Here is a 115343-nt window from a genome sequence, read left to right as displayed (position 1 = left end):
AGTTTTAAGCGCTAAGATAATTGCATTTTGTAGATTTAATGTGTGAGAAGACTGTATCGTCATAACTAAATTCGGTAAATGAAATTATACTCAAAGTCTATATCATTTTTCAACGTTAATTTTTGCAAGTAAGTTTTTCAACGATGTAAAAAGTTGCTGATGCATATCGGTACGTGAGAGAGCGAATGCAACATTAGCTTCAACAAAGCCAATTTTAGACCCACAATCAAAAGTGCGCCCATCTAATTGAAAACCAAAAAAAGTTTGTTCATTTGAAAGTCGCACCATAGCATCTGTTAATTGAATCTCATTTCCCATTCCTCGTTTTTGATTAGATAAAATATCAAAAATCTCTGGCTGCAAAATATAACGCCCATTAATATATAGATTAGATGGAGCCCTTTCTATAGCTGGTTTTTCTACCATTTGTGTGATTTCAAAACCATTTGCGACCTGCTTTCCTTTTCCTACGATACCATATTTATACACTTCTTCATGATTGCACTCTTGAACAGCAATAATATTACCTCCTCCTGTTTTCTCATAAAGATGCATCATCTCAGAAAGACAGCCTTTTTTAGTTTGCATGAGCATATCCGGCAATAATAAAGCAAAAGGCTCTTTTCCAACAAGCTCACGCGCACACCAAACAGCATGCCCTAATCCTAAAGGCTCCTGTTGCCGAGTGAAAGAAGTCATTCCTGGCTGTAATTGCAAATTTTTTAAATACTCTAGCTCCTCTATTCTTTGACATTCTGCAAGGACTGTATATAATTCAACCTGAGCGTCAAAATAGTCTTCAATAACTGCCTTATTGCGCCCAGTAACAAAAATGAAATGCTCAATACCTGCTTCACGTGCCTCATCTACCACGTATTGAATAACAGGCTTATCAACAATCGTTAGCATTTCTTTAGGGACTGCTTTTGTCGCTGGAAGAAAACGAGTACCAAGACCCGCTACAGGAAATACTGCCTTACGGATTTTACACACATTCATCTTCCTACTTACCAATACAATATTTGTTAGATAATCCTCTAATACAATTTATCATTATATTTTAACTACAAATAAATAAAAATGTTCTATTTTCCGGATTTTCATATAATAAACATAGAAAGGACGCAATAATTAATTAAATTGCTCCATTTTAAGACAACTTTTACTTGACCTGATATAAATTTTATTAAATACAAAGTAAAGTAGCTGCATATCCGGTCCTTTTTACATAGATGAAAATGAAAAAATGAAAACAACAAAATTTAGTCCATTATTTTTTTTAAAAAAAACTATAAATCAAAGGTTACTTTTCATTTGCTTACTCTCTATCTTTGCGACTCTTCCAATAGTTTTTTCCTCGCTTACATATGCAGATAATTCTTTTCAACACTGGATCAATGAATTTAAAAAAACGGCTTTAGCCAACAATATTTCATCATCCACATTTGATATAGCTTTTAAAACAATTCATACAATTGACCAAGAAGTCTTAAAAAAAGCAGCATATCAACCAGAGTTTGTTGATATGTCATGGGAATACTTTGATAATCGCGTTCATGACGATGCAATTGTAGAAGGAAAACAGCAAGCTAAAAAATGGCAACAGTGGTTACAAAAAATTGAAAAGCGTTTTGGTGTTAACCATAATCTCCTCCTCGCTATTTGGTCTATGGAAAGCAACTATGGAAAAGTTTTAACAAACAAAGGCGTAATGCGTGATGCTATCCGTTCACTGGCAACTTTAGCTTATGCTGACCCAAAACGTCAAAAATATGCACGCACGCAACTTATTGCAGCAATGAAAATTCTACAAAGCGGTGAAATTGACCGTTCTCAACTCGTGGGATCTTGGGCAGGAGCATTAGGACATACGCAATTTATTCCAAGCAGTTATCTCATCTATGCTATTGATATGGATGGAAGTGGACACTCTGATATTTGGAATTCGATTCCCGATTCACTTGCTACGGCTGCTAACCTTCTCCATATGAATGGTTGGCAATCTAATCTTATCTGGGGAATTGAAGTTAAATTACCAAATAACAAAACATTACCTGAAAATTGGTTATCCTTTAAACAATGGAAAGAATTAGGTGTTCAACACGCACATGGAAAACCTTTTCCTTCTTTATCTGAACAAGCAATATTGAAATTTCCTGACGGTCCAAAAGGGCCTGCGTTTCTGGTAACAAAAAATTTCTTTGTGCTTAAACGTTATAATAATGCAGATCGTTACGCTTTTGCTGTTGGCCTTCTTGCCGATCGTATTGCTGGACACCCTCAATTATTTCAAGATTGGAATCGACCATTTAAACCTATTACTTTCAAAGAGCGTATAGAATTGCAATCTCGTTTAGCAAAACTTGGAGATTATGACGGAGAAATTGATGGTAAAATTGGTACAGCTACTAAGAAAGCGATTAAAGCTTTTCAATTACGTCATGGTTTAGAAGAAAATGGATATCCAAACTACGAAACTCTTTCTCATATAAGAAAACAATAGCCTCACAGTCAAACACTGGTCTTGTGTTTAGCTGATTTATTGAGTTTTTTATTTTTCTTAATGATTATCTAACATCTTAAAATGGGAAAAAATTCTTAGTTTCAAGATGATTTTCTTGTTGATAAAAAGATTCCTAAAATAAATTGAAGTGAAACCTTCATTTTATGAAATGTATTATGCAATTAGTAAAGAAACTCTATAATTGCTAACTATGTTTTTCAAAAATAAAGACCTCGTTGCATTGTTCAAGTACAAGCATATCTCTAAAAAATTTTAATAAAATTATTCAAAACTATAGACTTACCATTTAGTGATCGTAAGAAATATGAGTTTTCGTTAAAGCTAACACTAAAATAGATAACATACAAAATTTTAGTTCTAGACTTCAAAAATCATAGTATTTCATCAATGTCTTAATTTATCTGCAAATAAAATCGTATATCGACACCCTACTTTATCTTTACAATCCACGTTTCTTTATCATTGATTCTGCTGAAGGTAATCGCCCTCGAAAAGATCTATAAAGTTTCTCAGGATCATAACTTCCTCCAGCAGAATAGATAAAACGCTGTAATCGACCAGCAAGTTCTGGATTGAAAACATCACCTGTTTCTTCAAAAGCTTGAAAAGCATCAGCATCAAGGACTTCTGACCACATATAAGAATAATAACCAGCTGCATAACCATCACCTGAAAATATGTGCGCAAAATGCGGAGGGCGATGACGCATAACAATTGTATCAGGCATTCCTAATTTTTCTAGTTCCTTACGTTCAAAAAATATTGGATCCATCACTTTTTCTTCTTGATGGAAAGCCATATCTACTAAAGCAGATGAAAGAAATTCGACAGCATTAAAACCGGCATTAAATGTATGTGCTGACAGAATTTTATCCAACAAAGCTTGCGGCAAAGGAATACCTGTTTCCACATGCGTAGCATATGATTGTAACACTTCTGGTACAATTAACCAATGCTCATAAAGTTGAGAAGGAAGCTCAACAAAATCACGCACAACTGATGTTCCTGCAACAGATGGCCATGTAACATCAGACAGCAAACCATGCAACGCATGCCCAAATTCATGGAAAAGTGTGCGTGCATCATCAAGTGATAAAAGAGCAAGCTTCCCTTTAGAAGGCTTCGCAAAATTACATATATTGTAAACGATAGGCTTTTGCCCTCCATTCAATTTATGCTGTGATTGTAATCTGCTCATCCATGCTCCAGATCGTTTCGAAGAACGTGCAAAATAATCACCAATGAAATGCCCAAGTAAACTTCCATCAGAACTTTTGACCTCCCATAAACGTGCATCAGAATGCCAAAGTGCAACATCAGTTTTTTCTTCAAATGAAATCCCAAAAAGTTTTTTTGCAACGAAAAAAGCTGCTTCAATCATACGATCAAGCTGCAAATAATATTTTACTTCTGTTTCATCAAATAAAAACTTCTCAGTGCGCAACTTTTCAGCATAATAACGCCAATCCCAAGCTTTTAAAGGCTCATTATCTCCTTGATTTTTTGCAAAATTTTGTAATTCAGCTTGTTCAGTAGCAGCCTTAATTTTTGCCCGCTCCCATACAGGGATAAGCAAATTCATAACTGCATCAACATTTTTAGCCATAGTATTGTCAAGCTTCAAATCGGCAAAAGATTTATACCCCAACAATTTTGCCTTTTCGCTCCGAAGTGCAATCATCTCCACAATAATTGCTTTATTATCATGAGTATTTTCACCCCGTTGAGACCAAGCTTGAAAAGCTGTTTTACGCAAATCACGACGATGAGAGAATTTTAAAAAAGGTTCAACAATCGAGCGCGTTAAGATTAATGCATACAGTCCCTCACGGCCTCTCTCACAAGCAATTTCTTTCATAGAAGCAATAAGATCATCTGGTAAACCAGATAAATCTGTTTGTTCCAAAAACAAAATCCATTCAGCCTCATCTTTTAAGATATGCTGACCAAAAGTAGCGCCTAAAAGGGCAAGCCTTTCATCAATTTCAACAAGACGTTTTTTACCCTTTTCATCAAGTTTTGCACCATTATGAACAAATCTCTTCCACCCTAATTCAAGCACATGTTCAGTTTCATGGTCATACAAACCTTGCTGTGCTTTTTTATAGAGCATATCCATTTTCGCAAATATCCGCGTATCCATCATAATTTTTGAAGAATAACGTGAAAGTTTAACAACAAATTCTTGTTCTAATTTTTGAATCAATTCATTACTGTGTGCACTCGCACGCAGAAAAAATATAGAGCATACACGATCAAGATTCTTACCAGCGAGCTCAAAAGGCTGCAAAAAATTCTCAAGTGTTGGTAATTCTTCCAAAGCAGCAATAACTTCTATTTCCTCTTCAGCCTCTTTCAGTGCCTGTTCAAAAGCAGGTTTAAAATCATCATCATTTATTGAAGAAAAATCAGGAAAACCTGACGATTCCATCCAGTCGAATATTGCTGCTTGTGTCATAATATTATACTTGCCTATATTAATAAATTTAAAATCAAATAGTCACCTATGTGATATGGCCTGTTAATAATAACTTTATACTCTAAAATATCCTTGTAAATTTAAATTTTTATATAAAAATATTATTTTATTATTCTGGAATATGCACAAAAAATTCTTTTTCTGGCCTCATGAAATTGTTTACAGTTTTTACAAATTGCAATCTATCCTTGACTTTATTTTGAATATTAACAATTGAAAAACTTGTATTCTAAGTTGTCTATAATTTTGATTCATTCTATCTATATATCTCTAATCTTTTAGAAGGCACTTCGCTATGACTGAAATCAAAACATCTACTAGCAACCTCAAAGATTTACCTTCTGAAGCCCTTGCTGAAGAATTAAAAAATCTTCATTTTGCCGACTCGATTGATATCATTAATGATCTTGATATTATGGAACGGGTAATTATCCTCAGTCTTTTGCCTATTGATTATGCCATTGAACTTTTTGACAAACCAGAACTTGAAAGCCCAGCTGCTATTCTTGAACTTTTGCCCGTGAATCTTGCTGTCGAAATTCTTGACGGTATGTCTGCAGATGCTGCTGCGGACGTCTTCCAAGAAATGAATCAAGAAACGCGTAAACGGCTTTATGCTTTACTAAAACCTTTAACTCGGACTGAACTCAAAAAACTTACCAGTTATCCAGATCATACAGCTGGTGCATTAATGACAACAGAGTTTATAGCAGTACCAGCGAATTGGACTGTAAAAAAAACTTTAGATCATATTCGGGATGTTGAAAGAACACGTGAGACAGTATACACAAGTTATGTCATCGATCCGAAAACAAGTACCCTTCTCAAAGCCGTTTCTCTCCGTAACCTTATTCTTGCCTCACCTGATGATAAAATTTTAAACGTCTCCACACACGATACACCTATAACAATATCACCCTTTACACACCACGAAGATATTGCTCGTCTCTTTCAACGTCATGATCTTCTTTCTGTACCAGTTATTGATGACAGTAATCATGTGATTGGTATTGTAACAGTTGACGATGTGCTTGACTCTATGGTCGATGAAATGAGTGAAGATGCCTATAAATTTGGAGGACTGGAAGCTTTAGATAAACCATATATGCAGATAAATTTTTTTGGGATGATGAAAAAACGCGGTGGCTGGCTGGCTTTACTCTTTACGGGTGAAATGTTGACAGCAAGCGCCATGCAATATTTCGAAACAGAACTTGAAAAAGTAATTGCTCTTACATTATTCATTCCTCTTATTATGAGCTCAGGAGGAAACTCTGGTTCACAAGCAACATCTCTTATTATTCGTGCATTAGCCTTACGGGAACTCACACTCAAAGACTGGTGGAAAGTCATTATTCGTGAAATTCCAACAGGCATTTCCCTTGGTATTTTACTCGGAATCATCGGTATTATACGGATTGCTGTCTGGCAACAACTCGGAATTTATAACTATGGTGATTATTGGTTTTTTATTGCTATAACTGTAGGAATAGCTTTAGTTGGAATTGTTACATTCGGTTCTTTAGTCGGATCTATGCTTCCCTTTATTCTTAAACGCTTTAAATTTGACCCAGCAAGTGCTTCGGCTCCCTTTGTTGCAACCTTAGTAGATGTCATGGGTATTATAATCTACTTTTCCGTTGCTTCTTTTATTTTAACTGGGATCTTACTTTAATTTAATATGGCACGTATTAAAATCTCTCCTGTCATTTTTATAAAAAATGTTCTTCCTCTTCCCAAAGTCTAAAAAAAACTGTAAAAGATCTGAAACTGTAAAGAGAAAAGCTTTACTTCAAAGAAAATTTCATTAAACGAAAATCATTAAACGAAAAGAAGAAAATTTATGCAATTGCGTAATATTGCTATCATCGCCCACGTTGACCACGGTAAAACAACACTTGTAGACGAACTCCTCAAACAATCAGGAAATTTTCGTGATAACCAGCGCACAAGCGAGCGCATGATGGATTCAAATGATATCGAAAAAGAACGCGGTATTACAATTCTAGCAAAAGTAACATCTGTTGTTTGGAAAGATACCCGAATTAATATTGTTGATACCCCTGGTCACGCCGATTTCGGTGGTGAAGTAGAACGTATCCTTAATATGGTAGACGGAGCTATTGTCCTTGTTGATGCTGCTGAAGGTCCTATGCCACAAACCAAATTTGTTGTTGGAAAAGCGTTAAAAGTGGGATTACGTCCTATTGTTGCAATCAATAAAATTGATCGACCTGATGCCCGAGCTGATGAAGTTGTCAATGAAGTTTTTGACCTTTTTGCAGCTCTTGACGCAACCGATGAACAATTGGATTTCCCTATTCTTTATGGATCAGGTCGTGATGGATGGATGGCTGTATCTCCTGAAGGACCCAAAGATAAAGGATTAAGTGCCTTGTTTGATCTTGTAGTACGTCATGTACCTACACCAACCATTGCTGAAGGACCATTCCGCATGATCGGTACGATCCTTGAAGCCGATCCTTTTTTGGGACGAATCATTACAGGGCGCGTTCATTCGGGCTCAATTAAACCCAATCAAAATATTAAAGTTCTGGGACAAGATGGAAAACTTTTAGAAACTGGGCGTATTTCAAAAATTTTAGCATTCCGTGGATTAGAACGACAGCCTATTGAAGAAAGTGCTGCTGGGGATATTATAGCAATTGCAGGACTCCAAAAAGGAACTGTTGCTGATACATTCTGTGATCTTTCCGTCAATGAATCTCTTATTGCTCAACCAATTGATCCCCCTACTGTTACTATGAGCTTTCTTGTGAATGATAGCCCCCTTGCTGGTACAGAAGGAGATAAGGTAACAAGTCGAGTTATCCGTGACCGTTTGTTAAAAGAAGCAGAAGGAAATGTAGCTCTTAAAATTGAGGAATCAGCTGATAAAGACTCTTTTTATGTTTCAGGACGAGGAGAATTACAGCTTGCAGTTCTTATTGAAAATATGCGTCGTGAAGGATTTGAACTAAGTGTTTCACGACCACGTGTAGTCATGCAAAAAGATGAAAATGGAATAACTTTAGAACCAATTGAAGAAGTTGTAATCGATGTTGATGAAGAATATTCTGGAACTATTGTTCAAAAAATGTCAGAACGCAAAGGAGAAATGATTGAACTCCGTCCATCAGGTGGAAATCGTGTACGCCTTGTGTTTTATGCACCAACCCGCGGACTTATTGGCTATCAATCTGAACTTTTAACAGATACACGTGGTACAGCAATTATGAATCGTCTTTTCCATGCCTATGAGCCTTATAAGGGAGAAATTAGTGGCCGTACCAATGGTGTAATGATTTCAAATGATAATGGTGAAGCTGTTGCCTATGCGCTTTTTAATCTTGAAGATCGTGGCCCTATGATGATCGATGCTGGCGTAAAAGTTTATCAAGGTATGATTGTTGGCATACACTCACGCGATAATGACTTAGAAGTAAATGTTTTAAAAGGGAAGAAGCTAACAAACATGCGTGCTTCTGGTAAAGATGAAGCTGTAAAATTAAGCCCTCCAATCAAAATGACCTTAGAACGTGCACTGTCATGGATACAAGATGACGAGCTAGTAGAAGTGACGCCTAAAAATATTCGTTTGCGTAAACTCTACCTAGATCCAAATGAACGTAAACGTTTCGAAAAAACACGTTCATCACTTGCCTGATGATGAATCTCTTTACCTTAATGTACTATTCTGTTTGATTTTATTTAATTCTAGAAAGGGTAATTACATGAACATTAATGAAATACCTATCGGCAAAAATCCACCAGAAGATGTTAATGTTATCATTGAAGTTGCTATTGATAGTCAACCAATAAAATATGAAATGGATAAAAAATCTGGATTATTATTTGTTGACCGTTTCCTCCATACACCAATGACCTATCCTGGAAATTATGGCTTCATCCCGCATACACTTTCGGAAGATGGTGATCCCGTTGATGTTCTCATTAGTAGCACCCGTCCTCTTATTCCAGGTTGTGTCATTAATGTATACCCAATCGGTGTTCTTATGATGGAAGATGATGGCGGCAAAGACGAAAAAATTATTGCTATTCCTGCTCAAAAATTAACAAAACGCTACATTAATGTTCATAATTACACAGATCTTCCAGAAATCACATTAAAACAAATTGAGCATTTTTTTGGACATTACAAAGATCTTGAACCTGGAAAATGGGTTAAAATTGAAGGTTGGCGTAATAAAGACTATGCGCATGAATTGATTAAAAAAGCGATTGAACGTAACAAACAACATAACTGTTCACTTTAAATAAAAACACAGCCTGTATTTTCACAGGCTGTCATCTTCTTAATTTTATAGGATTATACTCTAAAAGATTGTAATATTTGCTCTACTTCTTTTAAATATTTTGAAAAATAAAGTTGTTTATAGTGTGATGTTGTGCCACTTCCAAGAGAGATGCAAGACGATGGTATCTTCCATTGCTTCGCCAAAAATTTAATCAATGCTTTATTTGCTTTGCCATTTTCAGGAATAGCGCGCAGACGTATAATCAAATACTGTTTCCCATCATCTCTATTCTCAACCTTTATTATACTATCAACTGAGGCTTTTGGAATCAAACGGACAAATAAAATCAAACGATGAGCATCAACTCGATAAAACATCTTATTTTGCCTAAGGAAGTATCTTCACTTTTATAAAAACATTCCTGCATAAGCACGCCACATGAAAATACGAATAAAGTAAATAATCATAAAAACCACAATAGGTGAAATATCAATTGTCCCAAGATTAGGTAAAAAACGTTGAATATAACATAAAATTGGTTCTGTTGTACGATATAGAAAATTACCTATCATAGTGACGAAAACATTCCGAGTATTGACAATATTAAATGTATAAAGCCAAGAAAAAATAGCATGAGCTACTAAGATAGCAATGTAAATACTAAATATTAGATCCAGCACACTAAGAAAAGCATAGATCATCCGTATTTCCTTTACCAATCAATAGAATGGAGGTTCATATAGAAAACTTTATGCAATATTAAAGTCTTTATTAAAATAGTCTCACCAATTATTCTTCTTTTTCATTTCTAAAAAAAATAAAAATTAACATTTTTAGCATATATCATTATACCGCAATGTCATAAAATATTAAAATGAAGCAATAATACACCAAAATAGAAAAAGAATTTACAAAAGTTCTCATCCTTCATTTAATTAGCCAGCTGGCTAATTAATTTTTGTTTTCCTCATAAACTATTCTAAATAGTATCGGCCTTTAAAGGCCGATTTTCTTTTTATGATCAAATTACATTTGCAAAGCAATAAAACGATTCAGTGCATCGCTAAAACCACTTAATTGCACAAACAAATCATTCAGAGCTGGCTCTCCTGGAGTAGAAACTGTCATCGCTAAATTCAACTTTTTTCCTGCACGTAAAGCAGCCACATAACTTTTGTCAAAAGCTACTGGAACAATGCACCCCGCTGGTATACAAGTCCGAATGTTTGTTTCAATAACATTCTTCCCACCATCCACTTGTAAACGAATAGGTTTAGAAACTAAAATACCAAAAGGAACTGTCAAAGTTCCGGTCAAAGTACCATCAGAATTAGAAGAAATATTCATAGCTAATATGACACGATTTTGATCATTAACTTCTTGGCGATACATAAAACAAACTTTTTTTCCGTCCTGTAGATTACAGTTAACATTCCACAAACCATAAGTCTCGGTTAAAGAAGAAGCACCGTTCGGCAATGAAGCTTCAGAAAGCTTTGTTGTAGTCGGCTTTGTACTCTGTGCAAATGCAACAGAAACACTTAAGAGTGTAAAAGTTATAAAGAAATTAAATATTTTTTTCATCTCACATCCTAATTTTTAAATATACAATAGAATCACTGCTATTATTTCTGATAACAAGACATAATACAAAGCTTCTTAAGAAAAAATAGCTTTTACAATTATAAGATTTATAAACATCTAACACTATTTCGAAATTCTTTCACAACTTTTGTATAAACATGCTTTTTAAAAGAAACAACTATTGAAGGAATCTCTTCCAGATCAATCCATTTCCACTGATCAAACTCTGCCTTATTACCATCAGGTGGTGGATTAATGGTAATTTCAGAAGTCTCTCCCGTAAACTGAAAAGAAAACCATTTTTGTATTTGACCACGATATTTATTATTTAAAACATGTCCCATAAGTTCTTGTGGGAAATCATACTTAAACCAATCCTGAGCTTCCTTAATCAACTTAATGGATTGGATACCTGTTTCTTCATAAAGTTCACGTCGTGCTGCATCTATCGGCTTTTCTCTCGGATTAATTCCCCCCTGTGGTAACTGCCAAAGTTTAGACATATCAACTTGTGCGTCAGCAACTGCCATCAAACGGCGTCCAACCCAAACTTTACCTTCATGATTAAACACAAGAATTCCCACACATTTCCGATAAGGGAGAGCTTTAAAACCAACAATTGTATCCACCTCATTATTCCTTATAAAAATACAGCTCATATAAAACTATAAGCTGTACGGCTTTCTTCTTATTTTAAAATACCTTGATGAGGATCTGGTGGAAATGCCTTATGCGTTATCTCACCCCGTAAAAGCTTATAAGCTTCATTCAATTGCACATCATCCTTAGGATTTTTAGGAACAAAAGCAGCTGAACCAGAGCCTTTCTCACTTTCTTGTTTTCCTTTGATATGTCCTTTTAACTCAGATTCACCAAGCGTTACATCATAACCCTTATATTTTTCAGGCAATGGCTGCTCAACAATAATATCAGGGGTAATCCCAGTTCCTTGAATTGATGTACCCATCGGAGTGTAATAAAGCGCTGTCGTTAAACGCAAAGCTCCATTTTCACCTAAAGGAATAATGGTTTGAACAGATCCCTTACCAAAAGATTGTGTGCCTAAAATTGTAGCGCGACGATGATCTTGTAAAGCCCCTGCAACAATTTCAGAAGCACTTGCTGAACCACCATTAATAAGAACAATGAGAGGCTTCCCGTTAATCAGATCTCCTGGTCTAGCATCAAATCTCGTCACATCTTTCTTTCTACGACCACGAATCGATACAATTTCACCTTTATTAAGAAAAGCACCTGAAATACTAACCGCCTGTTCTAAAAGGCCTCCAGGATTAAGGCGTAAATCAAGCACATACCCTTTCAAACGATCTTGAGAAATTTTGGACTGAATATCTTTAACTGCAGCTTGAAGATCACTAAAAGTCTGCTCAGAAAATTGAATGAGTTTTAAATAACCAATATCATTTTCAACACGATACTTAACCGCCTTCACTTTGATAATATCACGAATAACTTTAATCTCAAGAGGTTTATCAACACCAGAACGAATAATTGTTAGCGTAACCGGTATACCAACAGCACCTCTCATTTGACTCACAGCTTCATTCAAAGACTGACCTTTTACCTGTTTACCATCAATCTTTAAAATAACATCTCCTGCTAAAATACCAGCTTTTGAAGCTGGTGTATCCTCCATCGGGGAAACAATCTTAAGGAGACTCTTTTCCATGGTTACTTCAATACCAAGACCACCAAACTCTCCCTTAGTAGAAGCTCTCATATCTTTAGCTGCTTCAGCATCCATATAAGAGGAATGTGGATCAAGCGAAGAAAGCATTCCATTAATAGCATTCTCAACAAGCTTTTTATCATTTGGAACTGTAACATAGTGCATCCGCACTCGTTCAAAGATATCACCAAATATAGCCAACTGTTTATAAATATTAATGTCATTATTCGCAGCAACAGATTGCGCTATAATCGTTGAACTGACGCTGAGCAATATCACAGCGACCGAAAGTATAACTTTACGAATCATTTTTGTTCCTTTTTAATTGTTCAGTCTGCCACCAAGGGTTTGGATCCACAGGTTTTCCATGCTTTCTAAACTCAATGTAAAGCATTGGAGTCTTTTTGCCTATATCCAATGCAATAGTATTCGCAATAAATTCTGTTCCCATCATACCAATAGGTTCACCTGAAAGAACAAACTGTCCCTGAGTTACATTAATTTTAGCCATTCCGATAAGAGTAATATAGTAACCATGCCCAACATTAAGAATAATTAATTGCCCATAAGAACGGAATGATCCAGAAAAAGCGACAAGAGCATCAGCAGGAGCTACAACTACAGCTTCTGGTTCTGTTGCAATAACTTCACCAAAACGCGCAACATGCGAATTATTATTAAAATGTTGAATTTTTTTCCCTGAAACAGGTAAAAGAAAATGGCCCTTTTTACTTTGAAAATCTATTTGCTCTAATAATTGTAAACTTTTCCGTACACTCTCTGATGAAGTGAAATCAGACTGTGATTGATAGTCTAACTCTAAAATTAATTCTTCTAAAGACTGCGCTTTCTTAATAAGAGTAATATTTTTCTCTCGCAGCATCATAAGCTCTTTTTGTGATCTTTTCTGTGATTTTTCTTTTTCATCTAACAAAAACTCTAAATATTTAAGCTGCTCGGCTTGATTTTGCATTTTAGCTTTTAAATCTACGCATTCCATAGCAATAACATGACCTAAATTAGTCAATTTTTTTAGATTTTCTGTTAAATTCTGTGTTTTTTCTTGCATATCAGGAATGATAGCTCCCAATAAAATAGAGCTGCGTATGGAAGCAAAAACATCTTTAGGTTGCGCTATAAGAGCAGGAGGTGGTTTTAATCCTGTCCGTGCTAAAATAGCTAATATCTCTGAAAATTCAGCTTGGCGATTTTTTAAATTTTGATACACCTGCGTCTTCTGTTCTAAAAGTTGCTTAAGCTTTTCCTCCCTTTCAATAATATCATTTGCCAAATTGCGCTCTACTTTAGCAACTTTTATGAGTTCATCAGTCAAAGTACGTTGATCTTTTTTCAAACGATCAACTTGTTGTATCAATGAAGCAATATGTTTACGCGATACCGAAATATTATTGCGAATGTCCATTAATGTTTTTTGTACGACTTCGCGACTATCCATATCTTCAGCATACAAAATAGGTATCTGAATATTCATGCTTAATATCAGCAACAGAAATATTACACATTTCTTGCATAAATACTGTATCTTTATCTTTTCATGAAGAAACCTCTTCATTTGTCCAACCATCAAACTCAATTATATAAACTAACAATGCTTTAAATGCTGTCACCTAAAACAATGTTAATAAGTGCATGAATAGGTATAAAAAATATATAAAATTTAAAAACGATGATAAGGGTGATGACCAATGATTGTTATAACTCTATACAGCTGTTCTGTGAGTAATATACGTGCAATCTGATGCGGCCATGTCATAAAACCAAAAGATAAAAGAAAATCAGCGTGATTTCTAACTTGTTCGCTATGCCCATCAGGTCCTCCTAAAGCAAATATTAAATCACGAACACCCTCATCACGATAACATGCTAATTTCTCAGCAAAAATAGATGATGATATCGACTTTCCACGCTCATCCAACACAATTAATCGGCATTTTTCAGGCAAATATTCAAAAAGTTTTTTTTCTTCTTCTTTCATACGTTGACAGGGTGTATGAGCACGACTTTCTGATATTTCTTGCATTTTTCCAAACTGAAAACCTACAGCCTTAGCACTTTTAGAAAAACGATCTAAATAACGGTGAACTAATATCTGTTCAGCACCTTGTTTCATACGACCAACAGCAAAAATAGAAACTTGCATATCAGTTGTCTCCAACAAGAATTGATTCAATATTCTCCAAACCTGAATCAAGCCATATTTTTTCTAAATTATAAAAAGTGCGAATTTCCGGACGAAAAAGGTGAATAATGATATCGCTTGCATCAATTAGTACCCAATCCCCTCCAGCCATTCCCTCTACTCTCGCGTTACCATATCCACTTTCTTTCCAAACAGATAAAAGACGATCAGTGATAGCCAAAACATGACGCTGAGAACACCCAGAAGCAATAACCATATAATCAGCTAAAGAAGACCTTCCCCGTAGATCAATAGAAATAATATCTTCTGCTTTTATATCTTCTAAACTACTCAGAATAATTTTAAGACCATTCGTAACTGACAAGCATTTTTCTTCTGCTGAAGAAGCAATAATATTACAACGTTTTTGTACAAATTTTTCCAGACTAATATCCTTTCTTATTATTATTTAAAACATAAGAGTTAAGAGTAAAAGAAGAATACTCTAAAATAGTTGCAGAATCCTATAAAATCTTCAAGAAGAATCATTTCCTTCTAAACGCAGCTTTGTTGAAGATTGAAAAGATAAAGGCCCATGTAAATAAATCCAAGCAGGTGGTGCCATAAAAGGCAATAGCGTACTTGCTCTCTCATCCACACGAGAATAACAATAAGTTCTAGCCATAGGAGAAGAAAGTGCTGACATCCGTGCTAAAGGGCGATCAATGATTGCAACAGGAATCATAGACATAATATCCCGCCACCTATGCCAATAATGAAACGTTGCTAAATTATCTGCTCCCATAACCCACACAAAATGCACTCTCCTATAACGTTTAAGGATATAAGAAATCGTATCAACTGATATTTTACTTCCTATAGTCTTTTCAAAACCTGTTACGCGAATTTTGGGATGATTAAGAAATTCCGAACTTAACTGCATTCTCTTATGCAAAGATGGCAATTGTATACAATCTTTTAAAGGATTTCCTGGAGTTATCATCCACCATAATTGATTAAGACGCAAACGCAAAATTGCAGTTTTTGCAACAAGAAGATGACCCGCATGTGGTGGATTAAATGATCCACCAAAAAGGCCAACAACATTGGACTTTTCAACATGTGGTATACGATTTTCCCATGGAAAAAAAAGTTGTTTCAAGGCCTAACCTGCCCATTTCCACTAATGTGATATTGAAATGATGTCAACTGTTCAACCCCTATCGGTCCACGTGCATGCATTTTCCCTGTTGCAATACCAATTTCTGCTCCAAAACCAAATTCCCCTCCATCAGCAAATTGTGTTGATGCATTATGAAGCAAAATGGCTGAATCTAAACGATCAAAAAACATTTTAACCACTCCCATATCCTCACTAATAATTGATTCAGTATGTCCTGACGAATAACGCTGAATGTGTGCAATGGCTCCCTCAATACCATCAACCGTTTTAGCAGATAAAATTGCATCAAGATATTCACAAGACCAATCTTCTTCACAGGCTAATCTAGCTCCTTGCATAAGCGAGATGATATCTTCTGTCACACGAACTTCACATCCCTTCTCCTGTAAAGCAATGAGAACAGGAAGAAACTTTTTAATGCCTGACGGTCAATCAAAACTGTCTCAACAGCTCCACATATACCTGTACGCCGTAATTTTGCATTTAACACAATTTCACGTGCCATATCTAAATCCGCTGACTTATCAATATAAATATGACAAAGGCCTTCTAAATGTGCAAAAACAGGAACACGCGCATCAGATTGAATACGTGCTACCAGATTTTTCCCACCACGGGGTATAATAACATCAATTGCGCCATCTAAACCCTTAAGTATTTCTCCAACAGCATCACGATCTTTTGTTTTCACTATTTGAATAGCGCTCTTAGGCAAGCCTACTTGTTCCAGCCCTTTTACTAATGCTGAATGAAGCGCAAGTGCAGAATGAAAACTATCTGAACCACCACGCAAAATTGCAGCATTTCCAGATTTCAAACACAAAGCACTTGCATCAATCGTAACATTTGGCCGACTTTCATAAATAATACCGATGACACCAAGTGGTGTTCGCACACGACGGATATGAAGCCCATTTGGACGCGTCCATTCACTGATCACTTCTCCAAGAGGATCCGGCAAGCAAGCGATCTGACGAACACTATCAACCATTGCATGTAAACGCGATTCATCCAACTTCAGCCGATCCATCATCACAGATGTTAAACTATTCCGAGCAGCATTTTCTAAATCTTGATGATTAGCACATAAAATTTCAACCGACTGAGTTTCTAAATTCAGAGCAATCATTTCCAAAGCACTTTTTCTTTGGTCAGCAGAAGCACTTGCAAGTACTGCAGCAACATCACGTGCTTTCTGCCCTATAACTCTCATCTGTTCTGCTAAAGTCATATTATCACTCATTCACAAAAAAAGAAGAACTTTTATATTCAATCCGATAAGCAACGTAAAACCATATCATTGCGATGCACTACAACGGAACGCACTCCATTCCCAAGAATATAATCTATTTCTTCACTCTTACGGCCTATAATAACCTTCGCTTCATCTGCCCCATAATTTACAAGACCACGAGCAATCTCAATTCCATTTTTATCAACAATTGCAACCATATCGCCACGATCAAACACTCCCTCAACCGCAGCAACTCCGGCAGCAAGTAATGATTTTCCAGATTCAAGCGCTTTAATGGCCCCCTGATCAATAGTCAAAATGCCCGATGGATCTAAATGACCAGAAATCCATTTTTTCCAAGCATTTACCGGCTTCTCACTTGCAGCAAAAAAACTACTGCGTTCTCCTTTGTCAATTGCTAAAAGGGGATTCATACGCTTTCCTAAAGTAATAACCATTGCTGTTCCAGCAGCAGTAGCTATTTTCCCTGCCTCAAGTTTAGTCTTCATTCCACCCCGTGAAAACTCTGAAGCAGCAACATCTGCCATGTTCTCAATATCACGTGTAATTGATGAAACAAAAGAAATAAATTCAGCATCTGGATTTAAATGAGGAGAACACGTATAAAGACCATCAACATCAGATAAAAGGATTAAAAGATCCGACCCTATCATCGTTGCAACACGTGCTGCTAAACGATCATTATCGCCATAACGAATTTCACTTGTCGCTACGGTATCATTTTCATTGATAACAGGAATGACTCCAAAACGTAAAAGTGTATCAATAGTAGCACGTGCATTAAGATAACGGCGACGTTCTTCGGTATCGGATAATGTCAGCAAAATCTGACCTGTTCTCAATCCATGTTGGGCCAATACATCGCTATAAGCTTTAGCAAGTTCAATCTGACCTAAGGCAGCACACGCCTGACTCTCTTCTAATTTTAAAACACCCTTAGAGAGATGAAGTGAGGTACGCCCTAAAGCAATAGCACCAGAAGAAACAAATAAAACCTCAACACCTTTTTGGCGTAATTGAACAGCATCATTAATTAAACTTTTAAGCCACTCAACGCGTAAACCTTTTTGAGGATCCACTAAAAGCGCAGAACCAACTTTAATCACAATACGCTTATATTGTGAAAGTTTTCGCATTCCAATGGTCACCGTCATGAATCCTATTTACGCTTCACGAACATTATTTGTTCGTTCTTTTTCAATGATATGTGCAATAGCACGCAATACATGATCTAAGCCTTCATGACTTACCGCAGAAACCATCATAACCGATTTACCAGATGCCTTTTGCAACATTTCCTGTTTGACAACACGCTCTTCAATAGGCAGAGTATCGATTTGGCTTAAAGCCACGATTTCAGTTTTATCATTCAAATGATGTCCATATAGCGTGAGCTCATGGCGAATAGTGTGATAAGCTTTTGCCACATCTTTTTCTTGAGCAGAAACCAAATGAAGTAAAACACGGCAACGTTCCACATGCCCTAAAAAGCGGTCACCGATTCCCACACCTTCATGAGCTCCCTCGATCAAACCAGGAATATCAGCCAAAACAAATTCACGAGCATCAACAGATGCAACACCAAGATGAGGATGCAAAGTAGTAAAAGGATAACTGGCAATTTTCGGCTTTGCGGCCGTTACTGCCGCCAAAAAAGTTGATTTTCCAGCATTTGGCAAACCAATAAGTCCCCCATCAGCAATCAATTTCAAACGTAGCCAAAGTGTACGTTCTTCTCCACTCAAGCCTGGATTTGCATGCCGAGGTGCTCGATTCGTAGAAGTTGTAAAATGAAGATTACCAAAACCGCCATTGCCTCCTTTAGCAAGACGATAACGTTGTCCAACTTCTACCAAATCACAAATCAATGTTTTATTATCTTCTTCAAAAATCTGTGTTCCAACTGGCACTTTAAGAATGACATCATCACCCTTTACGCCTGTCATATTGCGCCCCTTACCATGCCCTCCTGTTTTTGCTCTGAAATGCTGTTGATAACGATAATCAATCAGTGTATTGAGCCCATCGACAACAAGAGCCCATACATCGCCACCACGTCCGCCATTCCCTCCATCTGGGCCTCCAAACTCTATAAACTTTTCACGACGGAATGATACTGCTCCTGCTCCACCATTACCAGAACGAATATAAACTTTAGCCTGATCAAGAAATTTCATAAAATGCCTATTAAGGAATTCGCTTTTGCTATTTATACAAAAATACGTGTTTATTTTATGGGTTTTTATTCTGTACAAAAAACGAACAATAATTACTATAAATTGATTAAAAAAGTTTTTGTGTAATCAATCAAGTCAAATAACTTTTAGCTTTTTATATATAAAGCTATTTTTGTGTTTCAGTTATACCCTTAAATTCAAGCGCTAAAAGATAAAGTTCAACTGATTCTGCTCGGCTTGCAGGAGGTTTTACATGATGAACCGTTTTAAAATTCTGTTTTAATGTAGTGAGAAGAGTATTCTCTGCTCCTCCCTGAAAAGCCTTTGCTAAAAAATGACCTCCAGACTTAAGAACAGAAAGAGCAAAATCAGCAGCCATTTCACATAAATATACTGTTCTTAAATGATCTGTTTTACGGTGCCCCGTTGTTGGTGCTGCCATATCAGAAAGCACTATATCTGGCTGTTCTCCTAAAGCATTCATCAACTTCCGCGGTGCATTTTCATGTAAAAAATCCATCTCCAATACTACAACTCCCGGTAGTGGATCCATCGGTAAATAATCAATACCAACAACGCTAGGCTTTTGATTACTTGATTCCACTTTACGGGCTGCAACCTGACACCATCCTCCAGGAGCAGCTCCTAGATCAATGATTTTCTGGCCTTTTTTGAAGATCTTATAACGCTCATCAATTTCAATAAGTTTATAGGCAGAACGTGAACGATAACCGTCCACTTTTGATTGATGAACATAAGGATCATTCAAATGCCTCTCTAACCATCGCCGTGACGATGCTTTAATCGTTCCTGCCTTCTTTTTCACACGCTGATATAGCGCATGTGATCCCGAACCACCTCTACCACCTTTTGATGTTGTTTTTTTCATAAACTTACTATTTCTACATTCTGATAATTTTTAATACTTAAAACACTTGTTTTTATGATGATACCCCAAACACTATCATTCAACATTCAGTTGTAGTAAAATTTCTTACTTTGCTTCATAAGCTGCAACTCTTGAATCACTCACTGAATAAAATTTAAATACCATCTAAAATAGCACAACTCGCTCAAACTACATTTTTCCTTTTGTCTTCAATTGCAAAAAGTAGTTACCCATTTTTCTATATCCTACGACAATAAATTTTTTATCATAAGGATCGTAGCTACTTAAGCTCTTGATTAAAAAATCCTCAATTTGGCTCTGATCATACTCTTTATAATTGAGACGGATCCCTACTCAATAAAATCATTATTATTCCAGAAGTTCCCAAAAGATAAAATTTTAAGCCTTGCAATAAAATGTCTCATCTATAAGGATCTGAAAAATTCTCACATAATTTTTCAAGGATCTGAAACCATCTGAACACATATCTTTTTTCTAAAAATTAAAAAATTGAATGAGCATAACAACTCAAATAAATAAAAAATACCCAATCTGTTTCTTCTCAACAATCTTTAATTCAAAACCAGTTTCATCTAAAATACGCTCAATAAAACAGCATGTATCCACTGCAACTAAACGATAACATTTAATGAGTCTTTTCTTCAATTTTAAACGACAAACTTTTAACCCTTCAGTCACATAATTTATTGTTTTTATAATAAAAAATCATCTTTTTTCTAACCTTAAAATCAATGAACAAGTCGCGCGATAAGAAAACAACAATTATTGATTTACAAACTAATTTCCACATAAAAGGTAAAGATTTTAAATGAGAAAAATTTCTAGTTTTACAACCGCAACTCTCTGATCACACACTCTATCCGGTTGAATAAAAGTATTGACCTTCAGCATTTCTTGCGTGGTTGCTGTTGAATTATAATAAAGTAAAGTATAACTTTATCTATAACACACAAAACGATTATTTAATCATTCCTATGAAAATACACACTTTCTTCTTAAGAACGTTTATAATAGTAAAGTTTATATATAAAAATATACTCTTTTTCTAAAATCTATTAAACTTATCTATAAAGATAAAATACAAGTATTCTTGATATTATATATACTTAAAAGTAAATATAGCTGATCAGTTTTTTTACTTTATTATTTCAATTCAAAAAAATAATGACTCCTTAGCTAAAATAAAAATCTCTTTTTTCTTCAGCTTATTACATCTCTTATCGTTGTAAAGAAAATAGCGCTTCACTCAACCCGCTAAATGGTAAGGTAAAAGAAAGTGTTTTTCCTTCTTTAAGGTTATAGGAAATACGTACATTCTTCTTTTTCTCTATTTGATCACTTAAGACAGGGCTCAAACCTGACTGTGCTAAACAGACCGTTTCATCACACTGCGTATAACGAACCAAACTAGGCTCTTTAACACCTTCCATAGATATTTTTATAGGAATAGTTGTATCAGCATTTGGCAATGTACGGAAGAGTATAGCTGGTTGACCACTTTTTGTAGAAACAAGAGACCAACTAAAAACTGTATTATCTTCTTCATCATGGACTGTTTGCGTTACATTACATATACCTTGGTTAAGGATTGTATTTTCATCACAAATTAAAGTCCAATTATAAAACTGCATAATGAGTCGTCGTATTTCTCCAGGTTTTCCTGACGGAACAGACAATTGAGGTGGCTGCACCGTATACGTAATATTTTTTTCATGAGCAAAACTTTCCCCTTTGGCTAATAAGACAAAGGTAAAAAAAATACCTACAAAAATACTCGGATGTTTTATCATTATTATTTATCTCATTATTACTTCAGTCTTACACTGATACCTGCACCTATACCCCAGTGACCACCCGCAGTTGTTACAGAGAAATTAGAGCGAATATCTCCACTTTCAGATGTATAGCCAGCACCAAAAGCAATTGCAGATTGGCTATGCCATGAACCGCTACTAAATGCAACGCTTAATGCACCAGGGGCATCTTCATAACGCAAATTAGATACTGCTAAACCAATAGCTGCTGCTTGTCTTGCTTCCTTTTTTACACCCTCAATATTATAATTTAGGCTCTCAAATTTCATGTCAGTGTAATCTTTTGCTTCCTGTATCTTTTCATCGGTATACTTTTTTGAATCATCAAGGACAACTGCCATTTGCTCATACAATTGGCCTCCATTAATAGCTTCTTTCGAACCTTTCTCAACTTTACCATCACCAACATTATCAATCACAACAGGTGCACTTGCATCCCCTCCTGTTAACGTAACTTTATTCGTTTTCTTGCCATCTTTATCTTTATCATACTGAACAGCTCCCTCTGCCATCTGATTAGCTGTCTCCTCAAACTTATCAAACTTATTTTCAAGCTTACCGACTCTTTGATTCGTATCCCAAAGTTGTCCACCATTTACCGCGTCTTTCGAGTTCTTGTCTATTTCACCATCTGCCACATTGGTAATTTTTGCGGCGTCCATTTCTCCCTTTTCATTTTTATGGCTTGCATCATATGCCTTTTTCTCGTCATTCCATTTTATAACATCGTTCTCTGTCTGATTTTCGACACCACCTAAACGGTTATTCAAGTTTTCCAAACTTTTATTAACACCACCAAAAGCATCAGCTACATTAGTATACTTTTCGTATTTCGGTCCATCAGCTTTCCCACCAAAATTGAATTGAATAATCTCAAATGCTGGAGCAGTCCATACTCCATTGTTATATCCAGCTCCACCACCTAAATATTTAGCAAGTTCCGTATTTGTTTCATAAAGCTGTTTTCCAGTAACCGCTTCAGTCGAGCTCGCTGAAAGCGTTCCATCTTTCAAGCCAGAAAGGGTCCGATTTTCTCCGTCTTTGTTCGTAAGATTAACTTCCGTTCCACCCGTATTTGCACCTATCGTAATCCGGCCACTCTCATCTTCACTTTTTTCTTGTTGTATAAGATTAGTTTCTACAACCGTCGTGAGGGAGCTGCTAACATCCTTTAAAGCATCCGCTACATTCTTATATTCTTTCTTTCCCGTAGAACCATCTTCTTGAAGAACGTTAATCGTGAAGGTAGGATCTTCCCATTTCCCATCTGCATAGCTCGCTCCTCCACCTAAATATTCAGCAAGTTTTGTGTTTGTTTTATAAAGCTGATTCCCTGTAACTGCCTGATTAGACCCTTCTGAAACTGCTCCATCACTTAAACCAGAGAGAACACGTGCAACCGACTGATTATTCAATAAACTAATTTCCGTTCCGCCCGTCTTCGCACCTATTGTAATACGACCATTCTCTCCTTCTTCTTGTTGAACAAGACTCTTACTTCCAGATCCTGATAGTTCCTTATAAATATCTGAAAGGCTATCATCAACGCCAGAAAAGGCTGATCCTACATCCTTGTAATTATGACCGCGAATTGTATAAGTCGGTTCTTGTCCAGTAAGAATATCGGCTCCACCCCCTAAATAGGCAGCAAGTTTCTTGTTTATTTCATAAAGCTGACCTCCTGTGATCGCTTCAGTCGAACCTTCTGAGATATCTCCACCAAGAAGAAACTTAAGTTTACTATTCGTCTTTTCTTGTCCTTTTTCACCATGATGCGCAACAAAAGCCTGCTCACTATCACTCCACAATAAGCTATTTTGTGCAGCACTTTCCGTACTCGCATTCATCTCTTGTTGAATCTCTGTCAATGTTGTATCAACTCCAGCAAAAGCGGCACCTACATTTTTGTAATCATTACCCTGAACTGTATAAGTCGGTTCTTGTCCAGTAAGAATATCGGCTCCACCCCCTAAATAGGCAGAGGTATTCTTCGCAACCGTGGAAACATCTCCTTGAACTTTTGTAACTTTATCCGTCGTTTCTGTAAGCTTTGTATCAACCGCATACAGCTGTTTTCCAGTAACCGCTTCAGTCGAGCTCGCTGAAAGCGTTCCATCTTTCAAGCCAGAAAGGGTCCGATTTTCTCCGTCTTTGTTCGAAAGATTGACTTCTTTGCCCCTTGTCTTAGCGCCTATCGTGATGCGACCACTCTCATCTTCACTTTTTTCTTGTTGTATAAGATTAGTTTCTAAAACCGCTGTGAAGGAGCTGCCAATATCCTTTAAAGCATCCGCTACATTCTTATATTCTTTCTCTCCCGTAGAGCCATCTTCTTGAAGAATGTTAATCGTGAAAGTTGGATCTATCCATTGCCCATCTTCATAGCCCGCTGCGCCACCTAAATATTCAGCAAGTTTTGTGTTTGTTTTATAAAGCTGACCTCCTGTGATCGCTTCAGTCGAACCTTCTGAGATATCTCCACCAAGAAGAAACTTAAGTTTACTATTCGTTTTTTCTTGTCCTTTTTCACCATGATGCGCAACAAAAGCCTGCTCACTATCACTCCACAATAAGCTATTTTGTGCAGCACTTTCCGTATTTGTATTCATCTCTTGTCGAATCTTTGTCAATGTTGTATCAACTCCAGCAAAAGCGGCACCTACATCATGATGCTTTGTCCCTTGGACCTTATAAGTTGGTTTTTGTCCATTAAGAATATCGGCTCCACCCCCTAAATAGGCAGAGGTATTCTGCGCAATCGTGGAGACATTCCCTTGGATTGTTGTAACATCAGCTTGAATTTTCGTAACATTTTGCGTGGTTTCTGTAAGCTTGGTATCAACTTCATAAAGCTGTTTGCCAGTAACTGCTTCTGTCGAACTCTTTGAGAGTTCTCCATCCTTTAAGCCTGAAAGCGTCCGACCTTCGCCGTCTTTATTCGAAAGATTGATTTCCGTTCCACCAACTGTCGCTCCTATCGTGATACGGCCATTGCCATCTTCACTTTTTTCTTGTTGAACAAGGCTCTTACCTCCAGATCCTGAGAGTTCCTTATATATATCTGAAAGGCTATCATCAACACCAGAAAAGGCTGATCCTACATTACTGTAATCATTCCCTTGAACTTTATATGTTGGAGCTATACCTCCAAGAACATCCGATCCACCCCCTAAATAAGCAGAAGTATTCTTCGCAACCGTTGAGATATCGCCTTGGGCTTTATCCATACTTGTAGATAAATCTGTGACATTTTGCGTGGTTTCTGTAAGCTTGGTATCAACTTCATAAAGCTGTTTGCCAGTAACTGCTTCAGTCGAACTCGCTGAAAGCGTTCCATCCTTTAAGCCTGAAAGCGTCCGACCTTCACCATCTTTGTTCGTAAGATCAACTGCTGTTCCACCAACTTTCGAGCCTATTATAATACGACCATTGCCATTCTCTTCTTGTTCTTGCTCAACAAGACTACCCCCTGCTACACTCGCAATCTTTGAATAAATATCTGTAATCGAACCATCAACACCAACAAATGCTGAACCTACATCATTATATGATTGACTCTGGACTTTATAAGTCGGAGCTGCACCACTAAGAATATTCGCTCCTCCTCCTAAATAGGCAGAAGCATTCTTCGCAATCGTGGAGACATCCCCTTGCACTTTCGTCACATCGCCTTGGATTGTTGTTACATCACCTTGAATTTTCGTAACACTCGTGCTCAAACCAGCAACTGTTTCTTTCGTCTCTGTAAGCTTATTATCGACCTCATAAAGCTGTTTGCCAGTAACTGCTTCTGTCGAACTGTCAGAAAGCTTGCCATCTGCCAAACCAGAAAGCGTCCGACCTTCTCCATCTTTGTTCGTAAGGTTAACTTCCGTTCCACCAACTTTCGAGCCTATTATAATACGACCATTGCCATTCTCTTCTTGTTCTTGCTCAACAAGACTACCCCCTGCTACACTCGCAATCTTTGAATAAATATCTGTAATCGAACCATCAACGCCAACAAACGCTGACCCTACATCATGATGTTCTGTATTCTGGACTTTATACGTTGGAGCTTCACCACTAAGAATATTCGCTCCACCTCCTAAATAGGTAGAAGCATTCTGCGCAATCGTGGAGACATCCCCTTGCACTTTCGTCACATCGCCTTGGATTGTTGTAACATCACCTTGAATTTTCGTAACACTCGTGCTCAAATCAGAAACTTTGTTATTCGTCTCTGTAAGCTTATTATCGACCTCATAAAGCTGTTTGCCAGTAACTGCTTCTGTCGAACTGTCAGAAAGCTTGCCATCTGCCAAACCAGAAAGCGTCCGACCTTCTCCATCTTTGTTCGTAAGGTTAACTTCCGTTCCACCAACTTTCGAGCCTATTATAATACGACCATTGCCGTTCTCTTCTTGTTCTTGCTCAACAAGACTACCCCCTGCTACACTCGCAATCTTTGAATAAAGATCTGTAATCGAACCATCAACGCCAACAAACGCTGACCCTACATCATGATGTTCTGTATTCTGGACTTTATACGTTGGAGCTTCACCACTAAGAATATTCGCTCCACCTCCTAAATAGGTAGAAGCATTCTGCGCAATCGTGGAGACATCCCCTTGCACTTTCGTCACATCGCCTTGGATTGTTGTAACATCACCTTGAATTTTCGTAACACTCGTGCTCAAATCAGAAACTTTGTTATTCGTCTCTGTAAGCTTATTATCGACCTCATAAAGCTGCTTCCCAGTAACTGCTTCAGTCGAACTCTCTGAGAGTTCTCCATCCTTTAAGCCTGAAAGCATCCGACCTTCACCATCTTTGTTCGTAAGATTGACTTCCGTTCCACCAACTTTCGAGCCTATTATAATACGACCATTGCCATTCTCTTCTTGTTCTTGCTCAACAAGACTACTCCCTGCTACACTCGCAATCTTTGAATAAATATCTGTAATCGAACCATCAACACCAACAAATGCTGAACCTACATCATTATATGATTGACTCTGGACTTTATAAGTCGGAGCTGCACCACTAAGAATATTCGCTCCTCCTCCTAAATAGGCAGAAGCATTCTTCGCAATCGTGGAGACATCCCCTTGCACTTTCGTCACATCGCCTTGGATTGTTGTTACATCACCTTGAATTTTCGTAACACTCGTGCTCAAACCAGCAACTGTTTCTTTCGTCTCTGTAAGCTTATTATCGACCTCATAAAGCTGTTTGCCAGTAACTGCTTCAGTCGAACTCGCTGAAAGCGTTCCATCCTTTAAGCCTGAAAGCGTCCGACCTTCACCATCTTTGTTCGTAAGATCAACTGCTGTTCCACCAACTTTCGAGCCTATTATAATACGACCATTGCCATTCTCTTCTTGTTCTTGCTCAACAAGACTACCCCCTGCTACACTCGCAATCTTTGAATAAATATCTGTAATCGAACCATCAACACCAACAAATGCTGAACCTACATCATTATATGATTGACTCTGGACTTTATAAGTCGGAGCTGCACCACTAAGAATATTCGCTCCTCCTCCTAAATAGGCAGAAGCATTCTTCGCAATCGTGGAGACATCCCCTTGCACTTTCGTCACATCGCCTTGGATTGTTGTTACATCACCTTGAATTTTCGTAACGCTCGTGCTCAAATCAGAAACTTTGTTATTCGTCTCTGTGATCTTACCTTCAACCTCGTAAAGCTGTTTTCCAGTAACTGCTTCAGTTGAACTGTCTGAAACTGTTCCGTCCTTCAAGCCGGAAAGCACTCGCTCTTCATTCTCTTTATTAGCGAGATTAATTTCCGTGCCATCTGCCTTAGCTCCTATCGTAATCTTTTTCGTTTCAGGATCTTGCTGTATCCAATTGTTCTTTTCTAATTCATCTTTTACTGCGTTCAATTGCGCAAAATTAACTGCATCATTATCTGCTGTACCAGCTAATACCCCTGTGATCTTTTTGCTGGCTGCATTGATCCCAGAAACCGTTATGTTTGGACCGTCTTTAATCTGTAGGCCGTTTTCATTTAAAATATTCTTGCCTGCTGTTATATCATCAACAGTAATATTTTTCGCAAGATCAAATGTTATACCACCCTGCTCACTAACATCAGCTAAGAGATTTTTACTTCCCGTAAAAAACCCAAGTTCAGTACCTGCTCCAACCTGTATAAATTTATCACCCTCAACAATCAGCTTCCAACCATTTTTGGTTAATTTTTCAATATCATTCAGCTGTTTTACATTAACAGCATCATTATCCATCATACCATCAGAGACACCTGTAATCTTCTTGTTTGCCGCATTGATCCCCAGAACTGTCATGCTTGGACCATTTTTAAAAACTAAGCCACTTTTATTTAAGGTATGCCCTGCTATTGTAATATTATCAACGGTAATACTCTTCGCAAGATCAAATGTTACTTTATTATTTTCATTCTTTGAAATTTGAAGATTGCCACCAGATGAAAAATCAACAGTGCTTCCTGAAGCAACATCTGTAGAATCTTTTCCATTAACACTTAAACTCCAACTTCCTCCATTTTTAGCTATCTCATCTCCTGTCCATTTTCTTAAAGCCTTCAACTGAGCAACATTCACAGCATCAGTATCCTCAGTACCAGCGGCTAAATTTACAATCTGCCGTCTCGTTGAGTTGCTGCCAATACTCACCGCACCCGCATTACTAACCCATGGCACACCTTCATTTGTTGTTTGTTTCCCTGTGATAGGATCATAACCAGCAATACCTTCTGGAACCAGAGCGCTAGAATACGAACCTAAAGCTACACCTAGTGCAACATGCGTGCTTGTGAGGTAACCAATAGTTATTCCACGATCCGCATCCTTCTTAACATCTGCAGCTACACCTATAGCTATTGATTGGCGGGCTAATGCCTCGGTCTTGTGATATGTAACTGTTCCTTCCGAAGGACTCGTGGATTGAAAATAACCACCTATTGCAATACTAGATTCTTGCGCATTAGACTTATGACCTATAGCAATAGAGCGTCCGCCTTTGGCTTGCGCTTCAACACCCCATTTCAAGGCATTTTCTTCCTCTCTGCCTCTTTCAAGATCTTTTTTAAACGCGTATGACGGCATAACATTTGATATATCTCGCACTGTATTTCTACCATCAACACTCCAAATTTCAGGTCTCTCAAGCCGACAAGCAGCAAATTTTCTGTCGGCTATACGTTCTTCATAATTCCCATCAGTGATAATTCTTCCTGTATCTATTTTCTTTGAATCAAAAGTGCTAAAAATGACAATATCATCTACACCACAAAATTGATCACTCGAAAAATGAACACTTCCATTACGACCTTCTGAATCTCCATGAAAAACATTTGAAGAAAGTACATCTGAACCATCAGTGCTTTTAGAGTTCTTAAGATCTTTTTGACTCTGAAGCGTTGTTTGTTGCTTTGCTGAAGAAAAAGTGTTTGCAGCAACGGGTGAAATGCTCGATAAAAGTGCTGTCATAACAGTACCTAATGAAGCAGCTTTTAATAAAAGTGAATAATGAGAAAGAGAATAACCCCTTAAATCACCGCTTTTTAAGGTAAGATATGATCTTTTCATAAGAAATCCTCCAATTCCAATAAAAATAAATTTTAGACATCAAAAAGACACATTTAGAGGTTATTAGGATGATTGAGGTAGAGTAGTAGTCATTTTGATAGTTCTTTAATTGATAAGGTTGTAGTTTTTGCTCTGTAGTGTTTTTGTCGTTTTGGGGTTTATTGTGTTTTATAAAAGTTTTTTATTTAGGGTGCCTGACATTAAAAAGACATAATTTTGTTTTATTGGCTTTCATTGTGTTTTTATAAGTTTGATTTTTTAAGAGGTGAGTTGTTTTTTTGGTTTAAGTTAATTAAGAGTGGTTTTTAAATATATATTATAGAAATTAACAATAGGTTTTTATTGTTCCTATTGTTGTTAGCATTATGTGTTAATAGAACATAAAAAAGGAAATCTCAAGTATTTTTTTGTGTTTTATTCTTTTTTTTATGTTTTTTGACATTTTTTTGCCAAAATTTATAAAAAAACCTTCACTTCTGATTCCAAAGTGAAGGTTTTTTTATGAAGTTATTCAAGAATTAGCTTTTATTGTAGCTGTTAGTTAAGTGTGAATTGTATACCTCCACCTATACCCCAATTGTTGCCTGAGTTTGTTACAGAAATATTAGAGCGTATATTACCATTTTCAGACGTATAGCCAGCACCAAAAGCAAAGGCAGATTGATTACGCCATAGGCCACTACCAATTGCGATACTTAGTTTTCCAGGCATTTCGTTATAACGGAGGTTTGCTGCCGCTAAACCAATAGCTGCTGCTTGTCTTGCCTCTTTTTTTACGCCCTCAATATTATAATTTAGGCTCTCAAACTTCATGTCAGTGTAATCTTTTGCTTCCTGTATCTTTTCATCGGTATACTTTTTTGAATCATCAAGAACAACTGCCATTTTTTCATACAATTGTCCCCCATTAATAGCTTCTTTCGAACCTTTCTCAACTTTACCATCTCCAACATTATCAATCACAACAGGTGCACTTGTATCCCCTCCTGATAACGTGACTTTATTCGTTTTCTTGCCATCTTTATCTTTATCATATTGAACAGCTCCTTCTGTCATTTGAGCAGTTGTTTTGTCAAACTTATTTTCAAGATCCTCAACTCTTTGATTCGTCTCCCAAAGCTGATTCCCTGTAACTGCTTCACTAGAGCCCTTTTCTACTTTACCATCTGCCACACCAGTAATTTTTGCTTCTTTACCGTTATGGTTTGCATCATATGCCTTTTTCTCGTCATTCCATTTTATAACATCATTCTCTGTCTGATTTTCAACATTACCTAAACGGTTATTCAAGTCTCCCAGACTTTTATTAACACCACCAAAAGCATCAGCTACACTATTATACGATTGATATCCTAGGCCATCAGCTTTATCACCAAAATTGAATTGAATAATATTAAATGTTGGAGTAGTCCACACACCATCTTTATATCCAGCCCCACCGCCTAAATAGTCAGCAAGTTTTGTATTTGTTTCATAAAGCTGAGCTCCTGTGATAGCCTCAGTCGAACCCTCTGCTATCTCCCCATCAAGAAGAAACTTAAGTTTACTATTCGTTTTTTCTTGTCCTTTTTCACCATGACGTGCAACAAAAGCCTGCTCACTATCACTCCACAATAAGCTATTTTGTGCAGCGCTTTCCGTATTTTCAGTCATCTCTTGTTGAATCTTTGTCAATGTCGTATCAACACCAGAAAACGCTTCACCTACATTATTATAATCATTCCCTTGAACTGTATAAGTCGGCGCTATACCTCCAAGAACATTCGAGCCGCCCCCTAAATAGGCAGAAGCATTCTGCGCAATTGTGGAAATATCCCCTTCAACTTTATCCATGCTCATGGACAAACCTTCAACAGTTTGTGTGGTCTCCGTAAGCTGATTATCAACCGCATAAAGCTGTTTGCCTGTAACGGCTTCTGTCGAGCTCTCTGAAAGTGCCCCATCCTTCAAGCCAGAGAGGATCCGACCTTCTCTGTCTTTATTCGAAAGATTGATTTCCGTTCCACCAACTTTCGAGCCTATTGTAATACGACCGTTCCCACTCTCTTCTTTCTCTTGCTGGACAAGATTATCGCCGCCTCCTTCTACATTCGCAATCTGCGAGTAAAGATCACTGATCGAACCATCAACTCCTGCAAATGCTGACCCTACATCATGATGTTCTGTTCCCTGTACTTTATAGGTAGGGGCTTCTCCTCCAAGAACATTCGAGCCACCCCCTAAATAGGCAGAAGCATTCTGTGCAATTGTGGAAATATCCCCTTCAACTTTATCCATGCTCATGGACAAACCTTCAACAGTTTGTGTGGTCTCCGTAAGCTGATTATCAACCGCATAGAGCTGTTTGCCTGTAACGGCTTCTGTCGAGCTCTCTGAAAGCGCCCCATCCTTCAAGCCAGAGAGGATCCGACCTTCTCTGTCTTTATTCGAAAGATTGATTTCCGTTCCACCAACTTTCGAGCCTATTGTAATACGACCGTTCCCACTCTCTTCTTTCTCTTGCTGGACAAGACTATCGCCGCCTCCTTCTACATTCGCAATCTGCGAGTAAAGATCACTGATCGAACCATCAACTCCTGCAAATGCTGACCCTACATCATGATGTTCTGTTCCCTGTACTTTATAGGTAGGAGCTTCTCCTCCAAGAACATTCGAGCCACCCCCTAAATAGGCAGAAGCATTCTGCGCAATTGTGGAAATATCCCCTTCAACTTTATCCATGCTCATGGACAAACCTTCAACAGTTTGTGTGGTCTCCGTAAGCTGGCTATCAACTGCATAGAGTTGTTTGCCTGTAACGGCTTCTGTCGAGCTCTCTGAAAGCGTCCCATCCTTCAAGCCAGAGAGGATCCGACCTTCTCTGTCTTTATTCGAAAGATTGATTTCCGTTCCACCAACTTTCGAGCCTATTGTAATACGACCGTTCCCACTCTCTTCTTTCTCTTGCTGGACAAGACTATCGCCGCCTCCTTCTACATTCGCAATCTGCGAGTAAAGATCACTGATCGAACCATCAACTCCTGCAAATGCTGACCCTACATCATGATGTTCTGTTCCCTGTACTTTATAGGTAGGGGCTTCTCCTCCAAGAACATTCGAGCCACCCCCTAAATAGGCAGAAGCATTCTGTGCAATTGTGGAAATATCCCCTTCAACTTTATCCATGCTCATGGACAAACCTTCAACAGTTTGTGTGGTCTCCGTAAGCTGGTTATCAACCGCATAGAGCTGTTTGCCTGTAACGGCTTCTGTCGAGCTCTCTGAAAGCGCCCCATCCTTCAAGCCAGAGAGGATCCGACCTTCTCTGTCTTTATTCGAAAGATTGATTTCCGTTCCACCAACTTTCGAGCCTATTGTAATACGACCGTTCCCACTCTCTTCTTTCTCTTGCTGGACAAGACTATCGCCGCCTCCTTCTACATTCGCAATCTGCGAGTAAAGATCACTGATCGAACCATCAACATCTACAAATGCTGACCCTACATCATGATGTTCTGTTCCCTGTACTTTATAGGTAGGAGCTATACCTACAAGAACATTCGAGCCACCCCCTAAATAGGCAGAAGCATTCTGCGCAATTGTGGAAATATCCCCTTCAACTTTATCCATGCTCATGGACAAACCTTCAACAGTTTGTGTGGTCTCCGTAAGCTGGCTATCAACTGCATAGAGTTGTTTGCCTGTAACGGCTTCTGTCGAGCTCTCTGAAAGCGTCCCATCCTTCAAGCCAGAGAGGATCCGACCTTCTCTGTCTTTATTCGAAAGATTGATTTCCGTTCCACCAACTTTCGAGCCTATTGTAATACGACCGTTCCCACTCTCTTCTTTCTCTTGCTGGACAAGACTATCGCCGCCTCCTTCTACATTCGCAATCTGCGAGTAAAGATCACTGATCGAACCATCAACTCCTGCAAATGCTGACCCTACATCATGATGTTCTGTTCCCTGTACTTTATAGGTAGGGGCTTCTCCTCCAAGAACATCCGAGCCACCCCCTAAATAGGCAGTAGCATTCTTCGCAATCGTAGAAACATCTCCTTGGACTTTCGTAACTTTTTCCGTCGTTTCTGTAAGCTGATTATCAACTGCATAGAGCTGTTTGCCTGTAACGGCTTCTGTCGAGCTCTCTGAAAGCGTCCCATCCTTCAAGCCAGAGAGGATCCGACCTTCTCTGTCTTTATTCGAAAGATTGATTTCCGTTCCACCAACTTTCGAGCCTATTGTAATACGACCGTTCCCACTCTCTTCTTTCTCTTGCTGGACAAGACTATCGCCGCCTCCTTCTACATTCGCAATCTGCGAGTAAAGATCACTGATCGAACCATCAACATCTACAAATGCTGACCCTACATCATGATGTTCTGTTCCCTGTACTTTATAGGTAGGAGCTATACCTACAAGAACATCCGAGCCACCCCCTAAATAGGCAGTAGCATTCTTCGCAATCGTCGAGATATCTCCTTGGACTTTCGTAACTTTTTCCGTCGTTTCTGTAAGCTGATTATCAACTGCATAGAGCTGTTTGCCTGTAACGGCTTCTGTCGAGCTCTCTGAAAGCGTCCCATCCTTCAAGCCAGAGAGGATCCGACCTTCTCTGTCTTTATTCGAAAGATTGATTTCCGTTCCACCAACTTTCGAGCCTATTGTAATACGACCGTTCCCACTCTCTTCTTTCTCTTGCTGGACAAGACTATCGCCGCCTCCTTCTACATTCGCAATCTGCGAGTAAAGATCACTGATCGAACCATCAACATCTACAAATGCTGACCCTACATCATGATGTTCTGTTCCCTGTACTTTATAGGTAGGAGCTATACCTACAAGAACATCCGAGCCACCCCCTAAATAGGCAGTAGCATTCTTCGCAATCGTCGAGATATCTCCTTGGACTTTCGTAACTTTTTCCGTCGTTTCTGTAAGCTGATTATCAACTGCATAGAGCTGTTTGCCTGTAACGGCTTCTGTCGAGCTCTCTGAAAGCGTCCCATCCTTCAAGCCAGAGAGGATCCGACCTTCTCTGTCTTTATTCGAAAGATTGATTTCCGTTCCACCAACTTTCGAGCCTATTGTAATACGACCGTTCCCACTCTCTTCTTTCTCTTGCTGAACAAGACTATCGCCGCCTCCTTCTACATTCGCAATCTGCGAGTAAAGATCACTGATCGAACCATCAACTCCTGCAAATGCTGACCCTACATCATGATGTTCTGTTCCCTGTACTTTATAGGTAGGAGCTATACCTACAAGAACATCCGAGCCGCCCCCTAAATAGGCAGTAGCATTCTGCGCAATCGTCGAGATATCTCCTTGGACTTTCGTAACTTTTTCCGTCGTTTCTGTAAGCTGGTTATCAACCGCATAGAGCTGTTTGCCTGTAACGGCTTCTGTCGAGCTCTCTGAAAGCGCCCCATCCTTCAAGCCAGAGAGGATCCGACCTTCTCTGTCTTTATTCGAAAGATTGATTTCCGTTCCACCAACTTTCGAGCCTATTGTAATACGACCGTTCCCACTCTCTTCTTTCTCTTGCTGGACAAGACTATCGCCGCCTCCTTCTACATTCGCAATCTGCGAGTAAAGATCACTGATCGAACCATCAACTCCTGCAAATGCTGACCCTACATCATGATGTTCTGTTCCCTGTACTTTATAGGTAGGGGCTTCTCCTCCAAGAACATTCGAGCCACCCCCTAAATAGGCAGAAGCATTCTGCGCAATCGTCGAGATATCTCCTTGGACTTTCGTAACTTTTTCCGTCGTTTCTGTAAGCTGATTATCAACTGCATAGAGCTGTTTGCCTGTAACGGCTTCTGTCGAGCTCTCTGAAAGCGTCCCATCCTTCAAGCCAGAGAGGATCCGACCTTCTCTGTCTTTATTCGAAAGATTGATTTCCGTTCCACCAACTTTCGAGCCTATTGTAATACGACCGTTCCCACTCTCTTCTTTCTCTTGCTGGACAAGACTATCGCCGCCTCCTTCTACATTCGCAATCTGCGAGTAAAGATCACTGATCGAACCATCAACTCCTGCAAATGCTGACCCTACATCATGATGTTCTGTTCCCTGTACTTTATAGGTAGGGGCTTCTCCTCCAAGAACATCCGAGCCGCCCCCTAAATAGGCAGAAGCATTCTGCGCAATCGTCGAGATATCTCCTTGGACTTTCGTAACTTTTTCCGTCGTTTCTGTAAGCTGGTTATCAACCGCATAGAGCTGTTTGCCTGTAACGGCTTCTGTCGAGCTCTCTGAAAGTGCCCCATCCTTCAAGCCAGAGAGGATCCGACCTTCTCTGTCTTTATTCGAAAGATTGATTTCCGTTCCACCAACTTTCGAGCCTATTGTAATACGACCGTTCCCACTCTCTTCTTTCTCTTGCTGGACAAGATTATCGCCGCCTCCTTCTACATTCGCAATCTGCGAGTAAAGATCACTGATCGAACCATCAACTCCTGCAAATGCTGACCCTACATCATGATGTTCTGTTCCCTGTACTTTATAGGTAGGAGCTTCTCCTCCAAGAACATTCGAGCCACCCCCTAAATAGGCAGAAGCATTCTGTGCAATTGTGGAAATATCCCCTTCAACTTTATCCATGCTCATGGACAAACCTTCAACAGTTTGTGTGGTCTCCGTAAGCTGATTATCAACCGCATAGAGTTGTTTGCCTGTAACGGCTTCTGTCGAGCTCTCTGAAAGCGTCCCATCCTTCAAGCCAGAGAGGATCCGACCTTCTCTGTCTTTATTCGAAAGATTGATTTCCGTTCCACCAACTTTCGAGCCTATTGTAATACGACCGTTCCCACTCTCTTCTTTCTCTTGCTGGACAAGACTATCGCCGCCTCCTTCTACATTCGCAATCTGCGAGTAAAGATCACTGATCGAACCATCAACTCCTGCAAATGCTGACCCTACATCATGATGTTCTGTTCCCTGTACTTTATAGGTAGGAGCTTCTCCTCCAAGAACATTCGAGCCACCCCCTAAATAGGCAGAAGCATTCTGTGCAATTGTGGAAATATCCCCTTCAACTTTATCCATGCTCATGGACAAACCTTCAACAGTTTGTGTGGTCTCCGTAAGCTGATTATCAACCGCATAGAGCTGTTTGCCTGTAACGGCTTCTGTCGAGCTCTCTGAAAGCGCCCCATCCTTCAAGCCAGAGAGGATCCGACCTTCTCTGTCTTTATTCGAAAGATTGATTTCCGTTCCACCAACTTTCGAGCCTATTGTAATACGACCGTTCCCACTCTCTTCTTTCTCTTGCTGGACAAGACTATCGCCGCCTCCTTCTACATTCGCAATCTGCGAGTAAAGATCACTGATCGAACCATCAACATCTACAAATGCTGACCCTACATCATGATGTTCTGTTCCCTGTACTTTATAGGTAGGAGCTTCTCCTCCAAGAACATTCGAGCCACCCCCTAAATAGGCAGAAGCATTCTGTGCAATTGTGGAAATATCCCCTTCAACTTTATCCATGCTCATGGACAAACCTTCAACAGTTTGTGTGGTCTCCGTAAGCTGATTATCAACCGCATAGAGCTGTTTGCCTGTAACGGCTTCTGTCGAGCTCTCTGAAAGCGCCCCATCCTTCAAGCCAGAGAGGATCCGACCTTCTCTGTCTTTATTCGAAAGATTGATTTCCGTTCCACCAACTTTCGAGCCTATTGTAATACGACCGTTCCCACTCTCTTCTTTCTCTTGCTGGACAAGACTATCGCCGCCTCCTTCTACATTCGCAATCTGCGAGTAAAGATCACTGATCGAACCATCAACATCTACAAATGCTGACCCTACATCATGATGTTCTGTTCCCTGTACTTTATAGGTAGGAGCTATACCTACAAGAACATCCGAGCCACCCCCTAAATAGGCAGTAGCATTCTTCGCAATCGTCGAGATATCTCCTTGGACTTTCGCAACTTTTTCCGTCGTTTCTGTAAGCTGGTTATCAACCGCATAGAGCTGTTTGCCTGTAACGGCTTCTGTCGAGCTCTCTGAAAGCGTCCCATCCTTCAAGCCAGAGAGGATCCGACCTTCTCTGTCTTTATTCGAAAGATTGATTTCCGTTCCACCAACTTTCGAGCCTATTGTAATACGACCGTTCCCACTCTCTTCTTTCTCTTGCTGGACAAGACTATCGCCGCCTCCTTCTACATTCGCAATCTGCGAGTAAAGATCACTGATCGAACCATCAACTCCTGCAAATGCTGACCCTACATCATGATGTTCTGTTCCCTGTACTTTATAGGTAGGGGCTTCTCCTCCAAGAACATCCGAGCCGCCCCCTAAATAGGCAGTAGCATTCTGCGCAATCGTCGAGATATCTCCTTGGACTTTCGTAACTTTTTCCGTCGTTTCTGTAAGCTGGTTATCAACCGCATAGAGCTGTTTGCCTGTAACGGCTTCTGTCGAGCTCTCTGAAAGTGCCCCATCCTTCAAGCCAGAGAGGATCCGACCTTCTCTGTCTTTATTCGAAAGATTGATTTCCGTTCCACCAACTTTCGAGCCTATTGTAATACGACCGTTCCCACTCTCTTCTTTCTCTTGCTGGACAAGATTATCGCCGCCTCCTTCTACATTCGCAATCTGCGAGTAAAGATCACTGATCGAACCATCAACTCCTGCAAATGCTGACCCTACATCATGATGTTCTGTTCCCTGTACTTTATAGGTAGGAGCTTCTCCTCCAAGAACATTCGAGCCACCCCCTAAATAGGCAGAAGCATTCTGTGCAATTGTGGAAATATCCCCTTCAACTTTATCCATGCTCATGGACAAACCTTCAACAGTTTGTGTGGTCTCCGTAAGCTGATTATCAACCGCATAGAGCTGTTTGCCTGTAACGGCTTCTGTCGAGCTCTCTGAAAGTGCCCCATCCTTCAAGCCAGAGAGGATCCGACCTTCTCTGTCTTTATTCGAAAGATTGATTTCCGTTCCACCAACTTTCGAGCCTATTGTAATACGACCGTTCCCACTCTCTTCTTTCTCTTGCTGGACAAGACTATCGCCGCCTCCTTCTACATTCGCAATCTGCGAGTAAAGATCACTGATCGAACCATCAACTCCTGCAAATGCTGACCCTACATCATGATGTTCTGTTCCCTGTACTTTATAGGTAGGAGCTTCTCCTCCAAGAACATCCGAGCCGCCCCCTAAATAGGCAGAAGCATTCTGCGCAATTGTGGAAATATCCCCTTCAACTTTATCCATGCTCATGGACAAACCTTCAACAGTTTGTGTGGTCTCCGTAAGCTGATTATCAACCGCATAGAGCTGTTTGCCTGTAACGGCTTCTGTCGAGCTCTCTGAAAGCGCCCCATCCTTCAAGCCAGAGAGGATCCGACCTTCTCTGTCTTTATTCGAAAGATTGATTTCCGTTCCACCAACTTTCGAGCCTATTGTAATACGACCGTTCCCACTCTCTTCTTTCTCTTGCTGGACAAGACTATCGCCGCCTCCTTCTACATTCGCAATCTGCGAGTAAAGATCACTGATCGAACCATCAACTCCTGCAAATGCTGACCCTACATCATGATGTTCTGTTCCCTGTACTTTATAGGTAGGGGCTTCTCCTCCAAGAACATTCGAGCCACCCCCTAAATAGGCAGAAGCATTCTGCGCAATCGTCGAGATATCTCCTTGGACTTTCGTAACTTTTTCCGTCGTTTCTGTAAGCTGATTATCAACTGCATAGAGCTGTTTGCCTGTAACGGCTTCTGTCGAGCTCTCTGAAAGCGTCCCATCCTTCAAGCCAGAGAGGATCCGACCTTCTCTGTCTTTATTCGAAAGATTGATTTCCGTTCCACCAACTTTCGAGCCTATTGTAATACGACCGTTCCCACTCTCTTCTTTCTCTTGCTGGACAAGACTATCGCCGCCTCCTTCTACATTCGCAATCTGCGAGTAAAGATCACTGATCGAACCATCAACTCCTGCAAATGCTGACCCTACATCATGATGTTCTGTTCCCTGTACTTTATAGGTAGGGGCTTCTCCTCCAAGAACATCCGAGCCGCCCCCTAAATAGGCAGTAGCATTCTGCGCAATCGTCGAGATATCTCCTTGGACTTTCGTAACTTTTTCCGTCGTTTCTGTAAGCTGGTTATCAACCGCATAGAGCTGTTTGCCTGTAACGGCTTCTGTCGAGCTCTCTGAAAGTGCCCCATCCTTCAAGCCAGAGAGGATCCGACCTTCTCTGTCTTTATTCGAAAGATTGATTTCCGTTCCACCAACTTTCGAGCCTATTGTAATACGACCGTTCCCACTCTCTTCTTTCTCTTGCTGGACAAGATTATCGCCGCCTCCTTCTACATTCGCAATCTGCGAGTAAAGATCACTGATCGAACCATCAACTCCTGCAAATGCTGACCCTACATCATGATGTTCTGTTCCCTGTACTTTATAGGTAGGAGCTTCTCCTCCAAGAACATTCGAGCCACCCCCTAAATAGGCAGAAGCATTCTGTGCAATTGTGGAAATATCCCCTTCAACTTTATCCATGCTCATGGACAAACCTTCAACAGTTTGTGTGGTCTCCGTAAGCTGATTATCAACCGCATAGAGCTGTTTGCCTGTAACGGCTTCTGTCGAGCTCTCTGAAAGCGCCCCATCCTTCAAGCCAGAGAGGATCCGACCTTCTCTGTCTTTATTCGAAAGATTGATTTCCGTTCCACCAACTTTCGAGCCTATTGTAATACGACCGTTCCCACTCTCTTCTTTCTCTTGCTGGACAAGACTATCGCCGCCTCCTTCTACATTCGCAATCTGCGAGTAAAGATCACTGATCGAACCATCAACTCCTGCAAATGCTGACCCTACATCATGATGTTCTGTTCCCTGTACTTTATAGGTAGGGGCTTCTCCTCCAAGAACATTCGAGCCACCCCCTAAATAGGCAGAAGCATTCTGCGCAATCGTCGAGATATCTCCTTGGACTTTCGTAACTTTTTCCGTCGTTTCTGTAAGCTGATTATCAACTGCATAGAGCTGTTTGCCTGTAACGGCTTCTGTCGAGCTCTCTGAAAGCGTCCCATCCTTCAAGCCAGAGAGGATCCGACCTTCTCTGTCTTTATTCGAAAGATTGATTTCCGTTCCACCAACTTTCGAGCCTATTGTAATACGACCGTTCCCACTCTCTTCTTTCTCTTGCTGGACAAGACTATCGCCGCCTCCTTCTACATTCGCAATCTGCGAGTAAAGATCACTGATCGAACCATCAACTCCTGCAAATGCTGACCCTACATCATGATGTTCTGTTCCCTGTACTTTATAGGTAGGAGCTATACCTACAAGAACATCCGAGCCACCCCCTAAATAGGCAGTAGCATTCTGTGCAATTGTGGAAATATCCCCTTCAACTTTATCCATGCTCATGGACAAACCTTCAACAGTTTGTGTGGTCTCCGTAAGCTGGCTATCAACTGCATAGAGCTGTTTGCCTGTAACGGCTTCTGTCGAGCTCTCTGAAAGCGTCCCATCCTTCAAGCCAGAGAGGATCCGACCTTCTCTGTCTTTATTCGAAAGATTGATTTCCGTTCCACCAACTTTCGAGCCTATTGTAATACGACCGTTCCCACTCTCTTCTTTCTCTTGCTGGACAAGACTATCGCCGCCTCCTTCTACATTCGCAATCTGCGAGTAAAGATCACTGATCGAACCATCAACATCTACAAATGCTGACCCTACATCATGATGTTCTGTTCCCTGTACTTTATAGGTAGGAGCTATACCTACAAGAACATCCGAGCCACCCCCTAAATAGGCAGTAGCATTCTGCGCAATCGTCGAGATATCTCCTTGGACTTTCGTAACTTTTTCCGTCGTTTCTGTAAGCTGATTATCAACTGCATAGAGCTGTTTGCCTGTAACGGCTTCTGTCGAGCTCTCTGAAAGCGTCCCATCCTTCAAGCCAGAGAGGATCCGACCTTCTCTGTCTTTATTCGAAAGATTGATTTCCGTTCCACCAACTTTCGAGCCTATTGTAATACGACCGTTCCCACTCTCTTCTTTCTCTTGCTGGACAAGACTATCGCCGCCTCCTTCTACATTCGCAATCTGCGAGTAAAGATCACTGATCGAACCATCAACTCCTGCAAATGCTGACCCTACATCATGATGTTCTGTTCCCTGTACTTTATAGGTAGGAGCTATACCTACAAGAACATCCGAGCCGCCCCCTAAATAGGCAGTAGCATTCTTCGCAATCGTCGAGATATCTCCTTGGACTTTCGTAACTTTTTCCGTCGTTTCTGTAAGCTGGTTATCAACCGCATAGAGCTGTTTGCCTGTAACGGCTTCTGTCGAGCTCTCTGAAAGCGCCCCATCCTTCAAGCCAGAGAGGATCCGACCTTCTCTGTCTTTATTCGAAAGATTGATTTCCGTTCCACCAACTTTCGAGCCTATTGTAATACGACCGTTCCCACTCTCTTCTTTCTCTTGCTGGACAAGACTATCGCCGCCTCCTTCTACATTCGCAATCTGCGAGTAAAGATCACTGATCGAACCATCAACATCTACAAATGCTGACCCTACATCATGATGTTCTGTTCCCTGTACTTTATAGGTAGGAGCTATACCTACAAGAACATCCGAGCCACCCCCTAAATAGGCAGTAGCATTCTTCGCGATCGTCGAGATATCTCCTTGGACTTTCGTAACTTTTTCCGTCGTTTCTGTAAGCTGATTATCAACTGCATAGAGCTGTTTGCCTGTAACGGCTTCTGTCGAGCTCTCTGAAAGCGTCCCATCCTTCAAGCCAGAGAGGATCCGACCTTCTCTGTCTTTATTCGAAAGATTGATTTCCGTTCCACCAACTTTCGAGCCTATTGTAATACGACCGTTCCCACTCTCTTCTTTCTCTTGCTGAACAAGACTATCGCCGCCTCCTTCTACATTCGCAATCTGCGAGTAAAGATCACTGATCGAACCATCAACTCCTGCAAATGCTGACCCTACATCATGATGTTCTGTTCCCTGTACTTTATAGGTAGGAGCTATACCTACAAGAACATCCGAGCCACCCCCTAAATAGGCAGTAGCATTCTTCGCAATCGTCGAGATATCTCCTTGGACTTTCGTAACTTTTTCCGTCGTTTCTGTAAGCTGATTATCAACTGCATAGAGCTGTTTGCCTGTAACGGCTTCTGTCGAGCTCTCTGAAAGCGTCCCATCCTTCAAGCCAGAGAGGATCCGACCTTCTCTGTCTTTATTCGAAAGATTGATTTCCGTTCCACCAACTTTCGAGCCTATTGTAATACGACCGTTCCCACTCTCTTCTTTCTCTTGCTGGACAAGACTATCGCCGCCTCCTTCTACATTCGCAATCTGCGAGTAAAGATCACTGATCGAACCATCAACATCTACAAATGCTGACCCTACATCATGATGTTCTGTTCCCTGTACTTTATAGGTAGGAGCTATACCTACAAGAACATCCGAGCCACCCCCTAAATAGGCAGTAGCATTCTGCGCAATCGTCGAGATATCTCCTTGGACTTTCGTAACTTTTTCCGTCGTTTCTGTAAGCTGATTATCAACTGCATAGAGCTGTTTGCCTGTAACGGCTTCTGTCGAGCTCTCTGAAAGCGTCCCATCCTTCAAGCCAGAGAGGATCCGACCTTCTCTGTCTTTATTCGAAAGATTGATTTCCGTTCCACCAACTTTCGAGCCTATTGTAATACGACCGTTCCCACTCTCTTCTTTCTCTTGCTGGACAAGACTATCGCCGCCTCCTTCTACATTCGCAATCTGCGAGTAAAGATCACTGATCGAACCATCAACTCCTGCAAATGCTGACCCTACATCATGATGTTCTGTTCCCTGTACTTTATAGGTAGGAGCTATACCTACAAGAACATCCGAGCCGCCCCCTAAATAGGCAGTAGCATTCTTCGCAATCGTCGAGATATCTCCTTGGACTTTCGTAACTTTTTCCGTCGTTTCTGTAAGCTGGTTATCAACCGCATAGAGCTGTTTGCCTGTAACGGCTTCTGTCGAGCTCTCTGAAAGCGCCCCATCCTTCAAGCCAGAGAGGATCCGACCTTCTCTGTCTTTATTCGAAAGATTGATTTCCGTTCCACCAACTTTCGAGCCTATTGTAATACGACCGTTCCCACTCTCTTCTTTCTCTTGCTGGACAAGACTATCGCCGCCTCCTTCTACATTCGCAATCTGCGAGTAAAGATCACTGATCGAACCATCAACATCTACAAATGCTGACCCTACATCATGATGTTCTGTTCCCTGTACTTTATAGGTAGGAGCTATACCTACAAGAACATCCGAGCCACCCCCTAAATAGGCAGTAGCATTCTGCGCAATCGTCGAGATATCTCCTTGGACTTTCGTAACTTTTTCCGTCGTTTCTGTAAGCTGATTATCAACTGCATAGAGCTGTTTGCCTGTAACGGCTTCTGTCGAGCTCTCTGAAAGCGTCCCATCCTTCAAGCCAGAGAGGATCCGACCTTCTCTGTCTTTATTCGAAAGATTGATTTCCGTTCCACCAACTTTCGAGCCTATTGTAATACGACCGTTCCCACTCTCTTCTTTCTCTTGCTGGACAAGACTATCGCCGCCTCCTTCTACATTCGCAATCTGCGAGTAAAGATCACTGATCGAACCATCAACTCCTGCAAATGCTGACCCTACATCATGATGTTCTGTTCCCTGTACTTTATAGGTAGGAGCTATACCTACAAGAACATCCGAGCCGCCCCCTAAATAGGCAGTAGCATTCTTCGCAATCGTCGAGATATCTCCTTGGACTTTCGTAACTTTTTCCGTCGTTTCTGTAAGCTGGTTATCAACCGCATAGAGCTGTTTGCCTGTAACGGCTTCTGTCGAGCTCTCTGAAAGCGCCCCATCCTTCAAGCCAGAGAGGATCCGACCTTCTCTGTCTTTATTCGAAAGATTGATTTCCGTTCCACCAACTTTCGAGCCTATTGTAATACGACCGTTCCCACTCTCTTCTTTCTCTTGCTGGACAAGACTATCGCCGCCTCCTTCTACATTCGCAATCTGCGAGTAAAGATCACTGATCGAACCATCAACATCTACAAATGCTGACCCTACATCATGATGTTCTGTTCCCTGTACTTTATAGGTAGGAGCTATACCTACAAGAACATCCGAGCCACCCCCTAAATAGGCAGTAGCATTCTTCGCGATCGTCGAGATATCTCCTTGGACTTTCGTAACTTTTTCCGTCGTTTCTGTAAGCTGATTATCAACTGCATAGAGCTGTTTGCCTGTAACGGCTTCTGTCGAGCTCTCTGAAAGCGTCCCATCCTTCAAGCCAGAGAGGATCCGACCTTCTCTGTCTTTATTCGAAAGATTGATTTCCGTTCCACCAACTTTCGAGCCTATTGTAATACGACCGTTCCCACTCTCTTCTTTCTCTTGCTGAACAAGACTATCGCCGCCTCCTTCTACATTCGCAATCTGCGAGTAAAGATCACTGATCGAACCATCAACTCCTGCAAATGCTGACCCTACATCATGATGTTCTGTTCCCTGTACTTTATAGGTAGGAGCTATACCTACAAGAACATCCGAGCCACCCCCTAAATAGGCAGTAGCATTCTTCGCAATCGTCGAGATATCTCCTTGGACTTTCGTAACTTTTTCCGTCGTTTCTGTAAGCTGATTATCAACTGCATAGAGCTGTTTGCCTGTAACGGCTTCTGTCGAGCTCTCTGAAAGCGTCCCATCCTTCAAGCCAGAGAGGATCCGACCTTCTCTGTCTTTATTCGAAAGATTGATTTCCGTTCCACCAACTTTCGAGCCTATTGTAATACGACCGTTCCCACTCTCTTCTTTCTCTTGCTGGACAAGACTATCGCCGCCTCCTTCTACATTCGCAATCTGCGAGTAAAGATCACTGATCGAACCATCAACTCCTGCAAATGCTGACCCTACATCATGATGTTCTGTTCCCTGTACTTTATAGGTAGGAGCTTCTCCTCCAAGAACATCCGAGCCGCCCCCTAAATAGGCAGAAGCATTCTGCGCAATCGTCGAGATATCTCCTTGGACTTTCGTAACGCTCGTGCTTACATCGGTCACTTTTTGTGTGGTCTCCGTAAGCTGGCTATCAACTGCATAAAGCTGTTTGCCTGTAACGGCTTCTGTCGAGCTCTCTGAAAGCGTCCCATCCTTCAAGCCAGAGAGAGTCCGACCTTCTCTGTCTTTGTTTGAAAGATCAACAGCTGTCCCACCAACTTTCGAACCTATCGTAATACGACCGTTGCCTTGCTCGTCTGCTTCTTGATGAATAAGGTCGTTACCTTCTGCTACACCCGCAATCTTGGAATAAATATCTGTAATCGAACCATCAACGCCAACAAATGCTGACCCTACATCATGATGTTCTGTTCCCTGTACTTTATAGGTAGGGGCTTCTCCTCCAAGAACATCCGAGCCGCCCCCTAAATAGGCAGAAGCATTCTTCGCAATCGTCGAGATATCTCCTTGGACTTTCGTAACGCTCGTGCTTACATCGGTCACTTTTTGTGTGGTCTCCGTAAGCTGGCTATCAACTGCATAAAGCTGTTTGCCTGTAACGGCTTCTGTCGAGCTCTCTGAAAGCGTCCCATCTTTCAAGCCAGAGAGGATCCGACCTTCTCTGTCTTTATTCGAAAGATTGATTTCCGTTCCACCAACTTTCGAGCCTATTGTAATACGACCGTTCCCACTCTCTTCTTTCTCTTGCTGGACAAGACTATCGCCGCCTCCTTCTACATTCGCAATCTGCGAGTAAAGATCACTGATCGAACCATCAACTCCTGCAAATGCTGACCCTACATCATGATGTTCTGTTCCCTGTACTTTATAGGTAGGGGCTTCTCCTCCAAGAACATCCGAGCCGCCCCCTAAATAGGCAGAAGCATTCTGCGCAATCGTCGAGATATCTCCTTGGACTTTCGTAACTTTTTCCGTCGTTTCTGTAAGCTGATTATCAACTGCATAGAGCTGTTTGCCTGTAACGGCTTCTGTCGAGCTCTCTGAAAGCGTCCCATCCTTCAAGCCAGAGAGGATCCGACCTTCTCTGTCTTTATTCGAAAGATTGATTTCCGTTCCACCAACTTTCGAGCCTATTGTAATACGACCGTTCCCACTCTCTTCTTTCTCTTGCTGGACAAGACTATCGCCGCCTCCTTCTACATTCGCAATCTGCGAGTAAAGATCACTGATCGAACCATCAACTCCTGCAAATGCTGACCCTACATCATGATGTTCTGTTCCCTGTACTTTATAGGTAGGAGCTTCTCCTCCAAGAACATCCGAGCCGCCCCCTAAATAGGCAGAAGCATTCTGCGCAATCGTCGAGATATCTCCTTGGACTTTCGCAACTTTTTCCGTCGTTTCTGTAAGCTGGTTATCAACCGCATAGAGCTGTTTGCCTGTAACGGCTTCTGTCGAGCTCTCTGAAAGTGCCCCATCCTTCAAGCCAGAGAGGATCCGACCTTCTCTGTCTTTATTCGAAAGATTGATTTCCGTTCCACCAACTTTCGAGCCTATTGTAATACGACCGTTCCCACTCTCTTCTTTCTCTTGCTGGACAAGACTATCGCCGCCTCCTTCTACATTCGCAATCTGCGAGTAAAGATCACTGATCGAACCATCAACTCCTGCAAATGCTGACCCTACATCATGATGTTCTGTTCCCTGTACTTTATAGGTAGGGGCTTCTCCTCCAAGAACATCCGAGCCGCCCCCTAAATAGGCAGAAGCATTCTGCGCAATCGTCGAGATATCTCCTTGGACTTTCGTAACTTTTTCCGTCGTTTCTGTAAGCTGATTATCAACTGCATAGAGCTGTTTGCCTGTAACGGCTTCTGTCGAGCTCTCTGAAAGCGTCCCATCCTTCAAGCCAGAGAGGATCCGACCTTCTCTGTCTTTATTCGAAAGATTGATTTCCGTTCCACCAACTTTCGAGCCTATTGTAATACGACCGTTCCCACTCTCTTCTTTCTCTTGCTGGACAAGACTATCGCCGCCTCCTTCTACATTCGCAATCTGCGAGTAAAGATCACTGATCGAACCATCAACTCCTGCAAATGCTGACCCTACATCATGATGTTCTGTTCCCTGTACTTTATAGGTAGGAGCTTCTCCTCCAAGAACATCCGAGCCGCCCCCTAAATAGGCAGAAGCATTCTGCGCAATCGTCGAGATATCTCCTTGGACTTTCGCAACTTTTTCCGTCGTTTCTGTAAGCTGGTTATCAACCGCATAGAGCTGTTTGCCTGTAACGGCTTCTGTCGAGCTCTCTGAAAGTGCCCCATCCTTCAAGCCAGAGAGGATCCGACCTTCTCTGTCTTTGTTTGAAAGATCAACAGCTGTCCCACCAACTTTCGAACCTATCGTAATACGACCGTTGCCTTGCTCGTCTGCTTCTTGATGAATAAGGTCGTTACCTTCTGCTACACCCGCAATCTTGGAATAAATATCTGTAATCGAACCATCAACGCCAACAAATGCTGACCCTACATCATGATGTTCTGTTCCCTGTACTTTATAGGTAGGGGCTTCTCCTCCAAGAACATCCGAGCCGCCCCCTAAATAGGCAGTAGCATTCTGCGCAATCGTCGAGATATCTCCTTGGACTTTCGTAACGCTCGTGCTTACATCGGTCACTTTTTGTGTGGTCTCCGTAAGCTGGCTATCAACTGCATAAAGCTGTTTGCCTGTAACGGCTTCTGTCGAGCTCTCTGAAAGCGTCCCATCCTTCAAGCCAGAGAGAGTCCGACCTTCTCTGTCTTTGTTTGAAAGATCAACAGCTGTCCCACCAACTTTCGAACCTATCGTAATACGACCGTTGCCTTGCTCGTCTGCTTCTTGATGAATAAGGTCGTTACCTTCTGCTACACCCGCAATCTTGGAATAAATATCTGTAATCGAACCATCAACTCCTGCAAATGCTGACCCTACATCATGATGTTCTGTTCCCTGTACTTTATAGGTAGGGGCTTCTCCTCCAAGAACATCCGAGCCGCCCCCTAAATAGGCAGAAGCATTCTTCGCAATCGTCGAGATATCTCCTTGGACTTTCGTAACGCTCGTGCTTACATCGGTCACTTTTTGTGTGGTCTCCGTAAGCTGGCTATCAACTGCATAAAGCTGTTTGCCTGTAACGGCTTCTGTCGAGCTCTCTGAAAGCGTCCCATCTTTCAAGCCAGAGAGGATCCGACCTTCTCTGTCTTTGTTTGAAAGATCAACAGCTGTCCCACCAACTTTCGAACCTATCGTAATACGACCGTTGCCTTGCTCGTCTGCTTCTTGATGAATAAGGTCGTTACCTTCTGCTACACCCGCAATCTTGGAATAAATATCTGTAATCGAACCATCAACGCCAACAAATGCTGACCCTACATCATGATGTTCTGTTCCCTGTACTTTATAGGTAGGGGCTTCTCCTCCAAGAACATCCGAGCCGCCCCCTAAATAGGCAGAAGCATTCTGCGCAATCGTCGAGATATCTCCTTGGACTTTCGTAACGCTCGTGCTTACATCGGTCACTTTTTGTGTGGTCTCCGTAAGCTGGCTATCAACTGCATAAAGCTGTTTGCCTGTAACGGCTTCTGTCGAGCTCTCTGAAAGCGTCCCATCCTTCAAGCCAGAGAGAGTCCGACCTTCTCTGTCTTTGTTTGAAAGATCAACAGCTGTCCCACCAACTTTCGAGCCTATTGTAATACGACCGTTCCCACTCTCTTCTTTCTCTTGCTGGACAAGACTATCGCCGCCTCCTTCTACATTCGCAATCTGCGAGTAAAGATCACTGATCGAACCATCAACTCCTGCAAATGCTGACCCTACATCATGATGTTCTGTTCCCTGTACTTTATAGGTAGGGGCTTCTCCTCCAAGAACATCCGAGCCGCCCCCTAAATAGGCAGAAGCATTCTGCGCAATCGTCGAGATATCTCCTTGGACTTTCGTAACGCTCGTGCTTACATCGGTCACTTTTTGTGTGGTCTCCGTAAGCTGGCTATCAACTGCATAAAGCTGTTTGCCTGTAACGGCTTCTGTCGAGCTCTCTGAAAGCGTCCCATCCTTCAAGCCAGAGAGGATCCGACCTTCTCTGTCTTTGTTTGAAAGATCAACAGCTGTCCCACCAACTTTCGAACCTATCGTAATACGACCGTTGCCTTGCTCGTCTGCTTCTTGATGAATAAGGTCGTTACCTTCTGCTACACCCGCAATCTTGGAATAAATATCTGTAATCGAACCATCAACGCCAACAAATGCTGACCCTACATCATGATGTTCTGTTCCCTGTACTTTATAGGTAGGGGCTTCTCCTCCAAGAACATCCGAGCCGCCCCCTAAATAGGCAGAAGCATTCTGCGCAATCGTCGAGATATCTCCTTGGACTTTCGTAACGCTCGTGCTTACATCGGTCACTTTTTGTGTGGTCTCCGTAAGCTGGCTATCAACTGCATAAAGCTGTTTGCCTGTAACGGCTTCTGTCGAGCTCTCTGAAAGCGTCCCATCCTTCAAGCCAGAGAGAGTCCGACCTTCTCTGTCTTTGTTTGAAAGATCAACAGCTGTCCCACCAACTTTCGAACCTATCGTAATACGACCGTTGCCTTGCTCGTCTGCTTCTTGATGAATAAGGTCGTTACCTTCTGCTACACCCGCAATCTTGGAATAAATATCTGTAATCGAACCATCAACGCCAACAAATGCTGACCCTACATCATGATGTTCTGTTCCCTGTACTTTATAGGTAGGGGCTTCTCCTCCAAGAACATCCGAGCCGCCCCCTAAATAGGCAGAAGCATTCTGCGCAATCGTCGAGATATCTCCTTGGACTTTCGTAACGCTCGTGCTTACATCGGTCACTTTTTGTGTGGTCTCCGTAAGCTGGCTATCAACTGCATAAAGCTGTTTGCCTGTAACGGCTTCTGTCGAGCTCTCTGAAAGCGTCCCATCCTTCAAGCCAGAGAGAGTCCGACCTTCTCTGTCTTTGTTTGAAAGATCAACAGCTGTCCCACCAACTTTCGAACCTATCGTAATACGACCGTTGCCTTGCTCGTCTGCTTCTTGATGAATAAGGTCGTTACCTTCTGCTACACCCGCAATCTTGGAATAAATATCTGTAATCGAACCATCAACGCCAACAAATGCTGACCCTACATCATGATGTTCTGTTCCCTGTACTTTATAGGTAGGGGCTTCTCCTCCAAGAACATCCGAGCCGCCCCCTAAATAGGCAGAAGCATTCTGCGCAATCGTCGAGATATCTCCTTGGACTTTCGTAACGCTCGTGCTTACATCGGTCACTTTTTGTGTGGTCTCCGTAAGCTGGCTATCAACTGCATAAAGCTGTTTGCCTGTAACGGCTTCTGTCGAGCTCTCTGAAAGCGTCCCATCCTTCAAGCCAGAGAGGATCCGACCTTCTCTGTCTTTGTTTGAAAGATCAACAGCTGTCCCACCAACTTTCGAACCTATCGTAATACGACCGTTGCCTTGCTCGTCTGCTTCTTGATGAATAAGGTCGTTACCTTCTGCTACACCCGCAATCTTGGAATAAATATCTGTAATCGAACCATCAACGCCAACAAATGCTGACCCTACATCATGATGTTCTGTTCCCTGTACTTTATAGGTAGGGGCTTCTCCTCCAAGAACATCCGAGCCGCCCCCTAAATAGGCAGAAGCATTCTGCGCAATCGTCGAGATATCTCCTTGGACTTTCGTAACGCTCGTGCTTACATCGGTCACTTTTTGTGTGGTCTCCGTAAGCTGGCTATCAACTGCATAAAGCTGTTTGCCTGTAACGGCTTCTGTCGAGCTCTCTGAAAGCGTCCCATCCTTCAAGCCAGAGAGGATCCGACCTTCTCTGTCTTTGTTTGAAAGATCAACAGCTGTCCCACCAACTTTCGAACCTATCGTAATACGACCGTTGCCTTGCTCGTCTGCTTCTTGATGAATAAGGTCGTTACCTTCTGCTACACCCGCAATCTTGGAATAAATATCTGTAATCGAACCATCAACGCCAACAAATGCCGATCCTATATCATGATGATCCTTACCCTGAACCTTATAAGTTGGAGCTTTGCCACCAAGAATGTCTGCTCCACCCCCTAAATAGGCAGTAGCATTCTTCGCAATCGTAGAAACATCTCCTTGGACTTTCGTAACGCTCGTGCTTACATCGGTCACTTTTTGTGTGGTCTCCGTAAGCTGGCTATCAACTGCATAGAGCTGTTTGCCTGTAACGGCTTCTGTCGAGCTCCCTGAAAGCGTCCCATCTTTCAAGCCAGAGAGAGTCCGACCTTCTCTGTCTTTGTTTGAAAGATCAACAGCTGTCCCACCAACTTTCGAACCTATCGTAATCCGGCCGCTCTCATCTTCACTTGCTTCTTGATGTACAAGACTATCGCCGCCTCCTTCTACCCATTCCCTTAGAGCCTTCAATTGAGCAACATTCACAGCATCAGAATCCTCTATCCCAGCTGCTACTCCGGTAAGTAGTCGTGATCTTTTTCCAGAAGGATCAGCAATAGAGACTATCCCGTAATTAAATTTCCATATATAACTATCATCAGTTGAATTCTTATTTGTCCGAGGATCATAACCGCCTATAACTGTTCTTTCCTTAACCTTAGAGTAATAGCCCAGAGCAACCGAATTTTCTACATGGACTCCAGAATAAGCACCTATAGCAGCGGAATTATCCACCCCAAGAACGGTCGCATTATCACCTAGAACGACCGAAAGCTTTCCCTCAACTTTTGAACTTTTACCAATAGCGACAGAATACTCCTCTTTTGCCTTTGCATCGTGACCAATAACCACTGAATCTCGCCCAGATGTCTCTGCTTCATAACCTAAAGTGATACTGTAGTCATCCTTTGCGGAAGTATCCTTACCTATAGCAATTGCACCGTACCCAGAACTTGCGCCGACACCTAAAGCGATACCCAGACCGCCCTTTGTGAAAGCATCCTTACCTATAGCAATTGAACCCATATGATCTGCTGAGGGGTTCTCCATTGTTCTTGCGCCGACACCTAAAGCGATACTATAGCGATCCTCTGCTAAAGCATCCTGACCTATAGCAATTGCAACTACATGCTCTGTTACGCCCCCCTTTGCTTTTGCGCCAGCACCTAAAGCAATACTATAGTCGGAACCTGTTTCAGCCTCCTGACCTATAGCAATTGAGCCTGCCCCAAATGCCTTTCCCCTGAACCCCAAAGCAATACTATAGTCGAAGCCTATTTTAGGATTAAAGTCGGAACCTGTTTTAGCCTCCTTACCTATAGCAATTGAGCTTTCCCCAAATGCCATTCCCTTGAGACCTAAAGCAATACTATAGTCGGAACCTGTTTCAGCATCCCAACCTATAGCAATTGAGCTATCCCCAAATGCCTTTCCCCTGAACCCTAAAGCGATACTCTGTTCGCTCCGTGCTTTAGCCATTTCACCTATAGCAATTGCAAATTCCTCAGATCCCCCTGCTGAAGAACCTAAAGCGACAACCCCTTTTTTCTCTGCTAATGCGTTTGCACCCACCGCAACACTGAAGGGACCAGAGCGTGCAGAGTAACCCACGGCAACTGACAACGATTCTATATTTGCTGCAAAAGAACCCAAAGCAACTGACTTACTTGTAGCACCTGCGTTATTACCTATGGCAATACCGTTTAGTTCCGCCCGTGCTAGGTACCCGATTTTAATAGGGGTCTCCTCAAAACCCGGTCCCGCACTACCATCATCACGTAATGTCTCCAATACATCAAATACTGTATTTCTACCATCAACAGTCCAAGTGGCTTGACGAACTCCAAAATCACGAGAGCACCAATTATCAAATTGGTAATGCGTGACAAGATTTACATAATTTTCCTCACTGATTATCTTTCTTGAATCAGAGGAATTAGAAAGAACGACATTATCAATACCACAATAACGACCACCCGCAAAAGAAGAACCACGAGAATCTTTTGAAGCTTTATCAGGAGCTTTTAGGGAGATCATACCTTTGCCCTTAGGGCTTTGTAAACTTTGTATCGTTGTTTGTTGCTCTGTTAAAGTAGAGGCAACAACAGGCGCAACGCTCGATAAGAGTGCTGCCATAGCTGTCCCTAATGAAGCGGCTTTCAACAAAGGTGAACGACGAGAAAAATGATAATCATTTAAAACACTTTCCTTTGAGATAACACGCGATCTTTTCATAAGAAATCCCCCAATAAAAATAAAAAATAAATTTTAGACATCAAAAAGACACATTTAGATGCTATCTGTTTTCCTAGAGTGGAGTTTGTAATCTTTGTGGAAGGTAAAGGTTTTTGAATTTGATACAGACTTTTCTAAGAGAAGTATGTAGAGTTTTTTTGTTTGTTTTCGTCAAAGTATTTCTCATAGTCTGTTCCAAGTTTCCGATAAATGATATTAAGAAGACATATTTACGTTATGTTAAGGTTTGTAGGTTAAGTTTAGGAAGATAGTTTTTTATTTTCTGGTGTAGAAAGTGGCATAGTAGTTTTTTTATTTTTGGGTTAGGGTTGTTGTGTAAGTTTTATAGTTTTTTAAGAGTGATTTTGTTTTCTGGGATTAGTTTATCTTGATTCCTGTTTTATGTTTTTTATGTTGAACTCAATTTGGATATAATTGAGTTTTTTTGTTGTCTATACTTGTATTTTATTTTAGTGCATAGAACACAAGGAATAAAATTTCAAGAATTATTTGTTCTTATTCAGTATATTTATTTGAATTGGAGAGTGAATTTTTATGTCTTTTTTACGCTCTAATCAGCTCTGATAGGAGTTACAGTAGAGCGTAAAGGAAGGCCTTTTTGAACACTGAAGATAAATGGGGATTAACATCACCGTATTTTTGTTGTGCTTAGTTTTAAAGTTGATCTATTATATAGCTTCTTTTAAACCTTTTATAATTTTATCATTGCCAACATTATCAATCACAGCAAGAAAATTTGCATCTCCTCCTACTCAAGTGATTTTATTGGTTTTCTTGCTATCTTCATCTTTATTATATTGAATAGTGCCATTCGACCAATTGAATTCTCAAAATCATCAAACGTATTTTCAAGATCATCCACCTTTTGATTTTTTTCAACGCGGATTTTCTGTAACCGCATCATTAGATGCCTTTTTCTATATTATCGTCTATCATACTGATAATTTGTCCTACTTCTCTCTTATGACATTACATCATAGGACCCTGCATTTTAAACTATCATGCTTTGTTTGCTTTTCGATATTATCAAAATGATTATTTAGGTTTTCCATCCTTTTATTACCATCATTATTTGCCGTCTTCATCAGTCATAACATCTTCAATTCTTATAATATCTCAATCGAATCGACCAATAGAAACATCTGAGCTTATCATAATTCCGCAAAAATCGTATTTTTAGAAATGAGTTGCTTTAAGAGATATCTGAAACACCAGCAGCATCCAAAATAAGACTTTCTTTATAATAAGAAAAGACATCCTAACAAAATCAGATCATATATTTATTATGAATAAGATTACAAAATAACTTCTATAAAACAGAAGAAAAGACTACTTTGTTAAACTATATCATAGAGCTTTCTCTTTATAAAACACTTACGCCCTTCCCTCATTTTTGAAGGAAAGGCGTAAAAGAGATTTAAGAAAATTATCTGTCTTAATCTTAATGCATTTCTATTAATATCGCTGCACAATAATCATGCCGTGCGTTCCTATAGACTATTAACGCACCGGCAAGGTAAAGCTAACTCCTGCACCAACACCCCAATGACCTCCCGCACCTGTCACAGAAACATTAGAACGGATATTTCCATTTATAGATGTATAACCAGCACCAAAAGCAAGAGCAGATTGACTACGCCATAAACCGGTTCCAAATGCAACACTTAATGCACCAGGAATATTGTTATACCGCAAGTTAGCGACTGCTAAACCAATTGCTGCAGCTTGTCTTGCTTCTTTTCGTACTTCCTGAATGTTATAATTTAAAGCATCAAACTTCATATCTGTGTAGTCTTTTGCCTTCTCTACCGCATCATCAATAGCATCTACAACAATATTTTTGACCTTTTCATCTGTATATCTTTTTGCATCATCAAGAATAATCTCCATTTGTTGCTTGGTATAGTCATGTAACTGACCACCATTAATTGCTTCTTTCGATCCTGTTTCAATCTTACCATCTGCAACATTGTCAATGACAACAGGCTTCCCAGCATCACCCCCTACTAAAGTGATTTTATTGGTTTTTTTGCCATTTTCATCTTTATCATATTGAACAGTATTCTCAGCTATACCGTTAATCGTGTTGGACATATGGTCTACTTTATTTTCAACATTCGTAACGCGCTCGTTGGTCTCCCAAAGTTGCCCACCGTTAACTGCCTCTTTCGAGTCTTTTTCAACTTTACCATTTGCAATACCAGTAATCTTACTGTCCTTTCCTTCTCGGTTTGCATCATAAGCGCCTTTTTCTTCATTCCATTTTAAAGAATCTGAATCAGGGCCACCTTGTCCACCTTGGTTTTCAAGCTTTTTAATTCGGTCATTTAAAACAGACATACCTCCATTCACACCAGCAAAAGCACTGGCAACATCCTTATAGGCCGTTTCAGAAATAGAACCATTGGCACCAAACTTATAAATCGTAAAAGTAGGATCTGTCCATTTTCCATCTCTATATTGAGCACCGCCACCAAAATAAGAAGCAAGCTTGTTACTCATCTGAAAAAGCTGTTTCCCTGTAATGGCATCTGTCGAATTAATATCAATTTCCCCATCTAAAAGAAATGTCAGTTTACTATTTCGTTTTGCTTGGCCTTTAGATCCATGAAGTGCAACAAAAGCTCCTTCTTGTGCACTCCATAACAAAGCATCACTAGAAATATTGGCAATCTTGTCATTAAAGTCGTCAATCACATACTGTATACGCGTATTCACATTTTTAATATTCGCATCAAGCCCTGCAAAAGCTGAACCAACATCATTATAGATCTTTCTTGTTACAATTCCTTCTGTTGTTACATGTGATAAATCATAGACTGGCCGCGTAAAAACACCATTTCTGAATTCTGTACTACCACCAAAAATGTTCGCAATATCTTCAGAGAGTTTATTAATCTGTTTTCCGTTAACAGCATCACTCGACTCACTAGAAATTACACCATCTTTAAGATTATGAATAGCAACCGGTCCCTTATTATTCTGTCCACCCAAAGTAATGTTTTTATAATCAATGCTGCCATTTTGCCTCTTATCATAAAGAACTGCAGCAGCACTCATAGACTCAAAATCTTTATTGATCTCTCTTAAACTTTTATCAAGTTGGTCTTTGTTAACAGCTTCGTTGCCTTTTACCGCAGCTTTTACACCAGAAAGAGTTCTATCTTTTCCTGGCCGATCTGAAATATCAATCTTAGTGCCACCTCTTCTCGCACCAATAGTAATAAGTTTCGTATCTATATCTTGCTGAACAAGACTATTTTCCGTGATATTGGTTATTTGATTACGAATATCCTTCATAGAGCCATCAACACCCTTAAATGCTGAGCCAACATCATTATATTTAGAACCATTAATGGTATAGGTTGGTGCCTTACCACTCAGAACATCCGCACCACCTCCAAAATATTTCGATGTATACACTGCAACCTTTGATAAATCACCTTGAAGATTCGTTATATCTGTCTCTGTTTTTTCTACACTATGATTGAGTTTCTCAACATCTTGATTTGTTTTCCAAAGCTGTCCGCCATTCACGGCATCGGTTGATTGTTCAAAAATAAGCCCATCCGCAACACCAGTAATCTTCCGTTGCTTCTTTTTATTGTTTAGGATGCTAATTTCAGTACCATTCACATTCTTACCAATTGTAATAAGACCACCTTGGGCTGAATCCTGCTGAACAAGGCTATTTTCCGTGATATTGGATATTTTATTATTAATTTCCGTAAAACTATCATCAACACCTTCAAATGCTGAGCCAACATTATTATACTTAGAGCCATTAATGATATAGGTTGGTGCTTTACCATTCAGAATATCCGCACCACCTCCAAAATACTTTGATGTATTGCTTGCAACCTCCCAAAGCTGAGCACCATTTATTGCATCTGTTGAGTTTTCAGAAATACCTCCATCATCAACACCAGTAATTTGCCGGTTTTCACCTTTACTATTGGTAATATCAATTAAAGTACCTGCTGTTTTCTCTCCAATGGTAATAACATTATCCTGATTAGAATGTTGCTGAACAAGGCTATTTTCCGTTATATTGAGTATTTTATTATTAATTTCCGTAAAACTATTATCAACACCTTCAAACGCTGAGCCAACATCATTATAATCAGAGCCATTAACGCTATACGTTGGTGCTTTATCATTCACAACATCCGCACCACCTCCAAAATACTTTGATATATTGCTTGCAACCTGCCAAAGCTGAGCACCATTTACTGCATCTTCTGAGTCTTCAGAAATATCTCCATCATAAACACCAGTAATTTGCCGATTTTCACCTTCACTGTTGGTAATATCAATTAGAGTACCACCTGTTTTCGCTCCAATCGTAATAAGATTATTCTGAGTCGCATTTTGCTGAACAAGGCTATTTTCCGTGATATTGGATATTTTATTATTAATTTCCGTAAAACTATTATCAACACCTTCAAACGCCGAACCAACATCATTATAAGTGATACCACTAATTTCATAGCTCGGTTTTTCGGCATTCAGAACATCTGCACCACCACCAAAATAATTTGATGTATTGTTTGCAACCTTCCAAAGCTGATAACCATTTACTGCATCCACTGAGTCTTCAGAAATATCTCCATCCTCAACACCAGTAATTTTCCGGTAGTCATTTTCATTGTTGGTAATATCAATTAGAATACCACCTGTTTTCGCTCCAATGGTAATAAGATTATTCCGATCCGCATCTTGCTGAACAAGGCTATTTGCCGTCATATTGGATATTTTATTATTAATTTCCGTAAAACTATTATCAACACCTTCAAACGCCGAACCAACATCATTATAATCAGAGCCATTAACGCTATACGTTGGTGCTTTATCATTCAAAACATCCGCACCACCACCTAAATACTTTGATATATTGCTTGCAACCTGCCAAATCTGAGCACCATTTACTGCATCTTCTGAGTCTTCAGAAATATCTCCATCATAAACACCAGTAATTTGCCGACTTTCATCTTCATTGTTGGTAATATCAATTAGAGTACCACCTGTTTTCGCTCCAATCGTAATAAGATTATTCTGAGTCGCATTTTGCTGAACAAGGCTATTTTCCGTGATATTGGATATTTTATTATTAATTTCCGTAAAACTATTATCAACACCTTCAAACGCCGAACCAACATCATTATAAGTGATACCACTAATTTCATAGCTCGGTTTTTCGGCATTCAGAACATCTGCACCACCACCAAAATAATTTGATGTATTGTTTGCAACCTTCCAAAGCTGATAACCATTTACTGCATCCACTGAGTCTTCAGAAATATCTCCATCCTCAACACCAGTAATTTTCCGGTAGTCATTTTCATTGTTGGTAATATCAATTAGAATACCACCTGTTTTCGCTCCAATGGTAATAAGATTATTCCGATCCGCATCTTGCTGAACAAGGCTATTTGCCGTCATATTGGATATTTTATTATTAATTTCCGTAAAACTATTATCAACACCTTCAAACGCCGAACCAACATCATTATAATCAGAGCCATTAACGCTATACGTTGGTGCTTTATCATTCAAAACATCCGCACCACCACCTAAATACTTTGATATATTGCTTGCAACCTGCCAAATCTGAGCACCATTTACTGCATCTTCTGAGTCTTCAGAAATATCTCCATCATAAACACCAGTAATTTGCCGACTTTCATCTTCATTGTTGGTAATATCAATTAGAGTACCACCTGTTTTCGCTCCAATCGTAATAAGATTATTCTGAGTCGCATTTTGCTGAACAAGGCTATTTTCCGTGATATTGGATATTTTATTATTAATTTCCGTAAAACTATTATCAACACCTTCAAACGCCGAACCAACATCATTATAATCAGAGCCATTAACGCTATACGTTGGTGCTTTATCATTCAAAACATCCGCACCACCACCTAAATACTTTGATGTATTGCTTGCAACCTGCCAAAGCTGATAACCATTGATTGCATCCACTGAGTCTTCAGCAATACGTCCATCTTCAACACCAGTAATTTGCCGACTTTCATCTTCATTGTTGGTAATATCAATTAGAGTACCACCTGTTTTGGCTCCAATGGTAATAAGATTATCTTGATCCACATCTTGCTGAACAAGGCTATTTCCCATCATATTGGATATTTTATTATTAATTTCCGTAAAACTATCATCAACACCTTCAAATGCTGAGCCAACATTATTATACTTAGAGCCATTAATGATATAGGTTGGTGCTTTACCATTCAGAATATCCGCACCACCTCCAAAATACTTTGATGTATTGCTTGCAACCTCCCAAAGCTGAGCACCATTTATTGCATCTGTTGAGTTTTCAGAAATACCTCCATCATCAACACCAGTAATTTGCCGGTTTTCACCTTTACTATTGGTAATATCAATTAAAGTACCTGCTGTTTTCTCTCCAATGGTAATAACATTATCCTGATTAGAATGTTGCTGAACAAGGCTATTTTCCGTTATATTGAGTATTTTATTATTAATTTCCGTAAAACTATTATCAACACCTTCAAACGCTGAGCCAACATCATTATAATCAGAGCCATTAACGCTATACGTTGGTGCTTTATCATTCACAACATCCGCACCACCTCCAAAATACTTTGATATATTGCTTGCAACCTGCCAAAGCTGAGCACCATTTACTGCATCTTCTGAGTCTTCAGAAATATCTCCATCATAAACACCAGTAATTTGCCGATTTTCACCTTCACTGTTGGTAATATCAATTAGAGTACCACCTGTTTTCGCTCCAATCGTAATAAGATTATTCTGAGTCGCATTTTGCTGAACAAGGCTATTTTCCGTGATATTGGATATTTTATTATTAATTTCCGTAAAACTATTATCAACACCTTCAAACGCCGAACCAACATCATTATAAGTGATACCACTAATTTCATAGCTCGGTTTTTCGGCATTCAGAACATCTGCACCACCACCAAAATAATTTGATGTATTGTTTGCAACCTTCCAAAGCTGATAACCATTTACTGCATCCACTGAGTCTTCAGAAATATCTCCATCCTCAACACCAGTAATTTTCCGGTAGTCATTTTCATTGTTGGTAATATCAATTAGAGTACCACCTGTTTTCGCTCCAATCGTAATAAGATTATCCTGAGCAGCATCTTGCTGAACAAGGTCATTTCCTGTCATATTAGATATTTTATTATTAATTTCCGTAATAGCAGTGTCAACACCTGCAAATGCTGAGCCAACATCATTATAATCAGAGCCATTAACGGTATACGTTGGTGCTTTACCATTCAGAACATCCGCACCACCTCCAAAATACTCTGATGTATTGCCTATTTCATCACGAATCTCTGTAAAAACAACATCAATACCCTCAAATGCTGATCCAACATCATTATAAGTGATACCATTAATTTCATAGTCCGGTTTTATACCATGCAGAACATCCGCACCACCACCTAAATACTCTGATATCTTGCTTGTAATATCCCAAAGCTGAGATCCATTTACTGCACCAGTCGAATATTCAGAAATATCTCCACCATAAACACCAGTAATTTGCCGGTTTTTACCTTCACTATTGGTAATATCAATTAAAATACCTCCTGTTTTCGCTCCAATGGTAATAAGATTATTCCGATCCACATCTTGCTGAACAAGGCTATTTCCTGTCATATTAGATATTTTATTATTAATTTCTGTAAAACTATTATCAACACCTTCAAACGCTGAACCAACATCATTATACTTAGAGCCATTGATGGTATACGTTGGTGCTTTACCAGTTAAAACATCCGCACCACCTCCAAAATACTTTGATGTATTTTGTGCAACTGTTGTTATATTAGCTTCAATCTTAGTTATATTCGTCTCTATATTATCAATCTCAGTATCTAATTCTGAAATTTTTTCATTAGCCTCCCAAAGCTGAGATCCATTTACTGCATCAGTAGAATGTTCAGAAATATCTCCACCCCCAAGACCAGAAATCTTTCGCGATTTCTTTTCATTGTTTGCAATATTGATTGTATCTCCACTAACACTCTGACCAATAGTAATCAAACCTGTCTGGCTATCTTGTTGAATAAGGCTATCACCACCACCCCCTGTAAGTATCATCTCTCTTAATGCTTGTAGCTGTGCAACATTTACTGCATCAGTCAAATCAGTACCAGCCGCTACTCCCACAATCTGTCTAGTTACTCCATGCTGAGGATTACCAACACTGACTACGCCTTTAGTACTTTTCCATACAAAATCATTTATCGCAGCTTCACCGTGAGCTCTAGGATCATAACCACGAATACCAGGAGCAGTAACTGCAACAGAATTTCCTCCTAACGCAACACCACTTTCAGTAGTTACCTGCGCACCACTACCAATAGCAACCGAAGATGTTGTTCCAGCTACAGAATCATGTCCTATAGCAACTGCTCCTTCAACATATGCATGCGCTTTGTGCCCCAAAGCAACACTGTTAATGCTTTCTGCATGTGCTTTTGTACCTAAAGCAACACTATTTAAACCTTCTGCCTTTGCAAGAGAACCAAATGCAGCTGCAGATTTACCCGTCGCTTCAGTCCCAACTCCCATAGCAACACTTGCTTCCCCAGTTGCAAGAGAAGAAACCCCAAAAGCCTGTGCTCCACCAGCCTTCGCAGTCGCACCTGCACCAAATGCTGTAGAATAATTCCCAGACGCATAAGAACCACAACCCGTTGCAAAAGAATAAACACCAAAAGCTTCAGGCATAGCATTAGCAACCCCACCTGTCGCTGTTCCCATATAACCAACATTACCTTCAGTTACGCCTTCACTAAGCCAATTAACTTTTTTTGTTGAAGAGCCATAAGGATTGCGACCAGAAAATGTTTCGTTATTGATAAACCTATTATATTGCTCTTCTGCAGTTATGGCCGTACCAGGTTTCTGAGCGCCACCACGACCCGCAACATTATCAACACCACAAAAATCATCATCACCGTTAAAAACAATACTACCATGACTCCCATTTGGATAATGAGAAGCGGTACCATTTGAACTTTGATTAGTCGCTCCTGTTATTGCAAGATTAGCTGAAAAAACAGGAGAGGCACTAGACAAAAGGGCAGATACTGCTGCTCCTAATGACACCGTTTTAATGATATTTTGTGTTGATTTTTTTTTCATAACAAACCCCTCAATAAAAAACACATTCAATGCTAAAAACAAAGCCCAGCCTCACAAAAAAGAGCAAAAGCAACCCCTCCGCAAAACCACTTTTGCGTACTAAAAAATTCATAAAAATCTGAAAGCTACCCCGCCAATGCCGAAATCTATTGTGGTATCATTTTAAAACTCTGGATTTCACAAAAGGCCTAAAACCTTTCCATCCTAAAGTCTTAAAATAAATCAATAAAAATTTGAAATTACTCTGTCCTCTCTATCAGAGAGCAATGCGATCCTTCCTTCGATAAAAATCATTTTCAATAAAGAACAATTTGTCCTTTAGATGGAGCACATAAACCAAATGGCAAGTGTATAAATGAATAATTTTTTCTTTACCCTAAAAAATGCATTTTATATCAACCATAAAAAATACTTTACATCTGCAAATTTTCAGTAATAAATTTTTGAACTTCAGCAAGGTCTTCCTTACTAGAAACGGCTACAAAAGAGAGAGCAATCTCTCCTAATCCTAATTCAAAAAGACAACGACCAAGAACAGACTTATAATAATATTGCCTTTTCTTTTTGGCTGTTTTCATAATTTAAATTTCTTTATCGTTCAGACCAATCATTCTGTAGAGATCTATCGCTCTCGGAGTGCCATCAGTACCTTTCGTCTCTGCTGCCTCATTAGGAAGGAGGATTTTTGTAGGGCATTGTTCAAGAAAAACATCAAGAATACCAAAACGTGCTGCATCTGATAAACTTTGCGTGGCCATAAGAACAAGACAATTCTTTTTACGAAATTCTTTCAACCATTCACGGATTTTTTCACGAAAAACAGGATGGCCAAGCATAATCCATGCTTCATCTAGCGAGAGAATAGATGGCTGCCCTTTTAAACTTTTTTCAAAACACTTAAAAAGATAAAGCAAAACTGGTAAAGCATTTTTATCTCCTAACTTCATCAATTCATCAATTTCGTAAACAACGAAATTGTGCTCTTCTTCAAGCGGTTTCTTACCATCCAATAAATGCCCCATAGCACCAGAAAGTGTGTGATGAATCTCTTTATCTTGAACTGTCGTGACAAAATTGCCTAATGAACGCATATGCTTAAGCGTCTTCTTCATTTGCTGCATTGCACGATGAATTTCCATTTTTTGTTTTGGTGTTGGAGCAAGTCCTGTCTAAAGTTCATAACAAATGGAAACCCATTCTTGAGCCCAGAGATTATCGGCCTCCGTATCAACATCTGCTAAAGGCATAAGCGCATTCAAACTGCTATCACTTTCGCCAATATCATAGTGACGACCACTTACAGCATGACACAAAGTAAATAAGGAACGCCCTTTATCAAAAGCTGTTATATGCGCAGGAAGGTGCTTACCATTTTTATCTACTGCTTTTGACCAATAACGACATGATTGCGCAAGTAAAAAAGCGAGAAGCGTTGATTTTCCTGCACCAGTTGGTCCAAAAACAAGAGTGTGGCCAACATAATCAACATGCAAATTAAGACGAAAAGGAGTTGCCCCTGTTGTAACCACTTGAGATAAAGCAGGAGAATTATCAGGATAAAGAGGGCAAGGATTATTTTGCAATCCTAGCCATACACTCGAAAGAGCTAACATATCAGCAAGATTTTGCGTATTAATTAATGGCCGTCGAATATTCAGATAAGTTTGTCCAGCAATGGATCCTAACCACGCCTCCATTGTATTGACTGTTTCAATGCGCGCAGAAAAACCTTTATGTTCAACTTCCCGTTTTACCAGTCTGGCATTTTCGGTCAAAACTTCACGATCTTCATGCATTAAAACAATAGTCGGAGAATAATAACCATAAGCAACAAGACCTGATCGTGCTTCATTCATGGCAGCTTCCGCTTGTTGTGTCATCAACAAAGCGTCCATATTAATAGTTCCCTTATTGGTTTTAAAAACTTGAGAAAAAAATCCTCTGACTTTTTGCTGCCATTTCAATCGGTATTTATTTAAGGCTGTAATAGCTTCATGCTGATCCATAAAGATAAAACGGCTTGACCATCTATAATGCAAAGGTAAACCATCAAGAATATCTAAGATACCCAGATAACTGGCTGCTGGAAAACCATCGATCGAAATACAGGCAATAAATTTATCTCCAAGCCGTGGTGTATATCCTGGCCATAAATCAGTATAACCAAGCCATGAATTCAAATACATAGGACAATCAGGTATTCGAAGAGTAACGGCTTCCCCATTAATGGCATAATGTAAATAATTAACAAGCTGATCACTTTGATAAGTTTCTGAACCATTGTTCAGAGTGACAGTTTTCATGCGATGCATTTTAAGAAGATCACCAAGACCAATAAAGAGATCCTCTATTTTCTTTTTAAATTCTTCTAGCAAATGCTCAGCAGGAGTTGTCGTTTCAACCATATCGTCATCATAGACGATTTCCCCTAACTTAGATGATTTGCGTGTCGGAGGAAGATACTGGATCAACAGAGCATATTCTGTCTCATAATGCATCTCACTGCGCTTGAAATAAGAACGTCTTTCTGCATCAATCAATGCCGTAATAGGATCTGGAAAATGCGATAATGTTGCATCCGGATAACTCGGAGACTCTACACGGATAGCATCCACCCATATGGCCCATCCTGAATGAAAACGAGAAAGATATGTATTCACCAATCCCGTTATATAATTTCTTTCTGTATCTGTCGCTGACATGGGATCATTCCCACGAAGAAAAAAACCAGCTAACAAAGAACCATCTTTGCCTAAAACAATACCATCATCAATCAATGCAGCAAAATTCAAAAGATCAGGAAGACCTGCTAAGGATGAACGAAAATGTTTTAATTTAAGCATTAATAAGGTCTTACTGACTGTGCAACACGAAAGGGCATTGAAAAAGGCGCATAATAGCGACGATATTTCAATTAACGGATATAAATTCGAGACAAAATAGGATCAAATTTTGCCATTCTTCGCAGCACATAAAGACAAATAAACCAAATACAAAGACCAACACTAGCCGCAACAATATTCATGGCCGAAACAATAAGAATACCAGTCAAAAGCATCGAAAGAAGCATTAATTCCCGCTTTCCCCCATAATTTGTTGAGGACGATGAAGAGAACGAAATAATTGCGTTTGTCTTTTACCCCCCATTATAATCCTCCAACCACCACATTTGCAGGCACAACAGCACCAGAAAAGAGAGCGCTGGTAAGAAGAGTGTTTACAAAAACAATAACACTAATAAAAAGAACAAGATAAATAATTCGCTTTACAAATTCACTAATTTCACCCCCAAAATCAAAGCAATTCCACCCGCCACAAGTCCCATTAAGGAAACAGCAAAAGCAACAGGTCCTGAAACTGATTTCCTTAGTTTTTCAAGAGGTGTTTCCCAAGGTAAAGCTGCACCTCCTCCAGCTGTCGCATCAGAGGCATAAGCCATATCTCCCAAAAGAAAAAATAAGAGAACAATAACTCCTACAGCGTATAAAACTATCATTTGATTATAAGAATTATTCTTTGTATAAATTGAAGATAAGTGCATCATTTTTTCCTTTAATAAATGAGATTGGTTACATATTTATTGGCTGTGTGATCGTATCCACACACTTCAATAATTTCTTTAACCTTTCGGCCAGAAGAAATTTTCTCAATACTTAAAACGACATCAATTGTTTCAGCAATCAGGTGTTGCATAGGAGCAATCGTTGCTTCTGCTATTAATTGTTGAATTCTTGTTAAACCAGTTGAAGCATCATTAGCATGAACCGTTGCTATGCCCCCTGGATGACCCGTATTCCAGCTTTTTAAAAGAGCTAAAGCCGCACCATCTCTGACTTCACCAACAATAATGCGATCAGGAGCCATACGCATCGTTACTTTAAGTAATCGCGTCATATCTATATATTCAACAGCACGAAATGTTACTGTATTGGGCGCAGCACATTGAAGCTCAGCAGTATCTTCAATAATCACAAAACGCTCTTCCGGAAAGGTATCTGTCATTTCTTTGAGGATTGCATTTGTTAAAGTTGTCTTCCCCGTTCCCGTTCCACCAACAACAAGGATATTTTTATGATTTTTCACTGCACACTTTAAAAGCAATCTTTGCTGTGGAGTAAGAATATTCTTTTCAACATAATCATCTAACGTAAAAATCTGTGTTGCTTTTTTCCGAATTGTAAATGCTGGTGCTGCAACAATGGGTGGGATTACCGCCTCAAAACGGCTTCCATCTATCGGAAGTTCGCATTCAAGAATAGGACATTCTTTAGTGATTTGAGTACCGAGAGAAGTGGCTACTGTTCCCATTACAGCTTCAGCCCAATGGGCTTCCATCATCCCTACTGCTTTTTTTGCTTCACCTAAATGTTCAACCCATAAAGTTCCATCAGGGTTCAGCATAATCTCTATAACTGTTGGATCTCGCAGATAACTGCATACCTGCTGCCCAAATTCAAAATACATTTTCTCAATAAGCCGTCTCCTTTGTTCAGAATCCGTCTTATTTTCAATGCAGTTATGGACAAATTACCCCCCAATGTAACGCTTAAATCCCCATATATAGCGAAATTTGAACGTTAATCTACAAGATGAATCTGGTCAATAAAAAAATACCTATCTAATAGAGTTTATCCCCACTTTGGTTTTCTCAAAGAGAAAAATCTTCATCTTTTGTAGGATCAACACCGATAGCTTTAGCTTGCATTTTTTCGTAGAGTTACCGCATGGCCTTCATATTGTCTCTTCGTACATTAATAATCGATTTTTCAATGTCTGTTAAACGAGATTTATCGAGATTTCCTAATCGTGTATAATGCGATGCCATTGCTTGTCACGCTTCGTCATAAGGCAAAACACCTTACGATTTTTGGATAAACTATAGGCTTCATTTATCACCTTATATTGTACAGAGTCACTAACAAGCCCCACGTGTTTCTTAACAACATCTATTTCAGTTAATGCTGTTTAGACTATTGGACATTGCTTTACTATTGGAATACCTAAGCAAATCACTTCTCACTATGCTAAGCTCTATATCAAGAAGTGATAATAAATTTCCCGTTTTCCCAATGTTATGAATATAATTACGCAAATCACTTCGTATATCATGTAATTTCTTTGTTATTAATGTATCATCAAGATCTTTCACATAACCTTCTTCGCGGGACAAAATTCGTTCTAACTTTTTCAATTCTTTAGAAATAGTGTCCTCCTACCATAATATCCTTATCTAGCCAATCCGCGCCATATTCTTTATCTGCGCTCTTGGTAGAAAATTCCATATCACGTATAAATTGCGCACCATTTTGAGATTTAAGAAATAAGAGTGTGTGTGCTGGTAAATCAGCCATTGATAACCATTCCCATGCTGTTTCATCGTCACCAGCATGATCTGCTGCATCTGATTCAGCAAGATAAATACTATTTTGAGAAAGCCCACCTACTCACAATTCCTCACGTTCAGCTTCAGTCATATAGCTCTTAGGCATTTTCTTTTTCATCGAAATCTCCTTATCATGATAGAGAAAAACATTTTAATATAATGATTGAATCTGAGCAACAAAAAATACCTATAGCTTCTTTGTAGAAATCTACCGTTGATGTATAACGAACATCCATCCTAACCTAAAAAATGAACTTTTATGGCACAAAGGATAACAATTTAATATTTAAATACTTTTTAAATATTTACTATATATTTTGTACATAAATAATAAATATTTATTATTTAATTAATGATAATGAGGACTTTTTGGAAGCCTAACCTTCCTTGCTCCATCTATATTTATATAGTAGCCTCTTCTTTCGCAGAACTTAAATAAGCTATAGTTTCAATTACTAAAGGAGCTTTGCAGATTTTCCATTTTGTATTAATAAGTCAACTGCTAATTTATCAAATGAAACAAAGGTTTCACCACCAAGCCTATTACCCTCATAGGATATGATCCCATCAGCAAAATCCCCACCAGCTTCAAGAATAGCAATCCCCGCTTCAACAACCGGTCGATTCATTACTATATTACTCGTTGCTAGCAGATCGCGTAACATCCCAGCGACATCTTCTTTTGATAATTTTGCACCTCGACGAAGTATCCAAACAAGTTCGCATAAACAAGGTAAGGAAATAGCTATTAAAGAAGCTTCTCTTAAGATCTTGCTTGCCACCTTACCCTGTTTTTTATCATCTTGTAAAACTGCACGAGCTAAAACATTTGTATCTACAGCAATCTTCATTTTTTTCCTGCCCAACTAGAAGCAGTAATTTCGTTCATCTCTTCAATAGTCAGTGTCTTTTTTACCTTTCCAGCAAACCGTCCAATAAAGCTATCAATCGTAATTGTGGGTTGTGCTGCCTTTATACGAAGTTCACCACCTGGTAATTTGTCAAAATTGATCCGCTCACCTGGTTTAATACCAAGGTGCTGTAGTAGCTCTCGCTTTAGCGTAATTTGCCCTTTTGCCGTAACCGTTAGTGACGTCATAGAAAAATCCTCTTACCATAAATATACTTATTAGATATGCACAAAGAATGTAAAATTCAATTACTTTTTAAAATAGGCGAACAATATTTTATAGATGTTCCTTCTCATTTATTATTTTCAATCATTGAAAATGCATCTGAAGCTACAAAACATATTTTTAAAAGACTTTGTCATCTTCACTTCCTTCTCACGACAAAAAACGGAAATTCTTGTAAACCTCTATATAATAATTATTTTTTAAATGTTTAATATGTATTTTATACATAAATAATAAATATTTATTCTTTATTTTAGAGGAAGAATTGCCATTGGGTGGCCTTGCCATGCAGGTAAAATAATATCCTTTGTGACCATAACATTAAAATTATAACTAGGACGGATAGTGATTGTTGGCTGAATATTGAGGTTTTTTCTCGTCATTTCCATACCAACCTCACCCCATTGTCTTCCAAGCTCAGCAGCTAACATTTCCTTGACCGTTTCAGTATTACTATTAACATGACTTGTCTTACTTGAATTTTGTGATAATTGCGAAGCACCAGAAATAATAGAAAGTAAGAGAGCATTTCCAAAAACTTTTAGATAATGGTTATTTACTTTTGTATAACATACACTGTATGTATGTAAGACATATGTAATATATACATAAAACTTAAATAATCTGCAAAAAATACCTGCTTTCTTTAATGGTTTTAAAGGAAAATCCTTGTCTAAGCTATTTCTCTAAAATACGTGCACGTGGGATATTAAAATATATTTTAATGTTCCTAGCTTTACATAATAATGAGGGGTTTAATTTTTGTAGACTTAATATTTTTTCATTCAATAAATGCAAAGTATTCACACGAACCTCTAATATCTTATCAAGATAGCTCTGTGATAAACCAATATTAATAAATGTAAAAAATATTATTGTAATCCGGTATAATCCGGTATATATTCCGGTATGCAAATAAATACACTCAAAATCACACAAGAATTGTTAGCCCTTATTACTGAAATTGATGAGTTCAAAGGTGCATGGCGCGCTTTCAAAACTCTTGCTCCAGAACGTTTGAATGCTCTGCGTCATATTGCAGCTGTTGAAAGTATTGGATCTTCTACTCGTATTGAAGGAAACAAATTAACAGACCGTGAGATTGAAAAGCTTTTATTAAATTCAGAAATTAAAAGTTTTAAGAACCGTGATGAACAAGAAGTTATTGGTTATGCAAAAGTTATGGAAATAATCTTTCAATCTTGGAAAGATATTCCTATTACAGAAAATCATATTAAACAGCTGCATCGTGATCTTTTATATGAGAGCGATAAAGATGAACGTCATAGAGGGGAATATAAGACATTACGTAATGATGTAACAGCATTCAATTCTGAAGGGAAAATGGTTGGTATTGTTTTTGAAACAGCAACACCATTTGACACACCATACCGAATGCAAGAACTTATCGATTGGTTTAATAAAACCAATGAATTAAATAATCTTCATCCTTTACTTATGATTGCTATTTTTAATGTCATTTTCTTAGCTATTCATCCTTTCCAAGATGGAAATGGACGTTTAAGTCGTATCTTAACGACCTTACTTTTGTTACAAAAAGGTTATGTTTACGTACCATATTCATCACTTGAAAGCATTATTGAGAATAATAAAGAAAGCTACTACTTAGCTTTGAATCAAACGCAAAAAACAATTTATACTAAGACACCCAATTGGGAACCTTGGATACTCTTTTTTTTACGTGCTCTACAAAAACAAAAACGCCAATTAGAAATGAAAATAGAACGTGAAAAAAATACTCTTTTGGCTCTATCTGAATTAGCTCTTAATATTCTTGATTATGTTAATAATCATGGGCGTGTTACAACTCGCGATATGGTTCGTGAAATTGGAGCAAGCCCCAATACACTTAAAGCAACTTTTACATCATTAGTTGAAAAAGGATTTTTGACGCGTCATGGAGGAGGACGATCAACTTGGTATAGCTTACCTTAAGCTCTTGGCATAGTAATGATTGGTTTAGTTTTTGTTGGCTTTATCTTCCTACGTTCAATGAACGAACGCAAAGTATTCACACTGACTTCTAATTGTTTAGCAATACGTTTTTGTGACAAACCAACATTTATAAATGCTTGAATTTCATCAATGTGATTGTCCAACTTTAATTGTGTAGAAATACTCCCTCTTGGACGCCCTAGTTTTATTCCTCGCTGACGAGCAACATTTAAAGCTTCTTTTGTGCGCTCTTGAATTAAATGCCTTTCAATTTGTGCTACCATACCTAAAATGGTTGCTATGATATCGCTCTGTAAGCTCCCATCCATGATGAGATTTTGTTTTATCACATGTACAATTAAACCGCGTTCACTAGCAGCTTTGAGAATTTCTAAAACAGCAAGAGAAGAACCAGCTATACGAGAAAATTCTGGTGTTAACAACACATCTCCCCGTTTTGCTTTTTCAATTAAAGCACCAAGTTTACGTTTGCGCCAATCTTGGCCTCTACTTGCAACTTCCTCTTCAATATGAAGTGGAGCAAAGCCATGTTTGTTAGCATATTCTAACAAACCAAATTTTTGATTTTCTGTATCTTGTCCATCACGAGAAATGCGCAAATAAGCGTAAAATTTTGCCATATTCAATAAAAACATCAATTTAGATTTAAATTGATATATTTTTATTCAAAAAAAATGTCAAAGAAATATAGAGTTTTATATCAGAAAAAATGATCGTTTTCTTTGATCGCATTCTAAGGGTAATTAAAAAATCTATTTTTTCTTTTTATCACCTTTTCTAGAGTTATTGTAGAAATGAATTAAAAACTCTAGAACATCACCGAGAGTTAAAAGATTTTGTCCAGGCGGTGTCAATTCTTCAGCAAGAGCACGAAATTCTTCATCAACTTCTGGCCGTACTGCAAGAGTTATACGATTTGTTCTCAAACTGCGACGTTTAGAACGCCCATCAATGGAACCAGATTTAGTTAAAACAAACTCCTTTGTATTTTCAAAAGATCCATGACGGGTCGTAAAACCACTTTGTTGAGCAATTTTATCGATGTCTTGTTTATTGCGTTTGATAGCCTTTGTTGTAGGTTCTAAAGCAGATAAATTGTTCAAAATTGAGAATGTTGGTTTACGTTCTTTTGTCATGACATTATTCCTTCGAGTTTTAATGCTTCTACGATATCAGCAGCAACTTGCTCAGCGTTCTCTATAGCAGACGCAGTATTTGATACATCCTCTTTATTGAGCTGATAAAGAGTACATCCAAAACTAAAGATAGAAGAAAAAGCAGCTTTATTCATCATGCCGTGTTCTAAAACAGGAAGTTTTGCTTCAGCCAATTCTTTACGAATTTCTTTTTCTTCTCGAGTTTGTATAACAGAGCTTTTTGAGAACAAAATGCGATAAGGAATATTACTTCTTCTAGCTCTTCCCTCACGAGCTATAAAAGAAACAACTTTTGCTGCTTCACGACTATCAAGTTTTGTTCCAGACATAGGAATAATAACCATATCAGAACGGCTAATAGCATAGGATGCTGTTATATTTGCTGATCCTTCAAGATCAACAATAACAAAACTATGTGTGTTAGCTGCTTCATCTATAACGTCCAAAATAGTGTTTTCATTAATTCCTCCTTGGACATCTATATTTAACGGATAATGAGTCCTAGCATTTTGCCACCACTCATCAGCGATAGGCTGATTAGGATCAGTATCGATTATTTTAACTTTTGATCCATGTTGAGCCAAAACTTGCGCAAGAATAAGCGCTGATGTTGATTTTCCAACACCACCTTTTGTTGAGCAGAATACAATTGTTGGCATATACAAAAAACCTTACTTATGTCTTACATATGCTATATATAACAACATACATTTAACATATGCTTAACATACGGGCTGTTTAAGTTTTATGTATATATTACATATGTCTTACATATATATGGTGTATGTTATACATATGTCATATGTTTTCTTCTTTATACTGAAAGATGGCGTTTTTTTGCATGAAGAAGCTCTTCCTTTCATTCATGATTTCGGAGCCGCGTAAGAAGGACAGAATAAGCCGTTGAGTTCTGGGTCAAGGATGCCGTTAGGCACCCTGAAAGGGTTTCCTTGACCTTAAGAACTAAGGCTTGTTAGTCCCTTCATTAAACGCGGATCTGATCTCATGATTTTGGTGAGCGGTCCGGAGAGTCTGAGAGGCGGAAAGCCTCTCATTTAACAAGCGAAGTGACGTATAGGGAAGGGAACGCGCGCCCATGTAGCGCCGTAGTGACCGACCTATACGGAAAAAAGCTTGTCAATTTTAAAAGATGAATGAATATAAAAAGTTTTATTATGCGTGCTTTATTGGATTACAGTTCTATACCAATAGCTTTGGCTTGCATCTTTTCGTAGAGTTTTTGCATTACTTTTATGTTTTCTCTTCGCACTTTAAGAATTGATTTTTCAATGTCTGTTAAACGCGCTTTGTCCCAATTTCCTAGTCTTGCATAATGAGATGCCATTGCTTGGCATGCTTCATCATAAGGTAAACCACCTTTACGATTTTTGGGTAAACTATACCCTCTATTAATCACGTCATATGTCTCAGAATTAGAAACGAGTTTTATGTGATCTTTAACAACATTTATTTCAGATATTGCTGTTTTAAGACTACTTATCATCCCTTGGCTATTAGCATATCTTAGCAAATCATTTTCTACAAGACTACGTTCCGTGTTAAGAAGTAATGATAAATCGTCACTCTTTCCAACGTTATGAATATAATTACATAAATCACCCCTTGCACTATGTAAATCCTTGGTAATCAGTGCTTTTTCAAGACTTTGCACATAGCTATTTTCTTGTAATAATATCCAATGTAACTTTTCATATTCTTTAGAAATGATAGCCTCCTATGACAACACCTTTGTCTAACCAGTCGGGACCATATTCTTCATCAGCATTTTTGGTAATAAACCCCATATCACGAATGAATTGTGCTCCACGCTGACTTTTAAGAAACAAAAGTGAATAAGCAGGTAATTCAACCATTGCTAACCATTCCCATACTGCTTGCCTGTCATCTGCTTTAGCAGCCGCTCTTGATTCAGCAGTATAGATAGAGTTCTGATCAAATCCACCTACTCGCAATTCTTCGCGTTCGGCATCGGTCATATAACTTTTAGGTAATTTCTTTTGCATAGAAAATTCCTTTCTGTGATATCCTTAGTTCAGTTGTTTTTTAAAAAGCAAACGGGTTATATCCTATACCTCTTTTGGTTCAGGTATTTTAAAAGTTTTCAGGACTTTGTTCAACTCTGATTTGAACGCGGAAAATTCTTCCTTTTTTGGTGTTTTTTTATTCTTTTTTTCTATACATTTCTCGTTGAGTTTTTCCGTATCATTTTCCTTTAACAAAGCATAGAAAGAGCGTTCTAGATGTAATTCATCACGTTTTTCTTTAGCCATAATTCCGCGGAGATATCCTCTAGGTGAAATTACGAGCTGTCTATGTTGTTTTTCGAGAATAATTCCCATAGCGAAAGCGGTTTTTTCTAATCCCATAGTGTTTTTAGCTTCTTCAACGGCACTAGAGGAAATTCCCATTATTTTAGCTAAGAATCCCATGGAACCAATTAAATCTCTTACAGAAGTAAGTCGATTGTCGAGATACATGGCGGTATGAGGGAGAGCTCTGATCCACATATATGGCTTAATTTGAGGCAATGTATTGTTATTTGAAGGAAGTACAGTTTCGTTTTTGCCTTTCTCTTTTTTTTCATAAGCTATTTTATCGTGACCGAAGGTCACGTCAGTTATTTGAGTGTGTTCAGATTTTTCTGAACACTCCTTTTTGTTATTACTATTACAAATATAGTTAAGGGTTTTAGATTCTATGTGTATCTTGCTAGCAAGATGCCTGTATCTTGTTTTTTGTGTTTTTCGCTTAAAAAAACTTTTCAAAATCCACTCAAAAAGACGAATTGCTTTCTGTAATTTATGAAAGGAAGCTTTAGCTGGTCGACCAATAATTTGAACTATTTTTTGCATTCGAGAAAAGAGCAATGATGCAAATGGTGTAGCTTCAATTGAAGTGTAAGAGGATTTAATTTGTCGCACCAATCCGCGAAAACAATGCAAAGCTTCTTCATGTTTTTTTTGAGTTTCTAGTGCTTGGTCTACTTTTTCCTTAAGTTCATCATATCGAGCAACAAGAATACGTAAATCAATACCACAAGCTGTTATGAAGTCAGTCTTATGATTACGTAAAGAATACCGTTTAAAGTTACTAGAGTCCCGCATAACTATAAAACCAAAATCATAGAGACGTGAAAGCAAAAAACTCACACGCGATTCACTACGGCCAATTTCATAACTAAGTCGTTTATTGCTTTTGAAAACGACATGGCTCCACATAGAATAACGTTAAAGCAAGCAAGATATTAAAGTATACCCAAAAGACTTCGCTTAATTTCACTCTTCAGCCCCCAGAAGAAGCCAATATAAACATCTTTTAGCCCCAAAAAACCGTTACCTTTTATATTGATTATTAAAAATGGAGATTAATTATGCCTAAATCAAAAGATTTAACAGACCAAGCCAGCAGTCAAGACCAAGCCAGCGGTCAAGACCAAGCCAGCGGTCAAGACCAAGCCAGCGGTCTAAACCAAGCCTTCTTTGCAAGCGGTCCAATTCAAACCAGTAGCCCATTAAATAGTGGTTTAACACTAGACGAGCTTATAATGCGTTTAGAGACTTTAGAAGCTACAAACCAAACCAGCAGTCAAGATCAAGCTAACGATCTAAACCAAGCCCTCTTTGCAAGCGGTCCAATTCAAACTAGTAGTCCTTTAAGCAGTAGTACAACATTAGAAGATCTTATAACGCGTTTAGAGATTTTGGAGACTACAATCCAAGCTAACGATCAAGATCAAGCTAACGATCTAAACCAAGAACTCTTTGCAAGCGGTCCAATTCAAACCAGTAGTCCATTAAATAGTGGTACAACATTAGAAAGTCTTATAACCCGTTTAGAAGCTTTGGAGGCTACAAACCAAGCCAGCGGTCAAGACCAAGCCAGCGGTCTAAACCAAGAACTCTTTGCAAGCGGTCCAATTCAAACCAGTAGTCCATTAAATAGTAGTACGACACTGGAAGAGCTTATAACGCGTTTAGAAACTTTGGAGGCTAATGAAGTAACAGAAAAAGCAAATATCTTATTCAATAAGAAAGCATTAAAAAGTGTTATTTCAGATTTAGAAAATGACATTACTAATAGTAGTTTCGTCGATGCCAACTATGCACATATAGACTTTACAATGATGCCTAGATTGGTCAAGCAAGAAAATGACAAATGTCCAGAAATAAATCTTCAATTCATTACAGATCCTGAGCAACTTGTGACATCAATACAAAAAGTAGTCAATCGGGGGATTCCCTCTTCTAGATTTCTAATGAGTCTAGAAGGTAATGACCCTCATTTTGCGATAATTGATCAGCAAACTATTGCTAATAAAACATCCTTAATATTGTTTGAAACTACAAAATTCACACATATGAATGCAGAAATACTAGGAGTAACAGTGAAATCAGCCATTGAAGCAGCCCAATTACCTTATTGTTATTTTTCCATGGCGGAAATGAATCTTCAAGCAGACTCCTCTGAAAGCGGAATTATAAGTTTGCTTTTTGCCAAAAAACTTCATCTCGAAGCTGATAAATTAAAAGTAATGCACCAAGATAATATTAGCGGTATTTTATGTAAACGAGGAGTTCCTTTACCTTATCATAAAGTAGATGAATATCTTCCAGGGACTTTTTATAAACATGCACAAACGGGAAAACGTATCGCTAAATATGTAGACACAAATCGGGAGTATTTTATTAAAAAAATTAACAATAAAGATGAAATTCTGCACCATAGATTGGATAGACATTCAGTTTTATTAGAAGATAAAGTTGTATCTTGTTCATCACAGAAAAAAAGAATTGAGAAATATAAAGCTCTGGTAAGATAAATATAAATCTCTGATTAAAGTATTTGCTATGCCGTAAATATCATCCTGTGTGGTTATGATAGGGGGTGTGTTTAATTTCTATTAATCAGAGGCTTTTTGATGCTCGATAAATCGATTAATAATATTAAGTACAGTACCTTAACTGACGCTAATAAATTAAGTAAAGTAGTAACAATTTGTTGCTGTATAATCTTTCCGAAAAATGAGATTTTTTTGAATATTCTATTAGAATATAGTCTTCAGTTTTTTACAATAAGTACTACTACTTTCTATAAGTCATAAAAAACATGCTTGTAATTTGTAAAATGAATATTCCCACTTTAATATTCATTCTGCTTCAACAGCACAACATTCTTTTAATTATAATCATACTGTTAAAAAATATTAATGTGTAGAATATGATTACAATAATCATACGGATAATGTTAATGTATTAAATAACTATCCTCTAAACTAATAATTTTTTAAACAATAAATTTAGTATCCAATTATTTTTACAAAGCCATTCGATTATAATTATTTCGAAATAGAGTAACGAAGAATGTTAACGGTATTTAAGTACTTGTCTATAAGCTCTCTTACCGCTACTACTATCTATGCGAATATTTCACTTTGGATAAAATACAAAAAACAAACAATTAAGATAAATAACATATGGTCAGAAAAAGCTCTTTTCCATTTGTTAAAGCTGTCTATCCCAGTCTAGATTCCGAACTTAACAATAATCCAAGTATCAAGTTTCCTATAAAACATAAGTTAATACCAGCAACAGAGAACACATTTGATTTGTTTAGTAATAAAAAGTAAGGATAAATTTACGCTTTGGTTAATTATTCAAGTTATGCAACCAGAAATAATAAATCCTATAAATATTATTTTAGAACATACTTCTTTTAACAATCCACATAAAATACTTAAAGCTTCCTATGACATTTGCATTGGCTTTTTCATTTTTCAGAGCTACAGAGACCGAATTTTTGGCTTCAGATGTCCATACTAGAACCTGCTATGATAACTCCATTGGCAATGATAAAAACGAAATCAAAGAACTATATACTAAAATCTAACTATAGTAATCTGTCTTATTACATAAGAAAAGGATTACTGAATACAAAAATCTGATGAGATTGTGACACTATTTTTAAAAATTGCTAATCATGTTAACTAATTAACATGGAGAAGTAAATTTCTTCAAAACTTATCATAAAAGTTTTTTAGATTTAAAATATTAATTTTACCTTCTTTTTTCAAAAAGAGAGAAAATTAATCTATGACATAATGTAATCATAATAATGTTATATTATCTGAGTCTGTTAAAATTTTTTATAAAGTCAAATGATTTAATGCGGAAATTATTGAGTGCAATAAGGAGTGCTGTTGGTTTATCTAATACCGAAGACGGTGTTGGTTTAAGTAATGAAGCGCTAGCAAACGTTATTACAGATTTAGAACGTGACATTGCTGATATTTATTGGCCTGATATTAATTATATAGAAAGAGATGTTAAAATGATGGATGCCTTGATAAGGCAGGCGAATAATAAATATCCAGAAATGAATCTTACATTGATTAAAGAACCTAGAGATTTGGTTGCATCAATCAAAAAAACAATTAAGAATAGAATCAAATCTTCTAGATATATAATTAACGTAGGAGGAAATGATAATCGCATTCATTTTGCAGTACTTGATCACCAAACTATTGATAACAAAGTATCTTTGATATTATTTGAACCTGCGAGATTCGATTTTCCAATACCAGCAATTCTAGGAGCAAAAATGCAATCAATCATGGAATGTCGATTACCTGACTGTTATTTTTCCATGGCAGAAATGGATATTCAACGAAGTATATCTGAATGTGGAATTTTTAGTTTAGCTCTCGCTAAAAAATTTTATCTTCGGTCCGATAAATTAGAAAGATTACATAGAGATAATATTAAAGGTGATCGGTGGGATAGAGAAGTTCATTTATCTTCCGGTTTTTTGGATATGTATCTTCCAATCGACTTTTATAAACACGTGCAGGGTTTAAGACGTCTTAAAGAATATGTGAAAAAAAATCCAGGATCTGAAAACGAAATCGTTAACAAAAAAAATGAAACTATTTTTGAAAGATTTGAAAAAAATACAGTTGTAACAAGGGGTAGAGCTATGTCTGTATCAGCACACAAAAAAAGGATTACTGAATATAAATCTCTGATGAGATAGTGATATCATTTTTAATGTTTGATTATTTATATAAATAGTGAGTATTAATTTTTATATGTTTTTTCTGCATTTGAGAGTTTTAGATTAGTATTATAAGTGCTACCTCATAGGGGTTGTGTAATATTTATAGTTTTAAGTGATACTTCCATACACTCGATAATTAACCTATTAAAGACTTTTCTATTACACATCTACATACTTAAGTTTCAACGTTTTATTTAATACGGCTGTTTTGGATATACGCTAATAATCCTAATGTTGAACTATCATGATCGCTATTCTCATCTTCTCCACCAATCATTGGCAATAATTCACTTGCTAACTTTTTGCCAAACTCAACACCCCATTGATCAAATGAATTAATATTCATTAAAATGCCTTCAACAAAAATACGGTGCTCATAAAGCGCAATCAAACGACCAAGAGTAAAAGGTGTCAGTAAATCTTGAAGCAAGATAATACTAGGCCGATTTCCTTTACAACTTTTATGAAGAGCTAAATTATCCATATCAGTATTATCTACTCTATGAATAGTATTTTGTCTATCTTCAACATCACAACCCTTCATCAAAGCTTCTGACTGTGCCAAACAATTAGCCACTAGCATATCATGCATATGACGTAAATTTGGCTCATGCCCTTTTGCAAATAAAATAAATTCTACAGGAACGATATCTGTTCCTTGATGTAAGAACTGAAAAAAAGCATGTTGTCCATTTGTTCCTGAAGCCCCCCAAACAATCGGCCCACTTGGAAAATTCATTGGTTTACCATCCAAAAAAACTTGCTTGCCATTTGATTCCATATCAAGCTGTTGTAAATAAGCTGGCAAACGCTCCAAACGCTGCGCATAAGGAACAACAACACGTGATGTATAACCACAAATAACGCGATGCCAAAATCCTAAAAGGGCGAACCGAATGGGAATATTTTGATGTAAAGACGCGCTCTTAAAATGTTGATCCATCTGCTGGGCACCTTTGAGAAATTGACGAAAATTCTGGCTACCTATTGCTAACATAATAACAAGGCCAATTGCTGACCAAACTGAATAACGTCCCCCTATCCAATCCCAAAACCTAAAAATTTTTGATGGAGCTATACCAAATTCTATCGCTTTATCAACTGCACTTGATACAGCAACGAAATGGGTTTTTATTGCTTCCTTACCTAAATGCGCACTAATCCATTGACGTGCAACACGAGCATTAAGTATCGTTTCAACTGTAGTAAAAGTTTTAGAGGCAATAACAAATAACGTTGTTTCTGGATTTAAATTAGCAAGAGTGTCAGAAATATGTGCACTATCAACGTTAGAAACAAAATGACAACGTGGACCATTATGATATGGCTTCAAAGCGCCCGTAACCATTGCTGGCCCGAGATCAGAACCCCCAATACCGATATTCACAATATCAAGTATTTTCTCACCGCTGCTTCCCTTATAGCTTCCATTGCGGACCATTTCAGAAAATGTTTCCATGCGGGAAAAAACAGCTTGAATATCTTGAACAATATTGCATCCATCTAACATAAAAATTTCATCGACAGAAAAACGCAATGCAACATGAAGAGCTGAACGTTGTTCTGTTTTATTAATAATTTCACCGGAAAACATTGCTTTACAACAACCTAATACATCTGTTGCAACAGCAAGATTATCCAAAAGCCGCAAAGTATTAAATGTTACACCGCACTTTGAAAAATCAAAAAGAAAATCACCAAGTTTTAAAGAAAAATGAGTAAAACGTTGCGCATCTTCTATAAAATGTTGACGGATATCACAAACCCTATCTTGTATAAGATGCTGTTTTAGTTCCTTCAAAGTCTCATTAAAAGCTTTTTCATTACGAATTATCAATTATATCTCCCTAATCATTGATAATAGAATTTTAAACATTAATGGTAACAAGATAGAAAACTATTCAACTTATTTTCATTGCATACTTATAAAATAAAGCTATGCAAAAATAAAAAAGATAAAGTACTAAAATGATATCTTTCAAATAAAAAATTTAAAAATCTATTCACCTTTTATTCTTAAAAAATCAGTCAATGTGGCTAAGATCGTCTTTTAAACGCAGAGCTTGTTCTGCTTTTGGTTGTATAAAACGTCCAAGTAAGAGATAAACAACTGGCGTCATAAAAAGAGTAAAAATCGTTGCTAGACCTAAACCACCAACAATAACCCATCCTAAAGCTATACGTGCTTCTGCCCCAGCGCCTTTTGCTAAAACTAAAGGAATTCCTCCTAAGATAGCGCAAATCATTGTCATACATACTGGGCGAAGACGGATATTTGCCGCATCTTCTACAGCTTCACGCACACTTTTACCTTGCTCACGTAACTGATCTGCAAATTCAACAATTAAAATACCATTTTTTGCCATAACTCCGACCAATAAAATCAAACCGATTTGACTATAAATATTCAAACTAACACCGCTAAAAAGCATAGCAATTACAGCACAACCAAGTCCTAATGGTACAGTAGCCATTATAATAAAACCTGAAATAAAACTCTCAAACTGCGCAGCTAAAACCAAAAGAATAATCACAAAGGCGATACCAAAAACAATCATGAAACTAGAAGATGTCTCACTAAGTGTTGCAGCTTCACCCAAAGGAATAATATAATTTCCTTCCACTAACAAAGGAGAAGCAATATTTTCTATAGCTTGATACGCATTTCCCAAAGAAACACCTAGAGCAAGATTTGCACTTAACACAACTGCACTCATACGTTTTTCTCGTTTTAACTGTGGTGCAATAGCTTTTTCATGCAAATTTGCAATAACCGATAAAGGAACATATTTATTGTCTGTAGTTTTAAAAAAAACATTCTCCAGATCAGATGGATCAGTAATGGGGTTCTTACGCGATGTCAGTTTAACATCGTAAGAATGATCATCTACATAAATGGAACCAATCTTTCTTCCATCTAACATTGCTTGTAGCGTATTACTCAAATTAGTGATATCAATACCTAAATCAGAAGCTTTTTCTCGATCAATTTCAATAAAAAATTGTGGTTGTGTTGCATCTACGGTAAGCCGTGGACGAATAAAGCGCGTATCAGATTGCAAAAGCTTAATCAGTTCGCCAGCAATAGATTGTAATTTTGTATAATTATCTCCGAGAATTGCGAATTGTAATCCTTGACCAGTTCCTCGAACTCCTAATGAATTTCCTTGAGCTGCAAATACGAATACTGCCGGAAATTCTTTAACCTTCACATTAATATCTTCTACAATCTCTTGCTGGCTCCGAGAACGCTGATCCCAAGGTGAAAGCAACAAAACAAGAAAAGCACTATTAGGTGAACCACCAACTCCAGCAACAGAGTAACTATTAATAATCTCACCAGCATCACGCAAAGGCTCTAAGCTCTCTTCAATCTGCTTCACCTGCTCATTCAAATATTGCACTGAAATCCCTTGTGGCCCATTAATAACTAAAAAAACAACGGCTCTATCCTCTGTTGGTGTTAATTCCTGTTGTAATTTCATGTAGCCTCCAAGACAAAGGCTTGTAAAAACAAACGAAACCAGTACAGCAGTCCAAGGACGTTCTAAACATTTATGTAAACTATAAGCATAGTTCCTGCTAAAAAAAGTACCTAATTTATCTAAAAGAGCAAAATAATGCGCTTTTTCTCCACTGTCTTTAACATATTGTTTAAGAAAGCGTGAAGCAAGCATAGGACAAAGTGTCAAAGCAACAACTGAAGAAAGCAAAATGGAAATAGCTAAAACAAAACCGAATTCTCTAAAAAGTCCCCCAACCTGTCCAGGAAGAAAAGAAATAGGTACAAAAACAGCAACTAAAGTTAATGTCGTTGCTAAAACAGCAAAAAATACTTCTTGTGTTCCTATTACTGCTGCTGACTGAGATCCTAATCCCATATTACGCCTTCGAACAATATTCTCAAGAACAACAATTGCATCATCCACAACAAGCCCCGTCGCCAAAACAAGTCCTAAAAATGTCAAAATATTCAATGAAAACCCTGCAAGATAAATTGCTGCAATTGTCCCTATAAGAGCAACTGGAATAGACAAAATAGGAATAAGTGTTGCACGAATATCTCTAAGAAAAAGAAAAATAACTAAAATAACGCTTAATATAGCGATGGCTAAAGCAACTTCAACTTCATGAAGAGCACTTTGAATAAAAATAGCATCATCACTAAGAATACTCATATGCACAGAAGGAGGCAAAACAGCTTTAAGTTGTTCAAGAACCGCCCGAACACCTTTAGAAATATTGAGAGTATTAGATTGCGCCTTACGCACAATCCCTATCCCAATCCCTGTTTTCCCATTAACGCGAAGAATAACTGTTTCTACATCAGGGGATAAAGTAACACGTGCAACGTCTCCAAGTCGGACATGAGATTTTAAGATAACTTGTTCAAACGCTTCAGGTGTTGTCAAGCGAGCAGTCGCACGTATAATTAAGGTTTGTATAGAATTGCGTAATGATCCTACAGGAGCATCAGTTGTCATATCAGCAAGAACACGCGAAATATCTCCCATGGTCAATCCATAACTAGCAAGCTTCACTTGATCAACATCAATCTGAAAGATTTTCGTGCGAGCACTATCAACTTGCACATCACCAACACCATCAACAGCAGAAAGCGTATCAATAATTTGATCATTTACAATCGTTGTTAAATCATCAATATTCATTGTTGGTGAAGTCACGACTAAATACATCATCGAAGCAGCATTTGAATCTGCTTTAATAATTAAAGGTGAATCTGCATCTTTTGGTAGAGAATAAGTAATGCGAGAAATAGCATCACGAATGTCAGATGCTGCAACATTTAAATCAACACCAACATTAAAATTAATTTGTACACGAGAACGACCAAAAGAAGAAGTTGAAGAAATTGTTTTAACCCCTGAAACACGAGCAACAGCATCTTCTATAACTTTCGTAATCTCACGATCAATTGTTTCTGCTGATGCACCAGAAAAAATTGTCATAATCGTCGTTACTGGAGTATCAACATCGGGCAATTCGCGTACATCAACATTCATCCATGCAGAAAATCCTGCAATTATGATCATAGCATTCACAACAAAAGTGAAAACTGGCCTCCGAATAAATAATGCGATCATACTGCTTTGTCCTAGCTCCGTTACAAATTGTTTTGTTTTAAGCTCTTGACTCATTATACATCCCGCTTATTCATTACCCATAATTACTTAATTACTGTTGGAGCCTGTTGAGTCTTCAATAATGACACTCCTACCTGGATAAAGCGTTTGTGCCCCTTGTATAACAACTTGAACATCATTTTCTAAAAAAGCTTTCACAAACATTTGATTTGTTTTATGCTTAATAATTGATATTGGAATACGTTCTACCTTATCTTCTCTTACACACCATACGAATGACCCTTTACTATCCCATTGAACGGCCAGAGGATTAACAACAGGAAATAAACCGATATCGAATTGAAATGTAACAGAAAAAGACATACCAGACATAAGTGTATTTTTTTTATTTTCGATCTCAACTTGAACACGAAACGTACGGCTTGCAACGTCAACTATATTATCAATCGCATAAATATAACCAACGAAAGTCTCATTCGGCTGTGTTGTTAAAGATACAACTACTTCATCTCCTTTGCTAATGCGTGATACATATCGTTCAGGTACCCATATATCGATTAAAATGCGCTCTCTATTTTCAATACGAGCTATTTCAGTATTAAGAGCAACAGCATTCCCTACATCAATAGGTAAAATACCAACAATTCCATTAATTGGTGTACGAATTGTCCGCCGATCAAGTGCTAATTCAGCATCGCGCAAAGCCAAATTTGCATTATCTAGCTCTAAGCGTGCTGTCAGTTCTTGCACCTCTGTTGCTGTATTAGTAGCACGTAACTTAAGAATACGCGAAAGCGTTAAAGCACTATTATCACGTTGTACCTTAGCTCTTGCAGCCGCTATCTCTTCCTTTTTAGAATCAAGTTTTGCAATCAAATCACCAACTTGCACTTTTTCTCCAGCTGATACAAAAAATTTATCAATAACACCTACCGACCAAGGAGTTAATCTTACCGCTGCAATAGCTCTTCCATTGCCAATTAAATTGAGCGTTTCATTAAAATTTTTAACCTTAACAGAATCAACAATAACTTTTGCTGCCGACATATTTGTCGGTGATTTTAGTATTTTATGAGGCACATTTTTTGATTGATTTACTGTGTGAGTAGAGTTTTCTAAACTGTGTTTTGACTTACAATAAGAAATAATTAAAACAAAAGCTAAAAGTACTAATGGAATAGTTTTTTTCCACAATTTGACACCTCTATCATTGATTTATAATGAATACACACATCTGTATGAAATAATTTTGTGTAATATTTAAGTTTTATCAAAAACCAAATTACAGATAGTGTCTCTTAAACTTTCATCACAAAAACATATCTCATTTATACTTGACTATCTTTCGTAGATCAGACCGTCAAGTTAACTATCGTTCATATTGGAACCATATTATGATACAATGATGTAAATACTATGCAGAAACTTTCTAGTAATCGAAAAATTACAACAGTATTTAAACAATAATATATAATGGACTAATAGATAAAAATCTCTATTTTTACCAAGTTTCACTTGTAATTCGCTAATGAAACAATTAAGAATCTCATATACTAACTAAAAGAACTGAGTTTGCACCCGTAGCTCAGCTGGATAGAGCACCAGACTACGAATCTGGGGGTCAGGAGTTCGAATCTCTTCGGGTGCGCCAATAGGTTTTGTGAATAATATGTTAATTTCGTTTATATTTTTTGAATACTAAAGATAGTGTAATTAAAGGTAAGGAAATAGAACCTTACATTTTCCTTTTTAGCTTAATTATAAATTGAAAGTTCTTTCCAAGCTATTTTTTGTTTAGATAAATCCAATACTGACTGAATAAAAAACTACAGCACCTCAGATTATTACAATCGAGGTAGAGGCGGATATTTTATACAGATACTTTGTCCCCATGAATATAAAAAGTAAATCTTATATTTGTAACCGATTACATTCCATCGCTTTCAACTCATGAGCTCTGCTTCTCGTTAGCTGACATACCTTTTGAGCTTTCTTAATAATTTCTGTAACTTTCTGTGCTCTGCTGACTGATATGCCGATACTTTTAGAGAGTTTCTCATAATCTCTATCATCAAGGGCTTGATACTCCCAAAATGTAAGACGATCTTTGACCTTATCCAAAAGACCTGTAATCTCTTCGTGAAGTGAAGGATTAGCATTTAAAGCTTTGATCTGATCTTCTTCAGACAAAGAAAGGACATTTTGCACTGCTTGACTAGGCATTTTTATCGATTGCTGACAACGTTCTTGTTTTTCTTGGTGCACTTGAAGAATTTGTTCTCTAATAGAGAGTACAACACTTATATAATTATCAAACTCCTGACTGAGATTAAAGTAATCTTTCTTAGCTTGTTTACGCTGTGGACTGTTAATACCCAATATTTCCGTACCTGACAATTTAGACATATATTTAAAAGGACTGATATTCTGCCTAATATACTGTTCACCTAGATTTGAATCTATATTAACAAGATTGATATCAGCATCCAACATTTTCGAGTTTTTATAGACAGATTTTGATAAAGTTTTGATTTTTTGCTGACTTTTTTGGACGAAAACATTTCCTACAATTTTTGCAACAATTTCTTTTTCTGTCAAAGAGGCTACTTTTTCTTCTGGAATAAGAATATGCTCAAAATTTTCTGGCACAGAAGCTCTAAAAGTAAGTTTATCACCAAGCCGTAATGCTGTTAATATTTCTGGTGCAAGATAATCTTTTTTGCATATAACATACTTATCATTCACCATGAGCATAATAGAATCTGGGCTACTATCTTTATAGATGCCTGTATAAGTAGAACCTTCATTTGGCGCTACAATAATCTTATTTCTTATATTTGCGTACTCATCAAAAGATCCCCGATTCCTTATGGCATTCATGAATTCTCTTAAAACATCCACTTTTTCTGGATTGGAGATATCTTCAAACAGATGACACATAGGAGTGATATTGCCTACAGCTTTGCCATCATGTGGTAACGCAGCATTATTAGCAGATCGCATGCGTTGTTCTGTCACGACCGAGAAGTCAAGCCTATGCCCCGCTGCTTCGGCTATTTTTTCCATAAATATTCGTTGTGCGCACCCATTTCCAACCGCGAAAGGTCGTAAATTACTAAACAAAGCAAAGAGCATCGATGCTTCATAGACAAACTCTTTACGTGATAAACCTTTCAAATTATTCTTTTCGGCTAGTATTTGGTCGATTCTCTCTAAACCGTCTTTAATTTTATCATTGACTGGCACCATGGTAACTGAGCCATCTAAAAATGTAAATGGAATGTCACGGGTATGCCCAGCCCATTCAAACGTCTCTTCAAATAAACATTTATGAAGATATTTTAGATAAGACGAATCAAACTTTTCTGGTAGCGGTTCTTTTTTTAGCCTGTACTCTGCTTTTAGTACATCATAGGCACATACATTTCGAAACTCTATGCCTTGCAATTCATATTTATTTTTTAGCGTTAAATTATTAGAATAGATATAGCCATTTGATCAAATTTCATCTATCGGAATGTTAAATTTCTTCCGCGCAAGGTCTCCGTATGACAAATCTCTAAGTAAAAAATCATTAGATGAAAGATCGTAGTCTAACAAACCCTTAGCTGCAGCCACATGTCTTTTTATAAAGATGAATTCCTCAAGAGAAATATAAAGCCCTTGAATCATGTGTATATTGCTGACTATATCAAACGCTCCCAAAAGCTCTTCTACTTCCTTTCGAGAAATATCTATCGCCCCTGCATCCGACTTATTGTCTGTACTAACAATTTTATTTTTGGACTTCTGTGGTAAAGAAGCTTTAGAACTAAGAAATTTTTCCATGCACGCCTTAACAATCAGCGCACGCCTTAACAATCAGCTTTTCTAAAAATTAGCGATTATTATTTATAAATAAATACATAATGTTAATTTATATATTATTTTTATTATTGTCAATATGTTTTTTATTATAAACAATATTAATTATATATTTAGAATAACTAATGGCTTTTGTTTTTAAATCAATTATGTAGAGATAAATTTTTAGATAATGAATGCTTTGTAAAAAAATAAAGTGTTGATTTTCTGCAAGTCCCGTAGATTTTGTTGTATTATTTATTTTAAGAAAATATCTAAAATATAAGATCAGAAAAAAAGATATTATTACCTTTTTGACAGTATTATTAACGATTTTTCAAATATAAAACTGGTTTTTAGATTAACTGTTTCTTGGAGATTTAACACCATCTGTTATTTTTGGATTTTCAAAATAATATTGAGATCTGTTCTATTGTTTTATGAAGAGTTACCAATCATTTAAGAAGTGCTCATGCTATCACTTCTTCCATATACCAAAAAAAATACAGACATATCCTATAATCACCAGAAAACATATAATTCCGGAAAATATGATGAGTTCTTTATTTTAAACTTTCATGACAAAATTTTCCAATTAACACATAATTTTTAGATACACACTTCATTTACCGCATTGCATAATAAATTGCTATTTTTTCTTAAATGTGTTGGAGTAAGCTCCATCTGAATTTCGTAACAAATTGAAATTTATTCTTATGCGCAGATTATCACTTTCTGATATCTGAAAAATCATAATGCCGATCAAACCTCCACCACTCTTTCCAATATCATAACAATAGCTACTCATGGCATTGAAACAAATAATAAACAACCTTTCAACAGCCGTTATATCCGTAGAAAAATGTTACCGTTCTCCCTTGTTGCTCTTGTACAAATAAAACAGTCAAAAGAATTGATCCTCCAACCCTAATCGATCGAACAACAAGAGTATGATTATATCATCAACATGTAAGTTAATATAGCAAAGTATTGCTTCTATTATTATCATTTAAGATAAAATGAAGTTATTATCAGAATAAAGATGACAAAAATTGTATTATAAACCTAGTCATATCCTAGAAAGAGAAGTACGTTAGCAAATGATAGCAAAAAGAATAGAGTTTTTGAAAAGCAATATAGACAAGCATCTTATTTATATGGTATGTGTCTGGTTCTATCTGATCTTTTGACCTAATAGTTTTAAGAGATTTTAGTTGTTGCTTATTTATTTTTAATATTAAAACAAAGTAGGATAAGTTGTGCAGGTACTCGTTCGTGATAATAATGTTGAGCAAGCATTGCGCGCGTTGAAAAAAAAGATGCAGCGTGAAGGTATCTTTCGTGAAATGAAGATGCGTGGATACTACGAAAAACCATCAGAAAAGCGTGCTCGTGAAAAAGCAGAAGCTATTCGCCGTACACGTAAACTTGCTCGTAAACATGCACAAAGAGAAGGGCTGATCAGTGGCAGTCGTACTTATTCTGCACGATAGGCCTATTTTATTGGTATAATACAGTAGTTTAACTGAAAACATAAATAGGTTTGGAAGTTTGTGCGTGTTTTGTGATGTGAACTGTTTTATTTTAATAGCTAAGTATTATAAATAATTTGGTTATTTTTTAGGAAATCATTACACTCGTCTTATAGGACAAAGTAACTATATGCGAAGTGCTCTTTATGATTCTTTGTGTGGGTAGAGTTTTATATCCCTATTTTTCATATGAACATTATACATATAAATCCGAATCGTTTAGATACAAAGCTGTACTAAAACTAAATATAAAAAATAATAATTATAGTATGTAGATTATTAACAAAAAGAGCTTTTTGATTTTAAATAATTTAATAAGCATACTCTAAGAATACTGGTTCCACAGATCTACCCCAAATAGAGTGATAATTAGATAAAAATTTATCAGCATTTGTTCTTCCCATTGCTACCACTTCCTCCAAAGGAGCCAGAAAATCTGTCTCATCAAAACCGTCAATATCATACTGGTGGCGATTTTTTAAACCTTTACGTGAAATAGCAAGAGTATGACGTGCTAATTCTAAAATTATAGTTTGACGAAAAGGTGTTTTTAGCCCCTCTTTAGCAACGCGTGTATGCATTTCTAAAACTTCTTCAAAGCACCAATCTTTCGTCAAAGCCTCCGCTTCATTTAGCGCCTCGCTATCATAAAGAAGACCAACCCAAAAAGCAGATAATGCACAAATATGCTGTAAAGAACCACCATCAGCGCCTCTCATTTCCAAAAAGCGTTTTAACCGTACTTCTGGAAATAAAGTCGATAAATGATTAATCCAATCTCCTATAGTAGGTGCTAAATTCGCAATCTGCCTTCTTAAAGCTCCATTCATAAATTGGCGAAAAGTTATATGCGTACAATCATAATAATGCCCATCACGCACAACGAAATACATTGGTATATCAAGTGCCCATTCAACGTAATCAGAAAAACCAAAATACTCAGAAAATACGAAAGGGAGTATTCCTGTTCTCTGATTATCAGTATTATGCCAAACGTGAGAACGCCAAGATAAAAAACCATTCGGGCGCCCCTCAGTAAAAGGGGAGCTAGCAAATAATGCTGTTGCAATAGATTGTAACTTCATTGCTACTTGCATTTTGCGTCGCATATCAGTCTCAGATGAAAAATCAAGATTCACCTGAATAGTTGCTGTTCTATACATCATATCAAGACCGCTATGACCAACTTTTGGCATATAATTGGTCATAATTTGGTAACGTGATTTTGGCATTCTTGGTGTTTCATCCAATGTCCATTTTGGACTAGCTCCCATACCTAAAAAACCAATACCTAGCGGCTGTGAAATTTTTTTGAGAAGCTCTAAATGCTTCATAACTTCACAGTAAGTATGACCAATTGTTTTCAAGGGCGCCCCAGATAACTCAAACTGTCCCCCAGGTTCTAAAGAAATAGCACCTTGATCCACTGACCCTAGGATTCCAATAATATTCCCTTCATCTAAAATAGCCTCCCATCCTAAAGCTCCTTGCATTTTTTCCAATAACACTCGGATTCCTCTTGCACCTTCATATGGAACAGGACGCAAACTATCTAAATAAAATGGAAACTTTTCATGTTCTGTACCGATACACCAATCATCCTCTGTTTTACAGCCTTCTTCGAAATAACGGACTAAAGAATCTAAGCTGTTAATTTCACTTTCATCAGTTGTATCAAGTGCCATAAATTATTTTATCCCATTATCTAAGTATACTATTTTAATGAATTGTTTTGAATTATATTGCAAGTCTCTTAACCAATTGACCAATCCCCCATCGTAGCATTAACAAGAGTTAATGCAGCAACAGCTGCAGTGTCAGCACGCAAAATACGCGGACCTAATGATACAGAAAATACAAAAGGATATTTCTTTAAAAAAACTCGCTCCTCTTCACTAAAACCACCTTCTGGACCAATAAGAACGCCCAAAGGCTTTGTGCCATGCTTTCTTAAAAGAGGAATTGGATTATACGATTCGTTCAATTCATCACAAAAAAATAAAGCATGCGTTTTATCCCAATTTTCTAAAAATGTTTCTAATGCTACAACAGGTGCACATTTTGGCAAAGATAAAATACCGCATTGTTCAGAAGCTTCTATAATATTGGCCTCAATACGGGCCATATTAATACGAGTAACTTGTGTGTGATGCGTTATAACAGGATATAAAACAGATACCCCCATTTCTACAGCTTTTTGTATCACATAATCCAAACGCATATGCTTAAGAGGAGCAAAGCAATAAAAAAGATCCGAATGTATTGGCTGCAACCTCTCTTGACGTATAAGACAAGCCACCACAATTTTTTTTTTATAAAAAGAAGCTTGGCAAGCCATTCACCATCCTTTCCATTAAAAAGCAAAATCTCAGCGCCTTCTTTCATACGCAAAACATGTATAAGATAAGAAGCTTGCTGCCCCTCTATTACTATTTCTTCGTTCAAAGCCAATAATTGCCGAACAAATAGTCTTTTCAATTTATAATTTGCACGCATAAAAAGTTTTTACCAGAGCTTTTTAAAATCGTCAAAAAAGTGCAGCAATAAAGAATAATTAACAAAAAAATAAAATCTATAAAAACTAAATTATGAAAGAACGATAAAATTTTTTTACTTTTATAAGATATAGCTGGAACAAATAAAATGTTAAACGATTTTTAGTTTCATAAAAATTCACAATTAATAATAACAGTATTGTACTGAATAAACCATCTTGTAATTGGAGAGAAATATGTCTGTTCAAAAAGCTACAATTATCACTATTACCTCAATTCTAGCCTTTATTCTGATTACTATAGGAATTAGTTCAGTTGGAGCAGATGAGAATTGCGCAATTATCCAAGATGGCTACTGTATTTCTAACCACTTCAGTACAATATAGATACACTAGCATAAATAGGCACATAAGTATATTCTTAAAATTTTATATAAAACAATATTTCCTAAACATTCCTCACATTACTAATCATAATGAAAAAAATACTAATTTTCACGAATATTTTTCTTGACGAAAAAATTACCTAAAATTTCCTCTGTGGGACTGAATGAAAAAATTAAAGGTTGTACAAGACTATTATTGAGACATTCAATATCTTTGCATATAGTATCTGAACGATTATTTTTCTGCAATTTTGCTCGTAATATCAAATCATTCTGTCCATTCTTAGTATCAAAAGTTTCTATAGCTCTATGAATAAACAAATTCCAATCTTTAGTATACATTAATGCTTCTGTTACAAATATTGTACCATCTGACAATTTCGCCTTAATATCCAAACGATCAAAATCTATTGAACGCTTTTGATCATACGTTAAAAGAAACTGTTCATTTTCTGAAAGTTTATTTTGCAAATCATTCAGATTATGCCCTATCACTTGACCAGAGAACATATTCAATGTTAACTGCCCTTGCATCTGAGTAAGAATTTTTGACCAGCAACTAGGAGACATCTGCATTGTCATAATGAAGTTGGTTTTTCCTTGTAAAAGTGGAAAAAGTCCTAAAGCTAATGAAATAGAATGTACATCAACAGAAGTACCTGTAGCACTTCCTTTAATATTTGCTCTTTTGCCATCTGGAATAATCTGGATGTTGCTTTGAATAGAACCACCAAAAACATTTACATTTCCAAGATCAAAAATGCCATGTCCATTTTTAATTTGGATTACTGCAGCCAAATCAGTCAATGCAATATCACCTATTTTTGCTTGTGGAGCTGAAAGTCGTATATCTAATCCTATATGATTTAAAAAAGCGGCGTCAAAAAATTCATTTTCCTGTTCAGAGCAAAAAAATAAAAATTTCAAAATGTCAAAATCAAGCTTATCAAAACCTAAAGACCCCATGAGAACAGGCACATGATTTTTAAAATCAAATTCTAAAGCTCCACGCGCATTTGCTGTACCCATTGTAAATATAACATTGCTCATTCGGACATGTGCCGGCTGTGCTAAAAAATCAGATTCCCATACAATAGGTATCTTCAACCCATGCCCCCAAAACTGATTACCACCAATCCATGCTACTGTTTGATCCCAACTAGGAGAACACAGTGAAATCTTCCCATCAAAAATATAATATTCAGATAACCGTGCATGTCCCTTAAAAGTTATACCACCACGCACAGAATTGAAACTCACCTGAAGTGAGCTTTTTCCTCCTGCTAAAAGCAACAAAGCTTGATCAGCATTAATGAATAATTCAGTCAGCTCTCCATGCCAATGGGCTTTTGCACGGAACTGCATTGCCTGTGTTAATCTAGGCCAATCTATTGATGCATTTAATCCTGTTATTTGTTCCATTACAACAGAACTACCATCACGATACATCAATGTACCATTTTCAATAACAATGCGCCCAAAAGGTTGATTTAAAAGACTCGCTACATCTGGATTATCAGGATTATGCTTAATAATTTCACGAGCACTCTGTATTGCCAAGCCGAATGCACCTTGTGATCGCGAAAGTGTATCAAAAAAATCAGATATCGTTTTAACAGGTTTATCCATAATAAATTTTGGATACATAATTCGTGTTTCTGAAAAAGAAATACGTCCCCAAAGAAGAGAAACCAAAGAAAGATCAACTTCTATCGATTCTACTTCCATTAAAGGTGCAGCTAAAGATGCAGCAATTTCCATTTTTGGTGTTAAAGTAACTCCTGAAAGAAATGCTTTTGGATAAGGAAAAATTTTCAATCTTGGAGGATCACGTAATTGAACACTATAGCCAGTCCATACACTTAAATCCTGTGCCAAACGGATACGAATCGCGTCTGTTGATACAATATAGGGCACAATAATAACTGCAGCCCCAACTAAAAAAACAATTGCGATAAAAATTCCACTTAAAAATTTTATTATTTTAATGCGCACAATTTTCCTCTAAGCTTTCGTTCTTATCACAAACTAAAATCAAATAAAATGAAAGTTCAGAAAATTTTTTAGGATCTTGAAATCTATTATATATATTAAAAGTTGAATTATTTCCATTTTTATCGAAATCTTATTGGAACAGAGATATTATTATCTTTTCATCAAACAATTCATTTTAAATACCTTCATCATGTTAAAAAACATATAAGAACCGTTTAGCCACCTTTTTTATCCAACTTAAACATTGCTATAAAACTCTATTTTATAATCAGTAAATGCTTTATATAAAACCAAATAGCCTTACCGAAAGGATCCCTCTTATGGATAATATTATTGACGGCAAAAAACTTGCCGAAGACATTCTTGTCAAAGTTAAAAATGAGACAAAAAAACTCTACAATAATTATAAAATACAACCTGGTATCGCTGTTATTATTGTAGGAGACGACCCTGCAAGCCAAATTTATGTTTCATCAAAAAGTAAAAAAGCTGAAGAATGCGGCTTTCTTTCAGTCAAACATGTAATGCCCAAAGAAACAAAAGAAAAAGAGCTTCTTCAGCTTATCGAAACATTAAATTCTGATCCTAAAATCCATGGCATTTTGGTGCAACTGCCTCTCCCTACTCACATCAATACAAACAATATAACACAAACTATCGCGGTCGAGAAAGATGTTGATGGTTTCCACTATATAAATATAGGAAAACTTGCAGCAAACGTCTTCGAAGACACAATCATTCCTTGCACACCAGCTGGGATCTTGATGATGATTCAACAAAAATGTGGCAAAGATTTATCCGGTCTTGATGCCGTCATCGTCGGACGATCTAATATTGTAGGTAAACCCATGGCGTCCCTCTTAACAGCCGTCAATGCCACAGTAACAATTGCACATAGTCGTACCCGTGATCTTGATGAAGTGTGCCGTAGTGCTGATATTTTAGTAGTAGCTGTTGGTCGTCCAAGGTTGATTAAAAAGGAATGGATTAAAAAAGGAGCAGTTATTATCGATGTTGGTATTAATCGAATTAAAACATCAGAAAAAAATACAATGAAACCCTATATTGTTGGCGATGTTGATTTTGAAGAAGTTAGGGAAATAGCTACTGCCATAACTCCTGTGCCAGGAGGTGTTGGCCCTATGACTATTGCCATGCTTATGGTCAATACGCTTAAGGCTGCCAACCGAGCCCATAAATTACCTGTACCAGAATTCTAAAAATTTTACGCATCTTTATTACATGAATAATAAATTTTTTATATTTTAATAATGCTATAATAGAAAATATTTTTTGAGCTGCGCAGCGTACTGATATTCATATATAATGCACGTATATTTATGCTATATCTATTATTAAAAGGTCTTACGATATGATTATTCCGACGTTCAATTACCTGATTACCTGCAATGATTAAATAATCCTACAAACATACAGAAAATCGCATTATCGCTCTGCATCAACACAATAGAAATATCATCAAAAGTATTTAATGCTATAAGATGGATTGTTGTTGGATACTTTGAATATATAATCATCTGCAGCGAAATCATTTCCACCAATAATACATTGAGAGAAGTTTTCTTGTTTTCTTTGCATCTTAAGCTAAAGAAGATCTCAGTGCCAGCATAAAATGCTAAAAAACACTTTACTTAACCATAGAAATTGTTTTTGAAAAAATATCTCTATTTCTTATTAATTTGCATATTTAATTGTCAGAAAAAGCATTTCATTTTTACGATATTTTCATTATTTTTTACTTCTTATATTTCATCTTCGGCAGGTGAGCAGTAGACTTGAATCAGGTGACGGGCATGCTGCAAAACTGCTCGGATAGGCATTTCCATTTCAGATCCATTTTGACAAGCTTCTTCGAAACAAGCATATTTTTGAACCCCTTCAAAATGAAGAGCAATAAAACGAGATTGAATTATAACCGGCAAAGTCAATGTCAATCTTGGTTCAATAGCACTCCTAGCATAAATAGGTAAAACAAGTGCTTGTGATTGGAGATCAAGGGCTTGCTCTAAACGATCACCATCTGGGAAAAAAGAAGCAGTATGTCCATCAATACCCATTCCTAAAACAGTAACATCAAACGGCATAGGCAAAGTATTCACACGATTAGCCGCTGAAAAAGCCGCAAGCTCAGCAGTCACTGCTTTATGATAAAGTCCTACGAAACGTGCTTTAGCAGCAAAATTTTGTAACAAATAGCGCCGTACACAATACTCATTTGAACGCTCATCGCTAACAGGTACAAAGCGTTCATCAACCAAAGTTATAATAACATTTTGCCAATCAATATCAACTTTCGACAAATAATGAAAAAACAGCTCTGGTGTTTTTCCACCAGAAACAGCTAAAATTGCTTGTTTACGCTCAAGAATAGAGATGCTAAGCTCTGCCGCAACCCTATCCGTTAACGCCAATGCTAAAGCAGAAGGTGTTTCAAAATTTAAACGGTTGATATTCATTTCATACATTATTATCATCCCAAATAAGTTATTCTACACGCACCTATCACGTTCATTCAAAATAGTTAAAATAAATATCCTCTCAATGAACCAGAATTTGCTCATGCATAGAAGGGCTGAGTGTCTTTCATTCTTTAAGAATTGGGTCAATCCAACACCCAATAACTTCATCACAATGCACAAAAAATGTTTTATTTTGCATATAACCCCAATCAATAAGCGTTCACAAACGCTAGAAATTATTCTCAGAAAACGCACCTGAAAATTCAGATTTCATGATATATAATAAAACTACAGATTTATTGAAACTGAATCCTTCATTATCAAATTATAGATAACTATTTAACCGATTAGAATTTTTTACATTCATATGAAAAGTATTATGAAAAATAAATTATAAAATCACAGAAAATTTAGACATATTCTTATCTATCTATAAATAAAAATTGTCTTCGTTTATAAAAAATTATTAATCATAATCTTACGAACTATAATGTTTCTCTATCACTTACCTCTTTTCATAAATCATATAAATATAGTCTTACAAAAACCATACTACAAAGCAGATAGACACGAAATAAATCATTAACTTTCTTCATTTCAAATCATGACTAATTAAAAACGATCTATCAACGAAAACCAATTCATAGCTAAAAATATAAGTGGATAACGCAAAAATTTTCCACCTGGAAAAGAAGAAATTTTTAAATCTTTAAAATATGTAAAACGCTCATGCTTTCCAGACAACCATTCAGCATATAATTTCCCTATAAAGGGGGCCAGCATAACCCCATGACCTGAATATCCTCCACAATAAGTAAAACCTGGCATAATTTGGCGAACATAAGGCATACGTTCAACTGTAATAGCTACTGTTCCCCCCCAACAATGAGTTAAATTTATAGACCGTAATTGAGGATAAATTTCAATAATTTGCCGATGTATACGCTCATTTAAGTTAGCCGGATACCGATGATCATAACTTTCTACTCCCCCAAATAATAAGCGATTATCAATACTTTTGCGAAAATAACGAACCATGAAACGGGAATCATCTACAGCTTCACCGTTTGAAAGAATTGAACTATGTTTTGGTAATGGCTCTGTCGCTCCAATATATGAGCGAATAGAAACAATATTTTTCTCAACAAAATGTTGAAGCCCAAGCTTATAGGCATTGGTTGCTAATAAAACATTCTCAGCCGTAATGTTTGCCAACTCTGTTCTTACTACATACTGATCTTTCTTTCGTTCTATCCCTGTTACTTGGGTTTTTTCATAAAGTTTAGCACCAGCCTCTTTTGCTTTTTTTGCCAACCAAACAACAAATTTTAAAGGATTGATATGACCAGTTTCTGCATCATAGAGACCACCATGATAAAAAGATGAGCCAAGTCGCTCAGCGGTTTCATTTTTATTCATAAAAGTAAGGTTAGAATAACCATAACGCTGTAACGTCTCAACATGCTGCTGATAAGTTATAATTTCACGTTTTTTATGGATAACTGAAAGCTGCCCTATCATAAAATCAATTTTACAATCAGGCTTACTACACCAAGACAAAAGATCTTTTTTAGCTTCTTCAGCTAAATCAAACAGTGCTTTACTTCTTTCAAAACCGTATTTTTTCTCTAACGTTTCTACCCATTGTCTTTGCCCTGTTCCCAATTGTCCCCCATTCCTTCCAGAAGCTCCATCGCCAAAACGTGAAGCCTCACATAAAATAACACTAACTCCATTTTTAGCTAAGTGATAAGCAGCTGAAAGCCCGGTAAAACCACCTCCAATAATAACCACATCACACTGCGCTTGTTCGTTAACGAATGGGTACGAAGGACGTTCTTTTAAAGTATCTTCATACCAAGAATATCCAGGAGAAATGGGATTATAATCACTCATAATAGAAATACTTAAACATTCAGTAGAAGATATTCACGCTCCCATGGACTAATAACTTCCATAAAAATTTCAAATTCTTGTCGTTTAATAGCAGCGTAAGTGCTCACGAATGTATCTCCTAAAATAGCACGCAATTCTTTATCTTGTTCAAATAAATTAACAGCTTCAATAAGACCACGTGGTAATTCTATATTATCAGCATTTACAGTTTTTATTGTTGGTTTATCCGGCTCAAGTTTTTGTTGCAAACCAATGAGGCCACAAGCCAAAGAAGCTGCAAGTGCCAAATAAGGATTAGCATCTGATGAAGGAATTCTATTCTCAACACGCCGTCCTTGTGGAATAGAACTTGGCACACGAAAAGCTGTTGTACGATTATCATATCCCCATCGCAAATTCACCGGTGCTGAGATTCCAGGCATGAGCCGCCGATAAGAATTAACATAAGGAGCAAGCATAACAAGAGCTCCTGCCATATGCCTTTGTAATCCACCAATAAAGTAGCGAAAATATACACTTTCTCCACCATCCTCTTTTGTAAAAATATTCGCACCTGTCTCTTGATCGATCACAGATTGATGAATATGCATAGCAGATCCTGGCTGCCCCTGGATAGGCTTTGCCATAAATGTTGCATACATATTATGTTTAAGTGCTGCTTCACGGATAGTTCGTTTAAACATAAAAACTTGGTCAGCTAATTCAATAGGATCTCCATGACGTAAATTAATTTCGAATTGGCCAGCCCCTTCTTCATGAATAAGTGTATCAATTTCTAATCCTTGTGCTTCTGAAAAATGATAAATATCATCAATCACTTCATCAAATTCATTCACACCAGCAATCGAATATCCTTGCCCTCCCCCAATTGCACGCCCAGAGCGACCAACTGGAGATACCAAAGGATAATCAGGATCGGGATTCTTTTGTACAAAATAAAATTCAATTTCTGGTGCAACAACTGGCTTTAAACCCATCTGAGTATAAAAATCAATCACTGTTCTCAAAACATTACGCGGTGTATACTCAACAGCCTGTCCATTTTGATAGATAAGATCACAAATCACTTGTGCTGTAGGAGCTTCTTCCCATGGAACAATGGTCAATGTAGAAAGATCAGGCTTAAGGCGTAAATCACCGTCTGCTTTTGGATACTCAAAACCATTACCATCTTCTGGATAGTTTCCTGAAATTGTTGACATAAAAACAGACGAAGGTAATGCTAATGATGTATCCGACGTGAACTTTTTAGAAAGCATCATTTTGCCACGTGCTACCCCTGCTTGATCGGGTGTAATACACTCGATATCCTCTACATTTCGAGATGCAAGCCATTGTGAAACTTGCTTCCAATCCTTTACACCACGTAAATTTTCAAGAAAATTAGAAACAGACTTACAATTTTCATTCTTCATTTGTATACTTTTTCATAGTCATAACATACCAATTCAAAAAAATTCAGTCTTTTGTATTATAACATTATTTTATATAATCAATATTATGCAAAAATTGCATCAGCTTAATTTTTATTTAAAGAACATAATAACGCTTATCAAGGAAAACACATCTAACGGTTTTCTAAAATACCGTTCAATTTTACTAAAAATAGTGAAAGATGGTACGGTTGGTGGGATTTGAACCTACGACCTCTGGTGCCACAAACCAGCGCTCTAACCAACTGAGCTACAACCGCATAAATACTTACTTTTGTTTGTGTGACATACGGAAGATCAAAAGAGTTTGCAAGCCCCTTTAAACAAAACTTACATTTTTTATCAAAAAACAACAATTTTATCATAAAGAGAGTGCACATTTTGCCCAATTGTCAACATTATAATCGCGATAAGCTGTTATATTATCAACACCCTCTTGCTGCATCAACTTTAAAATTTCTTTCATAATGGTCACAGCAATATTTGGTCCTTCATAAATCATTCCACTATAAATTTGTACCAAATCTGCGCCGGCTTTAACTTTTTCCAAAGCTGTTTGTGCATCGCTCACACCACCGACACCAATAATTGCAATATCTTTTCCTAATTTTTTACGCATTTTTGCAAGAACAATAGTAGAACGCTCAAATAATGGACGTCCTGATAGCCCACCTTTTTCATCAATCCACCTGCTATCTGTGAGTCCCCTACGCGAAAGAGTCGTGTTAGAAACAATTAAACCATCAAAATCAGAAGCACTTATTTCTTGAGCCACATCATCTAATTCCTTCTCCGTCAAATCGGGAGCAATTTTCAAAAAAATCGGAATAGAGAATCCATGTTTTTCCTTTTGTTTGCTACGTGATTGCGAAATTTCTTGAATCAAAAAACGCAAGCTATCACGGATCTGTAAATTACGTAGACCTGGTGTATTAGGTGAAGAAACATTAAGCGCAAAATAATCAGCAACATCGTAAAAGCAAGCAATACCAGAAACATAATCGTCAATTCTATTTACTGTATCCTTATTCGCCCCAATATTGACTCCTACAATACCAAGGCGTTTCCGTGCACAAAGCTTACGATAAACAGTTTGGTATCCGTCATTATTAAAGCCCATTCTATTGATAATAGCTTCATCTTCTATCAAGCGGAAAAGACGTGGTTTTGGATTCCCAACCTGTGGTTTTGGTGTAACTGTACCAATTTCGGTAAAACCAAACCCTAAGCGTAAAATAGAATCTACAACTTCTGCATTTTTATCAAAGCCTGCAGCAAGACCAATAAAATTTTCAAAAGTAAGTCCTAAAATATTAACACATAAACGCTTATCAAAAATCTTTTGACAACAACCCAGTCCACTTTTTAATCCAGAAATAGCTAAATGATGCGCACGCTCTGGATCTAACATAAATAAAGCGGAACGACCAATACAACGAAAGAAGCCCATAAATCTGCCTTTATACAATAAAATCTATTTTTTTCATTTTATTGAAATTTTTAACATCAAAAACCACCAATAAAAACAAAATAGCATACAAATGATAAAATAAATCTCTATAGTACAAAAATGTACAATATAATTTAAGGGATTAACTTTACTCTTATAAATATTGAAAAAAGTCAGATAAATCATCGAAATGAACTTATGCATCTAACATATTTTCATGATTTTTAATATAGGTATTTTACTATAAAATACCTTTAATATTAGCATACAATAAAAAATTCAGTAGAGCATTTTCATTATCATAAGAATATTGTAAAATATTGTTGATATCTACACTATAATTGAGCAAGAAAATTAAAATTACTCTTTTCTTTTTTATTAAAAGCGATAGTTAAAATTGTTATACATCGCAAATATAAATAGGAAAACACAATGCTTAAAGAATTCAAAGAATTTGCCTTAAAAGGAAATATGATTGATTTAGCTATCGGTGTCATTATAGGAGGCGCTTTTGGTGGTCTAGTTAATTCAATTGTTAATGATATTTTTATGCCAGTTATTGGTCTTATCACAGGTGGTATTGACTTCTCTAATATGTTTATTCAACTCGCTGGTGAAAAACAAGCAACCCTAAATGCTGCGAAAGAAGCAGGAGCAACCATTAGCTATGGAAATTTTATAACACTTCTTATCAATTTTCTGATTATTGCTTGGGTTCTTTTCCTTTTTGTCAAAGGTATCAATAAAATTCGCCGTCAACAAAAAGAAGCAGAAAATCTAACAGACATGTCTTCTGAAGAAAAACTTTTAACAGAAATTCGCGATCTATTAGCCAATAAAAAATAAGTTTACATATATAGCTCTTTAGTCATGGAACATAGAAAAATAATTCTGATCTTTGTTCCGTGATTAAGTTTTTAAAATAATAAGTTTGATTCCCAATCCCTTTTACACTATTTGGCACCTAGTAAAATCGAAATCAATTCCAATAAATACGCTTGCACAATGCCTACTATCTATTTGATCATAAAGCTATATTGTTCGTACAATTTCTTATCATCTCTATTGCAACTGTTATCTCTCATTACAATTTTGAAGTCTGTTTTCACCTTATAAGAATAGATGGGTGACAATTTATTGGACTAAAATCTTCAAATAGTTCTTTTACTCTGCCACTTTTTATCCAATCTTATGAAGATTTACCATAAAATATGTGCTTTTAAAAATGAATCATTGAGCCCTAATATAGATCTGGTAGTTATAAGATCTTAATATCACCTTTAAGTCACTTACTAAGCAAAATTTCACGTTTTCCTACATGATTAGCTTCCCCAACAATACCCTCCTCTTCCATTCGTTCTACAAGAGAAGCTGCTTTATTATAGCCGATTGAAAGACGACGCTGAATATAAGACGTTGAACATTTTTTATCACGCAATACAATTTTAACCGCTTGCACATAAAGCTCTTCACCATCTTCGCTAGAATTTCCTGTTGCAACAATTTCAGAAACAGAATCAGCAATTTCAGAATCGTTATCATCCTCCTCACTATCCGTTACTGTTGCTAAATAATCAGGTTTTCCTTGCTTTTTAAGGTGCGCAACAACTGACTCCACTTCTTTATCAGAAACAAAAGGTCCATGCACACGCACAATACGACCACCACCAGCCATGTGAAGCATATCTCCCTGCCCTAAAAGGGTTTCAGCACCTTGTTCACCTAAAATTGTACGACTATCAATTTTCGATGTAACTTGAAAAGAAATACGGGTAGGAAAATTTGCCTTAATTGTGCCTGTAATTACATCAACCGAAGGACGCTGTGTAGCCATAATAAGATGAATACCAGCAGCCCGAGCCATTTGTGCTAAACGTTGAATAGCACCTTCAATCTCTTTACCAGCCACCATCATGAGATCCGCCATTTCATCAACAATAACGACAATATAAGGCAACTGTGTCAAATCCATAGTTTCTTCATGATAAAGTATTTCTCCACTTTCCTTATCAAAGCCCGACTGTACAGTACACATAATTGTCTCACCTTTTTCCACAGCAAGCGCAACCCGTGCATTAAAACCATCAATATTACGTACACCCAATTTAGCCATTTTTCGGTAACGTTCTTCCATTTCACGAACCACCCATTTTAAAGCCGTTACAGCTTTTTTGGGATCAGTTACAACAGGTGTTAGAAGATGCGGAATACCATCATAAATAGACAATTCCAGCATTTTAGGATCAACCATAATCAAACGACACTGCTCTGGCGAAAGTCGATAAAGAATCGACAAAATCATTGTATTAATAGCAACTGACTTTCCTGATCCTGTCGTTCCAGCAACTAACAAATGAGGCATTTTTGCCAATTCTGCTGTTACAGGATCACCATTAATCCCTTTCCCTAAAGCGAGAGCTAATTTAAATTCGCTATCACCAAAAGTACTTGACTGAATTAATTCGCGCAAATAAACAGTCTCACGAACTGCATTTGGCAACTCAATTCCGATAACATTCCGTCCAGGAATCACAGCAACACGAGCAGAAATAGCAGACATAGATCGAGCAATATCATCAGAAAGGCCAATAACGCGTGATGATTTAACACCAGCTGCTGGTTCAAATTCGTACATTGTCACTACTGGCCCTGGGCGAACATGGATAATTTCACCCTTAATGCCAAAGTCTTCTAGAACACTTTCCAAAAGCCCTGCACTACGCTCTAATGTTTCTTGCGAAATAATCGTGCCATCCTTAAAAACAGGCTCTTGTAATAAATCAATTGGAGGAAATTCATAAGCACCGCAGTTTACAGAAGGCAAACTTGGTATAAAAACTGAATCACGACCACGAAATGGTACACCTGTCGTTTTCTGTCCGCTTTCTTTTTCTCTCATTGGAGAAGCATTTACTATATCTTCTCTTAATGTTATGCAATCAATAACATCGGACAAGTTATTATGCGCTACAGCGTCCGTTACATTGCTTGCTTCATAAATAGACTCTTCAACAACAGAAGCATCTTGGCTTTTTATAACCTTATTATCTTCTTCTTTCAAAGAAGATTCAACATGACACATTTGAATTTCTTGAACAACTTCACTTTCCGTATAATTCAAATCAAAAATTTTTTCAGAATCCTTGATCTCTCCTGTTGAAGCTTTTGATTCACCCATATTACAAAGCTGAGGATGATGAAATTCAAACACACGATAAAAAGCAGTAATTGATTCATCAATAACAGAATCAGTCTCCAATAAATCTTTATTATAAATAAAATTAACCGATGCTTCTTCCCTTGAAGTCTTCTGATTAATTTGTCCTAATATAAAAGGATCGCACTCAAAAAATGCATCATCAGACAAATAATCAGATAGATACAACGTATGATCTGTTTTTTGGGTTACGTTTTCTTCTTCTACCACAGATGAATGATGTACTCTATTTTCTTCAATTGGCGTAACCATAGTCTGCTGTATAAATTGTTTAAAAGCAGCTGAAGAATAAAGCGATGCTTTCTTTTCAGACAACGAAATACTTATTTCATTTTCTGTCAATTGAGATTCCGTTTCTACCCTATCTAATTTTGTCATATTCGTAAATCTCTGCTGCTTTTTCTCCGTAAAACCTTTAAATTGTTTTGCAAAAATCGGATCTGTTTCTATACGACGACGCAAAATCTCCACTTCTGGTGTTCGGGTAAAACGTACGTTCTGCCCAAGAGAAAATGCTTTTTTCCACACCGCAGGATAAGAAAGCATTTCAACAACATTCGCTGATGAATCTTTTTTTGATACATCTTCTTCACTTTTATCAGCAGGACAAGACGTAGAAATAGATTTTGTTTTCAAATGACGCATGATAACCAACAAATTATAGAAATGAGAATAATTATTGTACAAAGAGAATACGTAATTTTATATTATGAAGGTTAATAACCTTTTGCCAAACGTCAAATTTTTTAAAATTCACAATAAAAGAAATTAATTAAAGAAAAATATAATTCACTGATATGGTAATGTGGTACTGCTCTTATGCTTTAAACCTGTTCGCTTTTCATTAAAAAACCTCTTGTTACAAAAGCAAACTGTATTCTATAATTTACAGACAAAGAAATGGTAAATAGATTATGTTAAATAAGAGACAATTTTATATCAACGGTCTATGGGAAAATCCAAATACAAACAATGATCTTCATGTTATTAACCCATCAACAGAAGAAATCTGTGCTGTTATTAGTGTTGGGAATATCAAAGACGTAGATAAAGCAATCACAGCTGCCAAAAATGCCTTTCAAAATTGGAAAACAACTACACCAAAACAACGTCTTGCCTTTGTTGAAAAAGTTTTAGAAATTTACGAAAAACGCTCTGAAAATATTGCTAAAACTATTTCAACGGAAATGGGTGCACCTATTGATGTGGCGCGAAATTCTCAAACTGCTGCTGGTAGCTACCACATTCGCAATTTTATTAAAGCTTTCAAAGACTTTTCTTTTCAAAAAGTTTTAATAAAAGGTTGTAATCATGCAGTTTTGCAATATGACCCTATTGGTGTTGTCGGATTGATTACACCATGGAATTGGCCCATGAATCAAATAACTTTAAAAGTTATTCCTGCATTATTGGCTGGCTGTACTATGGTCTTAAAACCCTCTGAACTTGCTCCTCTTTCTGCAATGCTTTTCGCTGAAATTTTAGATGAAGCTTCTTTACCTGCTGGTGTTTTTAATTTAATCAACGGTGATGGGACCAATGTAGGCTCTTATTTATCTTCACATCCAGATTTAGAAATGATCAGTTTCACTGGCTCAACAAGAGCAGGAAAAGCTATTTCTAAAAATGCTAGTGATACCTTAAAACGGGTCTGCTTAGAACTAGGAGGAAAAGGGGCTAATCTTATTTTTGCTGATGCTTCTGGTGATGCTATTCAACGTGGCGTAAACGATTGTTTTCATAATAGTGGGCAAAGCTGCAATGCACCAACACGCATGCTTGTGGAGCATTCGATCTATAATAAAGCTGTAACAATAGCACAACATATTGCTGCAAAAACAATAGTAGGACTAAGTTCTCAATCAGGAAATCATATTGGTCCCGTAGTATCAAAACAACAATACGATAAAATTCAAGCCCTTATTCAATCTGGAATCGATGAAGGAGCAACTCTTGTTGCTGGTGGGACAGGTCTCCCTATAAATATGAAAAGAGGTTATTATGTACGGCCAACAGTCTTTGCTGATGTGAAACCGCACATGCGTATTTTCCGAGAGGAAATATTCGGTCCAGTTCTTTCAATTATTCCCTTTAATACAGAGGAAGAAGCTATAACCTTAGCCAATAACACAGAATATGGTCTCACCAATTATATACAATCAAAAGACCGAAATAGATGTCAACGTATTGCTACACAACTACGTTCTGGTATGGTAGAAATTAACGGATATGATTTGCCTGATGGCAGTTATTTTGGGGGTATAAAACAATCTGGACGCGCTCGTGAAGGTGGACGTTGGGGAATTGAAGAATTTTTAGATACCAAAGCTATTTCATATTGGTAAAAAATCCCATAAAAAACCTCAAAAAGAGGATCATGTAGTGACACAACACATAACAAGTGAAAATGCATGTGGACAACGAATTGATCAATGGCTCGCTAAACAATATAAAGGTGAATTATCACGTTCACGTTTGCAAACTCTAATCCGCGAGGGTTATTTAAAAATTGATGGTCAATTAATAAAGGAACCAAAAACAAAATTAAAATCTAATCAAATAATTGAATTGACAATACCTACTCCTAATGACGCACAACCTCAAGGTGAAGCTATAGCTCTTGATATTTTGTTTGAAGATAATCATATTATTGTTATTAATAAACCAGCTGGTCTTGTTGTTCATCCTGGCAATGGTAATTGGACAGGAACTTTAGTAAATGGGCTTATTTATCATTGCCGTGATAGTTTATCTGGTATCGGGGGTATTAAACGTCCTGGTATTGTTCATCGTCTTGATAAAGACACAAGCGGTGTTATGGTTATCGCTAAAAGCGACTTTGCTCATAGAAACCTTAATGCACAATTTGCTGATCATGGACGAACTAGCCCATTAGATCGACGTTACCATGCTGTCATTTGGGGTTCTCCTAATCGCAATATTGCGACAATTGATACGTTCCTTGCCCGTTCTTCTCGTGATCGAACAAAGCGCACTGTTGTTCATAGTGAACATGCTCATGCTCGCCGTGCTATTACACATATTTCTCTATTAGAGAAATATGGAACCTGTAATGATGCAACATCTTTGGCTAGTCTTCTGGAATGTCGTCTAGAAACCGGACGCACACACCAAATTCGCGTCCATATGTCTCATATTGGTCATCCCCTTATAGGAGACAAAGTATACGGAAACGCCTTTAAAACAAAATCAAATACTCTTGATCCTGACATTAAAAATATAATCGATCAATTTAATCGGCAAGCGCTCCACGCAACTAGTCTTACCTTTGAGCACCCAGCTAACAGTCAAATTATGTCTTTTTCCTCACCATTTCCAAAAGATCTGGTTGACCTTCTCAACCATTTAAAAAAACTTAATTGAAACCTTTAATCATTACAAGATTTTATAATAAAACATCCAATTTCGAATAAAATCGCGAATTATAATAGTGTAAATAAAGAAAGAAATGTGTTATATATATAATGTTTGTAAATAAAATTCGCCTTTAAGGGAATTCATGCAAAAGGAGGGTGCTCTATGGCCCATATAAATTTACCATCATTTATAGCGAATGATAATGGTCTGAACCGTTATTTAGAAGAAATTCGCCGTTTTCCAGTACTTGAGCCACAAGAAGAATACATGTTAGCTAAGCGTTATCATGAATATAATGACCCAAAAGCAGCTCATAAATTGGTAACCAGTCATTTACGTCTTGTAGCAAAAATTGCAATAGGATATCGAGGCTATGGTTTACCCATTGGAGAAGTCATTTCAGAAGGAAATATTGGACTTATGCAAGCTGTTAAACGTTTCGAGCCAGAACGCGGTTTTAGGCTTGCAACTTATGCAATGTGGTGGATTAAAGCATCAATTCAAGAATATGTTCTACGATCATGGAGTTTAGTGAAAATAGGAACGACTGCTAATCAAAAACGTCTTTTTTTCAATCTTCGTAAATTAAAAAATAAACTTCAGATGCTTGATAACGGCGATCTCAATGCACAACAAGTTAAGGAAATTGCAACACGATTAAAAGTTACAGAAGATGAAGTTGTATCAATGAACCGTAGACTTAATGGTGATGCTTCTCTTAATGCTCCTCTTCTTACAAATAAAGGTGAGAGTTATGAATGGCAAGATTGGTTGATTGATGATTCAAATAACCAAGAACAAACTTTAATTGAGCAAGATGAATTAGAGAATCGTTATTCCATATTAATACATGCTATGGATAATCTTAATGAACGCGAGAAACGTATCTTTAAAGCTCGCCGTTTAAGAGATGATCCGCTAACGCTAGAGGAACTCTCGAATGAATTTAACATTAGCCGAGAACGCGTTAGACAGATTGAAGCACGCGCATTTGAAAAAATAAAAAATTTCATTAAAACCTCTCCTTTATTCCGAAAGAAAGAACAAGATCAGGTTTATTTGCATAAATCTGAAAAATAAAAGAAACTCCGTACCATAGCGTATATTGATACTAAAAAATAATTTATTTAAAGTAGGTTAAGAACGACTGTTAAATTTTATCTTTTCTATATCAGCGTTTTTCAATAAAAGGCTTATGACTGTTTTCTTTCATGAGCCATTTTTCAATAACCTCTTTAAAAATGGCTTGGCCTGCTGGCCCTTTTGCAAAATTTAATTCATGCATACGGCCATTTTTATCGCTTATCACTAAATGAAACCAATCTAGATCACGCATCAACTGTAAATTTCTATCAAGAAACGGATGATTACCAATCAATGCAACAACGAAAAAATCATTATCAATCTTAGCAGTTACAGTTCCAACTAGAGTCTGACCGATCGATTTTCCACTTTCCTTAAAAATCAATGATTTAATATTATTGATTGCTTGTCCTGAAAATTTATCAGAAATAATAAAAATTAGATCTATAATATAAGCAGCGTGCAAAGCTTCATCAGTATTACGACGTAAAGTTAACCGTAATGATAATCCTTCATCCGGAATTGTAATATCACCTCTTATAGCCAATTCTCCTTGAATCCCTTTAACAGAATCTTCTGTTATCAATGACCATGATACACTACCAGTCGTTGCTTTTCCTGAATCATGTTTGGTAGCCATTTGATGTAATACAGCCTCACCTACTTGCCCAAATGATTTTAAATTAGTTGCAACAACTGTTGATATCCCTTCTGTACTTGGAGATTCAGTTCTTTCAGCTGGACCAACATCAACTTCACTTCCATCCTCTAATAAGCGTTGTGTTAATTTTCGATTTGTTTGAGTTGCTTTCTGTAATATGTTAGATGCTTGAATATTTTTCTCTTGTAAACTTTTATTACCTGATATAAATATACGTTCACTAATAAAAAAAATACTACTAAACAAAATAACAATACTAAAAAAAGAAACAACACTTACTAAAATATGCTTTTGCAGTGATGGGCGATTAGCACGCCGTAAAGCTTGCGAAAAGATGTGTGACACAATATGAGCATTATCCACTTGCGAAGTAGACACCAAAAGAGTATTATTAGGCATGTCTTTTTTAATACTCTGATCCTTTTCATGGGCATTAAAAGCGTCTAGCTTAACAATTTCCGCATCCGGCATATCTGATATTACAGATGCCTCATCACAAATCTCATTATCAACTAAATTAGTAATAGATAATTGTTGCTGTTTTTCTGTAGCCAAAACCGAAGCATTATTTTCTAATGATGATATAGAGCTTTGCTCATTTTTCTCACCACTGTTTCTGTCTTTACAATTCCATCCTATAATTAAAGAAAGTTGTTCTTTTTCAACAGCTAAATATTCTTCTTCAACAATCGTAATAGCACTTTGTAAAGCACTTCTTTGCGCTTCTATTGCTTCTTTTGGCAATTTCATATTTACGATTGTATGCTCTAATGTTTTAGTAGCATGCTCATAAATTTGTTTACGTAATCTGGGCGTAATATCTTTTTGCGCATTAATTTTATTTTTTAAGATCCCAACGAAATCTACCATATTCTGTATAGTCTTTCTTAAACTTAAGAGGAAAACTCCTCAGTTTATAAAATTAAAGCGCTAATCATTCATTACTTTAGCCCTCAACTAACGTAATGGACATTAGTAAAAACGCTATAGCAATTTAGACGAGTACAAAAATAAACAACGCTATTTTATACCTTGTCTATTATATAGTCTTAGATGCTTATTTTTGCTATCATTAAGGTATAGAATTAAGACTTAATCCCCAAAAGGATCAGCAATGAGGATTGTATCTTTTCGCTCAGGGCTAGTTGATAATAAAATCACTGGTATACCAATTAATTCTTCAATATAGCGCACATATTTAATAGCTTGCACTGGTAGCTCTGTCAAATTTGATACACACGCTGTCGTTTCTTTCCAACCTTCTAATGTCTCATAAATAGGCTGAACACGTGCTTGCGCTCCCATAGAGGATGGCAGATAATCTATTTTTTTACCATCAAGTTCATAACCAATACAAACTTTAATTTCATCTAAACCATCAAAAACATCAAGCTTTGTCAGTGCAAGACCATTGACGCCACCAATAGTCACCATCTGACGCACTAAAACAGCATCAAACCAACCACATCGACGTTTCCGACCAGTCACAACACCAAACTCATTTCCGCGCTCTCCAAGAAATTCACCAATTTTATTCATTTCTTCCGTCGGAAATGGTCCTCCTCCCACACGCGTTGTATAAGCCTTTGCGATACCCAATACATAATGAATTGAACTAAGACTCAAACCAGAGCCAATAAAAGCCTGCCCAGCAACTGTGTTAGAAGAAGTTACATAAGGATAAGTTCCAAAATCATTATCTAATAATGCACCCTGTGCACCTTCAAATAGAATACGCCGTCCTATACGATAACTTTCATCCAAAAGACGCCACGTACACTCCATAAAGGGTAAAATTTCATCTGCAACTTGCATCAATTCATCATAAAGTGTTTGTGGATCAATTTCTGCAACCCCCATACCACGACGTAAAGCGTTGTGATGCCCCATAAGCCTTTCAATCTTTGGCATTAAAGTGTCAGCCTCTGCCAAATCTACTACTCGTATGGAACGGCGACCTACTTTATCTTCATAAGCAGGGCCAATACCACGTTTTGTTGTACCAATTATCAAACCAGAAATATTACTATCCCGAGCTGTATCAAGATCACGATGCACAGAAAGAATTAAGGGAGCATTTTCAGCAACACGCAAAATTTCCGGTGTAATCTTTATACCCTGAGCACGTAATTTTTTTAATTCTAAAACAAAATGATGGGGATCAATAACTACACCGTTCCCGATAATTGATAGCTTTCCACGAACTACACCAGATGGTAAAAGTGATAATTTATAACTAATCCCATCAATAACCAATGTATGACCTGCATTGTGCCCACCTTGATATCTTACCACAATATCAGCCCGCTCAGACAACCAATCTACGATTTTACCCTTGCCTTCATCTCCCCATTGTGTGCCGACAACTACTACATTGGCCATAACTTTCTCCGTTGTATTTGGAAAATAACACCAGTGTTCAAAAACAAATGGTTCTTTATAATAAAATTTTATAGCAAGTGTACCTATTCATTTCAACTTTTTGCTTATTTTCATATGAACCAGCATTTTTAAATCACCAAAATAGACTGCGCGTCAATATTAAAAAACACCTCTCTTCATTCAAATACATCACAACTCTTTAAAAAGCCTATACTCTAATATTCACGACAGCAATAACAAAGACCATAATCTTTACACAATAAAATTATTACACATATTCGAATAATTTTTCTTAACGATAAGGTTAAACCATCATCACTACCGATCACAACCTTTCCTAATAACAAAACAATGTAACTTAAAGACGATAAAACTTCCCTAAAATCTTAAGTTCCAGTTTTAAACTTAATAATATTATTATGGCTTTTTACAAATCAATCATTAAGGAGAAAAATATTAGAATATTTTCTCTTTAAAAAATTTTTTAAAATTTCTCATTTAACCTACATTATATATTATTCTGAATTTATTATCTTGATGATCACTTTATATTTGGGATACTTGAATATTTCTCTTAATATATGAAAAAATAGAATATAGTGTAGCTTCACATTCTGAAATAGATACCAAAGAATAAATTTAAAAAAATAGATTATTTTTATTTTGGCGACTAGACAGAAAAAATTTTGATGTTATAACCTCACGAACTCTATGAATTTGTTGAGATATGCCCAGATAGCTCAGTTGGTAGAGCAGCGGACTGAAAATCCGCGTGTCCGTGGTTCGAATCCGCGTCTGGGCACCGTTTGCTTTTTTGTAATATATAACTTATTGATTTTATGTATCTTTTTTAAAGGTGAGGGATACCAAAATAAAGGTTAGGGAATAGGATTTTAGATTCTTCTCTAAAATCTATGACAGATTAATCCCGTTTTTGGATCTCTTTATTTTTGTATTTTAACTTTTTGGACCTGTTTCCATCCACACAACTGTTCACCGTATTTGTTATGCTTCAAGATTTGTTTGGCCAAGTTAATACTGATGACAGTGAGATCTTTCTGATCTAAATACAGGGGAGACCAACCGATACAAGAAAAGCTTCTACTTGCGCACCCACTGAGAAAGATCAGAACGCACATCGCCATCACTTTGCTTATTAACTTCATTTTCTATTTCCAGCCGAGTTATCGCTCTCTTGACAAGAGTTTCTGTTTGTTTTTGCTGTTCAGTCTTCTTGCCTAAACGAAAAGCTCTTACTAAGGCTATAAAAAAAGCGGCTATAGCCGCCATCACCACCACACCATATTTTTTTCCCCACAAGATCACAAACGTTCCTCCCGTAAGCGCTTAGCAATCAAGATTAGCCCCACACAGGACGCAAGAACTATAATCGTTGCTAAAACCCATTGCACAGGTCCACTTCCTTCTAACAATTCCGCAATTCCCGAAAAGGAAGCTATGAGAGGAGCAAGAATTTCTGCTTTTAAAATCTTTAGCGGTTCTTGTTTTTCAACAAGCTGATAATTAGACGAAACATAAGCGCTCTTCGCCCATAATCCCGCTTCTGCTGCACGACGATGCACTAAGCCCTTTAAACGTTTGCCTCCTGCTTTTGTCCATTTCTGCAATTCAATGGGGACAGATTCATAATCGCCTTTATTAAGCTTCTTTAGTAAGGTCGAATTTTGGAAAGCTGTAATCCCTATATTATAACAAAAAGAAACAAGAGCTCCAAACTGCTCATCACTTAAGTCAACATAAACCGCTTTCTCCACCGCTCGCTCATATTGACGCAAATCAGTTAAAAGCATCGTTTCGGCTTTTCTTTCCGTAATGACCATGCCTTCAACAACCATTGGCTTACCGGCTTTTTCTGTATGACCGTATCCTATGGTCCAAATACCAGAAGCATCTCTATAAGCATGAAGCCGTAGTCCTTCCCATTTCTTTAAATAATTGAGACAATTTTTACTGATTTTCCGTGCCATCGTTCCAATTCCATTCTATAAATATACCTTGATTAATACAGCGCCATCACCACCATCACCGCCGATTTTACCCCCATCCTTTCCACGAAAATAGCCACCACCTCCGCCACCGCCATTAGCGCCATAGTTGCCACCATTACCGCCTCCGCTAATGCCACCGTAACCACCATGTCCATTTTTTTTGCCTCCTCCTCCGCCTCCTCCGCCGCCATACATACTGCTACCACCATGCCCTCCATAGAGGTTATCTTTATCAGAGTTTGTACCACCACCAATACCACCATCACCACCGGAAAAAATAGCGCTTTCATTGACCGTATATT

66 protein-coding genes, 3 tRNA genes and 3 pseudogenes (2 of these 72 cut by a window edge) are annotated in these 115343 nt (G+C 37.7%); 15 read left to right on the top strand and 57 right to left on the bottom strand.

Going from position 1 to position 115343, the window contains the following annotated elements; translation table 11 throughout:
- On the bottom strand, positions 1–63 hold the beginning of the coding sequence (locus tag B11cv2_RS00955) for an SIS domain-containing protein (protein WP_100692923.1). It extends 933 nt beyond the left edge of the window; only the first 63 of its 996 coding nucleotides appear in the window; its start codon is at positions 61–63; the stop codon falls past the left edge of the window.
- 39 nt (positions 64–102) lie between these two features.
- Entirely contained in the window at positions 103–993 is an 891-nt protein-coding gene (galU, locus tag B11cv2_RS00950; protein WP_100692922.1) for a UTP--glucose-1-phosphate uridylyltransferase GalU, read from the bottom strand.
- A gap of 253 nt (positions 994–1246) precedes the next feature.
- Here galU and B11cv2_RS00945 point away from each other — a divergent pair, with 253 nt between their 5' ends.
- Complete coding sequence (locus B11cv2_RS00945) at positions 1247–2503, top strand: lytic murein transglycosylase (protein WP_100692921.1); 1257 nt, start codon at positions 1247–1249, stop codon at positions 2501–2503.
- Between the two features lie 460 nt (positions 2504–2963).
- Here B11cv2_RS00945 and B11cv2_RS00940 read toward each other — a convergent pair whose 3' ends face one another.
- Positions 2964–4982 carry a M3 family metallopeptidase gene (locus tag B11cv2_RS00940; protein ID WP_100692920.1) on the bottom strand — a complete coding sequence of 673 codons (2019 nt, stop codon included), beginning with the start codon at positions 4980–4982 and terminating at the stop codon, positions 2964–2966.
- 316 nt (positions 4983–5298) lie between these two features.
- Between B11cv2_RS00940 and mgtE the strand changes: the two genes are divergently transcribed.
- The 3 genes from mgtE to ppa all read left to right on the top strand — a co-directional run bounded on the left by mgtE (position 5299) and on the right by ppa (position 9280).
- Entirely contained in the window at positions 5299–6678 is a 1380-nt protein-coding gene (gene mgtE, locus B11cv2_RS00935; protein WP_100692919.1) for a magnesium transporter, read from the top strand.
- 168 nt (positions 6679–6846) lie between these two features.
- On the top strand, positions 6847–8670 hold the full coding sequence (gene typA, locus B11cv2_RS00930) for a translational GTPase TypA (protein WP_100692918.1): 1824 nt from the start codon (positions 6847–6849) through the stop codon (positions 8668–8670).
- A 67-nt stretch (positions 8671–8737) separates the two neighbouring features.
- Complete coding sequence (gene ppa / locus B11cv2_RS00925; protein ID WP_100692917.1) at positions 8738–9280, top strand: inorganic diphosphatase; 543 nt, start codon at positions 8738–8740, stop codon at positions 9278–9280.
- 53 nt (positions 9281–9333) lie between these two features.
- Here the strand turns inward: ppa and B11cv2_RS00920 are convergent, their stop codons facing one another.
- From B11cv2_RS00920 to B11cv2_RS00780, 29 genes and pseudogenes are all read right to left on the bottom strand, one after another.
- Complete coding sequence (locus tag B11cv2_RS00920; protein WP_100692916.1) at positions 9334–9639, bottom strand: DUF167 family protein; 306 nt, start codon at positions 9637–9639, stop codon at positions 9334–9336.
- A gap of 30 nt (positions 9640–9669) precedes the next feature.
- Positions 9670–9963 (bottom strand): YggT family protein, encoded by a 294-nt coding sequence (locus tag B11cv2_RS00915; RefSeq protein WP_100692915.1) that lies wholly within the window; start codon positions 9961–9963, stop codon positions 9670–9672.
- 325 nt (positions 9964–10288) lie between these two features.
- Positions 10289–10846 (bottom strand): invasion associated locus B family protein, encoded by a 558-nt coding sequence (locus tag B11cv2_RS00910; protein WP_078688314.1) that lies wholly within the window; start codon positions 10844–10846, stop codon positions 10289–10291.
- Positions 10847–10953: 107 nt separating this feature from the next.
- Positions 10954–11505 carry an RNA pyrophosphohydrolase gene (locus B11cv2_RS00905; RefSeq protein WP_371410316.1) on the bottom strand — a complete coding sequence of 184 codons (552 nt, stop codon included), beginning with the start codon at positions 11503–11505 and terminating at the stop codon, positions 10954–10956.
- Between the two features lie 29 nt (positions 11506–11534).
- On the bottom strand, positions 11535–12845 hold the full coding sequence (locus B11cv2_RS00900; RefSeq protein WP_100692913.1) for a S41 family peptidase: 1311 nt from the start codon (positions 12843–12845) through the stop codon (positions 11535–11537).
- Entirely contained in the window at positions 12835–14121 is a 1287-nt protein-coding gene (locus B11cv2_RS00895) for a murein hydrolase activator EnvC (RefSeq protein WP_100692912.1), read from the bottom strand. The genes B11cv2_RS00900 and B11cv2_RS00895 overlap by 11 nt, the downstream gene beginning before the upstream one ends.
- Before the next feature lie 93 nt (positions 14122–14214).
- Positions 14215–14697, bottom strand: coding sequence for a 23S rRNA (pseudouridine(1915)-N(3))-methyltransferase RlmH (gene rlmH / locus B11cv2_RS00890; RefSeq protein ID WP_100692911.1), 483 nt, complete (start codon positions 14695–14697; stop codon positions 14215–14217).
- Position 14698: 1 nt separating this feature from the next.
- Positions 14699–15142, bottom strand: coding sequence for a ribosome silencing factor (rsfS, locus tag B11cv2_RS00885; RefSeq protein WP_100692910.1), 444 nt, complete (start codon positions 15140–15142; stop codon positions 14699–14701).
- A 69-nt stretch (positions 15143–15211) separates the two neighbouring features.
- Positions 15212–15805 (bottom strand): nicotinate-nucleotide adenylyltransferase, encoded by a 594-nt coding sequence (locus B11cv2_RS00880; protein WP_035006712.1) that lies wholly within the window; start codon positions 15803–15805, stop codon positions 15212–15214.
- Between the two features lie 29 nt (positions 15806–15834).
- Positions 15835–17072, bottom strand: a pseudogene (locus tag B11cv2_RS00875) (glutamate-5-semialdehyde dehydrogenase).
- A 56-nt stretch (positions 17073–17128) separates the two neighbouring features.
- The gene (gene proB, locus B11cv2_RS00870) at positions 17129–18268 is read right to left on the bottom strand and encodes a glutamate 5-kinase (protein ID WP_371410315.1); all 1140 of its coding nucleotides are present in this window, start codon (positions 18266–18268) and stop codon (positions 17129–17131) included.
- A 9-nt stretch (positions 18269–18277) separates the two neighbouring features.
- Positions 18278–19291, bottom strand: coding sequence for a GTPase ObgE (obgE, locus tag B11cv2_RS00865; protein ID WP_100692908.1), 1014 nt, complete (start codon positions 19289–19291; stop codon positions 18278–18280).
- A gap of 166 nt (positions 19292–19457) precedes the next feature.
- Positions 19458–20180 carry an RlmE family RNA methyltransferase gene (locus tag B11cv2_RS00860; RefSeq protein ID WP_100692907.1) on the bottom strand — a complete coding sequence of 241 codons (723 nt, stop codon included), beginning with the start codon at positions 20178–20180 and terminating at the stop codon, positions 19458–19460.
- Positions 20181–20708: 528 nt separating this feature from the next.
- Positions 20709–20879, bottom strand: coding sequence for a hypothetical protein (locus B11cv2_RS07125; protein ID WP_158521537.1), 171 nt, complete (start codon positions 20877–20879; stop codon positions 20709–20711).
- Between the two features lie 539 nt (positions 20880–21418).
- The gene (locus B11cv2_RS00855; RefSeq protein WP_100692906.1) at positions 21419–21991 is read right to left on the bottom strand and encodes an invasion associated locus B family protein; all 573 of its coding nucleotides are present in this window, start codon (positions 21989–21991) and stop codon (positions 21419–21421) included.
- Between the two features lie 17 nt (positions 21992–22008).
- The gene (locus tag B11cv2_RS07470) at positions 22009–29589 is read right to left on the bottom strand and encodes a YadA-like family protein (RefSeq protein WP_245406985.1); all 7581 of its coding nucleotides are present in this window, start codon (positions 29587–29589) and stop codon (positions 22009–22011) included.
- Positions 29590–30126: 537 nt separating this feature from the next.
- Positions 30127–53778, bottom strand: a complete 23652-nt coding sequence (locus B11cv2_RS07465; RefSeq protein ID WP_100692905.1) for a YadA-like family protein — start codon at positions 53776–53778, stop codon at positions 30127–30129.
- Between the two features lie 1521 nt (positions 53779–55299).
- Positions 55300–57963 (bottom strand): Vomp family autotransporter, encoded by a 2664-nt coding sequence (locus B11cv2_RS07595; protein WP_371410320.1) that lies wholly within the window; start codon positions 57961–57963, stop codon positions 55300–55302.
- Positions 57964–62394: pseudogene (locus B11cv2_RS07590) on the bottom strand (hypothetical protein); the annotation flags it as partial.
- A gap of 989 nt (positions 62395–63383) precedes the next feature.
- Positions 63384–63548 (bottom strand): hypothetical protein, encoded by a 165-nt coding sequence (locus B11cv2_RS07455; protein ID WP_245406984.1) that lies wholly within the window; start codon positions 63546–63548, stop codon positions 63384–63386.
- Positions 63549–63551: 3 nt separating this feature from the next.
- Entirely contained in the window at positions 63552–64109 is a 558-nt protein-coding gene (locus B11cv2_RS07450) for a hypothetical protein (RefSeq protein ID WP_245406983.1), read from the bottom strand.
- Between the two features lie 30 nt (positions 64110–64139).
- A complete protein-coding gene (locus B11cv2_RS00825; protein WP_245406982.1) occupies positions 64140–65813 on the bottom strand; it encodes a hypothetical protein in 1674 nt (557 codons plus the stop codon).
- Between the two features lie 71 nt (positions 65814–65884).
- Positions 65885–66040 carry a hypothetical protein gene (locus B11cv2_RS07445; protein ID WP_245406981.1) on the bottom strand — a complete coding sequence of 52 codons (156 nt, stop codon included), beginning with the start codon at positions 66038–66040 and terminating at the stop codon, positions 65885–65887.
- Between the two features lie 195 nt (positions 66041–66235).
- Complete coding sequence (locus tag B11cv2_RS00815; RefSeq protein ID WP_245406980.1) at positions 66236–66514, bottom strand: TrbC/VirB2 family protein; 279 nt, start codon at positions 66512–66514, stop codon at positions 66236–66238.
- 8 nt (positions 66515–66522) lie between these two features.
- Positions 66523–67434, bottom strand: coding sequence for a P-type conjugative transfer ATPase TrbB (gene trbB, locus B11cv2_RS00810; RefSeq protein ID WP_100692903.1), 912 nt, complete (start codon positions 67432–67434; stop codon positions 66523–66525).
- Positions 67435–68165: 731 nt separating this feature from the next.
- Complete coding sequence (locus B11cv2_RS00800; protein WP_245406996.1) at positions 68166–68390, bottom strand: hypothetical protein; 225 nt, start codon at positions 68388–68390, stop codon at positions 68166–68168.
- A 418-nt stretch (positions 68391–68808) separates the two neighbouring features.
- The gene (locus B11cv2_RS00795; RefSeq protein ID WP_100692902.1) at positions 68809–69204 is read right to left on the bottom strand and encodes a type II toxin-antitoxin system VapC family toxin; all 396 of its coding nucleotides are present in this window, start codon (positions 69202–69204) and stop codon (positions 68809–68811) included.
- Positions 69201–69452, bottom strand: coding sequence for a DNA-binding protein (locus tag B11cv2_RS00790; RefSeq protein ID WP_035006316.1), 252 nt, complete (start codon positions 69450–69452; stop codon positions 69201–69203). Before B11cv2_RS00790 ends, B11cv2_RS00795 begins: the two co-directional genes overlap by 4 nt.
- Before the next feature lie 285 nt (positions 69453–69737).
- Positions 69738–70091 (bottom strand): TrbI/VirB10 family protein, encoded by a 354-nt coding sequence (locus tag B11cv2_RS00780; protein ID WP_256387028.1) that lies wholly within the window; start codon positions 70089–70091, stop codon positions 69738–69740.
- Positions 70092–70398: 307 nt separating this feature from the next.
- Between B11cv2_RS00780 and B11cv2_RS00775 the strand changes: the two genes are divergently transcribed.
- Positions 70399–71445 (top strand): Fic family protein, encoded by a 1047-nt coding sequence (locus B11cv2_RS00775; protein ID WP_100692899.1) that lies wholly within the window; start codon positions 70399–70401, stop codon positions 71443–71445.
- Here B11cv2_RS00775 and B11cv2_RS00770 read toward each other — a convergent pair.
- From B11cv2_RS00770 to repC, 6 genes are all read right to left on the bottom strand, one after another.
- Positions 71442–72086 carry a recombinase family protein gene (locus B11cv2_RS00770; RefSeq protein ID WP_100693919.1) on the bottom strand — a complete coding sequence of 215 codons (645 nt, stop codon included), beginning with the start codon at positions 72084–72086 and terminating at the stop codon, positions 71442–71444. The two genes, B11cv2_RS00775 and B11cv2_RS00770, sit on opposite strands and share 4 nt — an antisense overlap.
- A gap of 132 nt (positions 72087–72218) precedes the next feature.
- Positions 72219–72602: a hypothetical protein gene (locus tag B11cv2_RS00765; RefSeq protein WP_100692898.1), complete on the bottom strand. Its 384-nt coding sequence runs from the start codon at positions 72600–72602 to the stop codon at positions 72219–72221.
- Positions 72599–73282: a ParA family protein gene (locus B11cv2_RS00760; RefSeq protein ID WP_100692897.1), complete on the bottom strand. Its 684-nt coding sequence runs from the start codon at positions 73280–73282 to the stop codon at positions 72599–72601. Before B11cv2_RS00760 ends, B11cv2_RS00765 begins: the two co-directional genes overlap by 4 nt.
- 533 nt (positions 73283–73815) lie before the next feature.
- Positions 73816–74295 (bottom strand): hypothetical protein, encoded by a 480-nt coding sequence (locus tag B11cv2_RS00755; RefSeq protein ID WP_245406979.1) that lies wholly within the window; start codon positions 74293–74295, stop codon positions 73816–73818.
- Positions 74296–74341: 46 nt separating this feature from the next.
- Positions 74342–74647 (bottom strand): hypothetical protein, encoded by a 306-nt coding sequence (locus tag B11cv2_RS00750; RefSeq protein ID WP_100692896.1) that lies wholly within the window; start codon positions 74645–74647, stop codon positions 74342–74344.
- Positions 74648–74710: 63 nt separating this feature from the next.
- Positions 74711–75862 (bottom strand): replication initiation protein RepC, encoded by a 1152-nt coding sequence (gene repC, locus B11cv2_RS00745; protein WP_100692895.1) that lies wholly within the window; start codon positions 75860–75862, stop codon positions 74711–74713.
- 152 nt (positions 75863–76014) lie between these two features.
- Between repC and B11cv2_RS00740 the strand changes: the two genes are divergently transcribed.
- Entirely contained in the window at positions 76015–77463 is a 1449-nt protein-coding gene (locus tag B11cv2_RS00740) for a YopJ/AvrA family T3SS effector serine/threonine acetyltransferase (RefSeq protein ID WP_100692894.1), read from the top strand.
- Positions 77464–78806: 1343 nt separating this feature from the next.
- Positions 78807–79673, top strand: coding sequence for a YopJ/AvrA family T3SS effector serine/threonine acetyltransferase (locus tag B11cv2_RS00735; protein WP_100693917.1), 867 nt, complete (start codon positions 78807–78809; stop codon positions 79671–79673).
- A gap of 214 nt (positions 79674–79887) precedes the next feature.
- Here the strand turns inward: B11cv2_RS00735 and pgi are convergent, their stop codons facing one another.
- From pgi to B11cv2_RS00720, 3 genes are all read right to left on the bottom strand, one after another.
- Positions 79888–81531 (bottom strand): glucose-6-phosphate isomerase, encoded by a 1644-nt coding sequence (gene pgi, locus B11cv2_RS00730; protein WP_100693916.1) that lies wholly within the window; start codon positions 81529–81531, stop codon positions 79888–79890.
- A 190-nt stretch (positions 81532–81721) separates the two neighbouring features.
- Entirely contained in the window at positions 81722–84856 is a 3135-nt protein-coding gene (locus B11cv2_RS00725) for an efflux RND transporter permease subunit (protein WP_100692893.1), read from the bottom strand.
- A 33-nt stretch (positions 84857–84889) separates the two neighbouring features.
- A complete protein-coding gene (locus B11cv2_RS00720; RefSeq protein WP_100692892.1) occupies positions 84890–85996 on the bottom strand; it encodes an efflux RND transporter periplasmic adaptor subunit in 1107 nt (368 codons plus the stop codon).
- Between the two features lie 380 nt (positions 85997–86376).
- On the opposite strand from B11cv2_RS00720, the gene B11cv2_RS00715 reads away from it, so the two are divergent.
- Positions 86377–86453, top strand: a tRNA-Arg gene (locus B11cv2_RS00715).
- A 260-nt stretch (positions 86454–86713) separates the two neighbouring features.
- Here the strand turns inward: B11cv2_RS00715 and B11cv2_RS00710 are convergent.
- Together B11cv2_RS00710 and B11cv2_RS00705 are read right to left on the bottom strand one after the other, a co-directional pair.
- Positions 86714–88249, bottom strand: a complete 1536-nt coding sequence (locus tag B11cv2_RS00710; RefSeq protein ID WP_245406978.1) for a BID domain-containing T4SS effector — start codon at positions 88247–88249, stop codon at positions 86714–86716.
- Between the two features lie 51 nt (positions 88250–88300).
- The gene (locus B11cv2_RS00705; RefSeq protein WP_100692890.1) at positions 88301–88630 is read right to left on the bottom strand and encodes a hypothetical protein; all 330 of its coding nucleotides are present in this window, start codon (positions 88628–88630) and stop codon (positions 88301–88303) included.
- 1274 nt (positions 88631–89904) lie between these two features.
- On the opposite strand from B11cv2_RS00705, the gene rpsU reads away from it, so the two are divergent.
- Positions 89905–90138 carry a 30S ribosomal protein S21 gene (gene rpsU / locus B11cv2_RS00700; RefSeq protein WP_100692889.1) on the top strand — a complete coding sequence of 78 codons (234 nt, stop codon included), beginning with the start codon at positions 89905–89907 and terminating at the stop codon, positions 90136–90138.
- Between the two features lie 350 nt (positions 90139–90488).
- On the opposite strand, the gene B11cv2_RS00695 is transcribed toward rpsU, so the two are convergent.
- From B11cv2_RS00695 to B11cv2_RS00685, 3 genes and pseudogenes are all read right to left on the bottom strand, one after another.
- The gene (locus B11cv2_RS00695) at positions 90489–91862 is read right to left on the bottom strand and encodes a glutamate--cysteine ligase (protein ID WP_100692888.1); all 1374 of its coding nucleotides are present in this window, start codon (positions 91860–91862) and stop codon (positions 90489–90491) included.
- 68 nt (positions 91863–91930) lie between these two features.
- Positions 91931–92673 (bottom strand): annotated as a pseudogene (locus B11cv2_RS00690) (16S rRNA (uracil(1498)-N(3))-methyltransferase).
- A 486-nt stretch (positions 92674–93159) separates the two neighbouring features.
- The gene (locus B11cv2_RS00685) at positions 93160–95052 is read right to left on the bottom strand and encodes an AsmA family protein (RefSeq protein WP_100692887.1); all 1893 of its coding nucleotides are present in this window, start codon (positions 95050–95052) and stop codon (positions 93160–93162) included.
- A gap of 320 nt (positions 95053–95372) precedes the next feature.
- Here B11cv2_RS00685 and folD point away from each other — a divergent pair, with 320 nt between their 5' ends.
- Entirely contained in the window at positions 95373–96272 is a 900-nt protein-coding gene (folD, locus tag B11cv2_RS00680) for a bifunctional methylenetetrahydrofolate dehydrogenase/methenyltetrahydrofolate cyclohydrolase FolD (protein ID WP_100692886.1), read from the top strand.
- Between the two features lie 543 nt (positions 96273–96815).
- Here the strand turns inward: folD and pgl are convergent.
- From pgl to B11cv2_RS00655, 5 genes are all read right to left on the bottom strand, one after another.
- Positions 96816–97538 carry a 6-phosphogluconolactonase gene (gene pgl / locus B11cv2_RS00675; RefSeq protein WP_100692885.1) on the bottom strand — a complete coding sequence of 241 codons (723 nt, stop codon included), beginning with the start codon at positions 97536–97538 and terminating at the stop codon, positions 96816–96818.
- A 606-nt stretch (positions 97539–98144) separates the two neighbouring features.
- Positions 98145–99428 (bottom strand): FAD-binding oxidoreductase, encoded by a 1284-nt coding sequence (locus B11cv2_RS00670; protein WP_100692884.1) that lies wholly within the window; start codon positions 99426–99428, stop codon positions 98145–98147.
- Positions 99429–99439: 11 nt separating this feature from the next.
- The gene (locus tag B11cv2_RS00665) at positions 99440–100843 is read right to left on the bottom strand and encodes a glutamine synthetase family protein (RefSeq protein WP_100692883.1); all 1404 of its coding nucleotides are present in this window, start codon (positions 100841–100843) and stop codon (positions 99440–99442) included.
- A 201-nt stretch (positions 100844–101044) separates the two neighbouring features.
- A tRNA-His gene (locus tag B11cv2_RS00660) sits at positions 101045–101121 on the bottom strand.
- Between the two features lie 101 nt (positions 101122–101222).
- Positions 101223–102311, bottom strand: a complete 1089-nt coding sequence (locus B11cv2_RS00655; RefSeq protein ID WP_100692882.1) for a quinone-dependent dihydroorotate dehydrogenase — start codon at positions 102309–102311, stop codon at positions 101223–101225.
- A 432-nt stretch (positions 102312–102743) separates the two neighbouring features.
- Here B11cv2_RS00655 and mscL point away from each other — a divergent pair, with 432 nt between their 5' ends.
- Complete coding sequence (gene mscL, locus B11cv2_RS00650) at positions 102744–103157, top strand: large conductance mechanosensitive channel protein MscL (RefSeq protein ID WP_100692881.1); 414 nt, start codon at positions 102744–102746, stop codon at positions 103155–103157.
- 439 nt (positions 103158–103596) lie between these two features.
- Here the strand turns inward: mscL and B11cv2_RS00645 are convergent, their stop codons facing one another.
- Complete coding sequence (locus B11cv2_RS00645; RefSeq protein WP_100692880.1) at positions 103597–106173, bottom strand: DNA translocase FtsK; 2577 nt, start codon at positions 106171–106173, stop codon at positions 103597–103599.
- 269 nt (positions 106174–106442) lie between these two features.
- Here B11cv2_RS00645 and B11cv2_RS00640 point away from each other — a divergent pair, with 269 nt between their 5' ends.
- The 3 genes from B11cv2_RS00640 (at position 106443) to rpoH (ending at position 109986) form a co-directional block, all read left to right on the top strand.
- Positions 106443–107873 (top strand): aldehyde dehydrogenase family protein, encoded by a 1431-nt coding sequence (locus tag B11cv2_RS00640; RefSeq protein ID WP_100692879.1) that lies wholly within the window; start codon positions 106443–106445, stop codon positions 107871–107873.
- Positions 107874–107910: 37 nt separating this feature from the next.
- Positions 107911–108912, top strand: a complete 1002-nt coding sequence (locus B11cv2_RS00635; protein WP_199570336.1) for an RluA family pseudouridine synthase — start codon at positions 107911–107913, stop codon at positions 108910–108912.
- A gap of 156 nt (positions 108913–109068) precedes the next feature.
- Positions 109069–109986, top strand: coding sequence for an RNA polymerase sigma factor RpoH (gene rpoH, locus B11cv2_RS00630; protein WP_100692877.1), 918 nt, complete (start codon positions 109069–109071; stop codon positions 109984–109986).
- A 91-nt stretch (positions 109987–110077) separates the two neighbouring features.
- Here the strand turns inward: rpoH and B11cv2_RS00625 are convergent, their stop codons facing one another.
- Both B11cv2_RS00625 and B11cv2_RS00620 read right to left on the bottom strand, forming a co-directional pair.
- On the bottom strand, positions 110078–111520 hold the full coding sequence (locus B11cv2_RS00625; RefSeq protein ID WP_100692876.1) for a hypothetical protein: 1443 nt from the start codon (positions 111518–111520) through the stop codon (positions 110078–110080).
- Between the two features lie 222 nt (positions 111521–111742).
- Positions 111743–113032 (bottom strand): adenylosuccinate synthase, encoded by a 1290-nt coding sequence (locus tag B11cv2_RS00620; protein WP_100692875.1) that lies wholly within the window; start codon positions 113030–113032, stop codon positions 111743–111745.
- Between the two features lie 729 nt (positions 113033–113761).
- Between B11cv2_RS00620 and B11cv2_RS00615 the strand changes: the two genes are divergently transcribed.
- A tRNA-Phe gene (locus B11cv2_RS00615) sits at positions 113762–113834 on the top strand.
- 299 nt (positions 113835–114133) lie between these two features.
- Here the strand turns inward: B11cv2_RS00615 and B11cv2_RS00605 are convergent.
- The 3 genes in view from B11cv2_RS00605 to B11cv2_RS07115 are tightly spaced (at most 15 nt apart) and all read right to left on the bottom strand, a layout consistent with a single transcriptional unit that may run on beyond the window.
- Complete coding sequence (locus B11cv2_RS00605; RefSeq protein WP_100692873.1) at positions 114134–114358, bottom strand: hypothetical protein; 225 nt, start codon at positions 114356–114358, stop codon at positions 114134–114136.
- Positions 114355–115020 (bottom strand): lysozyme, encoded by a 666-nt coding sequence (locus B11cv2_RS00600; RefSeq protein ID WP_100692872.1) that lies wholly within the window; start codon positions 115018–115020, stop codon positions 114355–114357. The genes B11cv2_RS00605 and B11cv2_RS00600 overlap by 4 nt, the downstream gene beginning before the upstream one ends.
- A 15-nt stretch (positions 115021–115035) precedes the next feature.
- Positions 115036–115343: the end of a glycine-rich domain-containing protein gene (locus B11cv2_RS07115; protein WP_158521536.1), read on the bottom strand. The gene runs 589 nt beyond the window's last position; the window shows 308 of its 897 coding nt (coding positions 590–897); its start codon lies off the right edge, out of view — the gene reads right to left on this strand; its stop codon occupies positions 115036–115038.

The sequence above is a fragment of the Bartonella sp. 1-1C genome (assembly GCF_002810325.1).
Classification (GTDB): domain Bacteria; phylum Pseudomonadota; class Alphaproteobacteria; order Rhizobiales; family Rhizobiaceae; genus Bartonella; species Bartonella rochalimae.
This window is presented reverse-complemented; position numbering and strand designations above follow the sequence as displayed.

Bases quoted from the DNA above. Each gene is read 5' to 3' on its own strand.
- B11cv2_RS00620 (WP_100692875.1), bottom strand. From the start codon at position 113,032: ATGGCCAATGTAGTAGTTGTCGGCACACAATGGGGAGATGAAGGCAAG.
- B11cv2_RS00765 (WP_100692898.1), bottom strand. From the start codon at position 72,602: ATGACAAAAGAACGTAAACCAACATTCTCAATTTTGAACAATTTATCT.
- B11cv2_RS00740 (WP_100692894.1), top strand. From the start codon at position 76,015: ATGCCTAAATCAAAAGATTTAACAGACCAAGCCAGCAGTCAAGACCAA.
- B11cv2_RS00790 (WP_035006316.1), bottom strand. From the start codon at position 69,452: ATGACGTCACTAACGGTTACGGCAAAAGGGCAAATTACGCTAAAGCGA.
- B11cv2_RS00640 (WP_100692879.1), top strand. From the start codon at position 106,443: ATGTTAAATAAGAGACAATTTTATATCAACGGTCTATGGGAAAATCCA.
- B11cv2_RS00900 (WP_100692913.1), bottom strand. From the start codon at position 12,845: ATGATTCGTAAAGTTATACTTTCGGTCGCTGTGATATTGCTCAGCGTC.
- B11cv2_RS00670 (WP_100692884.1), bottom strand. From the start codon at position 99,428: ATGAGTGATTATAATCCCATTTCTCCTGGATATTCTTGGTATGAAGAT.
- folD (WP_100692886.1), top strand. From the start codon at position 95,373: ATGGATAATATTATTGACGGCAAAAAACTTGCCGAAGACATTCTTGTC.
- B11cv2_RS00770 (WP_100693919.1), bottom strand. From the start codon at position 72,086: ATGGCAAAATTTTACGCTTATTTGCGCATTTCTCGTGATGGACAAGAT.
- repC (WP_100692895.1), bottom strand. From the start codon at position 75,862: ATGTGGAGCCATGTCGTTTTCAAAAGCAATAAACGACTTAGTTATGAA.
- B11cv2_RS00705 (WP_100692890.1), bottom strand. From the start codon at position 88,630: ATGGAAAAATTTCTTAGTTCTAAAGCTTCTTTACCACAGAAGTCCAAA.
- proB (WP_371410315.1), bottom strand. From the start codon at position 18,268: ATGACGGTGACCATTGGAATGCGAAAACTTTCACAATATAAGCGTATT.
- obgE (WP_100692908.1), bottom strand. From the start codon at position 19,291: ATGAAATTTCTTGATCAGGCTAAAGTTTATATTCGTTCTGGTAATGGT.
- B11cv2_RS00625 (WP_100692876.1), bottom strand. From the start codon at position 111,520: ATGGTAGATTTCGTTGGGATCTTAAAAAATAAAATTAATGCGCAAAAA.
- B11cv2_RS07445 (WP_245406981.1), bottom strand. From the start codon at position 66,040: ATGCTTCTTTCGATGCTTTTGACTGGTATTCTTATTGTTTCGGCCATG.
- B11cv2_RS00815 (WP_245406980.1), bottom strand. From the start codon at position 66,514: ATGATGCACTTATCTTCAATTTATACAAAGAATAATTCTTATAATCAA.
- B11cv2_RS00860 (WP_100692907.1), bottom strand. From the start codon at position 20,180: ATGAAAAAAACAACATCAAAAGGTGGTAGAGGTGGTTCGGGATCACAT.
- B11cv2_RS00735 (WP_100693917.1), top strand. From the start codon at position 78,807: ATGCGGAAATTATTGAGTGCAATAAGGAGTGCTGTTGGTTTATCTAAT.
- rpoH (WP_100692877.1), top strand. From the start codon at position 109,069: ATGGCCCATATAAATTTACCATCATTTATAGCGAATGATAATGGTCTG.
- B11cv2_RS07455 (WP_245406984.1), bottom strand. From the start codon at position 63,548: ATGAAAACAGCCAAAAAGAAAAGGCAATATTATTATAAGTCTGTTCTT.
- B11cv2_RS00600 (WP_100692872.1), bottom strand. From the start codon at position 115,020: ATGGCACGGAAAATCAGTAAAAATTGTCTCAATTATTTAAAGAAATGG.
- B11cv2_RS07450 (WP_245406983.1), bottom strand. From the start codon at position 64,109: ATGGAAATTCATCGTGCAATGCAGCAAATGAAGAAGACGCTTAAGCAT.
- B11cv2_RS00750 (WP_100692896.1), bottom strand. From the start codon at position 74,647: ATGCAAAAGAAATTACCTAAAAGTTATATGACCGATGCCGAACGCGAA.
- trbB (WP_100692903.1), bottom strand. From the start codon at position 67,434: ATGTATTTTGAATTTGGGCAGCAGGTATGCAGTTATCTGCGAGATCCA.
- B11cv2_RS07470 (WP_245406985.1), bottom strand. From the start codon at position 29,589: ATGAAAAGATCATATCTTACCTTAAAAAGCGGTGATTTAAGGGGTTAT.
- B11cv2_RS00895 (WP_100692912.1), bottom strand. From the start codon at position 14,121: ATGGTTGGACAAATGAAGAGGTTTCTTCATGAAAAGATAAAGATACAG.
- B11cv2_RS00945 (WP_100692921.1), top strand. From the start codon at position 1,247: ATGAAAACAACAAAATTTAGTCCATTATTTTTTTTAAAAAAAACTATA.
- B11cv2_RS00775 (WP_100692899.1), top strand. From the start codon at position 70,399: ATGCAAATAAATACACTCAAAATCACACAAGAATTGTTAGCCCTTATT.
- B11cv2_RS00695 (WP_100692888.1), bottom strand. From the start codon at position 91,862: ATGGCACTTGATACAACTGATGAAAGTGAAATTAACAGCTTAGATTCT.
- B11cv2_RS00655 (WP_100692882.1), bottom strand. From the start codon at position 102,311: ATGGGCTTCTTTCGTTGTATTGGTCGTTCCGCTTTATTTATGTTAGAT.
- pgl (WP_100692885.1), bottom strand. From the start codon at position 97,538: ATGTATGAAATGAATATCAACCGTTTAAATTTTGAAACACCTTCTGCT.
- mgtE (WP_100692919.1), top strand. From the start codon at position 5,299: ATGACTGAAATCAAAACATCTACTAGCAACCTCAAAGATTTACCTTCT.
- B11cv2_RS00915 (WP_100692915.1), bottom strand. From the start codon at position 9,963: ATGATCTATGCTTTTCTTAGTGTGCTGGATCTAATATTTAGTATTTAC.
- B11cv2_RS00910 (WP_078688314.1), bottom strand. From the start codon at position 10,846: ATGAAAAAAATATTTAATTTCTTTATAACTTTTACACTCTTAAGTGTT.
- B11cv2_RS00725 (WP_100692893.1), bottom strand. From the start codon at position 84,856: ATGAGTCAAGAGCTTAAAACAAAACAATTTGTAACGGAGCTAGGACAA.
- B11cv2_RS00795 (WP_100692902.1), bottom strand. From the start codon at position 69,204: ATGAAGATTGCTGTAGATACAAATGTTTTAGCTCGTGCAGTTTTACAA.
- ppa (WP_100692917.1), top strand. From the start codon at position 8,738: ATGAACATTAATGAAATACCTATCGGCAAAAATCCACCAGAAGATGTT.
- mscL (WP_100692881.1), top strand. From the start codon at position 102,744: ATGCTTAAAGAATTCAAAGAATTTGCCTTAAAAGGAAATATGATTGAT.
- B11cv2_RS00920 (WP_100692916.1), bottom strand. From the start codon at position 9,639: ATGTTTTATCGAGTTGATGCTCATCGTTTGATTTTATTTGTCCGTTTG.
- B11cv2_RS00665 (WP_100692883.1), bottom strand. From the start codon at position 100,843: ATGAAGAATGAAAATTGTAAGTCTGTTTCTAATTTTCTTGAAAATTTA.
- rlmH (WP_100692911.1), bottom strand. From the start codon at position 14,697: ATGCAAGTTTCTATTTTTGCTGTTGGTCGTATGAAACAAGGTGCTGAA.
- B11cv2_RS00645 (WP_100692880.1), bottom strand. From the start codon at position 106,173: ATGCGTCATTTGAAAACAAAATCTATTTCTACGTCTTGTCCTGCTGAT.
- B11cv2_RS00760 (WP_100692897.1), bottom strand. From the start codon at position 73,282: ATGCCAACAATTGTATTCTGCTCAACAAAAGGTGGTGTTGGAAAATCA.
- B11cv2_RS00855 (WP_100692906.1), bottom strand. From the start codon at position 21,991: ATGATAAAACATCCGAGTATTTTTGTAGGTATTTTTTTTACCTTTGTC.
- B11cv2_RS07465 (WP_100692905.1), bottom strand. From the start codon at position 53,778: ATGAAAAGATCGCGTGTTATCTCAAAGGAAAGTGTTTTAAATGATTAT.
- B11cv2_RS00940 (WP_100692920.1), bottom strand. From the start codon at position 4,982: ATGACACAAGCAGCAATATTCGACTGGATGGAATCGTCAGGTTTTCCT.
- typA (WP_100692918.1), top strand. From the start codon at position 6,847: ATGCAATTGCGTAATATTGCTATCATCGCCCACGTTGACCACGGTAAA.
- B11cv2_RS00905 (WP_371410316.1), bottom strand. From the start codon at position 11,505: ATGAGCTGTATTTTTATAAGGAATAATGAGGTGGATACAATTGTTGGT.
- B11cv2_RS00825 (WP_245406982.1), bottom strand. From the start codon at position 65,813: ATGCTTAAATTAAAACATTTTCGTTCATCCTTAGCAGGTCTTCCTGAT.